The sequence below is a fragment of the Mariniflexile sp. AS56 genome, assembly GCF_030552475.1.
Taxonomy (GTDB): domain Bacteria; phylum Bacteroidota; class Bacteroidia; order Flavobacteriales; family Flavobacteriaceae; genus Mariniflexile.
In genome coordinates this window covers 115344-216151 of record NZ_JAUPED010000010.1, presented here as the reverse complement: position 1 = coordinate 216151, position 100808 = coordinate 115344, and the positions used below count along the sequence as shown (strand labels likewise).

Annotated in this window: 97 protein-coding genes and 2 tRNA genes (1 of these 99 only partly in view); 53 read left to right on the top strand and 46 right to left on the bottom strand. The window is 33.7% G+C overall.

The genetic code is table 11. The features are described from left to right. The 4 genes from Q5N74_RS13750 to Q5N74_RS13735 all read left to right on the top strand — a co-directional run. The coding region (locus Q5N74_RS13750) for a gliding motility-associated C-terminal domain-containing protein (protein WP_304389459.1) at window positions 1–2217 on the top strand (2217 nt) is incomplete at its 5' end. A gap of 10 nt (window positions 2218–2227) precedes the next feature. Continuing rightward, window positions 2228–3154: a type IX secretion system membrane protein PorP/SprF gene (locus Q5N74_RS13745; RefSeq protein ID WP_304389458.1), complete on the top strand. Its 927-nt coding sequence runs from the start codon at window positions 2228–2230 to the stop codon at window positions 3152–3154. 11 nt (window positions 3155–3165) lie between these two features. Beyond that, on the top strand, window positions 3166–5082 hold the full coding sequence (locus tag Q5N74_RS13740; protein WP_304389457.1) for an OmpA family protein: 1917 nt from the start codon (window positions 3166–3168) through the stop codon (window positions 5080–5082). Window positions 5083–5156: 74 nt separating this feature from the next. Further along, the gene (locus Q5N74_RS13735; RefSeq protein ID WP_304389456.1) at window positions 5157–7076 is read left to right on the top strand and encodes an OmpA family protein; all 1920 of its coding nucleotides are present in this window, start codon (window positions 5157–5159) and stop codon (window positions 7074–7076) included. Between the two features lie 451 nt (window positions 7077–7527). Here the strand turns inward: Q5N74_RS13735 and Q5N74_RS13730 are convergent, their stop codons facing one another. Beyond that, window positions 7528–8022 (bottom strand): CAP domain-containing protein, encoded by a 495-nt coding sequence (locus Q5N74_RS13730; RefSeq protein ID WP_304389455.1) that lies wholly within the window; start codon window positions 8020–8022, stop codon window positions 7528–7530. 165 nt (window positions 8023–8187) lie between these two features. Continuing rightward, window positions 8188–8835, bottom strand: coding sequence for a pyridoxamine 5'-phosphate oxidase (gene pdxH, locus Q5N74_RS13725; protein ID WP_304389454.1), 648 nt, complete (start codon window positions 8833–8835; stop codon window positions 8188–8190). An 86-nt stretch (window positions 8836–8921) separates the two neighbouring features. Between pdxH and Q5N74_RS13720 the strand changes: the two genes are divergently transcribed. Beyond that, window positions 8922–9341, top strand: coding sequence for a hypothetical protein (locus Q5N74_RS13720; protein ID WP_304389453.1), 420 nt, complete (start codon window positions 8922–8924; stop codon window positions 9339–9341). Between the two features lie 126 nt (window positions 9342–9467). After that, entirely contained in the window at window positions 9468–9884 is a 417-nt protein-coding gene (locus Q5N74_RS13715) for a hypothetical protein (RefSeq protein ID WP_304389452.1), read from the top strand. Here the strand turns inward: Q5N74_RS13715 and Q5N74_RS13710 are convergent. From Q5N74_RS13710 to Q5N74_RS13690, 5 genes are all read right to left on the bottom strand, one after another. Then, the gene (locus tag Q5N74_RS13710; protein WP_304389451.1) at window positions 9874–10779 is read right to left on the bottom strand and encodes a ribonuclease Z; all 906 of its coding nucleotides are present in this window, start codon (window positions 10777–10779) and stop codon (window positions 9874–9876) included. The two genes, Q5N74_RS13715 and Q5N74_RS13710, sit on opposite strands and share 11 nt — an antisense overlap. 86 nt (window positions 10780–10865) lie before the next feature. Continuing rightward, window positions 10866–11198 carry a ribonuclease Z gene (locus Q5N74_RS13705; RefSeq protein ID WP_304389450.1) on the bottom strand — a complete coding sequence of 111 codons (333 nt, stop codon included), beginning with the start codon at window positions 11196–11198 and terminating at the stop codon, window positions 10866–10868. Between the two features lie 3 nt (window positions 11199–11201). Continuing rightward, on the bottom strand, window positions 11202–12131 hold the full coding sequence (locus Q5N74_RS13700) for an aspartate carbamoyltransferase catalytic subunit (protein ID WP_304389449.1): 930 nt from the start codon (window positions 12129–12131) through the stop codon (window positions 11202–11204). Between the two features lie 103 nt (window positions 12132–12234). After that, entirely contained in the window at window positions 12235–12774 is a 540-nt protein-coding gene (pyrR, locus tag Q5N74_RS13695) for a bifunctional pyr operon transcriptional regulator/uracil phosphoribosyltransferase PyrR (protein ID WP_304389448.1), read from the bottom strand. A 131-nt stretch (window positions 12775–12905) separates the two neighbouring features. Next, window positions 12906–13244 carry a DUF4870 domain-containing protein gene (locus tag Q5N74_RS13690; protein WP_304389447.1) on the bottom strand — a complete coding sequence of 113 codons (339 nt, stop codon included), beginning with the start codon at window positions 13242–13244 and terminating at the stop codon, window positions 12906–12908. 220 nt (window positions 13245–13464) lie between these two features. On the opposite strand from Q5N74_RS13690, the gene Q5N74_RS13685 reads away from it, so the two are divergent. The 4 genes from Q5N74_RS13685 to Q5N74_RS13670 all read left to right on the top strand — a co-directional run bounded on the left by Q5N74_RS13685 (window position 13465) and on the right by Q5N74_RS13670 (window position 16834). After that, window positions 13465–14238: a DUF3108 domain-containing protein gene (locus Q5N74_RS13685; protein WP_304389446.1), complete on the top strand. Its 774-nt coding sequence runs from the start codon at window positions 13465–13467 to the stop codon at window positions 14236–14238. A 9-nt stretch (window positions 14239–14247) separates the two neighbouring features. Beyond that, window positions 14248–14622, top strand: a complete 375-nt coding sequence (locus Q5N74_RS13680) for an FUSC family protein (protein ID WP_304389445.1) — start codon at window positions 14248–14250, stop codon at window positions 14620–14622. A gap of 124 nt (window positions 14623–14746) precedes the next feature. Next, on the top strand, window positions 14747–15799 hold the full coding sequence (locus Q5N74_RS13675; RefSeq protein WP_304389444.1) for a M28 family peptidase: 1053 nt from the start codon (window positions 14747–14749) through the stop codon (window positions 15797–15799). 24 nt (window positions 15800–15823) lie between these two features. After that, the gene (locus Q5N74_RS13670; RefSeq protein WP_304389443.1) at window positions 15824–16834 is read left to right on the top strand and encodes a M28 family metallopeptidase; all 1011 of its coding nucleotides are present in this window, start codon (window positions 15824–15826) and stop codon (window positions 16832–16834) included. A gap of 57 nt (window positions 16835–16891) precedes the next feature. Here Q5N74_RS13670 and Q5N74_RS13665 read toward each other — a convergent pair. The 4 genes from Q5N74_RS13665 to Q5N74_RS13650 all read right to left on the bottom strand — a co-directional run bounded on the left by Q5N74_RS13665 (window position 16892) and on the right by Q5N74_RS13650 (window position 19411). Further along, window positions 16892–16967 (bottom strand) — tRNA-His (locus Q5N74_RS13665). A gap of 113 nt (window positions 16968–17080) precedes the next feature. Next, window positions 17081–17800: a bacillithiol biosynthesis deacetylase BshB1 gene (gene bshB1, locus Q5N74_RS13660; protein WP_304389442.1), complete on the bottom strand. Its 720-nt coding sequence runs from the start codon at window positions 17798–17800 to the stop codon at window positions 17081–17083. Between the two features lie 95 nt (window positions 17801–17895). After that, the gene (rlmF, locus tag Q5N74_RS13655) at window positions 17896–18855 is read right to left on the bottom strand and encodes a 23S rRNA (adenine(1618)-N(6))-methyltransferase RlmF (protein ID WP_304389441.1); all 960 of its coding nucleotides are present in this window, start codon (window positions 18853–18855) and stop codon (window positions 17896–17898) included. Next, window positions 18821–19411 carry a TMEM175 family protein gene (locus Q5N74_RS13650; RefSeq protein WP_369686033.1) on the bottom strand — a complete coding sequence of 197 codons (591 nt, stop codon included), beginning with the start codon at window positions 19409–19411 and terminating at the stop codon, window positions 18821–18823. Before Q5N74_RS13650 ends, rlmF begins: the two co-directional genes overlap by 35 nt. A gap of 84 nt (window positions 19412–19495) precedes the next feature. Between Q5N74_RS13650 and Q5N74_RS13645 the strand changes: the two genes are divergently transcribed. Beyond that, on the top strand, window positions 19496–20155 hold the full coding sequence (locus Q5N74_RS13645; protein ID WP_304389440.1) for an HAD family phosphatase: 660 nt from the start codon (window positions 19496–19498) through the stop codon (window positions 20153–20155). 5 nt (window positions 20156–20160) lie between these two features. Here Q5N74_RS13645 and Q5N74_RS13640 read toward each other — a convergent pair whose 3' ends face one another. The 4 genes from Q5N74_RS13640 to Q5N74_RS13625 form a co-directional block, all read right to left on the bottom strand. Beyond that, window positions 20161–20304 (bottom strand): hypothetical protein, encoded by a 144-nt coding sequence (locus Q5N74_RS13640; RefSeq protein WP_304389439.1) that lies wholly within the window; start codon window positions 20302–20304, stop codon window positions 20161–20163. A 7-nt stretch (window positions 20305–20311) separates the two neighbouring features. Then, a complete protein-coding gene (gene ccsA, locus Q5N74_RS13635) occupies window positions 20312–23500 on the bottom strand; it encodes a cytochrome c biogenesis protein (RefSeq protein WP_304389438.1) in 3189 nt (1062 codons plus the stop codon). A gap of 174 nt (window positions 23501–23674) precedes the next feature. Then, window positions 23675–24064 carry a group III truncated hemoglobin gene (locus tag Q5N74_RS13630; protein ID WP_304389436.1) on the bottom strand — a complete coding sequence of 130 codons (390 nt, stop codon included), beginning with the start codon at window positions 24062–24064 and terminating at the stop codon, window positions 23675–23677. Between the two features lie 7 nt (window positions 24065–24071). Next, window positions 24072–24362: a hypothetical protein gene (locus Q5N74_RS13625; protein ID WP_304389435.1), complete on the bottom strand. Its 291-nt coding sequence runs from the start codon at window positions 24360–24362 to the stop codon at window positions 24072–24074. A gap of 77 nt (window positions 24363–24439) precedes the next feature. On the opposite strand from Q5N74_RS13625, the gene Q5N74_RS13620 reads away from it, so the two are divergent. From Q5N74_RS13620 to Q5N74_RS13560, 13 genes are all read left to right on the top strand, one after another. Then, window positions 24440–25027: a Crp/Fnr family transcriptional regulator gene (locus tag Q5N74_RS13620; RefSeq protein ID WP_304389434.1), complete on the top strand. Its 588-nt coding sequence runs from the start codon at window positions 24440–24442 to the stop codon at window positions 25025–25027. A 19-nt stretch (window positions 25028–25046) separates the two neighbouring features. Further along, entirely contained in the window at window positions 25047–25814 is a 768-nt protein-coding gene (locus Q5N74_RS13615) for a Rossmann-like and DUF2520 domain-containing protein (protein ID WP_304389433.1), read from the top strand. Further along, entirely contained in the window at window positions 25795–26304 is a 510-nt protein-coding gene (locus Q5N74_RS13610; protein WP_304389432.1) for an HAD family hydrolase, read from the top strand. The genes Q5N74_RS13615 and Q5N74_RS13610 overlap by 20 nt, the downstream gene beginning before the upstream one ends. A 34-nt stretch (window positions 26305–26338) precedes the next feature. Then, the gene (locus tag Q5N74_RS13605; RefSeq protein ID WP_304389431.1) at window positions 26339–27253 is read left to right on the top strand and encodes a geranylgeranylglycerol-phosphate geranylgeranyltransferase; all 915 of its coding nucleotides are present in this window, start codon (window positions 26339–26341) and stop codon (window positions 27251–27253) included. Window positions 27254–27303: 50 nt separating this feature from the next. Continuing rightward, window positions 27304–27897 (top strand): Maf-like protein, encoded by a 594-nt coding sequence (locus tag Q5N74_RS13600; protein WP_304389430.1) that lies wholly within the window; start codon window positions 27304–27306, stop codon window positions 27895–27897. A gap of 30 nt (window positions 27898–27927) precedes the next feature. Then, on the top strand, window positions 27928–28872 hold the full coding sequence (locus Q5N74_RS13595) for a septum formation inhibitor Maf (RefSeq protein WP_304389428.1): 945 nt from the start codon (window positions 27928–27930) through the stop codon (window positions 28870–28872). A gap of 52 nt (window positions 28873–28924) precedes the next feature. After that, complete coding sequence (locus tag Q5N74_RS13590) at window positions 28925–29458, top strand: mechanosensitive ion channel family protein (RefSeq protein WP_304389427.1); 534 nt, start codon at window positions 28925–28927, stop codon at window positions 29456–29458. 20 nt (window positions 29459–29478) lie between these two features. Beyond that, on the top strand, window positions 29479–30546 hold the full coding sequence (gene corA / locus Q5N74_RS13585) for a magnesium/cobalt transporter CorA (RefSeq protein WP_304389426.1): 1068 nt from the start codon (window positions 29479–29481) through the stop codon (window positions 30544–30546). 73 nt (window positions 30547–30619) lie between these two features. Then, a complete protein-coding gene (locus tag Q5N74_RS13580; protein ID WP_304389425.1) occupies window positions 30620–31366 on the top strand; it encodes a DUF2971 domain-containing protein in 747 nt (248 codons plus the stop codon). 169 nt (window positions 31367–31535) lie between these two features. Then, window positions 31536–32051, top strand: coding sequence for a GNAT family N-acetyltransferase (locus Q5N74_RS13575; protein ID WP_304389424.1), 516 nt, complete (start codon window positions 31536–31538; stop codon window positions 32049–32051). A gap of 243 nt (window positions 32052–32294) precedes the next feature. Then, window positions 32295–34820 carry a PIG-L family deacetylase gene (locus tag Q5N74_RS13570; RefSeq protein WP_304389423.1) on the top strand — a complete coding sequence of 842 codons (2526 nt, stop codon included), beginning with the start codon at window positions 32295–32297 and terminating at the stop codon, window positions 34818–34820. A gap of 114 nt (window positions 34821–34934) precedes the next feature. Continuing rightward, a complete protein-coding gene (locus tag Q5N74_RS13565) occupies window positions 34935–36647 on the top strand; it encodes a sodium:solute symporter (RefSeq protein ID WP_304389422.1) in 1713 nt (570 codons plus the stop codon). Then, window positions 36625–37611 carry a Gfo/Idh/MocA family protein gene (locus Q5N74_RS13560; protein WP_304389421.1) on the top strand — a complete coding sequence of 329 codons (987 nt, stop codon included), beginning with the start codon at window positions 36625–36627 and terminating at the stop codon, window positions 37609–37611. The genes Q5N74_RS13565 and Q5N74_RS13560 overlap by 23 nt, the downstream gene beginning before the upstream one ends. Before the next feature lie 64 nt (window positions 37612–37675). On the opposite strand, the gene Q5N74_RS13555 is transcribed toward Q5N74_RS13560, so the two are convergent. Beyond that, window positions 37676–38527 (bottom strand): DUF2911 domain-containing protein, encoded by an 852-nt coding sequence (locus tag Q5N74_RS13555; RefSeq protein ID WP_304389420.1) that lies wholly within the window; start codon window positions 38525–38527, stop codon window positions 37676–37678. 228 nt (window positions 38528–38755) lie between these two features. Between Q5N74_RS13555 and Q5N74_RS13550 the strand changes: the two genes are divergently transcribed. The 8 genes from Q5N74_RS13550 (at window position 38756) to Q5N74_RS13515 (ending at window position 44653) form a co-directional block, all read left to right on the top strand. Beyond that, window positions 38756–40174, top strand: coding sequence for an SDR family oxidoreductase (locus Q5N74_RS13550; protein WP_304389419.1), 1419 nt, complete (start codon window positions 38756–38758; stop codon window positions 40172–40174). Between the two features lie 16 nt (window positions 40175–40190). Further along, on the top strand, window positions 40191–40874 hold the full coding sequence (locus Q5N74_RS13545) for an SDR family NAD(P)-dependent oxidoreductase (RefSeq protein WP_304389418.1): 684 nt from the start codon (window positions 40191–40193) through the stop codon (window positions 40872–40874). Between the two features lie 29 nt (window positions 40875–40903). Beyond that, window positions 40904–41419: a glutathione peroxidase gene (locus Q5N74_RS13540; RefSeq protein ID WP_304389417.1), complete on the top strand. Its 516-nt coding sequence runs from the start codon at window positions 40904–40906 to the stop codon at window positions 41417–41419. Then, a complete protein-coding gene (locus Q5N74_RS13535) occupies window positions 41416–41877 on the top strand; it encodes a TspO/MBR family protein (RefSeq protein ID WP_304389415.1) in 462 nt (153 codons plus the stop codon). Before Q5N74_RS13540 ends, Q5N74_RS13535 begins: the two co-directional genes overlap by 4 nt. A gap of 3 nt (window positions 41878–41880) precedes the next feature. Next, window positions 41881–42345, top strand: coding sequence for an SRPBCC family protein (locus tag Q5N74_RS13530; RefSeq protein WP_304389414.1), 465 nt, complete (start codon window positions 41881–41883; stop codon window positions 42343–42345). 47 nt (window positions 42346–42392) lie between these two features. Continuing rightward, window positions 42393–43697 (top strand): deoxyribodipyrimidine photo-lyase, encoded by a 1305-nt coding sequence (locus Q5N74_RS13525; protein ID WP_304389413.1) that lies wholly within the window; start codon window positions 42393–42395, stop codon window positions 43695–43697. A gap of 204 nt (window positions 43698–43901) precedes the next feature. Then, window positions 43902–44117: a hypothetical protein gene (locus tag Q5N74_RS13520; RefSeq protein ID WP_304389412.1), complete on the top strand. Its 216-nt coding sequence runs from the start codon at window positions 43902–43904 to the stop codon at window positions 44115–44117. Window positions 44118–44428: 311 nt separating this feature from the next. After that, on the top strand, window positions 44429–44653 hold the full coding sequence (locus Q5N74_RS13515) for a hypothetical protein (RefSeq protein WP_304389411.1): 225 nt from the start codon (window positions 44429–44431) through the stop codon (window positions 44651–44653). Window positions 44654–44665: 12 nt separating this feature from the next. On the opposite strand, the gene murA is transcribed toward Q5N74_RS13515, so the two are convergent. From murA to Q5N74_RS13500, 3 genes are all read right to left on the bottom strand, one after another. Further along, window positions 44666–45976: a UDP-N-acetylglucosamine 1-carboxyvinyltransferase gene (gene murA / locus Q5N74_RS13510; RefSeq protein WP_304389410.1), complete on the bottom strand. Its 1311-nt coding sequence runs from the start codon at window positions 45974–45976 to the stop codon at window positions 44666–44668. A gap of 5 nt (window positions 45977–45981) precedes the next feature. Further along, complete coding sequence (locus Q5N74_RS13505) at window positions 45982–46647, bottom strand: DUF4290 domain-containing protein (RefSeq protein WP_304389461.1); 666 nt, start codon at window positions 46645–46647, stop codon at window positions 45982–45984. Window positions 46648–46718: 71 nt separating this feature from the next. Beyond that, entirely contained in the window at window positions 46719–47012 is a 294-nt protein-coding gene (locus tag Q5N74_RS13500) for a DUF493 family protein (RefSeq protein WP_304389409.1), read from the bottom strand. Between the two features lie 259 nt (window positions 47013–47271). Here Q5N74_RS13500 and Q5N74_RS13495 point away from each other — a divergent pair, with 259 nt between their 5' ends. The 5 genes from Q5N74_RS13495 (at window position 47272) to Q5N74_RS13475 (ending at window position 51862) form a co-directional block, all read left to right on the top strand. After that, entirely contained in the window at window positions 47272–47811 is a 540-nt protein-coding gene (locus Q5N74_RS13495) for an ATP-binding protein (protein WP_304389408.1), read from the top strand. Beyond that, on the top strand, window positions 47812–49716 hold the full coding sequence (locus Q5N74_RS13490) for an ATP-dependent DNA helicase RecQ (RefSeq protein ID WP_304389407.1): 1905 nt from the start codon (window positions 47812–47814) through the stop codon (window positions 49714–49716). Window positions 49717–49767: 51 nt separating this feature from the next. After that, window positions 49768–50715, top strand: coding sequence for a methionyl-tRNA formyltransferase (fmt, locus tag Q5N74_RS13485; RefSeq protein ID WP_304389406.1), 948 nt, complete (start codon window positions 49768–49770; stop codon window positions 50713–50715). Between the two features lie 191 nt (window positions 50716–50906). Next, on the top strand, window positions 50907–51179 hold the full coding sequence (locus Q5N74_RS13480; RefSeq protein WP_304389405.1) for an HU family DNA-binding protein: 273 nt from the start codon (window positions 50907–50909) through the stop codon (window positions 51177–51179). Window positions 51180–51301: 122 nt separating this feature from the next. Then, entirely contained in the window at window positions 51302–51862 is a 561-nt protein-coding gene (locus tag Q5N74_RS13475) for a YqgE/AlgH family protein (RefSeq protein WP_304389403.1), read from the top strand. Here Q5N74_RS13475 and Q5N74_RS13470 read toward each other — a convergent pair. Both Q5N74_RS13470 and Q5N74_RS13465 read right to left on the bottom strand, forming a co-directional pair. Next, window positions 51859–52701 (bottom strand): aminotransferase class IV, encoded by an 843-nt coding sequence (locus Q5N74_RS13470; protein ID WP_304389402.1) that lies wholly within the window; start codon window positions 52699–52701, stop codon window positions 51859–51861. The two genes, Q5N74_RS13475 and Q5N74_RS13470, sit on opposite strands and share 4 nt — an antisense overlap. 57 nt (window positions 52702–52758) lie before the next feature. Continuing rightward, window positions 52759–53148: an START-like domain-containing protein gene (locus Q5N74_RS13465; protein ID WP_304389401.1), complete on the bottom strand. Its 390-nt coding sequence runs from the start codon at window positions 53146–53148 to the stop codon at window positions 52759–52761. A 131-nt stretch (window positions 53149–53279) separates the two neighbouring features. Here Q5N74_RS13465 and Q5N74_RS13460 point away from each other — a divergent pair. Continuing rightward, window positions 53280–53353 (top strand) — tRNA-Met (locus tag Q5N74_RS13460). 144 nt (window positions 53354–53497) lie between these two features. Here Q5N74_RS13460 and Q5N74_RS13455 read toward each other — a convergent pair. Beyond that, window positions 53498–54478, bottom strand: coding sequence for a D-cysteine desulfhydrase family protein (locus tag Q5N74_RS13455; protein ID WP_304389400.1), 981 nt, complete (start codon window positions 54476–54478; stop codon window positions 53498–53500). Window positions 54479–55115: 637 nt separating this feature from the next. On the opposite strand from Q5N74_RS13455, the gene Q5N74_RS13450 reads away from it, so the two are divergent. The 6 genes from Q5N74_RS13450 to Q5N74_RS13425 all read left to right on the top strand — a co-directional run bounded on the left by Q5N74_RS13450 (window position 55116) and on the right by Q5N74_RS13425 (window position 59508). Continuing rightward, on the top strand, window positions 55116–55478 hold the full coding sequence (locus tag Q5N74_RS13450) for a helix-turn-helix transcriptional regulator (protein WP_304389399.1): 363 nt from the start codon (window positions 55116–55118) through the stop codon (window positions 55476–55478). Between the two features lie 285 nt (window positions 55479–55763). After that, window positions 55764–56561, top strand: coding sequence for an RteC domain-containing protein (locus Q5N74_RS13445; RefSeq protein ID WP_304389398.1), 798 nt, complete (start codon window positions 55764–55766; stop codon window positions 56559–56561). A gap of 241 nt (window positions 56562–56802) precedes the next feature. Continuing rightward, window positions 56803–57093, top strand: a complete 291-nt coding sequence (locus Q5N74_RS13440) for a helix-turn-helix domain-containing protein (RefSeq protein ID WP_304389397.1) — start codon at window positions 56803–56805, stop codon at window positions 57091–57093. After that, window positions 57090–57737: a hypothetical protein gene (locus Q5N74_RS13435; RefSeq protein WP_304389396.1), complete on the top strand. Its 648-nt coding sequence runs from the start codon at window positions 57090–57092 to the stop codon at window positions 57735–57737. The genes Q5N74_RS13440 and Q5N74_RS13435 overlap by 4 nt, the downstream gene beginning before the upstream one ends. Then, the gene (locus Q5N74_RS13430) at window positions 57721–58377 is read left to right on the top strand and encodes an ATPase (RefSeq protein ID WP_304389395.1); all 657 of its coding nucleotides are present in this window, start codon (window positions 57721–57723) and stop codon (window positions 58375–58377) included. The genes Q5N74_RS13435 and Q5N74_RS13430 overlap by 17 nt, the downstream gene beginning before the upstream one ends. Before the next feature lie 12 nt (window positions 58378–58389). Beyond that, window positions 58390–59508: a hypothetical protein gene (locus Q5N74_RS13425; RefSeq protein ID WP_304389394.1), complete on the top strand. Its 1119-nt coding sequence runs from the start codon at window positions 58390–58392 to the stop codon at window positions 59506–59508. Between the two features lie 66 nt (window positions 59509–59574). Here Q5N74_RS13425 and Q5N74_RS13420 read toward each other — a convergent pair whose 3' ends face one another. Beyond that, entirely contained in the window at window positions 59575–60336 is a 762-nt protein-coding gene (locus Q5N74_RS13420; protein ID WP_304389393.1) for an N-acetylmuramoyl-L-alanine amidase, read from the bottom strand. A gap of 84 nt (window positions 60337–60420) precedes the next feature. On the opposite strand from Q5N74_RS13420, the gene Q5N74_RS13415 reads away from it, so the two are divergent. From Q5N74_RS13415 to Q5N74_RS13375, 9 genes are read left to right on the top strand one after another with little or no spacing between them, the layout of a single operon-like run. Continuing rightward, window positions 60421–60708 (top strand): hypothetical protein, encoded by a 288-nt coding sequence (locus Q5N74_RS13415; RefSeq protein ID WP_304389391.1) that lies wholly within the window; start codon window positions 60421–60423, stop codon window positions 60706–60708. Next, window positions 60708–60986: a hypothetical protein gene (locus Q5N74_RS13410; protein ID WP_304389390.1), complete on the top strand. Its 279-nt coding sequence runs from the start codon at window positions 60708–60710 to the stop codon at window positions 60984–60986. The genes Q5N74_RS13415 and Q5N74_RS13410 overlap by 1 nt, the downstream gene beginning before the upstream one ends. Next, entirely contained in the window at window positions 60979–63381 is a 2403-nt protein-coding gene (locus Q5N74_RS13405) for a TraG family conjugative transposon ATPase (protein ID WP_304389389.1), read from the top strand. The genes Q5N74_RS13410 and Q5N74_RS13405 overlap by 8 nt, the downstream gene beginning before the upstream one ends. 4 nt (window positions 63382–63385) lie before the next feature. Continuing rightward, window positions 63386–64000, top strand: a complete 615-nt coding sequence (locus Q5N74_RS13400; protein WP_304389388.1) for a conjugal transfer protein — start codon at window positions 63386–63388, stop codon at window positions 63998–64000. Window positions 64001–64002: 2 nt separating this feature from the next. After that, window positions 64003–64845: a hypothetical protein gene (locus Q5N74_RS13395; RefSeq protein ID WP_304389387.1), complete on the top strand. Its 843-nt coding sequence runs from the start codon at window positions 64003–64005 to the stop codon at window positions 64843–64845. A gap of 11 nt (window positions 64846–64856) precedes the next feature. Next, window positions 64857–65480: a conjugal transfer protein TraK gene (locus Q5N74_RS13390; protein WP_304389386.1), complete on the top strand. Its 624-nt coding sequence runs from the start codon at window positions 64857–64859 to the stop codon at window positions 65478–65480. Then, on the top strand, window positions 65461–66390 hold the full coding sequence (traM, locus tag Q5N74_RS13385; RefSeq protein ID WP_304389460.1) for a conjugative transposon protein TraM: 930 nt from the start codon (window positions 65461–65463) through the stop codon (window positions 66388–66390). Before Q5N74_RS13390 ends, traM begins: the two co-directional genes overlap by 20 nt. Beyond that, on the top strand, window positions 66387–67217 hold the full coding sequence (locus Q5N74_RS13380) for a DUF4138 domain-containing protein (RefSeq protein ID WP_304389385.1): 831 nt from the start codon (window positions 66387–66389) through the stop codon (window positions 67215–67217). Before traM ends, Q5N74_RS13380 begins: the two co-directional genes overlap by 4 nt. Before the next feature lie 7 nt (window positions 67218–67224). Then, entirely contained in the window at window positions 67225–67590 is a 366-nt protein-coding gene (locus Q5N74_RS13375) for a hypothetical protein (protein WP_304389384.1), read from the top strand. Window positions 67591–67594: 4 nt separating this feature from the next. Here the strand turns inward: Q5N74_RS13375 and Q5N74_RS13370 are convergent, their stop codons facing one another. The 23 genes from Q5N74_RS13370 to Q5N74_RS13260 form a co-directional block, all read right to left on the bottom strand. Beyond that, complete coding sequence (locus Q5N74_RS13370) at window positions 67595–68575, bottom strand: nucleotidyl transferase AbiEii/AbiGii toxin family protein (protein ID WP_304389383.1); 981 nt, start codon at window positions 68573–68575, stop codon at window positions 67595–67597. After that, the gene (locus Q5N74_RS13365; protein ID WP_304389382.1) at window positions 68575–69300 is read right to left on the bottom strand and encodes a DUF6088 family protein; all 726 of its coding nucleotides are present in this window, start codon (window positions 69298–69300) and stop codon (window positions 68575–68577) included. The genes Q5N74_RS13370 and Q5N74_RS13365 overlap by 1 nt, the downstream gene beginning before the upstream one ends. 128 nt (window positions 69301–69428) lie before the next feature. Continuing rightward, the gene (locus Q5N74_RS13360) at window positions 69429–71021 is read right to left on the bottom strand and encodes a type IV secretory system conjugative DNA transfer family protein (RefSeq protein ID WP_304389381.1); all 1593 of its coding nucleotides are present in this window, start codon (window positions 71019–71021) and stop codon (window positions 69429–69431) included. A 1-nt stretch (window position 71022) separates the two neighbouring features. Continuing rightward, a complete protein-coding gene (mobB, locus tag Q5N74_RS13355; protein ID WP_304389380.1) occupies window positions 71023–72051 on the bottom strand; it encodes a MobB family relaxase in 1029 nt (342 codons plus the stop codon). Window positions 72052–72055: 4 nt separating this feature from the next. Beyond that, entirely contained in the window at window positions 72056–72418 is a 363-nt protein-coding gene (locus Q5N74_RS13350; RefSeq protein ID WP_304389379.1) for a BfmA/BtgA family mobilization protein, read from the bottom strand. Between the two features lie 392 nt (window positions 72419–72810). Further along, on the bottom strand, window positions 72811–73008 hold the full coding sequence (locus Q5N74_RS13345) for a hypothetical protein (protein WP_304389378.1): 198 nt from the start codon (window positions 73006–73008) through the stop codon (window positions 72811–72813). Window positions 73009–73019: 11 nt separating this feature from the next. Further along, window positions 73020–73400 carry a DUF6876 family protein gene (locus Q5N74_RS13340; protein WP_304389377.1) on the bottom strand — a complete coding sequence of 127 codons (381 nt, stop codon included), beginning with the start codon at window positions 73398–73400 and terminating at the stop codon, window positions 73020–73022. A gap of 78 nt (window positions 73401–73478) precedes the next feature. Further along, on the bottom strand, window positions 73479–73832 hold the full coding sequence (locus tag Q5N74_RS13335; RefSeq protein WP_304389376.1) for a single-stranded DNA-binding protein: 354 nt from the start codon (window positions 73830–73832) through the stop codon (window positions 73479–73481). Window positions 73833–74508: 676 nt separating this feature from the next. Continuing rightward, the gene (galE, locus tag Q5N74_RS13330; protein WP_304389375.1) at window positions 74509–75528 is read right to left on the bottom strand and encodes a UDP-glucose 4-epimerase GalE; all 1020 of its coding nucleotides are present in this window, start codon (window positions 75526–75528) and stop codon (window positions 74509–74511) included. A gap of 3 nt (window positions 75529–75531) precedes the next feature. Continuing rightward, on the bottom strand, window positions 75532–76551 hold the full coding sequence (locus tag Q5N74_RS13325; protein WP_304389374.1) for a UDP-glucose--hexose-1-phosphate uridylyltransferase: 1020 nt from the start codon (window positions 76549–76551) through the stop codon (window positions 75532–75534). 18 nt (window positions 76552–76569) lie between these two features. Further along, complete coding sequence (gene galK / locus Q5N74_RS13320; protein WP_304389373.1) at window positions 76570–77718, bottom strand: galactokinase; 1149 nt, start codon at window positions 77716–77718, stop codon at window positions 76570–76572. A gap of 184 nt (window positions 77719–77902) precedes the next feature. After that, window positions 77903–79552, bottom strand: a complete 1650-nt coding sequence (locus tag Q5N74_RS13315) for a sodium/sugar symporter (RefSeq protein ID WP_304389372.1) — start codon at window positions 79550–79552, stop codon at window positions 77903–77905. 79 nt (window positions 79553–79631) lie between these two features. Further along, the gene (locus Q5N74_RS13310; RefSeq protein ID WP_304389371.1) at window positions 79632–81194 is read right to left on the bottom strand and encodes an arylsulfatase; all 1563 of its coding nucleotides are present in this window, start codon (window positions 81192–81194) and stop codon (window positions 79632–79634) included. 121 nt (window positions 81195–81315) lie between these two features. Continuing rightward, on the bottom strand, window positions 81316–82977 hold the full coding sequence (locus Q5N74_RS13305; RefSeq protein WP_304389369.1) for a hypothetical protein: 1662 nt from the start codon (window positions 82975–82977) through the stop codon (window positions 81316–81318). 17 nt (window positions 82978–82994) lie between these two features. Further along, window positions 82995–84740: a RagB/SusD family nutrient uptake outer membrane protein gene (locus tag Q5N74_RS13300; RefSeq protein ID WP_304389368.1), complete on the bottom strand. Its 1746-nt coding sequence runs from the start codon at window positions 84738–84740 to the stop codon at window positions 82995–82997. A 17-nt stretch (window positions 84741–84757) separates the two neighbouring features. Continuing rightward, window positions 84758–87868, bottom strand: coding sequence for a TonB-dependent receptor (locus Q5N74_RS13295; RefSeq protein WP_304389367.1), 3111 nt, complete (start codon window positions 87866–87868; stop codon window positions 84758–84760). A gap of 152 nt (window positions 87869–88020) precedes the next feature. Further along, window positions 88021–89496 (bottom strand): RagB/SusD family nutrient uptake outer membrane protein, encoded by a 1476-nt coding sequence (locus tag Q5N74_RS13290; protein ID WP_304389366.1) that lies wholly within the window; start codon window positions 89494–89496, stop codon window positions 88021–88023. An 11-nt stretch (window positions 89497–89507) separates the two neighbouring features. After that, entirely contained in the window at window positions 89508–92582 is a 3075-nt protein-coding gene (locus tag Q5N74_RS13285) for a TonB-dependent receptor (protein ID WP_304389365.1), read from the bottom strand. Window positions 92583–92715: 133 nt separating this feature from the next. Further along, the gene (locus Q5N74_RS13280) at window positions 92716–94614 is read right to left on the bottom strand and encodes a right-handed parallel beta-helix repeat-containing protein (RefSeq protein WP_304389364.1); all 1899 of its coding nucleotides are present in this window, start codon (window positions 94612–94614) and stop codon (window positions 92716–92718) included. Window positions 94615–94808: 194 nt separating this feature from the next. Further along, window positions 94809–97172: a glycoside hydrolase family 2 TIM barrel-domain containing protein gene (locus Q5N74_RS13275; protein ID WP_304389363.1), complete on the bottom strand. Its 2364-nt coding sequence runs from the start codon at window positions 97170–97172 to the stop codon at window positions 94809–94811. 36 nt (window positions 97173–97208) lie between these two features. Further along, entirely contained in the window at window positions 97209–98681 is a 1473-nt protein-coding gene (locus tag Q5N74_RS13270) for a sulfatase (protein ID WP_304389362.1), read from the bottom strand. A 128-nt stretch (window positions 98682–98809) separates the two neighbouring features. Then, window positions 98810–100204, bottom strand: coding sequence for a sulfatase-like hydrolase/transferase (locus Q5N74_RS13265; protein ID WP_304389361.1), 1395 nt, complete (start codon window positions 100202–100204; stop codon window positions 98810–98812). 113 nt (window positions 100205–100317) lie between these two features. Beyond that, a protein-coding gene (locus tag Q5N74_RS13260) for a glycoside hydrolase family 27 protein (protein WP_304389360.1) crosses the window boundary here: on the bottom strand, window positions 100318–100808 show its final stretch. The gene runs 715 nt beyond the window's last position; the window shows 491 of its 1206 coding nt (coding positions 716–1206); its start codon lies beyond the right edge, outside the window — the gene reads right to left on this strand; its stop codon occupies window positions 100318–100320.

Genomic DNA, 100808 nt, shown 5'->3' with positions numbered 1-100808 from the left:
AATGTAACTTGGAGTAACGACTATGGATCGGATGCTTCTGTAAAATGTGACAATGGTGCTATTACAGTAACATTTACAGCTACAGATGTTTGTGGAAATAGAAGTACCACATCAGCCACTTATTTAATTAAAGATAATGTAGCTCCTGTTATTGATAATACTGCTGGTAACTTAGATGCAACTCTTGAATGTAGCGATGCACAAGGGATTAACGATGCATTAGACCTTGCGCCTACTGCTACCGACGATTGTAGTACACCTGCCATTGCTATTGTTAGTGATGAAACAACTGTAGATCCTAACTGTACCAGTGCTTATGTAAGAGTACGTGTTTGGAACTTTGTTGATGCTTGTGGTAATACTAGTAGTAACTTTACGCAAACTATTACAGTTCAAGATACCACTGCTCCAGTACTAACATTACCTGCTAACGTTAGTGCAGAGTGTAGTGACGATTTATCACCAATAGCTTTCGGTACTGCAACTGCTACCGATAATTGCGATGATAGTCCTAGTATCAGTTATGAAGACGTGAAAACGAATGGTAACTGTTCAGGAACTTATACCATAACACGTACTTGGAAAGCAACGGACGCTTGTGGCAATGAAGCTACTGCAAATCAAATAATTTCAACTTCTGATACTACTGCTCCGGAATTTGCAGAAGATGCACTTCCCGGTGATATCACAGTAGAATGTACTGCTGTTCCTGTAGCTGAAACTTTAACAGCTACCGATAATTGCGGAACTGCAACAGTAACGGTTAACGATATTAGAACTGATGGAAATTGTGCAAACAATTATATGATTACACGTACTTGGACTGCTACAGATGAATGTGGACTTACAAAAACACATATTCAAACCATAACTGTTCAAGACACCACCGCTCCTACTTTTGTTGAAACCACACTACCTCCTGTGAATTTAGTAGTAGAATGTGATGCCGTTCCAACTCCTACAACACTAACAGCAATTGATGCTTGTGGTACAGCAACAGTAACTGTAAACGATGTAAGAACAAATGGTAACTGTGCAAATAATTATGCACTTACACGTACTTGGACTGCTACAGATGCTTGTGGTAACACAGCAAAACATACTCAAATAATAATTGTACAAGATACGCAAACACCTAAGTTTGTTGAAACAAGCCTTCCCGCAAATGTAACCGTAGAGTGTGATGCTGTACCAACAGCACAAACTTTAACAGCTACTGATAATTGTGGATCAGCTTCAGTTACTTCTATGGATGTTGTTACAAATGGTGATTGTCCTAATAACTACATCATCGCTCGTACTTGGACTGCTACAGATGAATGTGGATTAAAAACAACCCATACTCAAATGATAACTGTACAGGACACAAAAGCTCCAACACCAGCAACTACTTTTGATGATGTGTTAAGTGTAAGTTGTACTAACATCCCTGATGCTCCTGCTTTGACTTTTACAGATAGTTGTTCTTCTACCGCTAACATTGTAGTAGTATACGAAGAGACAACTACTTTTGAAGACAATGTTTATAACGATTATGAAATTGTTAGAACTTGGACCGTAAGAGATGAATGTGGTAATGAAGCAAATTACAAACAAACACTTAGTGTTTCACTAGATGAAGAAATAACAGACATAGTAGCTCTAGACAGATGTTTTGATGATGGTATTGTAAATCTAAACGATTTAATACCAAGCTCACTTAATACCACTGGTACTTGGGAATTAATTCAAGGTAACCCTGTAGCAACATTAACTGGTAATATATTCAACCCAACAACACTAGAGCTAAGTGCAGACTTTCTTCCAGATGATGGTGGAATGGATTATAAATTCAGATACACCACTACAGATAATGGCTGTATAAGTATTACAGATTTAACAATGAATATCAATGCAGATTGTAAAGTACTTCCTTGTGGTGAAAACGACGTGTTAGTTTCTAAAGCAGTAACACCAAACGGAGATGCATACAATGAATTCTTTAAAATTTCAGGAATTGACTTATGTGGATTTAGATATGATGTTAAAATATTCAACAGATGGGGTGCTTTAATTTACGAGTCTAATGATTATCAAAATGATTGGAATGGTACCGCTAGTAAAAAATCAGTTGGCGCTTCTAATAAAGTACCAAACGGAACTTACTATTATATAATAACTTTAAAAGATAGTGGATTGGCGCCGTTTACAGGACCTGTTTACTTAGGAACCAAATAAAACTTGACCTATGAAATTTATAAAACATAACATACTCGCTATTGCATTGTTAAGTTGCTCGGTTGGATTTGCACAACAATTACCGCAATTCACACAGTACATGTACAATACAATCTCTGTAAATCCTGCCTATGCTGGCAGTAGAGAAGCTTTAAGTGTTGTTGGATTGCACCGTAGCCAATGGGTTGGTTTTAAAGGTGGACCAATTACACAAACATTATCTATACATACCCCATTAAGAAATGATAGAATTGGTTTAGGTTTATCTTTTATTGAAGATGATTTAGGGCCTCAAAACTATTCATATTTATACGGTGATTTTTCATATAGCATTCCAACAGGGAGAACAGGAAAATTAGCTTTTGGTTTAAAAGCAGGTTTTACACAATATAGTTTAGATGCCGAGTTTCGTAATGATGAAACAATTGCGAATGATGACTATTTTAGTGGTTATGAAGATAGATGGGCTCCTAATTTCGGACTTGGTGCCTACTGGAGTACCGATCGAGTTTATTTTGGCTTATCAACCCCAAGAGTTTTAAATACAGATGAAAATAAGACTGATGGTTATGAAGCTTTAGAAAGATTAAGTTATTACTTCACCGGTGGTGTGGTTGTAGATTTAAGTAAAAGCATCAAGTTAAAACCAGCCTTTTTAGTGAAAGCTACTAATGGAGCTCCGATTTCATACGATTTAACAGCTAACTTCCTTTTCAATGAAAAGTTTTGGTTAGGTGGTTCATATAGAATAAATGAAAAAACAGCCGCTATTGGTGGTATCGTAGACTTCCAAATATCTAGACAATTACGAGTTGGTTATGCTTATGAGAAACCAATTTCAGACATCGCAAGTTATACAACAGGATCGCATGAATTATTACTTATTTATGAATTCAAATTCTTAAGTTCTAAATTAAAATCACCAAGATATTTTTAATACGATTTTTAATGAAAATAAAAAATTACATATTAGTTTGTATCGCATTAATGTTAAGTGTTTCTATGTTTTCTCAACAAGGAAGACAAAAACGAGCAGACACTTTATTTAATAAATTCTCTTTTGTTAAAGCTGCCGAAGTTTACAGGGAGCTTATATCAAATAACTACAACAAAGATTACGCAACCAGACAACTAGCAGATTGTTATGCTTTCTTAAGAGACCCAAATAATGCTTCTAGATATTATAAAAATGTTGTAAAACAAGAGAATGTTCCTGTAGAATATTATTATAAATATGCGCAGTCGCTTCGTGGAATGAAAAAATATAAGGAATCTCAAGAATGGTTACAACGTTTTAAAGATTCTGGTGGTGTTGTAAATGCGAATGATTATTCTAAAGATGTCAATTTTATAACCAGCGTTTTTGGTGCCAAACAACAATACTTTTTAGACCGCGTTCGATTCAATTCTAAGTTTAGCGATTTTGGTGCATTCGAACATAATGGGAAAGTATACTTCACATCTGCAAGAGATGAAGGTGTTGCCGTAAAACGATTATATGGTTGGAACGAGCAACCTTTTTTAGATATATATGTAACTGAAGTCGGGAATAAACGAAATGTAGATCATACAGCGAAATTAAAAGGTGATGTGAACTCTATATATCACGATGGCCCTGTTACCATAACAAAAGATGGTAAAACCATGTATTTCTCTAGAAATAATTATAAAGATAATATTGAAGTGAAGGATAAAAAAGGCCTTACCAATATGAAAATTTATAGAGCCACACTAAAAGATAGTATTTGGACTAATTTGGAAGATTTATCTATTAATGGCGATAATTTTTCAACCCAACATGCTGCTTTAAATAGTGATGACACGAAATTATATTTTGCTTCAGATAGACCTGGATCACGAGGTGGTTCAGATATTTGGGTTGTAAACATATACCCTGACGGTACTCTTAGAGACCTTCAAAACATGGGGAAAGTTATAAACACAGAAAGTGCTGAAGGTTTTCCTTTTATTAATAATGAAGGTACCCTATTCTTTTCTTCTGATGGCCATACAGGTTTAGGTTTACTTGATATATTCGGAACCATAAAAGGTGAAGATGATGAAATTGTTGATGTGATAAACTTAGGTGTTCCAGTAAACTCAAATAAAGATGATTTTTCATTTTCAATGAGTCAAAATGGGATTACAGGCTATTTCGCTTCTAATAGGCAAGGTGGTCGTGGTAGTGATGATATTTATGCGTTTCATAGAGTACCAACACTTCAAGTAGAAGGTGTTGTTGTTGATGCCATCAATACAAAACCAATCGCAAATTCAATTATAACTTTGTATGACGATAAAGACAATAAAATAGCCTACATGGAAACCGATGAAAATGGTTTTTACCAAATAAACATCGACAGAAATAAAGATTATAAAATTGTTGCTAGTCAAGACAAATATATTGACGATTACAGAAAGTTTACGTCTAAAAATGTTCAAACAGAACTTATTACAATAAGCGCTAATCTATTACTAAATCCGTTACCGGATGTCGTAAAACTTGCTGAATTAAACACGATTTACTTTGATTATGACAAGCACAAAATTAGAGATGATGCTGCTCTAGAATTAGATAAGATTGTAAATTTAATGACTAATGATTATCCTGAAATGGTTATCCGTATCGAGTCGCATACCGATTCTAGAGGTAAGCTTTCTTATAACGATAAATTATCTATTGACAGAGCCAATTCAACTTACGATTATTTAGTATCTAAAGGCATCGATCCTGCTAGAATCACAGAACATACAGGTTATGGTGAACGTAGATTAACAAATGGTTGTCAAGATGGTGAAAACTGTGAAGAAGCAGATCATCAATTAAATAGACGTACACAGTTTATAGTTGTTAAAATGGAATAGCACACCTCATATCACGTGTGTTTCAATATATAAAAACTCTTTTGCTAGATTTTTTTAATTAAAATAAAGACCCCATGAGATTAAAAAACTACATACTTACTAGTATTGCTTTAGTACTAAGCATCACTACTTTTGCGCAATCTGGTTTACAGAAAAAAGCTGATAATTTATTCAATAAATTTTCATTTGTTGATGCTGCGAGTGTTTACGAAGAGTTAATTTCAAAAAATGACAATGCAAATTATGCGACTAGACAACTTGCAGATAGTTATGCTTACATGAGAAAACCCGATGCTGCCACTGTATATTATAAAAAAACGGTCGAGCAAGCAAGCGTTCCTAATCAATATTACTATAATTACGCACAAGCCTTACGAGGTGTTAAAGATTATAAAGAATCTCGTGTATGGTTAAAACGCTATAAAGAATCAGGTGGAGAGATTAATGAAAGTGCCTTTTTAAATGATGAATATTTTTTAAATAGTGTTTTTATAGCCAAAGCAAATTACTCGTTAAAAGACATTAACTTCAATTCTAAATTTAGCGATTTTGGTGCCTATGAAAAAGATGGTAATATCTATTTCGTTTCTTCTAGAGATGAAGGTGTAAGTGTGAAACATACTTACGGCTGGAACAATGAACCGTTTTTAGATATTTATGTAAAAGCCAAATCAAATACAGATAGTATCGTAAATCACAAATCTAAATTAAAAGGTGATGTGAATACGGTATTTCATGAAGGACCGCTTACCATTTCTAAAGATGGTACAACCATGTATTTTTCTAGAAACGACTTTAATAACCAAACTTTAGGAAGAACAGAAGAAGGCCAAACAAACCTTAAAATTCACAAAGCTACCTTGGTAGATGGAGAATGGACCAACATTGAAGACCTATCTATTAACAGTAGCGCCTACTCTATCTCGCACCCTGCTTTAAATAACGACGAAACAAAATTATACTTTGCTTCCGATATGCCTGGAGGCTTAGGAGGTACAGATATTTACTATGTAGACCTAACTCCTACTGGTTTTGGTACACCACAAAATTTAGGAAGTACTGTAAATACAAACAAAAATGAAAGCTTTCCGTTTATAAATAGTGAGGACAACCTTTTCTTAGCTTCCGATGGTCATGCTGGGTTGGGCTTACTTGATATTTTCGGAACCGTTGCAGACGAAAACAACAAGATAATAAATGTTATCAATTTAGGTGTTCCAGTAAACTCAAGTAAAGACGATTTCTCGTTTTTCATGAACGAAGATGGCTTATCTGGGTACTTTGCTTCTAACAGAGATGGTGGTATAGGCAGCGATGATATTTATGCTTATGACCGCGTTCCACCATTAAAAATTGAAGGAACCGTAACAGACACAGAAACAAACACACCTATAGCAAATGCCGTAATTACGTTGCTAGATGGTTTAAGCAACCCTATTGCAACTTTAGAAACGGATGAAAATGGGCGTTTCGAAATAAATATTGATAGAAATACCGACTACTACATTCAGGTTAAAAACGACTTATATGAGGATGCTACGCTGCCTATAACCTCTAAAGGTATAGACAAAGCCGTGACCAGTATAAATGCTGATACCGGCTTAAATCCGCAAAAGAAGGAAGTGCCGCCTATTACAGAACTGCAACCTATCTATTTCGATTATAACAAATTTGCCATTAGACCAGACAGTACCACAGAATTAGACCGTATTGTAAATTTAATGATGACCACATACCCTGATATGATTATCAAAATAGAATCTCATACAGATTCAAGAGGTTCATCTCGATACAATGGTATACTTTCACAAGAAAGAGCAAAGACCACGTACAATTACTTAATAAGTAAAGGAGTTGATCTGGCAAGAATTAGTGATTATAAAGGTTATGGCGAACAAAAACTAGCGAACCAATGTGCTGATGGCGTAGATTGCACAGAAGAGCAACACCAATTAAACAGACGCACACAGTTTATTATCATTAAAACGGAGTAAAGCACACTCCATTTCAGTATATATTAAAACCATCAAAGGGCTATCCTTTTGATGGTTTTTTGTTTGGATTTAAAATCCTTTGTGCTTGAAAATAATTTCAATTTAGAATTTGACTACTTATTTAAAATCCCTCATTACTCTTGGGAAGTTTAGGTATCGGAAGTATTTAGGTATAAACTATAAGAAAAGAATATAACTGACATTCGATTTTCTAACAATAAACAGGAATTGGGTGCAATATGCAATACTCCCTTTCCCCTTATTCAATTTAATAAATAGAAATAAATAAATCCTCCCAAAACTGAGAGGATTCTAAACCAAAAGCTAAATTTAATAACAACTAAGCTATTAAAATAACCTATCAATCCTTCAATGTGCTATTAAAAACAGCACCTTAATGGCTATTAAAGAGTAATTATTGGTTATGAGATGGTTGTTTGAATAAACAACTTTATTTTTTTATAAAAATGTTGGTGTAATACCATTTACCTTCTGCATTTTGCTCAGCAGCTAAATCGAAATTTGTAAAATCACCTTCAATGTTTAAACGGTGTGAGTCGCTTTTTAGCCAAGCTCTAACTACAGAGTCTGCCGAACTGTAACCATAAGCTACATTTTCAGACACTCTAGAAGCGCCAGCGTTTGTTTTTAGGTAATCACTTCTTTTGTAAAAGTTAGCGTGAGAGACTTCATTATTATCGACCATATAATCGGTGTGTGTAAAAGCTACCGATTTCACAACCGACATATCCCCCAAAGCTGTTAAGCCTACAGATACTCTATGGTTATTAAGTAGTTCAAGTATTTCTACTTCAATTGTTTTTGTTTCGGGATTTGAAAGCGTTAATTCAATTGTATCTGCATTATCATCAAGGCTATCTGTTGTACAGGAAAAGCTCAACATAGCCAACAATGCCAATAAAGGCAGTTTCGTTAATAACTTCATAAGTAGGTAATTTAGGTTTGGTTCTGTAAAAATAGCAGCCTAACTTGAAGTAAATGTTAACGAAATGTTAAAATCGATGAAAAACATGCATTTCATCGATTTATAATGTATTTAATCGTTGAAATACATTATGCAGTATGAATTAAATGTATTTCATCATGTAATTTACGGAGATAGTCGATTAATGGACCATGTGTAATCTTCTTGCAGTTGGTATCGTATTCTGTCGTGTAATCTATTAGGGCGACCTTGCCAGAATTCAATTTCTATAGGTTTAATAATATAACCGCCCCAATGTTTTGGTCGTTCAATTTCTTTCCCTTCAAAAGTCTTCTCTAAATCTAATAATTTTTGTTCCAAATATTCCCTATTCGCAACAACTTCACTTTGGTTTGAAACTAAAGCACCTAATTGACTTCCTCGTGGCCTAGATTCAAAATATCCATCACTTAAATTAGCTGCAATTTTTTCAGCCTTACCTTTAATAATAATTTGACGTTCGGCACCATGCCAAAAAAAAGACAAACATACATTTGGGTTTTCTGTTATGGCTTTACCTTTGTCACTATTATAATTGGTATAAAAAATAAAACCTTCATGTGTAAACCGTTTTAGCAATACAACCCTGTTTTTGGGATACCCATCTAAACCCATTGTAGAAATGGTCATGGCATTGGTTTCATCTTCAACAAAAAACTTATCCACCTCATAAAACCATTTTTGAAATAATTCTATAGGGTTTTCGGGAGCATCCTTTAAACGAAACGCACTCTTCTCGTAAGACTTTCTATAATTACTTAAATCCTTTTCCATTAGGTAAAAATAATAAAAATATAAACTCTATTTTAAATAAAACCTTGGTTAAACTCTTTAAATTTGCAAATCCCAAAACTAATAAAATGAAGTTTGAAAACTCCCCCTATTTTGAACTCAAACACTATAAAATAGAAATGCCTTTTGGTGATTTTTATTTTATAGAAAATTTCTTTATATCTGAAATGCATGAAGGTGTCCATTTCGATTGGGAAATGATTCAAAGTACCATGGTTCATATTTTAGAATTTTATGGACCAGATTCCAGTATAGGTTATATCTCTAATCGTGTAAATTCATATTCTATGAGTCCACAAACATGGAGTAAGGTTCAAAAAAAATATAATAATATGATTGTTGCAGGTGCTATTGTTACCTATACGAACAGAGCTTATTTAAACGCATCATTAGAAAAACAACTTACTAAAACAAAAATAAAGCGTTGCTTTTCCTTAGAAGAGGCTATCAACCGGATTTTAGATTTACGAGAATTTACACACGTATAATTTAAAATTTCAATTCACTCCTACTCTACTTTATATATAAAAACTGCTTAGAATATATTCTAAAAGGGGTTAACACCCTCAAGTTAAATTATGGCTGTTTAAAAAAAAGCTGTATCTTACTTTACAATGGAGTTTGAAGCATCTGAAAATCTAACAAAGTTTGATCATAAAAAAATACAACTTTCGTTTGGGAAGTTTTTTATTTGTGACGATTTTGTAGTGGCTGAATTGAACCAAGAAATTCATGTAGATTATTTAATAATTAAAAAAATTGCTAATATGCTTATTGAGCAATATGGCACTTCAAAAAAAATCGGATTTATATCCAACAAGGTGCACTCCTATTCTGTTGATCCTTTTGTTTGGGTTACCTTTAGTAAAGAATATGATTTAATTGACACTGCAGCCTTAGTTTGGTATAATGATGCTGGTTTTATGAGCTCTACTTTAGAAAAAATGTTTTTACAAAGTAGCGTAAAACTGTGTGAATCTTTAGATGAAGCAATTCAATGGGTTTTAAATTCAGAAGAATCTAAAAACTAAATATTTTCCCGTCTTCGCACAATTCAACAGTATCAAAAACTTCTTGTGCCTCTTCTTTAAATAAATTTAAATTACCGTAACGAGTAGAATAATGCCCCAGTAATAAAGTACCCACGTTTGCTTGTTTCGCTATGCTCGCAGCTTCTTTCGCTGTAGAATGTTTTGTTTTTGGTGCTAAATGTGCATGTTTTTCCAAAAATGTAGATTCATGGTATAACACATCGGCATTTTTAATTATGGGCACAATATCTTCTTTATACATGGTATCACTACAAAACGCATAACTTTTTGGTTTTAAACCAGGTTTGGTTACCGTATTGTTTTTAATAAGAAAACCATCCTCATTTTCAACATCAAAACCTTGTGCCAATTTTCGGTAATAGGCCACATTAATATTGGCTTCTTCAACCAAATTCATATCCAATTTACGGTTGCCTTCCTTTTCTTTAAAAAGGTAGCCATTGGTGTAAATACGGTGATTTAAAGGAATGGTATGTACTTCTACTTCTTCATCCTCAAAAATTAATTCAGATTCTTTTGAAGTTAATTCATGAAAAATAAGGTTATAATTAGTCCAAGAATCGGCCAATTTCATTTGAAGCGTTACTATTTCTTTAATGCCTTTGGGTCCATAAACATGCAATTCGGTTTCGCGCTTAAGCAACCTAAATGTTGAAATTAACCCAACTAAACCAAAAAAATGATCGCCATGTAAATGCGAAATAAAAACACGTTTAATACGATTAAACTTAATTTTATGTTTGCGAAGTTCTACCTGAGTGCCTTCTCCACAATCGATTAAAAACATGTGATTGTTTATTTCTAATACTTGCGATGTGGTATTTGTTAAAGCTCTTGGCGTAGCACTATAACACCCTAATATGGTTAAATTCATTATTTTATGTTGATTTGTTTTTTGTTTAGTCGTTAACCGCGCTTCAAAAAAACACTACAACGATATACAAGTAAACAACAAACTTTTTAGAAGCCTAAATCGCGTTCCATTTCTTCCATTTCAATAATATCGTAGGCCTCTTTATTGGTTGGTACAACGATTATTTCATCTGGAACTATGTCTAAATCAATTTTATCTGAAACAATTACAAACGACTGTTTTGTAGCTCTGTGATTGTTAGATAATTCTAAAAACTCAACGATATCTTGTAAACCTAAAGTATTTAACGATGATAGCGCAACAATAATATTATTGTTTTTGAATTTTGGGTATAAGGCTTGTATTTTTTTAACTAACTCAATAATAGTCGCTTTCTCTTGCGTTATGATTGAAATATTTCCGTCTTGATCTATAATCATAATTTATTGTTTTATTTTTGAAGCTAGTAAATAAATAACTGCCATCCTAATCGCAACACCATTTTGAACCTGGTCCAAAATTATAGATTGCTTCGAATCTGCCACATCACTTGTAATCTCAACACCTCTATTAATAGGTCCTGGATGCATGATTGTTATTTCTTTATCTAAGGAATCAAGCAATTCTTTATTAACTCCAAATTGTTGTGTATATTCTCTTGTTGATGGAAAATAACTAATATCCATACGTTCATTTTGTACACGTAACATATTAGCCACATCACACCAATTTAATGCTTTACGTAAGTCTGTTTCCACTTTAACTCCTAGCGTGTCTATATATTTTGGTAATAAGGTTTTAGGCCCGCATACCATCACTTCTGCACCTTGTAGTTGAAGTGCAAATATATTTGAAAGCGCTACCCTACTGTGTAAAATATCACCCACAATAACCACTTTTTTTCCACCAACACCACCTAATTTTTCTCGAATAGAATAAGAATCTAATAAGGCCTGTGTTGGGTGTTCGTGTGCGCCATCTCCTGCGTTTATAATACTCGCTTTTACGTGTTTAGATAAAAACACACCGGCACCAGGATTGGGATGCCTCATTACTACCATATCTACTTTCATAGACAGGATATTATTAACCGTATCTATTAAAGTTTCACCTTTTTTTACAGATGATTGTGATGATGAAAAATTAAGAACATCTGCAGATAGACGTTTCTCTGCTAATTCAAAAGATAATTTTGTTCTTGTTGAATTTTCAAAAAACAGATTGGCAATAGTAATATCTCTTAGCGAAGGTACTTTTTTAATAGGTCTGTTAATCACTTCTTTAAAATGATCGGCAGTTTCAAAAATAAGTTGAATATCTTGTTTGTTTAGATATTTGATTCCTAATAAGTGATTGACACTTAATTCGCTCATTTTCTTAGTTTAAAAGTTCGAAAGTTAAAAGTTAAAAGTTGCAAGCGCTTTTTTAACTGAAACTTATCATTGTTAATTTTTAATTATCAATTCTTAATTGATTCTATTTTTCTATTAAGTAAACAGAATCTTCATTATCATGTTCTTTCCAGTTTACTTTTACTTTTTCATTATTAATAACATCTACTTGACGCCCTCTGTAGTTGGGTTGTATTGGTAAATGCCTGCTAAAACGTCTGTCAATAAGTGTTAAAAGCTCAATTTCATTAGGTCTACCAAATGATTGTATGGCTGTTAAAGCAGCACGAATACTTCTTCCTGTATGTAAAACATCATCTATAAAAACAATGTTTTTATCTTCAACTAAAAAATTGATTTTTGTGCTGTTGGCTTCTAAAGGCTTTTCGCCTCTTCTAAAATCATCTCTAAAAAAGGTGATATCTAAATGCCCTAATTGAATGTTTTTAACTTTATAATCTTCTCTTAATATTTTAGCAATTCTATCTGCTAAAAACACGCCGCGTGGCTGTAAACCAATTAAAACTGTGTTAGAGAAATCGTTATGTTTTTCAATAAGTTGACAAGCCAATCGGTGAAGAATGATGTTTACCTCTTTCGCGTTAAGTAAAACTTTTTGACTCATATAGTATCCAAACGTATTCGGATTACAAATGTAATGCAAAATATTAGAAATTGAAATATAAATATTTGATACTTATAAAAGGATTTGTAAGTTATTGAAAATTAATACCTCGGCAATCCTTAAAAAATAGGTTATTTAATAAAAGTAAAAGAAAACGGATATGTTGGCACTTCCCCATTACTTGCCTTTATAGCATTTAATATTGGGAAAATAATAGAAGCAAAACCTAACACAATAAAACCTAAGAGCCCCAAACCAAGCAGCAAAATTAATGGAATACATATTATAAAATAAATAATTAAACTTAGCTGGAAGTTTATAATGTTTTTTCCGTGAGCGTCCATTTGGTATACTTTCTCTTTTTGAGTGATCCAAATTATCAAAGGTATCAACAAACTACCAAAACCTGTAACTAAAGTTACTAATTGACTTAAATGCGTAATTACTAAAAGTTGGTTATCTTCTCTCATGATGATTGTTTTTTTTGATTGATACTTATTTGACGACTAAATATAGAAAGTGTTACACAAAAACGATATTCAATAAATAAGAAGCCATTGTATGCATAATCTATTTTAATAGCAACCACTATTTATTTATACAGAAATAAAATTAGCATAATTTAGTAAAGCATTGTATTTTCGGCACAATAAATGCTTACAGACACGTTATAACTTATATTTAATTTACATGATTAGAAATTGCATCCTTATTGTTTTTTTAGCGCTTAGTACAACAGCTATTTATGCTCAAAACAATGCCATAAATGCGGGTGAAAAACTCACTTATACGGCTTCTTATAATATGTCTGGTGTTTTAACGGATATTGCTCAAGTGACCATGGAAACCAGCAAGGTTCAAACCTCAAAAGCCACACTTTTAAGATTAAAATGTACCGCTGCTACTTATAGCAAGTGGGATAGTTTTTTTAAAATCAGAGATTTATATGAAAGTTACGTAAATCCATCCAACTTAACACCGTATCTATATAATAGAGACGTAAATGAAGGTAGTTATTTCAAAAACATGAAATACACATTTAGTCATAGCTCCAATACGGTAAAGTCTGTTATGAAGAAAAAGAATGATTATGTTGAAAATAACAACGTAAAAATCAACTCTGGCACAAAAGACATAGTTTCTACTTTGTACTCTATGAGGATATTAGATTATAAAAAAATGTCTGTTGGCACACAAAAAACGTTCAATATTATATTTGACAATGAAGAAGTTAAGGGTATTATCACTTATTTAGGAAAAGAAACTATTTCTACGGCGATTGGGCGTAAAGAATGTTACAAACTAGCTGTCGGATCGAGTGAAGCCAATGTGTTGCAAGGAAAAAATAGTAACTTCGTGTGGTTAACTGCCGATGAAAATAAAATAATGGTATACGGCAAGTTTAAAATACCTGTAGGTAATGGTGAACTAAAAATTAAATCGGCTTCAGGTTTAAAAAATTAAAATTATACAATGAAAAAACTATTTACAATTCTAGCCGTTATAACCTCTTTTTTAGCCATTATATTTTCGGTTTTACCTATTTCAAATTTAGCTATTTTTCCTGCTATAGCAGCACTTGTTTTTGGTGGTGTCGCATTTTATCTATCTAAAAAAGCTGGAGAAGTAAAAAAAATAATTCAATTTTCATTTTTACTTACTACGTGTGCATTAACCTTAACAACGTACAAAGCGTTCTTTATTAAAACTGAGGTTGAAAACACCGAGGTTTTAGATGAAAAAGAAGTTCAGTTTGAAGAAGAAGCCATTGAAGAGTTAGAAAATTTAGACTTTGAAGATTTTGAAATTGATGAGAGTGAGCTGGAATCAATAAATTTAGATAATTAGCCACTAGCAATATTAAGAGTTTCAGTATATTTACACCCAAAATAAACTAAAACTAACATTCTAAACGTTTTCTTGCCCCGGAGAATGGTTTTTACTGTAAGATAACTAACATCTTAATTTAAACATGAAAACCTTTTGTATCCTCTCGGCTTTTGCTTTGGTTGGTACTTGTGCTACTCCAAAATACACGGCAAAAATACAAAACTTAAGAGACAGCATTAAGATAGAAGACAGCAGCTTAGTACTTAACTATGCAAACACGATTACGTCTAAAGAATTAAGCACGCACTTATATAAATTTGCTTCAAAAGATTTTGAAGGAAGACGTGTTGGAGAAATGGGGCAACTTAAAGCCGCCGAATTTCTTAAAAACTACTACAAAAACGAAAATATAGACTCCCCTAAAGGTGCCTATAATTACTATCAAAATATACCAGAATCCTTTTTTTCTAATGGAATTAAAGCCTCTGAAAATGTACTAGCATACATTGAAGGCTCTGAAAAACCAGAAGAAGTTATTATTATTTCAGCACATTTAGACCATCTTGGTGTTAACCCCAATGGCCAAATTAATTATGGTGCAGACGATGATGGCTCTGGTAATGTTGCCCTTATGGAAATTGCACAAGCTTTTAACAAGGCAAAAAAAGAAGGTCATGGCCCAAAAAGAAGTATTCTTTTTTTGCACCTTACCGCCGAAGAAATTGGTAAAAGAGGTTCTGAATATTATGTGCAAAACCCAGTATTTCCGCTAGAAAAAACAATTACGAATCTTAATATAGATATGATTGGGCGCGTTGATGCCCTTCATAAAAACAATAAAAACTACATCTATCTTATTGGTGCAGACCGATTAAGCAAAGAACTTCATTACATCTCAGAAAAAGTAAACAATGCCTTTTTCAATATTGATTTGGACTATAGATATAACGCTGAAAAAGATAAAAACCAGTATTATACCCGATCAGACCATTACAATTTTGCAACCAAAGATATTCCTGTGATTTTTTATTTTAATGGGGAACATAATGATTACCATCAAACTACGGATACACCCGACAAAATAGAATACGAATTACTAGAAAAACGTACCAAACTTATTTTCGCCACCGCATGGCAAATTGCTAATCAGGCCAAACGGCTTGAAGTGGATGCTCATAACCCGCTTCTAAATTAATTATCTAATTTACAATCTTAATACATGAAAAAATCTAACTTGCTTTTATGTGCTGCTATTTTAATAGTAAGCTGTAGTACCTGTCAAAATAAAAATACTCTAAGTAATGCCAAGGCTATCGATTATGCCAAATCTATTACAGCCGAAAATTTAAAAGAAGCCCTTTACATCTATGCTTCAGATGAGTTTGAAGGTAGAAAAACAGGAGAACCTGGACAGAAAAAAGCAGCAGAGTTTATTAAAAACCATTATGTCGTTTTAGGGATCCCCTCGCCTATCTCTGATGGTGATTATTTTCAAGATATTCCAGCGTCTTTCTTTAAGGGCCGTAATGCTAAGGATTCTGAAAATGTTTTAGCTTATTTAGAAGGTTCTGAAAAACCAGATGAAGTTCTTATAATTTCAGCACATTTAGATCACATAGGAGTTTCCAAAAATGGAGACATTAACAATGGCGCCGATGATGATGGTTCGGGTACCGTTGCTATTTTAGAAATTGCTAAAGCTTTTAAAAAAGCATATAATGACGGATACAAACCTAAAAGAAGCATTTTGTTTTTACATGTTACAGGTGAAGAAATTGGGCTTTATGGGTCACGCTATTACACCGATGTCGATCCTGTTTTTCCTTTAAAAAACACGGTGGCCGATTTAAATATAGATATGATTGGACGTGTAGATCCAAAACATGAAGACCAACGTAACTATTTGTATTTAATTGGGTCTGATAAATTAAGTAAAGACTTGCATGCCCTATCTGAAACTGTAAACAAGAAATACTTCAACATGGAGTTTGATTATACATATAATGAAGATAGCGACCCTAATCGTTTTTATTACCGCTCTGACCATTACAATTTTGCTAAAAACAACATTCCTGTTATTTTTTACTTTAATGGAACTCATGCAGACTACCATAAACCATCAGACACGCCTGATAAAATACAATACGACCTGTTAGAAACGCGAACTCGTTTAATTTTCCATACGGCTTGGGAAATAGCAAATAGAGACGAACGTATTAAGGTAGATTAACACCTTAACTTTTAAGCACAAAAAAAGCCTTTCAATTTCTTGAAAGGCTTTTGTTTTGGGTGGAAGACCGGGTTCGAACCGGCGACCCTTGGTACCACAAACCAATGCTCTAACCAGCTGAGCTACAACCACCATGTAGCATGTATTATTATGCGAGTGCAAATGTAACTGATTTAAGTCTTTTCTACAAAGACTTTTTTGAAAATTTTTAAGGAATTTTTAAAATAATTTTCTGTTTTGAGATAACTATTTCAAATTGAACAAACTATCTACAGCAACAAATCGTTCAACATTGAAGCCTTCGGCATATTCTACCCCAACTAAACGTCCTAAATCCTTTGCTCGGTACAAAACACTATCTGTAAAATTCTTACTAGAGATGGGGGTTTCAGGTTCTTTACTACTAGCATCATAAAATTGTGTCTTGTAAGCTAACACAGATTTCATCTTAGTTTCCATAAATTCTGAGACATCAACCACGAAATCTGGTTCTAAAATTTTCCATTGTATATAATGATAAACTAATTTAGGTCTCCAAGCTTTTTGTTGTTCACCAGATTCTGTTTTAGTCTCAATTTTCACAAGTCCGCTTAAAAAACAAGCATCACTTACCAATTTACTACCTTTTCCATGGTCTATATGCCTATCATCAATAGCATTACAAATAACTATTTCTGGTTGATATTTGCGTATTTTACTAATAAGGGCTAACTGGTGGGTTTTATCATTCACAAAAAATCCGTCGGCAAACTTCATATTAATACGAACGGAAACACCTAAAATATCAGACGCATTATGAGCTTCTTCATATCTGGTTTCGGCCGTACCACGTGTACCCAATTCCCCTTCAGTTAAATCTATAATGCCAACTGTTTTCCCGCTTGCTATTTCTTTTGCTATGGTAGCACCACATCCTAATTCTACATCATCTGGATGCGCCCCAATGGCAAGTATGTCTAATTTCATATTAATATATATAAGATAAAGGTAAAATTAATAAACATATACTAGATACGATCCATTTGATAGGCTTCTTTTGATTTTCTGGTACCACCCTAAAATTAAACCGTCTCTATCCATTTCTTCTGCTCTTCTGGGGTTAAGAAAGTCCAAGCCACAATTCTAGATAACTTATTGCCTTGCCCCATAGGAATGATTTTTACGTTAACAGCACCTAATTTCTTTAAGGAATCTTGCATCCCTTTAACCAAATCTTTCTTAGAAACCAGCGTAGTAAACCAAAAACATTGCTGTTTAAATAAAGAGCTTTCATATAAATAATTATGAAGAAAAGCCTTTTCCCCGCCTTTATACCACAATTCTTTATGAGTCCCAGAGAAATTCCGGACTACCTTGGCTTCTTTACTATTTAGTCCTTGTAACTTTTTGCTAGTGGCATTTAAAGCCTCTTCTTCCGATTTATAAAATGGCGGATTACACATCGTTGCAGAAAATCTAACCGTTGTATTTAAAATATCGTTAAAAATCAACGCTTTGTCTTTTTGATGCATTAAAGAAATAGAATCATTAAGCCCATTTTTAGTTATAATTTGTTGAGCATACTTTAAGGATGATTCGTCAATGTCGACACCCGTAAATTTCCATTTATATTCAGAATTACCTAAAATGGGGTAAATACAACTCGCACCTGTACCAATATCTAGAACAGAAATGGACTCCGTTATTTTAGAACCTTTCAGCAAATCTGATAGATGATGAATATAATCGGCACGCCCAGGAATTGGCGGGCACAAATTAGCTTCGGGAAAGTCCCAGAAACGAATGTTATAGTGTTTAACTAATAAAGCTGAATTAAGCGCTTTAACAGCTTTCGGGTTTGCGAAATCTATCGTTTTTGTTTGAAAATTATTTTCGAATACAAAAGGTGTTAAATATGGATATACTTCACATAAAGCATCGACATCGTAACCAGATTTGTGCTTATTATTCGGATGAAAACTCGGATTGTTTTTGATAGCTTGATTATTAAAGGTTAGAATTTTTCTTAAGTGCTTTTTCAATACGTGTATCTGGTATTAACCACATAATAGCCACGAGAATATAAACAGCACCAGAAATGTATATATTATAAAAAGCAAAAATAACACCAATAATATAAAGTATGGGTGATATTTTACCTTTTAAATCTTTACCCAATGCTTTTGATAATAAAGAGTTTTCTCCATGACTTTTAATAATTAAAAATTGCAGAATAAAATAGGCTATCGCAGCGCCAAGTAAAACGATGCCGTATAAAAACACACTGGCAGATGTAAAATGGTTTTCCCCCATCCACCCAGACACAAACGGGATTAATGACAACCAAAATAACAAATGCATGTTTGCCCATAAAATTTTACCCGAAACGTGTTTTACGGTCTGCATCATATGGTGGTGATTATTCCAATAAATAGCGATGTAAATAAAACTTAGAATATAACTTCCAAATACAGGTAAAAGAGGTGCTAAATCGTTAAAAGTACCGCCATGAGGCACTTTTAATTCCAATACCATGATGGTTATAATAATGGCTAAAACGCCATCAGTAAACGCGTCTAATCTCCCTTTTGTCATCATGCTTTCATATGTTTTTAGTGAATAATTCACTTTTAAAGTTATTAAATTACTAATTAATCTTATAACTTCGCGAAAAAAATTGAAATGCTAAAAGCTGTTATTTTTGACATGGATGGGGTTATTATAGAAAGTGAACCGCTTCACCATTACGCTTATCACAACATGTTTAAGGATGTAAATGTAGAAGTGAATGATGCACTTTACGAATCGTTTACAGGAAAATCGACCATAAATGTGTGCAAAGAAGTTTGTGATATTTTCAATTTAACTGAAACTCCAGAGTATTTAGTTTCATTGAAAAGAAAGCATTTTGAATTTGTTTTTAATAACAGTCCTGAATTCGATTTAATTGAAGGTGTTTTAGATTTGATAAAAGACTTTCACCAAAACGGCGTAACCTTAGTTTTAGGCTCATCTGCCACTATGCCAAGTATTGAGCGCATTTTTAATCGCTTTGACTTAAACCCTTATTTTATTGCAAAATTGAGTGGGGCCGATTTAAAACAATCCAAACCACACCCTGAAATTTTTATCAATGCGGTTAAAGCTTCTGGTTTTAAACCTGAGGAATGTATTGTAATTGAAGATTCTACTAACGGTATTGAAGCGGCTAAAGGCGCTGGTGTTTTCTGTGTTGGTTTTGATAGTTTTCACTCTAAAAACCAAGATTATAGTCAAGCCGATTTAGTGATAAAAAAGTTTGAAGAGATTAACTACGCTAAAATGAATGCCCTTTTAGCATAGTTAAATTACTCTTTCGCTTTTTTAATAATAGCCTTCAACCGGTCTTTGCGTAGTTGCTCTACTTCCTTTTTCTTATTCTTTTTTTGAACCATTAATTTGGAATGCTTCGCCTTGTTTTTTGTGTTTTTATCCCGTCCCGTTTTTGCCATAATCTAATTATTTTTTATAATATTTCACATAGCCACGGTATGCGAAAACAGCTAATATAGCGATTAGAGCAATAGAAATCGCAATCGCATTAAAACTTGCGATTTGCTGTCCCGATTGGTACGAGTGTAAACCTGACAGGTAGAAATTAACCCCAAAATAGGTGAAAATAATACTTGAAAAAGCGACGATAGACATCAAGTTGAAAAACCATCTACTACGAAGCCCTGGAATTAATCGCATGTGTATTACAAAGGCATAAACCATAATACTAATAAGTGCCCAAGTCTCTTTAGGATCCCAACCCCAATAACGTCCCCAACTTTCGTTAGCCCACATACCACCTAGAAAGTTTCCTATGGTAAGCATAACTAAACCTACGGTTAAGGCCATCTCATTAATTATAGTCAGTTCTTTAATGTTTAAATCCATTTTACGTTTGTTCTTTTCCGTAGTGAAAATCATTAATAAAAGAACTACGACACCCAAGATCATCCCTAAAGTAAACGGACCATAACTTGCCACAATTACGGCAACATGTATCATTAACCAATAACTGTTTAAAACAGGTTGTAGATTAGCGATAGCAGGGTCCATCCAATTCCAATGAGCAATCATAAGCAGCATCGCTGTTACAAATGCGGTTGATGCGATGGTTAAATCACTTTTTCTTCCGAAAGCTAAACCAAAAAACATGGTTGCCCAAGCAACATAAATCATAGACTCGTAAGCATCACTCCACGGTGCATGACCAGAAATGTACCATCTCACAATTAAGCCCAAAGTATGCAAAATGAATAAGCCCAAAATAACAAACTTAAACACGTTAACCGCTATATTTAAACCCTTACTTTTTTCTTTGAAAATTTGAACAATTAATAACACAAACAACAAACTACCAGCATACATATACCAACTAAATAGTTTTTTGAAAATATCATATTTGTTATATAGAATTTCGGTCTTTATTTTATCATCACTTAACATCACCTCGGCTCCATATTGGTGCTGTGTTTTTTTGAAAGCATCTAATAATTTTGAAGCTTCAGAAAAATCGCCAGATTGTTTCGCTGCATTTAACGTATATAAATACATTCTGAAACCATTCTTTATAAAGTTTCCGTAAAGTGAATCTTGTACTTGATGCGTGTCATTCTTATAATCGAAGGAAGAAATCCATTTATTATTTTCATCATTCGGAATCGGGAATATTTTTAAAGACATCCCTTCTACCGTATTGTATAATAAATTCACACGTTGGTCGGCTTCCTTAAATTCCTTTTGAAATCCATTAGGTGACGTTGTTTTATAAGCTTCATCTAAGTAAGGAGCCAATTTATAATCGCCTCTTTCAGTGAAAAAATCGGCTAAAGCCACATACTTTTCACTTTCATCTACACCAATAATATGTCTTATAGAATCTGCTTTTTTCTTTGCTAAATAAATAATTGGCACATTATACCAAAGCATCGGACTTTCTTGAATAGACAAGAATACTTGATTCGCATTAAAATCGCCATAGGTATCATTTTTGCTTAACTTACGAACCATTTCTGATGCATAAGTATTCACGGGCATCATACGGCCGCTTAAATCTTGAATTACCAAATGCCCAAAAGCATCAGCATGTTTTTTTGGAGTAATATTTGCTGCTAAAACAGAATCAATTTGTGCGTGTGTTGCCTTTTTATTGTGGTTGTGCCCATCATTTTCAGAATGTATTTGCGCGAAAGAATTCAACCCAAAACAGAGCATAAATACTCCTAGAAGTTTTGCTTTTTTAGCCTTAATCTTATCCAACTGTCTTTCTAAATCTCCAAAACGAGATCCTTTTGTAAACAAGATAGCCATCAAGCCAAAATACAATAAAAAGTATCCTATATAAGTGATTAAAGAGCCCCAGTAATCATGATTTACAGATAGAATAGTCCCTTTCTCATCTGGATCGAAACTCGATTGGAAAAAGCGATAACCACCATGATCTAAAATATTATTCATAAAAATTTTATAGTCATAGCTACCTTCTTTTTCATCTACAACGGTTACTTCACTTGAATAAGCCGAATAGCCATTCTCCGTCCCTGGATAGCGTTCTGCTTCAAAATCGTTTAATTTAACAGCAAAAGGAAGTTCCATAATTTTAGAGCCATATTTAAAAGCGAAGTCCAAGCCTCCAACAGAAACTTGCTTAAAGGCGTTGTTCATTCCTTTTCCTCCCAACAAACCAATACGTTTGGTTTCGCCATTTGAGCTTACTTTTAATACCACACCATCTTCATCATTCTTCAAAATTTTCGATTTTTGAACAATATCGAAAACACCTTTAACAACTGGTTTAGGAAATACCATTTGCATATCTCCAATCACATAACGAGAACGCAACATTAAAGGCTGTAAACTATCTTTTACCAAAACACCTTCAGCCATGGTTGCCATAACCATATATTCGCCTTCAAATGGTGAATTAATAGTCAGTTCATCATTGGTATAAGTAATATTTATAGCGCCATCTGTAGGCTTGTTAAGCGCAAATAGCACATTATGAATACTTTGTACCTCGCCTACTTTTAAAAAGTGATTATGTGCACCGCCACCGCCAGCTTCAACTACTTTTAAATATGCCTCACCTTTTTCATCTGGAATAATATCCTCTTCAGCACCTTTTATAAATTTCTCCAACTCGATTGTTACGGGTTGTTGATCGTATTTTACATTTACTTTAAAATCATTTTCTAAACGTCCAGAAAAATCGACTTCACGTTCTATTGGCAAGCGTTGGGCAACCCCATTAATTTCATAATCACCATCAATATAAGTGGTTATATATGTTTTTTGTGAAAGAAAGGTGTTTTCTGTAGCACCTTCTCGAATGGCCATCATACCTTCAAAACTAATATATCGCGTAATAAAAGCTCCTAAAAAAATAAAGATAAACGCTAAGTGCAATGTTAAAGTAGACCACTTCCCTTTCTTATGAAGTTGATACCTAAAAATATTTCCCAAAAAGTTAATAACAAAAACCAACATAATACCCTCGAACCACCATGCATTATAAATTAAATTTCTTGTGTAAGCGGTTGGCGATGTGTCTTGTCCTGCATCTAAAAACGTACCTGTAGCCATAGCTGCTGCAAATACTATAAATAAAATACCGGTAAGTCGTGTTGAGAAAAGAATTTTGGTGAGTTTATTTTGCATAATACGAACCTGTTTTAAGGTCGCGCAAATTTAAGTATTTAAGTTTGTTTAGAAGTGTTAAAGTTTGTGAAAAAGACGAAAAATCGAGTGCAAAAAGCCAAGTTTTAAGTCATATTTTAAAACTAAAATAGTTTTTTGATAAAAAGTACGATTCTAAACACATCAAAACAGTATTTACTGTTGTCGGGCTTCAAAAATTTTCAAATACAGGAATGTTCCCATTTTGCGGGCGCGCTGTTTCGCATTGTTAGCATAATCACCTTCAAAAAGTTCGTCAACAGTTTCAAACCACAAATTTAACCACAAGCCAAAATGCAGTTCTGTAATACTGTTATTATTTTCTTTATCTACTTTAACATGGGCTTCTAACGGATTTCCTAAATACTTCGTTTTTAAAAATAAACTTGCTTCCCAAAACGAAGTTAATCTATCTAAATGAGCATCCCAATCGGTTATCACATCATTAAAAAAAGGGCCTAAAACAGTGTCTTTCCTAACTTTTTTATAAAATGATGACACCAATACATACACATCTTCTCTGGTTTTAATATCTTTCTTTATCATAAACGGTTTACTGTAAACGCATTAAATTCAATACAATTAAGGCGACATTAGTAACTAGCGATAAAATTAGTAAATTAAACACCCATTTGTATGTTAATTGTGCCATAATTGAAGCGTTATACGCCATAGAAACAATAACACAAAGTGATAATTCTAATAAAAAAGTAGGCGACTTACTATTCATCAAAATATACATGGCAGCGACAGATCCAATACAGCTTTGCAGAATAATAGTTAATGGAACATATAGCATGTAATCTGCTTTAAAATTAATAAAATACTTGTTGTGAAAATTCATGATATTTAAGTTTAATAATTTATACTACAAATTTCTAAAACCTATCTTTGTTATTTTATGATTGAAATCATAACAGCATGATACCAGACCTTATTCTTGAACGCTATCTTCCTAAATTAAGACGTTATAAAAAAAATGAACTTGTTTTTACTGAAGGAGGAAAAGCTTCTTTTTACTATCAGATTAAGGAAGGTGACGTAAAAATGTTCAATATTACTGAAGATGGAAAAGAGTTTGTACAAGGTTATTTTACAAACAACACCTCCTTTGGTGAGCCACCACTTTTTTCAAACTCTAAATACCCAGCGAATGCCTTGTGTTTAAGTGACTGTTCTATTTATATAGTACCAAAAGAAACTTTTTTTCAGCTTTTAAAAGAACATACAGACATTCATTTAAAATTCACAGAACTTATTTGTAAGCGCATGGTTTATAAAGCTAAAATAGCCAAGGAAGTATCCATCTATCCGCCAGAACACCGTATTTTAACGTTGCTAAATCATTTAAAAGAAACGGCCAAAGTTACAACCGATTTTGAAGTGAATTTAACCCGCCAACAAATTTCTGAACTTACCGGATTACGAGTTGAAACCGTTATTCGATCTATTAAAAAACTTGAAAAATTAAAAAAATTATATATCAAAGAACGTAAAGTGTTTTTATAATTATCGTTATTTTCGCCATATGATTTCAGTAATTATCCTAGGAGCCGGCAATGTCGCCACCCATTTATTTAAAGCTTTCAATAGTGCAAATCAAGTAACTGTTAAACAATGGTATAACAGAAGTATTGATACTTTAAACCCATATAAAAACGAAGTTGAAATAATTGACGATTTAGCACAACTTAAAGAGGCCGATTTATACATTTTAGCCGTAAGTGATGATGCTATTAAAACGCTTTCATCCCAACTTCCTTTTGAAAACAGATTGGTTGTACATACCTCTGGTGCTGCAGGTATTTACGATATTGATAAAAAGCACAAGCGTGGGGTTTTCTACCCTTTACAAACGTTTAGTAAAACAGCCGCTATCGATTTTGCCAATGTGCCTATTTGTATTGAGGCCGTAGAAACTCCAGAATATTACTTTTTAAAAGATCTAGCCAAGTCTATTGGAAGTCCCACAAAAAAAGTAAATACAGACCAACGCAAAGTATTGCATTTGGCAGCTGTTTTTGTCAATAATTTCACCAACCAACTTTACAGAGTAGCCCACGAAATAACCGAAAGCGAAGGTGCAGAATTCGACCTATTAAAACCGCTTATTTTAGAAACGGCTAAGAAAGTGCAAAACCTATCCCCTTTCATCGCGCAAACGGGGCCTGCAAAACGTAACGATACAAAAACCTTGAAAAGGCACTTAAAACTTTTACAAGACCCACATCATAAAGATATTTACAACCTAATTACAAGTTCGATACAACACACACATGGAAGAAAAAAGCTATAAAGAATATTTAAACCAAATAACCACCTTTATTTTTGATGTAGATGGTGTGTTAACAGACGGCACTGTTTTAGTAACTACGGATGGTGAATTATTAAGAACCATGGGTATTAAAGATGGTTTTGCTTTGAAATTTGCGGTAAGTGCTGGTTATAATGTGGCCATCATTTCGGCAGGAACTAATGAAGGTGTAAAATTACGTTTAGAAGGCTTAGGTATTAAAGATGTTTTTCTTGGTGCGCATGATAAAATAAAACAATTCGAAACCTACATAAAAGACAATAACATAAACCCAGAACATATTATTTATATGGGTGATGATGTGGCTGATTACCCCGTAATGAAACGTGTTGGTTTACCAACTTGCCCACAAGATGCCATTCCAGAAATAAAAGCCATTTCTAAATACATATCACACAAAAACGGTGGCGAAGGTGCCGCCAGAGACGTTATTGAGCAGGTATTAAAAGTGCAAGGAAAATGGGCTTTGTAAGAGCTTTAGTATTCAACTTTTAAAAATTAAACATTTGAACTTCCTAAACCTAATCCGTTGGAAAAATTTATTAATGATTGCCTTGGTGCAGTTACTTATTAAATATGCCCTTTTAGAGCCTTTTGGTGTTCAAACCAGTTTAGATACTTTGGGAATTACACTTTTAATAGTTGCCACCATTTGTATTGCTGCTGCTGGGAATATTATAAATGATATTTATGATGTTGAAACCGACTTTATTAATAAACCTGATAAACTTATTGTTGGTAAATCTATTTCAGAAAAAACAGCTTATAACTTATTCATTCTTTTTAACGTGCTTGGTGTTGGCGTCGGGTTTTATTTGTCGTATTCGGTAGGTAGAAACGCGTTTTTCTCACTATTTGTTATCATTTCAGCCTTGCTTTATGTGTATGCTACCTATTTAAAACAGACGCTTTTAATTGGGAATATTGTAATTTCGGTTTTAGTGGCACTGTCTTTAATTATTGTTGGTATCTTCGAGTTGCTTCCCGCAATCAACAATACCAACCAACAAACGCAATTAACTTTTTTTAAAATTATTTTCGATTATGCGGTGTTTGCATTCATCATTAATTTACTTCGAGAAATCACTAAAGATCTTGAAGATATAAATGGTGATTACAAAGCAGGTATGAACACCTTACCCATCGCTATTGGTAGCGAGCGTGCTACTAAAGTACTGTTTGCCTTATCTTTTATCCCCTTGTTTCTTGTGGGATCGTATGTTATTAATTCGCTTTATAAAAACGAACTAGCTGTTATATACTTTATCATATTTATAATCGGGCCACTACTCTATAGCACCATTAAACTTTTTAGTGCTATTACAAAAAAAGACTTTCATCACATCAGTATTGTGCTTAAATTGGTGATGTTTTTCGGAATGCTCTCCTTGTTACTTTATTTTTATAGTATGAACAAATAAACAGTTTGCTGTTACAAGCAAAAATTTTTGAAACTTGAAAACTATTGAAAATGTTAAATGACAAAGTAAAAGATTACCAAATAATTTTAGCTTCGGGTTCACCCAGAAGACAGGAATTTTTCAAAACCCTAGGTTTAGATTTTGAAATTCGCTTAAAACCTGTTATTGAAGAATACCCTCCACGGTTAAAACATTTCGAAATAAGCGATTACCTAGCTCAACTAAAGGCCTTACCCTTTAAAAACGAACTAAAAGCGGAAGACATACTTATTACCAGCGATACTATTGTTTGGCATAACAACGTCGCTTTGGGTAAACCTAGAACAGAAGCAGATGCTTTTCAAATGATAAAATCGTTAAGCAACACCACACACGAAGTTATAACATCAGTTTGTTTTACAACAAAAACATATGAAAAAACGCTAAACGCCATTACAAAAGTTACTTTCAAAGAGTTAAGTGATGATGAAATATCATACTACATCAACACCTTCAAACCTTTTGATAAAGCGGGTGCTTACGGCATTCAAGAATGGATTGGACTTATTGGTGTTACTAAAATTGAAGGCTCTTATTTTAATGTGATGGGGCTGCCTACACATATTGTTTATAAAACGTTAAATGCCATTGCTGAGGGTTTGTAGCGTTGTAACTTTATAACTAAATTCTATCTTATGAAGAAGATTATGCAAGTAGACTTACACCTTTGGTTTGTAGTCGGGTTTCTCTGGTTATTAACATCATGTAATCAAGAAAAGCAAGTAGGACCTATTGCAAACAATTCAAACTTACCCGACAATTCAGAAAAAGCTTTTAATAAAAAACTCTTACCGCAAGAATTTAAAGATTATTGGTATGGAGGTGAAGCTGAAATTTCATCATATAAATTAGAACAAGCACGTTATGGAGAAATAAGAGAAGGACATGCCGTTTTAATTTATGTTACTGAAGATTTTCTAGCCGACACTCAAGTAAAAGCAGACAAGCAAAACCCCAACAATATTCCTGTTTTAAAGTTAAATTCTACTAAAAACTTCAATACAGGTGTCTATCCATATTCCACGATGCAAAGTGTTTTTTATCCTGTCTCAAACAATCAACACGCTCTAAAAGTTTCGAGCTCCATACAAGAATGGTGTGGGCATGTTTATGTGCAACTTAATAATCGTGAGCCATTTGAAGTAACTTCTCACTCCTATTTTGAAGGTGAAGCAGATGAGGCTTTCAGTATAAAGAAATCTATTTTAGAGAATGAATTATGGGCGCAACTTCGTATCAATCCAAAATCATTACCTACAGGTAATTTAGAAATTATTCCTTCTTTTGAAAATTTAAGATTCAGCCATATTCCCTTAAAAGCTTATAAGGCTATTACAAGTTTAACATCCAATACCTATTCTATCTCTTATCCAGAATTAAACAGAATACTTTTAATAAATTTCAATCCAAATTTCCCCTATGATATATTAAGTTGGGAAGAAACTTTTAATAGTGGCTATGGTGAAAATGCCAAAATGTTAACAACAAAAGCAACCAAATTAAAAACTATAAAATCTTCGTATTGGAATAAAAAATTTAATAAAGATGAAATTCTTAGAGATACACTCCAATTAAATTAATTTTGTTCTCTAATATATCCTTGTACTTAATTCTAATCTAAATAAATAATACATGTTTTTTGAAACCTACAAAAACGCATTCATAATTACCGGCTTCCTCCTTCTTTTTTTACTTGTTGCTCGGTTTATTATTACCACATTAATTACTAAAATTTCTCGAAAAAACGGTATCAATTTAGCACGTATACACTTAATAAACAGATACGTATCTGTAACACTATTCATATTAGCTATGCTTATCATTCCTTTTATTTTTGGTACGCAATTGCATGATTTAGTGGTTGTGTTTTCATCTGTTTTTGCTGTAATAGGTATTGGTTTATTTGCCATTTGGTCCATTTTAAGCAACATTACTTCGGGTATCATTATGTTCGTTTCCTTTCCTTATAAAGTGGGAGACAAAATTCAAATACACGATAAAGATTTCCCACTTGAAGGCATCATTGAAGATATTCGTGCTTTTCAACTGCATTTACGTTTAGAAAATGGCGATTTAGTAACCTACCCAAACAACTTAATGTTGCAACGCGCGGTGACGCTTATTGAAAAAGATGCTATTGACGATGATAGTATTGATGCTATTTAATAATTTCATATATTTAATGTATGGCGAAAAATAGAGTAAAAAAACAGCATAAAAAGTTAGGTAAATCACCTGGTAGCATGATCTATACCGGTGAAAAATCTACTAAAAAATTATTTATTGAAGTTTTTGATTATAATGCTGAAAAATGCATTGAAAAAGAACTTACATCCATTCAAGACGCTTTCGATTTTAAACTTTCCAATTCGGTTACATGGATCAATATTAATGGATTAAACCATGTGGAAGATATTGAAAAATTAGGAAACCATTACAACTTGCACCCGCTTGTATTAGAAGATATTGTAAGTATTTCGCAGCGTCCTAAAATTGATGAATACGACGACTACTTATTCGTTGTTCTTAAGATGTTATCTGTTGATGAAACCGATTCCATTGTATCAGAACAAGTTAGTTTTGTTTTAGGAAAAGGCTATGTATTATCCTTTCAAGAGTCTGAAGGCGATGTATTTGACGCTGTTAGAGAACGTATTAGACAAGGAAAAGGCAGAGCACGAACCATGCAAGCCGATTATTTACTTTACATCTTAATGGATGCCATTGTAGATCATTATTTTACGATTATTGAAGCTTTAGGAGAAAAAATTGAAGACTATGAAGATAGTATTTTTTCAGGGCTAGCGAGTAAAACCATCAATAAAGACATTCAAGATTTAAAACGTGAAATACTGCGAGTACGTCGCGCTATTTTTCCTCTTCGGGAAGTTATTAGTCGTATTGAAAAACATGAAAGTACCCTTATTCTTAAAAAAACAAAAACCTTTTACCGCGATATTTACGATCATTTAATTCAAGTCTCTGAAAACATCGATATTTACCGTGAAATGATTTGGAGTTTAATGGATATGTACATGACTACCATTAGTAATAAAATGAATGAGGTCATGAAGGTTCTTACTATAATGGCGTCCATTTTCATTCCTTTAACCTTCATTGCTGGTATATATGGTATGAATTTCGATTACATCCCCGAACTACATTACAAATACTCCTACTTCATTTTATGGGGTGTTATGATAGCCATGTTTGTTGGTATGCTTTATTATTTTAAGAAGAAAAAATGGCTGTAATATTAATAGAAAGCTAATAGGCTTATACCTTAGTTGTGCAACATTAAAAAAAAAGTAACTAAATAACAATCAGTTGATTAAGCAAGAACTTCCTTACACGTTTAGATTTCGACCAAATAACCAACATACTCTAAATGAATTGGAAAAATCTTATGTTTATTTTCAAAGTCCACGTCTTTTAAACGACCCTTTTGATTGCTATCCGAACTTATTGAAATTTACAGAGAATACAACGGAACTAAAGTTGTTATTTCAAGTTATTGAGCAAGTAATGAATATTTCTGATAAAACTAAATTTAGAAAGGAAATTCTTAATAATGAATTTTCCAATTTCCGAAATTTTGTTTCTAATTATTTTAATGAATTCATTAACAGATTTGGAATTGCCTGTTTTTCTTTGAGTCCATCAAATTTATTAATGTGGTCACATTATTCAAATTTTCACAAAGGAGTTTGCTTAATGTATGATACTTCAAAGGATAAAAATGCCTTCCACAGAATAAGGCCAATGGATTACAAAGAAGAATTTGAACAAAAAGAATTTAATCCTTTAAGTAAGGGAAATGAATTTGAACACGTTTTATATAGTAAATCGGATGTTTGGAGGAACGAATACGAATTGAGAGTTATTAAAGAAGAACAGGGAGAATTTAGCGTCAATAGAGATTGTTTAAGGACTATAATATTTGGAATGCAAACTTGTGATAAATACAAAGAGAAAATTTTAAGACTGACAAAAGATAAATATCCAGAATTATATTATTATACTTGTCAACCTTTACCAGATAAATTTGGTTTAAGATTTACACAAATCGAATAAAAAACGTTGCACAGCCGTGTAAAAAACATTGCTTATTTTAGTTAAACCGTTTGGTCGTTGCTTTGTTTGCTAGGTTCTGATTTTCCTTAGAAAAATCCTCGCACACAAACCCTCATAATTCTTATACACAAACATTACCTGCAAGTTTAAAAAGACATTCCCAAAATAAATGCAAATTAGAAAAATAAGCATTCAAGATATTGAAAATTTAAAAGAGATTGGAAAACGAACTTTTATCGAGACTTATGCCTCAGTAAACAGTAAAGAAAATATGACTGAATATTTGGAAAACAAATTTTCTATAGAAGTACTCAAAGCTGAACTGAATGATAAAAATTCTGAATTTTATTTTAGTGAATTCAAGGAAAAAATAATCGGATATTTAAAAGTAAATACTGGAGAATCTCAAACCGAATTTAAGAATGAAAACGCACTCGAAATAGAACGAATATACGTGCTAAAAGAATTTCACGGCAAAAAAATCGGACAAATCCTTTATGAAAAAGCGATTGAATTAGGGAAACAGAAAAATGTAGATTATGTTTGGTTAGCTGTTTGGGAGCAAAACCCGAAGGCAATCCGATTTTACGAAAAAAACGGATTTCTACAATTTGACAAGCAAATATTCAAACTTGGAAATGAAGAACAGTCTGATATAATGATGAAATTAGAACTGAATAAATAAAAGTCAATAGCTAATACTCAATAAAAATAAAGTGTGAATTAATGCTTTACCAAAGGTTAGTCCTGGTTCGTTAGTATTTGATTTTCATGAAGCAAAACAAATGCTAACAAAGCCCATTTAGGTTATATAAACCTGAAGCTCTGCACTAAAATATTAGTGCGTTTATAAAGTTAAATAAACATTAAAACCACCACCAAGCCTACATTACTTTGTTATATTTGGTTTTTAGCTAACCATACAAACATGCAAAGAGTTTTACTATCCTTTATCCTATCCTTTTTAACTTTTACATTTTCACAAGCCCAAAAACCCACAACACCTTCATCTTCAGAGATTTTTGAATCCATTCAAAAGCTTAATTTTTTAGGTTCGGTATTATACATTGCGGCACATCCTGATGATGAAAATACCCGTCTTATTTCATACATGTCAAACCATGTCAAAGCAAAAACCACATACTTATCGTTAACGCGAGGTGATGGTGGCCAAAACCTTATTGGTTCAGAAATAAGAGAGCTTTTAGGCGTTATTAGAACCCAAGAATTATTAGCTGCAAGACGTGTGGATGGTGGTGAACAGCTTTTTACACGCGCCAACGATTTTGGTTATTCCAAAGACCCTGAAGAAACCTTAGCTATCTGGAATAAAGATGCGGTATTAAGCGATGTCGTTTTAGCCATTAGAAAACTTAAGCCAGACATTATTATAAACCGTTTCGACCATAGAACCCCTGGAACCACGCACGGTCACCACACCAGTTCTGCCATGTTAAGTTATGAAGCTTTTGATTTAGCCAATAATAAAAACGCTTACCCAGATTTATTAAAAGACGTTGGTGTTTGGCAGCCTAAACGATTGTTTTTCAATACAAATTCGTGGTTTTACAAAAGTCAAGAAGACTTTGATAAAGCCAATAAAAACAATAAATTAAGTTTTGATATTGGTGTTTACTACCCGTTAAAAGGGATATCCAATAACGAATTAGCATCCATAGCCAGTAGTCAGCATTTATGCCAAGGCTTTGGTCGATTATCACAACGAGGTACACAAAAAGAATATTTAGAATTCTTAAAAGGCGATGCTTTAACCAATAACGAGAATATTTTTGAGGGTATTGATACGTCATGGAATCGCGTAAAAGGTGGTAATACCATTGGTGACATTCTTTATACTATTGAGAATAATTTCAACTTTAAAGACCCTTCTAAGCATTTACCACAATTAATGGAAGCTTATAAACTTCTTCAAAAAATTGAGGATTCACATTGGAAAATTCAAAAGACAGAAGAATTAAAAAAGGTGATTGAAATGTGTGCTGGTTTGTATTTAGAAGCATCAGCAGAAAGCCCTACAAGTACTTTAAACCAAACCATTAAAGTTAATATTGAAGCTTTAAACAGAAGTAGTCAAGTTATTGTTTTAGAAAGCATTACACAAAGTGACGGTAAAACAACTTTAAAGAATTCTGAGTTGAAAAATAATGACTCTGAAAACTTTGAAAGTGAATATTACATTTCAATAAAAGAAAAACAAACATCGCCTTATTGGTTAGACAAAAAGGGCACTTTAGGAATGTATGAAGTTGAAAACAAAGCCTTGATTGGCTTACCGGAAACACCTAGAAACATCCTCGTTCACTTCAATTTAAAAATTAATAATACAGCGATCACTTTCACTAAACCTATTGTGTATCGCTATGCAAAACCAGACCAAGGCGAATTGTACCGTCCTTTTGAAATTATCCCAGAAGCCTCTGCTAAAATTTCAGAAAAGGTCATCATTTTTAATAATGACAAGCAGCACGACATTAATGTGATTGTAAAAGCAGGTCGTGATAATTTAGAGGGTTTTGTTGAAGTTTGCCACCCAAAAGATTGGAACGTATTTCCTGAAAAACAAAAAGTGAGCATCAAACATAAAGGTGAAGAGCAGGTTGTTACATTTACAGTCATTCCGCCCAAAAATCAAAGTGAAGGCTACATAAGCCCAATTGTTCACATAAACGGTTCAGATTACACCAAAGAACTTGTAGAAATAAATTACGAGCACATCCCCTTTCAAACGGTGTTATTACCTAGTGAAAGTAAAGTTGTGCGATTAGATATTAAGAAGAAAGGCGAAAACATCGCTTATATAGCTGGCGCTGGCGATGTAGTTCCAGAAAGTTTAGAGCAAATTGGATATCATGTTTTAACCTTAAGTCCAGATGCTATTAATGCTGAAACCTTAAGCAGGTTTGATGCCGTGGTTGTAGGTATTAGAGCTTATAACACTGTTGAAAACTTAGATTTTAAACAACAAATGCTATTTGATTTTGTTGCAAATGGCGGTAACATGATTGTGCAATACAATACGAATAGAGGTTTAAAAACAGACCATATTGCACCCTATGATTTGAAATTATCGAGAGATAGAGTAACCGATGAACATGCAGCGGTTCGGTTTTTAAGTCCAGAGCACCCACTTTTAAATTATCCGAATAAAATAACCCAGAAAGATTTTGAAGGCTGGACACAAGAACGCGGTTTGTATTTCCCTAATTCTTGGTCTAAAGAATTCACCCCTATACTATCTATGAACGATAAAAATGAATCACCTAAAGATGGTAGTTTGTTAGTCGCCAAACATGGTAAGGGTTATTATATTTATACGGGATTAAGCTTTTTTAGAGAATTCCCCGAAGGTGTTTCAGGTGCTTACCGCCTATTTGCAAACATGCTTTCTATTGGAAAAGAAGATTTAAAATTAGAATCAAAATTAAACGATTAATGATGAAAGAAAACAAACCCACCAAACAACCTTGGCTAAAACTGTATTCTTTAGTTTTAATCGCAAATGCGCTTTATTTCATTGCGTTTTATTTAATAACGCAAGCCCTTTAATATGCAGACATTAAGTGTAATAGATTGGATTGTTTTAAGCGTTACTTTACTTGTCATTGTAGCTTATGGTACGTGGCAAACTAGAGGTAGTCAAAATGTACAAGATTATTTAAAAGGCGGTAATACCTCTAAATGGTGGACCATCGGTTTATCAGTTATGGCAACCCAAGCAAGTGCCATTACCTTTCTTTCAACACCAGGACAAGCCTTTAACGACGGTATGGGCTTTGTGCAATTTTATTTCGGTTTACCCATAGCCATGATTGTAATTTGTATGGTTTTTATCCCGTTATACCACCGGTTGAATGTTTATACCGCTTACGAATTTCTAGAAAACCGCTTCGATTTAAAAACCAGAACCTTAACAGCCATTCTCTTTTTAATACAAAGGGGATTAGCCGCAGGTATTACCATTTTTGCTCCCGCGATTATTCTATCGGTTGTATTGGGTTGGGATTTATTAACGCTCAATATAATTATCGGGGTTTTAGTGATTGTATACACCGTTTCAGGCGGGACACGCGCCGTAAATGTGACGCAAAAGCACCAAATGGTGGTTATTTTTATAGGAATGCTTATCGCTTTCTTTTTAATAGTAGACAAGCTTCCTCAAGACATCACTTTTAGTAAAGCCTTAAATATTGCCGGTGCCAGTGGTAAAATGAAGGTTTTAGATTTTTCATTTAATTTAGATAATCGCTATACATTTTGGAGTGGTATTATTGGTGGTACATTTTTAATGCTTTCCTATTTTGGAACAGACCAAAGTCAAGTACAACGGTATCTTTCAGGAAAATCGGTTAAAGAAATGCAATTAGGTTTGATTTTTAACGGACTTTTAAAAGTGCCTATGCAGTTTTTCATTTTATTAGTTGGTGTTATGGTATTTGTGTTTTATCAGTTCAATGAAGCACCTATGAATTTTAATCCAACAGCAACTGAGCTTGTTTTAAATTCTGAATTTTCAGAAGAATACATCAGCCTTCAAAAAGAACAACAATCCGTTTTTAATGACAAACAGGCGCTTATTCAATCGTATGTAAACTCTGAAAATGACGATGTTGCAGAAGACATTGCATTAGCCAATAAAACACACGATTCTTTAAGAACTAGAGCTCGTGTATTAATAGACAAAGCTTCTGAAAACCAAAATATTAAAGTAGAAAGTAATGATAAAGATTATGTTTTTATTCATTTTATATTGAATAACTTACCGCGAGGACTTATAGGCCTACTGCTCGCCGTTATATTAAGCGCGGCTATGTCGAGCACTTCTAGCGAATTAAATGCTTTAGGCTCTACTACAACCATCGATTTATACAAACGAAACACCAGCGAGAAGACAGAAGAACATATGGTAAAAGCCTCTAGGTGGTTTACCTTTGCGTGGGGTATCATGGCTATTGGGGTTGCCTGTATTGCTAATCTTGCCGAAAATTTAATACAACTTGTAAATATTATTGGATCTATTTTTTATGGGAATGTCTTAGGTATTTTTCTACTGGCTTTTTTCTTCAAGTTTGTAAAAGGAAATGCTGTATTTATTGCCGCCTTAATTACTCAAATTATTGTGTTTGGGCTGTATCTTCTAGATTTATACGAACATATTAATCTGCCATTTTTATGGCTAAACTTTGTAGGCTGTGCCATTGTAATTGCAATAGCCTGCTCAATTCAACTAATTTCTAAAAATGACACAACAATCTCAACCTAAAAAAATTAAATGGGGCATTATTGGCTTAGGCTCTATCGCTAATAAATTTGCTACCGATTTAGCAACGATTCCGGATGCCGAATTATATGCTGTAGCCTCCAGAAACCAAGAAAAGGCCGATGCATTTGCCCAAAAATATGGAGCAACAAAAGCTTACGCTAGTTATGAAGCTTTAGCAAACGACAAAAATATTAATGCCGTTTATATTGCAACACCACACGCCTTGCATAAAGAAAACGCCCTGATGTGCTTAGAAAATGGTATCGCTGTGTTAGGTGAAAAACCTTTTGCTATGAATGCTGAGGAAGTGGATGCTATGATCGCAAAAGCCAAAGAAAAAAAGGTACTCCTTATGGAAGCACTTTGGACGTACTTCTTGCCGCATTACCAATTTGTTTTAAATGAATTGAAGAACAAAACATACGGAGACATAATAAAAATTGAAAGTAATTTCGGGTTTCAACGTCCGTACAATACTGAAGCGAGACTTTTTAATAAAACCATGGGTGGCGGTAGCTTATTAGATATTGGCATCTACCCTATTTTCTCAGCGCTTTCTACACTTGGTGCTCCTAACACGATAGATGCGTCGGCTACTTTTTTCGAAAACGAAACGGATTCCACATGCGACATGGTTTTTAACTATGATAACGGAGTTAAAGCACATTTAAAAAGTTCTCTTTTAGAAGTTTTACCTACGGAAGCTATTTTTCATTGTGAAAAAGGTATTATTAAGATTAATACCATGTTTCACATGCCTACTACAGTTTCAATACTTGTTGATGGAAAGGAAGATATTATCGATTTTGGATATAATACTATTGGGTATAACTACGAAGCCATTCATTTTAACCAACTTATTCGCGATGGTAAAACGGAAAGTGATATTATGACTTTCGAGTTTAGCAAGCAACTTATAAAAACGCTTGATAGTGTTAGCAACCAAATTGGACTAACCTATTAAACAACAAAAGCGCAACTTTATAGGTTGCGCTTTTGTTTTATGTATTAGTATCTAATTCTATATATTACATACTTCCCCACTCTTTAAGCGAGTCTTTATTCATCTTTACATAATCAGCATTTTCAGCTTTTTCAGCAGCAGCTAACGATTTTTTAGCAGCAGCAATAGCTCCTTTTTTATCACCAGCCTTAGCATAGATTAAAGACTGTTGTCTTAATTGCCAAAATGCTACTTTATCACCTGCCATAGTAATAGCCTTATCAATCCAGGTTTTTGCTTGTTTAATATCTTTTCCTTCTTGTAAATAGTAAACCGCAGCAGCATAGTAATCGTTACCTTTTGGAGTACCATTCATAACATCATTAATATTAGCCAAAACCATATCATCTGTTGGTACTTCAATTTTAACACCAGCATATACATTTTCCCAAAGCATACCTAAAACAGCCGAACTATTAGATAAATCATCAAAAGTCATCGTGAAAGTTTCAATTTTCATTGGCATTGGGTACACTTCCGCATTCACTGTAGCAACAACTTTAGAATCGTCTAATTCTTTTGGTGTCCCCCAGTTTGATGTATCGTTATAGAATACCACATTCCATGACGTTTCATTTGGTGTTGCATAAACAGCATAACTTCCCGCGTCAATAGTTTTACCTCCAAGAGTTACCTTCGTGCTAAAAGTAATTTTAGTGCTTGCATTAGCACCTAAACGCCAAAGTTTACCATAAGGCACTAGGTTACCAAACACAGAACGATCCCTCATAGAAGGTCTAGAGTACTCTAAAGTCACATCGGTTAAACCTATTTTTTGCTCTATTTTACTTAGAGGGCTCGGTTGTGGTGTTTCAATTTGCGCATTAACAGCAAAAGCAACTGTTGCAGCCATAAATGTTAATAGTAATTTTCTCATTTTCAATCGTTTTAAGTTTTTTTATTGTTTTTATAAAATTAAGCATTACATACTCCTAAAATGTTAACAAAAACCTAAATATTCATCAACATTCTTAGTCCTACTACCTGTGCTATTTTAAAGTAAGAAAATTATTTTGTTTAACTTTTATTGTAAATCGTTAAACATTTCGTACATTTACACCAAGGATGTTCTTATTAACAAATGCATTCAAATTTTAAAGGAGCTATGAAAATTCTAGTTACAGGTGGAACAGGTTATATAGGAAAAAGGTTAATCCCTATGCTTATAAACGATGGACACACCGTAGTTTGCGCTGTTAGGGATTTAGCAAGAGCAGACAAAACGTACATTGAAGACTCACACATTCAACTTATTGAAGCTGATTTTTTAGAACCAGAAACTTTAAAAAACATTCCCAACGACATTGATGTTGCGTTTTACTTAATTCATTCCATGTCTAACATTTCAAATGACTTTGAAATATTAGAAGCGAGATGTGCATTAAATTTTAAAAACTATATTGAAACCACGAATGCCGACCAAGTAATCTATTTAGGTGGAATTACAAATGAAAATGTGCTTTCAAAACATTTGAGATCCAGAAAGCGTGTTGAAAAAATTTTAGCATCAAACATATACGCACTTACTATATTTAAGGCTGGTATTATTGTTGGTTCTGGAAGCTCTTCATTTGAAATTATTAGAGATTTAGTTGAAAAGCTACCGTTCATGATCACTCCTAAATGGTTACACACCAAAACGCAACCTTTAGCGATTCGCGATCTTTTAGCTTTTTTATCAAAAGCACCTGGCAATATTCAAGTTTACAACCAATCATTCGACATTTTTGGCCCAGAAATATTAACCTATAAAGACATGCTTTTGCAATTTGCTCAAGTACGCGGTTTAAAACGATACATTGTTACGGTACCTGTAATGACCCCGAAATTGTCTTCGTATTGGCTTTATTTTGTAACATCAACCTCGTATAAATTGGCCACATCTTTGGTAGATAGTATGGGAATTCAAATAGTTGGAAAACCAAGTAACATCAACAGTCTTTTGAGTGTACAACCCATTCCTTATAAAGAGGCTGTTACTTTGGCTTTCGAGAAAATAGAACAAAATAGTATTGTATCTAGCTGGAAGGATTCTATGGTAAGTGGTAGGTTAAGCAATCAAATTCACAAATATGTTAATGTTCCCAAATATGGTTGTTTTAAAGACTATAAACAACGAACCGTCATTGATGAAGAAAAAACCATTAATAAAATATGGAGTATTGGCGGTAATACAGGTTGGTACTTCGGAAATACTCTTTGGAAACTAAGAGGTTATGTAGACAAGCTAGTTGGAGGTATTGGTTTAAGACGCGGAAGAACAAGTCCTACCGACTTGGATGTTGGAGATGCTTTAGACTTCTGGCGCGTTATTTTTGCCGACAAAAAAGAAAAAAAATTATTGCTTTATGCTGAAATGAAACTTCCAGGTGAAGCTTGGTTAGAATTCAAAATTGAAGACGGCATGCTAAAACAAACTGCCACCTTTCGCCCCCGAGGATTGGCTGGCAGGTTGTATTGGTACAGTGTACTCCCGTTTCACGGGTTAATATTCAAAGGCATGATTAATAAACTAACAAATTAAATAAACGCTAATTAAAATGAAAACCATCGTAGTAATTGGCGGCAGTAAAGGCATTGGTAATGCCATAATAAGCAAACTAATTAATAGCAATAGAATTATTAGTTTAAGCCGAACATCACCCCACGAAACTCATTCTAATTTACAACACATAACTTGTGATGTTTTAAAGGATGACTTACCAATAATTGAAACAATTGATGCATTGATTTATTGCCCTGGTAGCATCAACCTAAAACCATTTTCAAGGTTAAGTTTAGATGAGTTTCGTAAAGATTTTGAAATTAATGTGCTTGGTGCAGTAAAGGTCATTCAGAAGTATTTAAATGCTTTAAAAGTGGCTAACAATCCCTCTATTTTACTGTTTAGTACCGTAGCATCTCAATTAGGCATGCCCTTCCACTCAAGCATTGCCACATCAAAATCTGGGGTTGAAGGTTTGGTTAAATCTTTAGGAGCAGAACTCGCACCAAAAATTAGAGTAAACGGTATAGCTCCTACAGTTACAAACACCACTTTAGCCTCAAAACTATTAAGAAACGATCAAATGATTGAAACCATTACAGAACGCCATCCGTTAAAAAAAATATTAAACCCAGACGAAGTTGCCGACATGGCTTTATTCTTAATTTCTGATAAAGCCGCATCCTTATCTGGACAAATTTTTAAGATGGATTGCGGTATTGTTTCATTTAAAATATAAGTATACATTAAAAACCTTTTTAAAGAATTATGATAGCACAACTCTCTCCAATCATTCAAAAAATAGATACTAAAACATCTATTTACAACATCAAAGTGAACAATCTTAACGGTGACTCCATTCAGTTATCTGCCTATAAAGACAAATACATTTTATTCGTAAATGTGGCTTCTAAGTGCGGTTTTACTAGTCAGTATAAAGATTTACAAAAACTATACACAACCTACCAAGACAAATTAATGGTTATAGGCGTACCATGTAACCAATTTGGAAACCAAGAGTTAGATACTAGCAACCAAATACAAGCATTTTGTGAAATTAACTACGGTGTAACTTTTTTAATGACTGAAAAACTAGAAGTAAAAGGACCAAACCAACACCCTTTATACCAATGGTTAACAAAAAAACATGAAAACGGAGAAATAGAATCTTCGGTACAATGGAATTTCCAAAAATATTTAATACATCCTAATGGCGGCTTAGTAGATTACTATTTATCTTCTACATACCCGTTAAACAACAAAATAACCCAACACCTACAATGAAAAAGTTAAAGTACTTCTTTGTGTTTTTAATCATTAATTTTGCCGCTTTAAGCATAGGTGTTTGGCTTATGGAAAATGGCCCAAAAACCGAATGGTACATGCAACTTAATAAAGCACCTTGGACCCCTACTGGCTGGGTTTTTGGAGCAGCCTGGAGTAGTATTATGGTTTGTTTCTCCATATACATGGCATACTTATATTCCTTAGTGCCAAGCAGCAAAGTAAAAACACTTTTCACCTTACAGTTTATATTTAATGTTGGGTGGAATTTTGTATTTTTTAACCAACACCTTATCAATCTTGGTCTCATTGTTATTTTAACACTCACGGCCATTATTACTATTTTTCTATATGATTTTAGAAAAAATCTAGGCTATAAATCAATTTTCATACTACCTTATTTTATATGGTTATGTATTGCCAATTCACTTAATCTTTACATTTTACTTAACAATTAACCTATGAAGATATATACCTTACATAAAAAACAAAAGCTTCCTATAACCATCGATAAAGCTTGGGAGTTTTTATCGGACCCAAAAAATCTAAAAACAATTACGCCTAGCTACATGGGGTTTAACATCATGTCTGGTGCTGACAGACCAATGTATGCGGGACAGATTATTCAATATATTGTCACACCTGTTTTAGGTATAAAAACTAAATGGGTTACAGAAATCACCCATATTAAGCACAAACAGTACTTTGTAGACGAGCAGCGTTTTGGACCCTATGCGCTTTGGCATCATAAACATTTTATAAAAGAAATTGATTGTGGTGTTGAAATGGAAGATATTATTGATTATAAAATTCCATTAGGGTTTCTTGGGCAATTAGCACATCCCTTTCTAGTTAAACCAAAACTAGAAGAAATCTTTAATTATAGAACAGAAAAGTTAGAAACATTATTTGGTAAATATTCATAATCAGTTGCTTTCGAAACGAATCGAGAGTATTCTTATTTTATAATTAAATGAAACAGACAATCAGTATTTTTTGGTTTCGTCGTGATTTACGGTTAGAAGATAATCATGGTTTATTTGAGGCTTTAAACGGGAAACACCCCGTCCTGCCCATTTTTATTTTTGATACTGAAATTTTAGAAAAACTCCCAATAAATGATGCGCGAGTTACTTTTATACATAAAACACTTCAAAATTTAAGCGAAACACTTCAAACGAAATACAACAGTAGTTTAGGCATGTACTTAGGCAAACCCTTGGATGTTTTTAAAAATTTAAGTCAAGAATACCAAATTGATGGTGTTTTCACAAATCATGATTATGAACCCTATGCCAAGAACCGTGATGAAGAAGTAAAAGCTTTTTTAGCCGAAACACAAATTGAATTTAAAACTTATAAGGACCAAGTCATTTTTGAGAAAAACGATATTTTAAAAGCTGACGGTACACCTTATGTGGTGTATACACCTTATATGAAACAGTGGAAATCACTTTTTAAAACTACTGATTTACATACTTTTGACACCCATTCAGTTTTAAAAAACACAATTAAAAATAAACAACTACCCCATTTAAGTTTGATTGATATCGCTTTTACACCATCTCAGCAATCCATAGCCGATTTCACAGTTACCCCGCATCTCATTCAGAACTATGAAGCAACTCGTAATTTCCCCTCACAAGATAGCACCTCTAGGTTAGGGCCTCACTTGCGTTTTGGTACGGTTAGCATTCGTAATATGGTAAAAAAAGCAATTACTGAACAAAACGAAGTGTTTTGGCAAGAACTTATTTGGCGGGAGTTTTTTATGACGGTATTATGGCATTTTCCGCACACGGTTACCCAAAGTTTTAAACCTAAGTACGAACGTATAGAATGGCGAAATAATGAAATGGAATTTAAATTATGGTGTAAAGGTATTACGGGCTACCCTTTAGTTGATGCTGGAATGCGCCAACTTAACCAAACAGGTTTTATGCATAACCGCGTACGTATGTTGGTAGGTAGTTTTTTATGTAAACATTTACTTATAGATTGGCGTTGGGGCGAGGCTTATTTTGCCGAAAAACTACACGATTATGAACTAGCAAGTAATATTGGTAATTGGCAATGGGTTGCAGGTTGTGGTGTGGATGCTGCACCTTATTTTAGAATTTTTAATCCAACCACGCAAATTGAAAAGTTTGATAAAAATCAAGAGTATCTTAAGCAATGGTGTCCCGATTTTCAAGAACTCACTTACCCAGCTCCCATAGTAGACCATAAATTTGCTAGAGAACGCTGTTTACGAGTTTACAAAGCCGCTTTACAATAATTTAAAAACGCGAAAAAACAATATTTTAGGTCTTAAAAATTAGAATTTAATCACATTATAGCTTAATAGCTACAATTTTACGTACTAATTGTTAATATTTCATTAATAATAGCACTAAAAAACGTATAAATTTACTAGCTTTAGTATCTTGCAAGATTTTGATAATTAACCTATCAAAAGTTTAATAAAAATAAATTAAAATTCATGGAAATTATAGATAATGCTTTAGAGTTCGAGCAAAGAAAACAAACTTTTAAAACTACAAGCGAACGTATAGAAGCATCAAGAGAAGCTAAGGATCTTATATTAAATTTGAATACCATTTACAAGGAGAAAAAAGACCCAGAAATCATGGAGTTGATGAAACGATTAACGCTTATCAAACAAAAAATAGAAAAGCGACTAAAAGGTAGACCTTAAATAGCGTTTGTCCTATTTGGCCATAAATCTTTATACCATTTCATAAACAATTACTAAATACCTGTGCATTTACAGGCTTACACAGCTATTTTAAACAGCACCATGTTCTAACACATGCTATTTGTCTATTAAAATAAGAGAATAGCTGTGTTTTATTTTATGAAAAACAAAACTGCTTTCATTCCTGAAAGTTTAGCTACTTCCTAACAAAACAGCCTCCTCTAAATAAAACATAAAATACGTATATATGCGTATTTTTTTTACTTTCATTAAGTATTATATTTGGTTAATTCCAATTAATACCATTTGAAATGATACGTTTACAATTAATACCATCGATACTTAAGAGCCTCAATTTCAATAAGAAGGATAAAATTTTAGAAATAGAATTTAAGGACGGTATTAATTCTAACAAGTGTATGGACATTCCCATTTCAGTTTTAGAAGATTACATTACCTCTATAACAGAAAGTGGCGTTTTAGATACACATCCAAAACACCACTCCCAATTAAAAATTGTACATTCTAACTTTTAAGACTTTTAAAAATTAATCAATACGTTCTATTTTTGCACCAATAGCACGTAAACGTTCGTCAATACGCTCGTAACCTCTATCAATTTGTTCTATATTCTGAATAGTCGATGTCCCTTTTGCAGATAGTGCCGCAATAAGTAATGATACCCCTGCACGAATATCTGGAGACGTCATATTAGTCGCTTTTAGAGTAGATTTATAATCGTGCCCAATAACGGTAGCACGATGCGGGTCGCAAAGTATAATTTTAGCTCCCATATCAATCAATTTATCAACGAAAAACAAACGGCTTTCAAACATTTTTTGGTGAATAAGCACACTACCACGCGCTTGCGTTGCTACTACCAAAACAATACTTAATAAATCGGGTGTAAACCCTGGCCAAGGTGCATCAGAAATGGTTAAAATAGAACCATCAATAAAACTTTGTATTTCGTAACCATTGGTATGAGCTGGAATAAAAATATCGTCACCACGCTTTTCAACTGTAATACCTAATTTTCTAAAAACCGACGGGATCACTCCTAAATCGTTCCAAGAAACATTGGTTATAGTCAATTCACTTTTAGTCATAGCTGCAAGACCAATCCAGCTACCTATTTCAATCATATCAGGCAACATGGTATGTTCTGTTCCACCTAAAGTATCAACACCATCAATCACTAATAAATTAGAGCCTACGCCACTAATTTTAGCGCCCATGCGGTTTAACATTTTACATAACTGCTGTAAATAAGGTTCACACGCCGCATTGTAAATGGTAGTTTGTCCTTCGGCTAATACCGCAGCCATCACTATATTTGCAGTTCCCGTTACCGAAGCTTCTTCTAAAAGCATATAAGCTCCTTTTAGTCGTTTTGCTTCAACACCGTAAAACTGTTCTTCTTTACTATATCTAAATTTAGCACCTAAATTAATAAGACCTTCAAAGTGCGTATCTAATCTACGACGTCCAATTTTATCGCCACCTGGTTTCGGGATATACCCTCTACCAAAACGTGCTAATAACGGACCAACAATCATGATAGAACCACGTAAGCCACGGCCATCTACTTTAAATTCGTCCGATTCTAAGTATTTTAAATTTACATCATCCGCTTGAAAGGTATATGTACCATGGGCTAATTTTTCAATTTTAACACCTAGCTTTCTTAATAAATTAATAAGCTTATTAACATCCACAATATCTGGAATGTTCTTTATGGTAACCAATTCTGGTGTTAATAAAACCGCACATAATATTTGTAGTGCTTCATTTTTGGCACCTTGTGGCTGTATACTCCCTTTTAATTGGTGACCTCCTTCAATTTTAAATGTTCCCATATAGTTTAGAAGCGTTTTCTTTTATAATTAGTGGCGCCTTTTTTATGATGGCTACCTTTTTTGTTACTATTACTTGTGTTGGTACTAGAAAATTTCGTTTTGGTACGTAATAAACTTGTGGAGTCTGATAAATCTTCATCCGAATTTTTTAAGTTTATTTTCCCTCCAGAAAGTTCAAACAAATGCCCGTAAATCACATCATCTTCCACAGTATCTTTATTCCAATTTAAGAAACACTTTTTCATGTGGTTTGCAATGGTGTACTTTAACGCTTCCTTAAGGTCGCCGTCTTCCCATGTATTCGCCACATCAATCATGGTTTTAATATTGTTTCCGTAAAAACGATATTTCGGGAAATTTTGTGGGTATTCTAAAGGCTCTGGATGTTCTTCTAAAAGTTCTTTGGTTGGCTTATCGTAAGGTGAATCGGCATCCAATTCAAAATTAGCCATTATAAAAAGTTGATCCCAAAGTTTATGTTGAAAATCTGGAACATCTCTTAAATGTGGTTGCATATTCCCCATTACAGAAATAATGGCTTTAGCAACTTTATTACGTTCTTCTTTAGTATCTCGGGTTTTCGCGTAATTAATCATTTTTTGCATGTGACGTCCGTATTCGGGTATAATCAAATGCTCACGCTCTGTGTTGTATTCTAATTCGTCTATTATCAAAATAAATGGTGTAGAGTTATGGGTTTACTGCATGTAGTAGTTATGCTAGTGCAAAATACAAAAAAAAACTAAAGACTTATTACTCCTTCCACTTTTTCTGCCACTTCTTTGTACTTTTCTATCACAGTTTCAGGGTTTTTGATAGAAACATTAATAGAAATGCTTGTATACTTACCGTTTTTAGATTCTGTAGTTTGTATAACAGCACCCATATTATCAAATATAGATTCCACTTTTGCAATCTTAGAAGCATCCGATTTAATAATAAACTTATATAAATATTCCGAAGGCCAACTAGCCGTATCATATAACTGCGCTTTTAGCTTTTCGTAAAATTCATCTGAATTTGGAGGTGTACTCATAGTGTTCTTTATATCCCACAAATATACATTTAGTAAGTAAATTATAAAAAATAAACGTATTTAAAATTTGGGCGTTCCCCTCCTACCGTCGGGTCGGGCTTTCTGCTCCAAGTCCGCGCTCGTACCTCGCTGTGGGCTTTCCACGACAATCCCTAACGCACTACCAAGAGTCACAGTCGCAGTAGCTAAATTCATTTATCCCTTTTAATTGTTAATTATCAATTGTTAATTATTAATTTTACAGCTTAAATTTTCACTTTTGAACACAAGAAAAATTGTAATTACAGGCGGACCTGGTACAGGAAAATCAACTTTAATAAACGAATTAATAAAAAGAGGACACACCTGTCTTGAAGAAATTTCACGACAAGTAACCTTAGATGCTAAAAAAGAAGGCATCGACCAACTCTTTTTAACCAAACCTTTACTGTTTAGTGAGTTGCTTTTAAAAGGCAGACAACAACAATTTGAAGCCGCCAACGCACTACAATCCGACCTTATTTTTTTCGATAGAGGCCTGCCAGATGTTCTAGCCTATATGAATTATATTGGAGACACCTATCCTCAAACCTTTATAAACGCTTGTGAACATCCTATGTACGACACTGTTTTCATTTTAAAACCTTGGGAAACCATTTACACCAGTGATAACGAACGTTACGAAAGTTTTGAGCAAGCCTTAGAAATTCACGAACATTTACTAAGCACCTACCAACAATTTAACTATAAATTAATTGATGTACCGTTTGGTACCATAGAAAACAGAACCGATTACATTTTAAAAGCGCTAAAGCTATAGATGGAACAACCCATTAATATATTAGAACGTTACTGGAATTTTACCGAATTCCGTCCCGAGCAAGAAGCCATTATAAATGCGGTTATTGAGGGGGAAGATACGTTTGTACTACTGCCAACAGGTGGAGGGAAATCCTTATGCTTTCAAATTCCTGCTTTAGCTAAAGAAGGAATTTGCGTGGTAGTTTCACCATTAATAGCCTTGATGAAAGATCAAGTACAACAGCTAAATGATAAAGGCATTAAAGCCATGGCGCTTACCAGTGGCATCACATACAGCCAGCTAGATACGCTTTTAGACAACTGTATTTATGGTAATTACAAATTTTTATACCTCTCGCCAGAGCGTTTACAACAAGAGCTAGTTCAAGAGCGCATCAAGCAAATGAATGTAAATTTAATTGCGGTCGATGAGGCACATTGCATTTCACAATGGGGCAGCGATTTTAGACCAGCCTACAAAAACATTGCGCTTTTACGCCAATTACGCCCAACAGTCAATGTGGTGGCTTTAACAGCATCGGCCACCCCAGAAGTAGTGGAAGACATTATTAAAGAACTCGATTTTATTCAGCCAAAGGTATTTAAACAATCGTTTTCCAGACCCAATTTGGGTTATATGGTTTATCATGAAGAAGATAAATACTATCGTATTGAAACTATTCTAAAAAAATATAAAACGGCCTCTATTATTTATGTGCGTAATAGAAAATCGACTTTAGAGGTTAGTGCTTTTTTAAATTCAAAAAAAATATCGGCAACTTATTACCATGGTGGTTTAACGAATGCGGAAAAAGACACAAACATGGCGCAGTGGTTGCAAAACCAAAAACAAGTTATGGTGGCCACCAACGCTTTCGGGATGGGTATTGACAAGCCCGATGTTAAAACGGTGATCCATTTAAACTTACCAGAAAGTATTGAAAGTTATTTTCAAGAAGCGGGGCGTGTAGGGCGTAATGGAGACAAGGCCTTTGCTGTTATTTTAAAAAATAAAAGTGATGAAGTTTTGGTTAAAAGTCAGTTTTTAAATGTTTTACCTACTGTAGATTTTGTTAAGCAGGTATATAGAAAACTGTGTAGCTATTTCCAAATATCATATGGGGAAGGCGAATATGTTACGTCTGATTTTGATTTTAATTCCTTTTGCAAAACCTATAGTTTCAACGCTGTTTTATCCTATAATGCCTTATTACTATTAGATAGAAATAGTGTAATTACACTTTCAAAGCAATTCAAAAATAAGGTGTCGGCACAATTTATTATCTCCAGTGGGTCGCTATTTAATTATTTAGAAAGTCATTCTAATTTCAATCTGATAGTCAAATCTATTTTAAGAATGTATGGTGGAATTTTCGACCAAAACACAAAAATAGATCTGGTTAAAATTGCAGAAAAAGCATCAACAAATGAAATTACAGTAACAAAAACGCTTCAGCAATTAGAAAAAGACGAAATTATCACCTTAAATTTAGCAAAAACCGATGCACAAGTTACCTTTATAGAGCCACGCGAAGATGATAAAACCATCAACCGGATCGCTTCTATAATAGAGCAACAAAACGAATTAAAACAGTTTCAAGTAAAAGCAATACTCGATTATGTTGAAAACGAATCTGTATGTAAAAGCATGCAACTCCTCGCCTATTTTGGTGAAAAAGATGCCAAACCGTGTGGTATTTGTTCAGTTTGTATAAGTCCTAAAAAGGTAGCGAAACCGGAAACCATTCAAATAACAAGAAAACAAGTTATAGAATTGCTTGAAACAGGCGACCACTCGTCAAGAAATATGGTTGCGGCCTTAAACTGTTCCGAAACCGATTTAAAAGCTATTTTAAAATTGCTTTTAGAGCATCAAATTATTTCGATAACACCAACAAACACATATAAATTAAGTCATTTGTAAAATTAGATAACTAACTACAATTGATTCATTAAAAATAAGAAACATCCACCGATGAAAGATTTAAGAATTGTATTTATGGGTACGCCAGATTTTGCCGTAGCCACATTAAAAACCTTAGTAGAACACGACTATAATATAGTAGGTGTAATAACAGCACCAGATAAACCTGCAGGTCGTGGACAAAAATTGAACGAAAGTGCTGTAAAACAGTATGCGGTTTCTCAAAACTTAACGGTTCTACAACCTACTAATTTAAAAAACGATGCTTTTATAGATGAATTAAAAGCTTTAAATGCTAATTTACAAATAGTGGTAGCATTTAGAATGTTACCAAAAATTGTTTGGCAAATGCCTGAATATGGCACTTTTAACCTACATGCGTCCTTATTGCCAAACTACCGAGGTGCTGCCCCTATTAATTGGGCAATAATTAATGGTGAATCAAAAACGGGTGTTTCAACCTTTTTTATTGATGAAAAAATTGATACAGGCGATATGATTCTTCAAGAAACAATCCATATCAACCCTGATGAGAACGCAGGAAGCCTGCATGATACTTTAATGGCTATTGGAAGCGACTTGGTACTAAAAACGGTAGTTCTTATAGGAGAAGGTTCCGTTAAAACAATTCCGCAAACAGAATCTTCCGATATTAAAACCGCTTATAAATTAGATAGAGACAATTGTAAAATTGATTGGAATGATACTTTAGAAAACATTCATAACTTAATTCGTGGTTTAAGCCCATACCCTGCTGCTTGGTGTTCATTAGTAAATGGAAATGATACATTAGACATAAAAATTTATGGAGCCGATAAAGAAACGATGCCCCATAACCATAGTAATGGGACTATTATTTCAACAAAAAAAGAATTAAAGGTAGCTGTATCAAAAGGTTATATAATTATTAAGGATATTAAGCTTCCTGGAAAGCGAACCATGGATGTAAAATCGCTTTTAAATGGGTATGATTTTGATGCTGATGCAAAAATGCGCTAAAGCCTTGTTATCATTGACTTTAGTTAATTTCATCGATAAAACTCTGTGTCTTTATTAACAAAATCGTTAATTTATTAACAATAGTATGCATTTACCTTACTATTACTTGCATGGTTGCATAATCCGTATAAATTTGTAGTAGGATTTAACAAAATGTTTAACCAATTTATTAATAATTTAAATATTACATTATGAACAAAACAGATTTAATCGATGCAATGGCAGAACATGCTGGAATTACTAAAGCTGCTGCAAAAAAAGCATTAGAATGTGCACTTATTGAAATTGAAGGTGCTTTACAAAAAGGTAACCGTGTTTCTTTAGTAGGATTTGGATCTTGGTCAGTATCTCAAAGAGCTGCAAGAGAAGGTAGAAACCCACAAACGGGAGCTACTATTAAAATTAAAGCTAAAAAAGTTGTAAAGTTTAAAGCTGGAGCTGACTTATCAAACGCTGTAAATTAATCATTTACATTATTTATATTAAAAAAGCCTTCAAATTTTTGAAGGCTTTTTTTTATATTTACACAAAACAGTTGCATTTTTAAGAAATAAATCTTAGATTTAGTTACTAATTCTTCGATGATATGGTTACACTAACACCAAAAAAAGGTAATTTGTTAATCGCTGAACCTACCATTATAGGCGACACTTCCTTTAATAGGTCCATAATTTTATTAGCGGACCATTCTGATGAAGGTTCCATAGGTTTTATTTTGAACAAACCGTTAGATTATACTATTAACGATTTGGTTCCTGAAGTAGAAGCTTCCTTTAAAGTTTACAATGGTGGACCAGTGGAACAAGATAATTTGTATTTTATTCATAAAATACCACACCTAATTCCTAATAGTATTGAAATTTCTTTAGGTATTTATTGGGGTGGTGATTTTAGTAATGTTGCCGAACTTATTGCAAAACAAGTTATAAACGAAAACGACATTAAATTCTTTCTAGGGTATTCCGGTTGGGACACTAATCAATTAGAAAATGAATTAAAATCTAATTCATGGGTAGTAACCGAGAATGTTTATAAAAATCAAATTATTGAAAAGAATTACGAAACATTTTGGAAAGAAAAAATGCTCGAATTTGGTGATGAGTACAGCATATGGAGCAATGCACCAGAAAACCCAAATTACAATTAACTTAAACGTAATTTCACATTTAATTTTTGCAGAATAGTTTTTGATAATTCTGTATTAAATAACTTCTTACGATATTTTGTTACTGGTTGAATACCAACAATAACATTGGTTATAAAAATTTCGTCGGCTTTTTGAAGTTCAAACGGAGAAACAGATTCTTCAATTAATTCAAATTCAGTCCCTGTTTTTAAAATCTCTATAATTTGCTTACGCATAACACCTTTTAAACAACCATCACTTATAGGTGGCGTTTTAATAGTATTTCCTTTAACTACAAAAACATTTCCATTCAAAGCTTCAACAACATGCTTGTTTGTATTTAAAACAAGACAATTAGCCAAATTATTCTCTTTAGCGTAAATGCTTCCAACAACATTAAGTGCTTTATTATTGGTTTTTAAGGTCGATAATAGACTAGGTGATACATAATAATCTTTAAATAAATCGACTTCGTAAAACCCTTCTTGAAGCGTGTAAAAATCATTTTCAATATGCTTTACAGAAATCGCAAAACTGACATCATTGGTGTTTGGTAAATACAACCCACCTTCATTTCTATGAACTAAGAGTTTAACTCTAGCTGAAGTGTCTTCTAAATTCGATGCTTTTAGAGTATTTAGAATTTGATCCTCTAGATATTCCATGGTGAAATTCATAGGAATCTCCATACGCATAATACGCATGGAAGCCATAAGTCTAAAATAATGATCTTCCCAAAAAAACAATTTTCCGTGAGACGCTTTAATTGTTTCAAAAAGAGCATCCCCGTAGGCATACCCCCTATTATGGATTGATACTAGTTGTTCTTGCTCTAAGATAGTCCCGTTAAAATTTGTCATAAAAAAAGTCCCGAAGTAAATTCGGGACAAATATAATTTAAAAATATTGTTTTAGAATTAAGCGGAGCCTAATACTTGCTTTAAACTAGAAATTTGGTTTTCCCAAAGCATTTTAGATTCTTCTACTTCGTCTTCTTCAGCAAAATCTGTAATAATTAAAGATACATCTTTAGTGATTTCGTCTACCTGAATTTTAATTTCAAAATAAGAAGTTTGGTCATCATCGTCATTAATCCATCTGAATTTTATACGTTCGCCTGATTTTTTACTTAGCAATTTTGCTTTTTCTTCACTATCATCCCAAATAAAAGTAAATAACTCGCCTCTAGAATTCACATTATCTGAAAACCATTCCGATAAACCAGAAGGCGTAGAGATGTATTGGTAAATTAATTGAGGTGAAGCTTGTATTGTAAATTCAATTTCAAATTTAATTTTCTCGTCCATAAGTACTGTAAAATATTAAGTTCCCAATATATACATTAATTAATAAGTACAGTAATAAAAATTAATAATAATTTAGTCAAGTATTATTTGCAAACAACAATAATGTTTCTATATTTGCACGCACAAAAAAAGGCGAGGTAGCTCAGTTGGTTAGAGCGTCGGATTCATAACCCGGAGGTCGGGGGATCGTGCCCCCCTCTCGCTACAAGGTAAACAAAGGAAAGTCAAGAAAAAAATTTCTTGACTTTTTTATTTGCTAAAACATAGCTAAAACATTTTGTGCTTTTTGTCACTCATATACCAAACAAACACAAATGGCAACAAATTCAATTAAACCCATATTATTTTCTTACCTTAATTCTTTAGAATAATAAAAATTAGCTGGTAAACCTCCTGTATGCCAAAAGAGAACATTGGATTTTTTTTTAATTTTATTACTTTTAAGATGGTCTAACATACCATAAAATGCCCTTCCAGAATAAACTGGGTCAAGCAAAACACCTTCGCTATGAGCCAATTCTTTTATAGCATACTTTTCGTTTGAAGTTATCACACCATATCCTTGTGAATCATAGCCTCTGATTAGTGTTGCATCTTCAATTGTATATTTTTTATCAATACCCAATGTCTTCTGACCTTCTAGCAATAGTGCCAATACTGCTTCATCCAATGTTAAATCTCCATAACCCAATTTGTCGATACTTATGGGCATTAGCTTGGTTTTAAATCCATAAAAATCTACTCCAAGTTTGAGTCCAGCCTGTGTTCCTCCCGAACTAGAGGCAAAGAAAATATAATCCATTTTCAATTTCATATCAGATAGCTGCTCTTTTAACTCTTTTACAGCATCTACAAACCCATATGCTCCAAGTAAATTTGAACCTCCATACGGTACTACATAGACTTTTTTATTTTGTTCCTCTAATTTTTGCTTTAAAGAAAATAAATCTTCACCCTTTCTATTGTCTCCAGTAAAATGGATATTGGCACCCAGTAAATGAGAAAGCAATAAATTACCTGTGTAATTTTCCGTTTGATTACCCCCTAACAATAGATGGCATTCTAATCCAGCTTTAGCGCAGGCCGCTGCCGTCTGTCGGCAATGATTGGATTGTTGTGCCCCAGCGGTAATGATAGTCTCGCATCCTTTATCCAAAGCTTCGTAAATAAAAAATTGAAGTTTCCTTACCTTGTTACCTCCAGACGCTAATCCAGAATTGTCATCGCGCTTGATATATAAATTATAATCAGTATATTTTTTTGATAAGTTTTCCATCTTCTCCAATGGTGTTGGGAAAAAACCTAGAGGATATTTTTTTGAAAGCATCATGGTGTTTTTATTTAATACTAAGATAAAACTTCTTTAATTGCAAATAAAATATTATATTAATATTTTGTAATTCAACACTTTAATGATTATTGTACAAAAAAAATATCATTATACCCCAGAGTATGAATATTCCTCTTCGATGCATTGGATTGTACTATTCATTTGCATTGCAATTAGTATTATCATTGTTTTTCAATTATTTAAAATAGTTTTCAGTAAACAAAAACCAAACAAAGCATCCTACAGATATTTGGTTTTAGCAATCCTATTCCTTTTATATAACCTTTTGAACGGGTTATTACCAGATAAATCTTTACCAGGACCCATATTCTATCAATATATATTAACGTATAGCATCTCAATAATTATGTGTGTTTATCTTGTTTGGTATTTATATATTGAATTCAACATCATTGCACCTAACTGGTTTTTTAAGATTAAAAACTTGACAATTATATTATCACTTAGCTTTTTGATCTTTTTCATAATACCCTATTTATATACTAAATCCTTAAACTTCGCAAGGAGCCTTTTCCTAATATTCCCTATACTTTTGTCCATCACATTCCTTATCTATTTCTTTATAACTATAAAAAAAGAAGTAAAAAGGCAACGTTATTTTAAAATCCAAACTTATATGGGACTAACTTCTATATTATCTATAATACTTTTGCCATTGCTCACTTATTTTGGCGATTTTCAACCAATTACCCAACCTTTGGTTAGTATGGCATTCTTTTTAGTTACCACCATGGAAATTAACAGCTATTTATATAGGTTAAAAAATACTTATATATTAAAACGAAACATTGGAAAAGACTATAATTTTACAAATAGAGAAAATGAAATTGCTATCCAGATTATAAAGGGCAACAGCTATAAAAAAATATCAGAAAACATGTTTATTGCTTACAGTACGGTAAGAAAACATGCCTCTAATGTTTTTATAAAATCAAATGTTTCTAATAAAGAAGATTTTATAAAAAAGTTTGGGAACTAGCCTAAATTCCACCAGTTCTTCTCTTCTTGTGTATAAAATTCACATTAAAATACGCATGAATTACGCAGTTATTTATAAGGTTCATTAATATTATATTATACCTTATGAGTAGTAAATATTAAAACAAAATTAAGAGAAACACAAAATGAACGATTAATTATATTTGCTTCTCTCTTATCTTCATACTTATTGTCCTTTTAATTTGAAATCTCTATCAGAAAGCACTAATTATATTAGTAAATCAAAATGGACTTCAAACTTCAAAATAAGAACCTTCTTAAAAAATTGGATGACATAAAATTTGACACCCAAGGAAACATTGAACGTGCTAACCAAAGCATAATAATCTGTAGAAACCTTCTTAATACTTTTAAAAAAGAAATCATTAAACAAGGCTTCAAGTCAATAAATGAAGAAATTCATTTTTTTAAAAACATAAAACAAATTCCTCTCCACCAACTTATTTACCATTCTGAAATTCGGTCTTTTGAAATCCAATTTCCAAGAGCAGACATAATCAAACAACGTAAATATGTAAAAAAGAAACTAGGCAAACTAAATCGTTTTTTTCTTTACAATATGGATTTTGAACAATATATAGAATCAAAACAAACACATCTTGACGAGCAATACTTCACAAGGGATTATTTTGATAATCTTCCTATTACATCTTCAAAATTCTATTTCCAAGACCCCGATTTCAGTACACCATATGATATGTTATTAGGTAAACTCACAGCATATAATAATTTTATTTCTTACCTCCAAAACAGATTGATTAACTCTAAAAATCCAAAAATAAATAACGAATTAAAAGTTACAAATGAGGTTGAACTGCAATGGACTTCAACAAAAACAGATCTAACCGAATTAATTTATGCCCTACATCATAATAGAGTTATAAACAATGGTAAATCCGATATTAAGGAAATAGCTTCAGTTCTAGAAAGGGTTTTACATTTTGACATTGGGGATTGCTACAAAACCTTTGCCGAAATAAAAACAAGAAAAATGAGCCGTACAAAATTTTTAGATGACTTATCAGATGGACTAACAACCTACATCAATAATTCTGAGGAATAATACTTCAAAATCACCGTAGTCGGGTGCACCTCCTGTAATCACCATTTTATTTACTTTTTTTCTATTTATTCCACTCAAATAGTCCTTTGAAAAACTCAAATCACTACAAATTCCAACTTTTTTACAACTAAAAAATTTAACCCGACTACGGTTCAACTACTGCTTAAACACCATCAAAACTTATCAAATTTGCTAAACGAAAGTCAAATACCTATATAAACAATAATGTAATAATCCTATCATGGCAACAAGTATCATAACTACCGACGACCTAAGAGAATTCAAAATTGAATTACTAAATGATATTAAAAAGCTGCTATTAAAACAATCCGGTACAGGATTAAAGAAGTATCTGAAATCATCCGAAGTCATGGATTTACTGAGCATAAGTGCCGGAACTTTACAAAACTTTAGAATGAATGGCACAATCCCACACACTAAAATGGGAGGTATTAATTTTTATGAAGCTGATGAAATCCAGAAAGTTATGATAGAAAACCGTGTTCAAATTAAATTGAGTGAAGATTTATGAACTATATAAAACATTTAAACGCTGTGTTTCAACAATTCTCAAAAGACTCCCGATTAAATCCCACGCATATCAGTTTGTATATGTCCTTGTTTCAGTTTTGGAATATGAATCGTTTCCCTCAGGAATTTTATATTAATAGGGAAGAAGTTATGGGAATAGCCAAAATTGGCGGAATTGCTACCTATCACAAATGCATAAAAAACCTTAACGACTGGAAGTATCTGCGCTATTTACCTTCATATAACATTTTCAAAGGGAGCAAGGTAAGGATGTTCATTTTTAAAACAAGCTCTGAACAGGCTCTGAACAAGCCCGAAACAGGCTTTGAACAGGCATTGATACATAATACAAACATTAATAAACAAAAAGAAAACATTAATAAACTTAAGCTACCAAAAAATAAAAATGAAGCTGTCGCTTTTTTTAAAATGAACAATTGGCCTGAAATTGAAGCCTTAAAATTTTATAACCATTATAAGTCCATTAATTGGAAACTTGGTGGTAAAATTAAAATTACAGATTGGCACGCAACTGCTTCAAATTGGATGATAAAAGCTAATGAAATAAAAAAAAATGAGGCAGTGTCTCAAAACAAGGACAATCTTAAAACCTCAAAAATCAAAGATTATGACCAACCCCTCTAAAATAACCGAAGGCGGTGTTGAATTTACAATTGGTACTTTCGATGGAAAGGCTGTTATCTATGATTTTCAGAAAATACTAATCTATCTCGATGCAAAAGGAAAAATGCTCTTTGGTAAGCATTTTAGAATCTATGAAGAAGACCATGGCATCATCATGAAACTGTGCCATTATTTTATTAGAGACATTGAAAATTGCAAACGACATGATATTGATCCAAACAAAGGCCTCTTACTATCTGGGCCTGTTGGCTGTGGTAAAACTAGTTTAATGAGGCTTTTAAAATTCATTGTTCCACATCAGCGACCATACATTTTAGTGCCTTCTCGCAACATTGTTTTCGGGTTTAACCACATAGGTTACAAAACCATTGAAGATTACGGCAGCAGTCAGTTTTTTTGTTTTGATGATTTGGGTGTCGAACCCATTGGAAGACACTATGCAAAAGATTGCAATGTGATGGGAGAAATACTATTATCACGCTACGAAATATTCATAAAGCATAATATAAAAACCCATGCTACAACAAATTTAAATGCCAAAGAATTGGAAGATTTATATGGCAATCGAGTTCGAAGCAGAATGCGTCAATTGTTCAATCTCATTGCCTTTGACAAGCACACCAACGATAAACGAAAATAAAACCACAGCATTATGAAAATAGCAACCTTTAACATCCAGAATTTATTCCATCGTGATAAAAGCTTATTGGAAAAACCCTTCGGGAAAAATTTAACTGATTGGATAAACGAACTTGATGATTTAATGCGAAAACCATCCGTGTCTTTGGTAGATCAAACCCGAATTAGGGAACTTTCTTTTTTAACTGGTTTTGAAAAATCGAGTCCACGACCTTATGCTGTTTTACGCAGAAAAGCAGGTTTTTTATATATGAAAGGCTTAAACTATTCCACAGAATCCAAAGCTAGTGACCTCACAAAATGGAATGGTTGGATTGAATTACAAACCACGCCTATTAAACCTGAAGCTACCGATAACAAAGCACGCGTTATTGCAGCAGTTAATCCAGATATTTTATTGCTTCAGGAAATTGAAGATAGAGCCTCTCTAGAAGAATTCAACCAACTAATTTTACCAAAATTTGATTCCAAGCCTTACACACAATCTTTTGTTGTACAAAGTGACACCCTAAAAGGCTTGGAATTAGGTATTTTACTTCGTAAAGATTATAAATTAGTCTCAATTAAAACACATCCCATAAATTGCTTAGTTGAATATGAAGTTTTAACACCTAATAATATAACCATTCACATTTTATCAACCCAATTACAAAAGCAAACTAAAGATAAGGATTTCACGGATGCCTTAAGAAAAAACCAGGCAAACTACATTGCAACTATCTATCAGGAACAGATAGCTGAAGATAAAACCAACATCATAATTGCAGGCACACTTAATGCGCCGTCCTATTGCGATTCTTTATCGCCTTTACTCCAACAAACCAATTTAAAAGACATTACTAAACACTTGTCTTTTGAGGTAGATTGTGATGCTGGAAATGATGCCACTTACCACCGATTAGGAGCCTATAGAAAAGGCGTTAACATCAAGCAAAAAGATTATATGCTAGTATCTCCTGCCCTATTTGAAATCATGAAAGATAGCGGCTTAAACCGTAAGGCGATGTGGCCAGAAAAGCGACCTCAATGGTCTATTTATAAATCTGTAACTAATAAAAATGTTGCTGCTAGTGAGCATCCTTTGGTTTGGGGGAATTTAGAAATTCGAAAGACTATCTCTCTTTTTTCTTAAGTACTTGATGATATATTGATATCAAAATATCTTTGACACATTTTATTAACTCGATAAAAAATTCGTTCATAATCCTGAAAATTTATTAATTGATTGAAGTATAACTATGGCGATGAAATGTTTTGAAGCTTCTTTATTAAAGTAAATTGCTTCTTCTTTTTGAGATAAAAACCCTACTTCTACAAGAACTGTGGGACAATTATGATGGGTTTCCCTCAAAACCTGAAAATCCCCAAACTTCACTCCTCTACTTTTAAGTCCAAGCTTCGTTTTCATTTGTTTTTCTAATTTATAAGCTAACAGAACAGACTCCCTTAAAAAACTACCACCATTTGCACTAACATAAACCTCCACACCCCTAGCCTTTTGGTTTTCAGACTGATTACAATGCAAGGAAATAAACAAATCTGCTTTTAGCATATTTGCTAATCGTGTTCTATCCGATAATGAAATTAAAGTGTCTTTATAGCGTGTTAAATAGATTTCAAAATTACTTTTGGTATTTTTATTTAATCGATCCATCTTCTTTGCTATACTTAACACAATATCCTTCTCCATTATTCCATTTATTCCAATTGCTCCAGAATCCTCTCCACCATGCCCAGGATCAATAACCACAACTTTTTTGGCTGTAATATTTTGGGAATTGAGTGATAAAACCATAAGACATAAACTCATGGTAAATAGTATTTTATAAAATGGTTTCGAAGTGTACATCTGGATTCTTGTTTGAACAAAATTCAATAAATCCATCACAACATTAAGAATCTTCCAAAGTTTAACAGGAAGTTGCGTTAAAATTTGACTTTTCTTCTCTGCTAGCTTCATTTCATAATAGATTTCGCAAAAGTCTTAGCAGACGGCGAAGTATGACGCACTGCACGGCTACTAAAAATTTAAAATCTATTCCTTATGAAAAAATCAATTCTACTGTCAACTTTTCTTCTATTACTATCTGCACCAAGCTTCGCTCAAATTGGAGGTATTGAAGATTCCGTAAATGATGTTTCAGACACCATTAGAACCATTTTCCCAATCATTTTAGGTGTCATCTTTCTTGTTGGATTCCTCTTTAACGCTGGTCATTTCTTTGGCGAAAACGCAGACCTAAAAAAAGGTATTACACGAGTTCTGGTCTTTGTACTCATTGCAGGTGCTGTGGTAGGCATCTTCACTTACTTAATTACAATAGTGGTGTAATGAAGAAATATGAAGTCTATAAAAACATTAGAAAACGAGCAGTCATTTTTGGATTGCCCATTTCCCTATTTGCCTTAATGTTGGTTTCTATTCTTGCATCCTTATTGGTCATCATTTTCTCTTTCAGCTTTGGGGTGATCATTGGTATACTGATTTTCAATGCCACTTTATATGTTGCCTTGACGCGGATAACCAATAATCCACAGCTTTTTCAAATGGCAAAAGCCTTCCCAAGAATTATAAGTAACAAAAGAAATTCCGGCTTTAATTATGAATAAGATTAACATTTCAGCATATCTACCCATTGTAGATATTCAAGACCATATCGTATTTGCCAATAATGGCAATGTGGTGTTGTGTTATGAAGGGAATCTGCCAGAAATCTATTCACTATCCGAAAAAGATTTTGAGGATATGCATGGTGCCTGGTTTCAAGCTTTGAAATCATTACCAATTGGAACTGTGGTTCACAAACAGGATATTTATCTTAAAAAATCTTATACTTCAGAAAAACTTGCGAACACTACCTTTTTAGAAAAAGCCACACATCAATATTTTAAAGGTCGTGAACATATTGAACACAGATGCTACTTATTCTTTATTCTTACCAAAAACAAAGCACTCAACAATCCGAAATATGTCAATCCTTTCCGAAAAGTTTCAAAAGGAATCGTTCAAGATCTAGATGACAACATTAAAAGCTTCGTCAACTCGGTAAGCGACTCTGTTTCCTTTATAAATAATAGTCGAAAAATGGCGTTTTTCCCGCTTAAATCGGAAGAAATTCAGCAACTCACAAATGGCTATTTCAATGGTTTCAACGAAGGCTTTGATACTGATATTTTACTGGATAAGAAAAGCGTTAATATTGGCGAAAACCATTTTGATGCACTAGCTATTAACAGCGAACTGTGCTTTGGTGAAAATGTACAAAGTAGTAAAACCAATGAGAAATTCACTTCGGACGATTTTGTGTTTCATCAAGGTTTTATTGATGGTTTAGGACTTACGCTTAATGAAAACCATATTGTCAATCAGATTCTTTATTTGGATGATAAACAAAAGTGGCGTAAGCTGCTTGATAAGAAAATTGAGGAGCTCAATAAAAGTTCCAATTTTGGTTCACAGAATAAAGTGGTACTTGGTAAAATTCAGCACATTCTCGACCAAATCAATGCAGATGATAATTCGCGTATTATCCGGGGTCATCTCAATATTGTTTACTGGTCGAAAGATGTTAAAGAGCTTGATAAAATCACCTCAAAAATCAAAACGGAATTCAAGGAACTGGATATCATCCCTTACTATCCACGAGGCGAAGAACGCAAAAATTATATACTAAACAGTTACTGCTGTTTTTCTTCCAATTTCTCGAATAATGATTTGTATGTAACCGATTTAAAACATGCGCTTTGTATGTTTATCAATAACACCAATTACAAATCGGATACTACAGGCATCATCTTTAATGATAGAGAGCATAATATTCCGGTATTAAAAGATGTTTGGGATGAAAAAAAGAAACGAATTAAAGCACGTAACTTTGCCATTTTTGCACCTACAGGAGAAGGCAAATCGTTTTTAGCGAATAACATATTGCGTCAATATTTTGAAAGTGGCGTTCGTTTGGTCATCATTGATTTGGGTGGTTCTTATACCAAATTTGCCAAACTCTATCCTGAAAAATATACCGTGTTGCGTTACGAAAGTGGAAAGAATTTGGGCATCAATCCTTTTTACATTAGCTATGTCAATGATTTGACACCAGAACGTCTTGAAGATTTGTCTGTTTTCTTGTTTGAATTGTTTGCTTCTGACATGAAAGTAACCAAAGCTCAATCGGTTTCCATCAAAAAAATATTGCGCCATTATTACGATAGCGCTTCAGATAATCATTCATTAGAAGGATTCTACAGCTTTATAGAAAGTAATCAGAAAGACCTTTTGAAAATCCTAAAAATCCATCCTGACTACTTTAATGTTACAAGTTTTTTGCACGTAATGTCTGAGTATGTTGGCGATGGTCTATATAGTTTTCTGTTCGAAGTCAGCGAAGACCAAACCTATAAAATCGAAGACAAACGCTTGATTGTTTTTGAACTGGATGAAGTTAAAGACAATAAGGAAATCTTATCCGTAATGTTGAAGCTGATAAAGTCAGCTATTCAAAGAACCATCTGGAAAAACAGAGCTGAAAAAGGTATCATCCTTTTCGATGAATTTGCCAAACAACTAAAATTTGAAAACGTATTGGAAAGTGTGGAATTCTATTACCAAGCCATTAGAAAACAAAATGGTGCTATTGGTATTATTCTGCAATCCATTAATCAGCTTCCAAATAATTCGACATCAGCAAGCATCTTAGAAAACACCCAAGTTATCTATAGTCTGAATAATGAAAAAGGGTATGACGAACTGGTTAAAAGACTCAACCTATCTAGCCATGACTTAAACCAATTAAAATCCATTAAAAACAACTTATCTGGATCACGGAAGTACACCGAAATGTTTATCAAAATAGGCAGGGAAAGTAACATTTTCCGTCTTGAAGTCCCGAAAGAAGTTTATGCAGCCTATCTAACGGATGGACAGGAAAACGAAGACATCATGAACCTCTACTACGAGCATCATGATATGGAAAAAGCAATAATTCAATTCACATCTAAAACATAATATTATGAAATCGAAGATTCACGAATACCAAAACAAATTTTTTGCGATGGGTAAAACAAAAATTTTAGTACTCGCTATGGCAATTCTCTTTAGCTTGAATATGAGAGCACAGGGAATGCCAGTTTATGACAATACCAATTTTATTAGTTTAATAAAGCAACTATTAGAGTCTGGGAAGCAAACCGCAAACATTATCAAGACTGTCAAATTTTTAAAAACAGCAAAAGAAAACATTGAAAAAGTCAACGATGTGGTTAGGCAATTGAATGCAGTTCGTGAGATTGGTCGGAACAACCAAAGACTCATCGATGTGATGCAGGATGATTTAAGGGATATTCTTGATAGTCCTTACATCAAGCCCGATGAAGTTACAAGGGTTTCGGAATCATTCACTGCCATCGTAGAAAACTCCTTGGACACCATGGATTTTATAGACGAAATTCTATCCAGCGATTTCTTAAAAATGACCGATGCGGAACGCACCGAAATACTCAAGGAAAAAGAGTTGGAATCAAAAGAAATGGTCTCTAACATCAAAGCCAAAACCAAACGCTACAAGGATATTATTTCCTTCAGAAAAATGCAGGATAAAGTCAATAATCGAGAAATGAACTATTAGAAATGACCGCAGTTATCCTTTTAGGTATTGGGCTAGAATATATCGATACGATATTTCAAACCATACAGAATAGCAGCTTTTCACAATATACCATTGCAGGAATGAAAACGCTTGCTGTGTTGTTTTTCCTGATAAACATCCTAAAAAAGTACAATGAAGGTATTGCGGATAAGGACGGTTATTCTTGGGGATTGAGTCCTGGCGAATTGGCAAAGAATTTTGCTGTGGTACTCTTGGTAATATTTTCAACGCAGGTGTTAGGATTTTTTGACGGTATTTTAGTTGCCATTGAAGGACAATATCGAGGGACTGCACCTGCGTTATTACCATTACAATTACAGGATGTACCGCTTGAAGAAGAGGTCGGATTATTGGATGCAGCAAGTATGGCAATGACATTGCTTTATGAAGCTTTAGTCACACCTCTTTATGGATTCAAGATAATAGCTTTTATGCTCAGTACCATCTTGTGGATTCTTGACCTGTTTATCTACCCTCTTTTTTTAGCAGAACGCTTCTTTCTTTTAGGGATTATGCAAGCATTTTTTCCATTGGTTATAAGTCTGGCTGTATTTGAAAAGTTTCGTTCACTTGCCTACACATTTTTTAAACTGTATGCCGCTGTCTATATGCTTGTGCCTGCATTTTTTCTGGTCAATGTGTTTATCAACGCCATATATACTGAAATAAATACCAATTTCTGGACCAATTTATTTGGTACCGATTTTGGCCAAGGATTCTTCGCACCTGTCGTACAACTTGGTTCGGTAGGCTTTATCGTTTTCCTGAAATTCAAATTATACAAACGCGCCACATCTTTTACACTCAGATTATTTACCAGTTAATTCAACTCACAATGAAAACACCTTACAAAAATTTTTACAACGTACTAAAATTGAATCGATTCATCGTTTTGGCAGTAGTCATTTGCGCATTGTTATCCAGTACTTTTTCAGTTTGGATGGTATTTACAACCAATAAAAATGCGATGAATAGTGCTTTTGCTATTAATACAGATGGTAGTATCATTCCGCTGAAGCTTGTTAGTCAAAAAGAAAATTTTAAAGTTGAAGCTTTGGCTCATTTAGAATTGTTTCACAATTACTTCTATAATATCGATGCGAGTAATTATGAAAAGCATTTAGAAAAGGCACTTTGGCTGGGTAATAGTTCCGTGGATAATCTATATCGACAGAAAAAAGCTGATGGTGTCTATAACCGGTTATTGCAATATTCCTTAGTTCAAAAAGTACTGAGCATCGATTCAAAAATAACAGAAAATAATGGTTCTTATGGATTTACTACAACAACCATTTTTGAAATTAATAGAGGCTCTATAATAGATACTTATGAATTGGTTTCCACAGGGAATCTCATTATGGTTGACCGAAACTTTCCAAACAATCCGCATGGACTTTTAATTACAAATTATTTCGAAAACACTTTAAAAAAACTAAATGATGAAAGTAGAAAAGAATAAAATAGTATTTATAGCAGTATTGGCTATAGTTTTCATATTCCTGATTTCCTATTCCATGATGGTAATGGGCGATGATGACAATGAGAATAAAAACCTTGAACAGACCTTGATACCAGATTTGGAAGAAAACCAAAAAGAGTATGATTCTAAATTGGATGCTATCAATGATTTGAAAGAAGTTCGTGAAAACAATGCACCTAGCATTTATGATGAAAAATTAATTGATTCTTTGGGTTACTACAATCCGGATTTACCAGAACTTGAAAAGCAACGTATTGTAGATAGTATTTACGATACTAACAAAATTCAATATTCCGAAAAGAAATATCAAAACTTTGGTCAAAAGAAAATTGAGAAGAAGCAAACTGTAGAAATTGATTCTACAGAAATTATCAGAGAACTTAAAATTGAAGCCAAAGAATTAGGCTTGGAACATCAACTATTTTTTGCAGCTGCACCCAAACCCAATGAGTTTTCAATTATCGGTAATACAGATGCTACCATTTATGTTGTTGTTGATGGCGACCAAATTGTAAAAGCAAATACCAGATTGAGAATGCGACTTACTAAAGCTGCAATTATAAATGGTAAACTTATGAAAAAAAACACGCCTGTTTTTGGCTTTATCAGTTTTCAACCCAATCGTGCTTTAATTGCCATAGAAAACATTAAGCATCACCCCACAAAACTTAAAGCTTTCGATTTACAGGATGGTAGTGAAGGTATTTATGTTGAAAATAATTTTCGAGCGGAAGCTACTAATGAAGTTCTAGACGATATTATAGGTGATATCAATATTCCAACTGTGCCGCAAGTAGGTGGCATTACAAAAGTACTAAGACGTAGTAATCGGAATGTAAAGGTTACTGTTCTGAACAATTATAAACTTGTTTTAAAACCTAAATTATGAGACCGATACTATTTATATTAACCGTGTTGATTTCCACTTTAGTGGAAGCACAAACAACAGAAATACTTGATACTATTTATGCCAACGACAGCAAAAATGTCGCACTCTTTTTTCCAGAACCTATACGACAAGGCATTACAGGTTCAGAAAATTTTGTATTCACATACAATCGCGAAAAAGAGCAATACTTTGGTTTACTGCAAGCGCAACCAGGAAAAGAAAGTAATCTACTGGTAATCAATAGAAATGGTTCAATATTTTCGTATATTGTAAGATATAAAGCGCAGCTTTCAAAACTAAATTACTTTGTCCCGTTATCTAAAAGTATTGGGAATGAAAAACCAAAAGATAAAGACTCAATTCAGTCTAAAACTTCTGAAAAAAGTATTGATAACAACACGTATTATTATCAAAAATTCTGCTCTTATCTTCTTGACAGAAGACAATACCTTGGAAGGTATATAAGACGAAATGATGGTGTTATCATGAGGCTTGAAAATATTGTTTTTGATAAAGAAGAGCTCTACTTCGTTATTCAAATTAGGAACAATTCTACTTTGGATTATGATTTGAATTTCTTGAACCTTTCCATCGAAACGCGACAAAAAGGAAAAAAGAAATCTTTACAACGTTTGTATCAAGAGCCCATTTTTAAACATAATCTACCTTCTAAAATTGCAGTAAATGAAACGGTAAGATTCATATATGTCATGCCGAAATTTTCATTATCTAATGACAGAAGGGTGATTTTAGAACTGAACGAGAAAGATGGCGAAAGAAATATTGAACTGAAAATATCACATAAATATATCAACAACCCAAATTAATAATATCATGAAAAGAATAGTCATTTGCTCACTCGTACTTTTATTCATTTCCTGTGCAGGCACACAAGATTCATCACCTGCTTCCGTTGCAGAGATCGTTGCTCAAAGCTTTTATCAGAGTGACGAAGCCATGCTTAAAAAACATACAACGCCAGAAGGCTTTGCTACATTTTCCAACCTTCAAAAAATGTTTGCCAAACCTAAAGGCTCAAAATCTAATTTTAAACTTATCGATGAAGTTATTGATGGCGAGGTCGCGTGGGTAAAATACTCGACCTCTTATGATAAAACACCAGGAATTTTTAAATTGGTAAAACAGGATGGTGTATGGAAAGTTACGGTTAGGGATTCTAAGGAAAAAGCGCCTTTTTGAGTTATTAAATAATGTTCCATTTAATTGATTGTATCCTTTCACCAATCATCAGCAAAGATGTTAGCACCTTTTTTTCATCAGGCAATTCCCCTGTTAATAGCTCTTTAAAAGAGCCTGAATAAGTTTTACTTACTGTTTCCCAAACTTTCTCTGTCTCACTAAAAAACAACGACTCTGATGGGTGTTTGGACAGCCATTCTTTGTCATTTGGAATGGCCTTGTCATCATCCTTTCCAACTTGAATAAGCATTGTTTCAAAATCATTTGATTTTAAAAAAGCAGAAATTCTCTTCTCCTGTAATAATTGATGTAAATCGTAAGTGTGACGGACTTTGTTCGCCAAATCCTCTAATGGATTTCCGGTATAAGAAAATCTAACAAGGCTTATTATTTTTTCGCAAAAAGTACGTTCAATACTGATTACGGTTACCTTAAAGGGTTCCAATTGATATTCTTTGATAAGATCTGGATTATTGGTTGTAGCAATAAATTGTGTAATCATTGAATGTATTTCGACTTTTTCTGAAGGATGCGAATTTCCAAGACTTGAAACTTCTAAAACAATTTGATCCCTAACTTGCCCAAACGTTCCTTTAACACCTACCTTGTCATAACCATAGACTATTTTTCTAATTTTGCCTCGTTTATTCTCCAACGGATGATCTGGAATTTCAGTCATAACAGCTTCTAAAACACTGGTTACTTTTTTTAATTTTCGTTTTAAGGAATTGTCCGTTTCGGCTTCTTCCTTGATGACTACCATATCTATATCTTCTGAAAAACGGTCAATAATACCGAAGCACTTTGAAAGTGACGTTCCGCCTTTAAAAACCGCGATGTCCTTAGAATTCGCATCTGTAAAAATCTGCTTAAGAGCGAACGTTACCCAATAGTCTTTTTCGATATAGACTTCCGAAATCCCAAAATGTTGTGCAGTTGCGACAATGGCGCCTTCAAAGGCACCTTTATATTGATGTAATTTCATTAGGTGATGTTCCAGTTTGAGATGGTAGGCAATGTTTTTTCAGAAATTCCAAATTTATAACTGCTCAAATAATTAATGGTTTCTTTAAGAGATTCACTCAAATCATCAAGTGAAAGAACTTCAAGAATGGCTCCCAATAAAGCCCTAACTTTTGGTGGGTAGGCTTTTGCAAAATTGGTCAACTTTTCTTTATCGTCATCCGAAAGGCTTTCTATTTTATCTTTTAGAAAAGCAATGCCTATCTTTTTATCCATATCCGGAATGTTCTTAAAATCTTTCATGACGTCCAAGAGTTGCAATAAGGGCACATTCTTTTTTGTAACTGGAATATAACTCTTAGCAGGTTTTATAACCAAACTTCCAATTTTTGTCTTTATTTCCTTATCCTTGCTTGCCAATCTCACAACATTAGATACTTGCGTGGTCAGTCCAAGTTGATTATATAATCTAACACCCGTTACGTAAGCAATCTGCTTATCATTTTCAAAAAGATAATTTTTAAGCAAAACCTCTTCTCTTGGCTGTAGTTCTCCAAAAACAGTTTGCTTGGGCTTATAGTACATGCCATTTTTAAATCTCTTGATAACTCCATTAGCAACCATTCGACTTAAAGCTTTTGCTGCAGCAGAAAATTCACTTTGGGCAATAGACAAAGTATCGTATGTAAATACTTCTCCAGTATCTATACGAGCAACTTTTGTTTTTATGGATGTTGTTATATTCATAGTCCTGATAGTACAAAGATAATCATTTTTAACAATATTTGTCAAGTTTTTTCTATTATTTACTTGACTAAAATACACGATAATTGTTCCAGTATTAGTTTTAGTTTGTTTTAGATTAAATTCATCAACTATTTAAAAATAGATCGAACTTCATTATAAATCCTCTCAAAATTCTCTTCCAAATCGGTTTCAGTATAATTTTGGGTTTTGACAGGCAACCGTCTATCAATTTTAGATAGTTTGAATTGCACTTTTTTATCCTCACCATCAGCAAATGTTATAAACTCCCCTTCTTTTAATCTAAAAAACACATCAGCTCTTATTTTAGCGACCTCACGTTCTCCTGTAGTAATACGCGTGTCAAAATTGAGGTTATGACCGCGATTGACGCTAGTGGTTTCTTTCTTCACAATTTCAAAAAAACGTTCATAATATTTTGCTGTATCTGGATCGTTAACCTTTCCAAAAAATTGATAAGACAGATTGCTTAAAATCGCTTTACTCGCCTTATCGCCATACATCATATCATTTTGAATTTTGTCTTGCATTACATAAACTGTAGAGATATTATAACTACGCAATGTGGCTGGAATTCGGTGCATATTCAATAACCTAATCGTGGGTGCTTCTTCCATCAGTAGAAATGAGTGATTTGAATTTCGAACACTCATTTGTTTTGTTACGGTATGTATGATTGTTGCAATGATTGGCGAATATGCAGTTTCATATTTGGGATTGTTTACTACTGAGATAACTAAAGGTTTTTCCTGGTTATTAATGTCCAGTGGAACATCATCTGCCGACAAAACCATAAAAATACGTTGTGTACTTATTTTTTTTAGCGCATTTGCCAAGGTGCTTTTTACACCAGCAGTTTGTCTATCGGAATCCTTGCCACTAATAAAAGCATCTGCCATTGCCCGTGATGTCGTGTTGGAACTCAAAAAAGAAATTAAACTAGTTGTGTCTAAAGTTTGATAAAGAGCTATTAAATGTGGTAAGGTGCATAAATGTGGATAAGATGTTCGAAGTTTCCAAATTAAACCGCCAATAAGACCTTCTGCTGCATCATTAAAGAATTTTGTTGTTCCTATACTTCCGGATTCTCTTTGCTCTAATAAATTCTCTATAAGTACTCTTGCAACCTCGTTTACACTTTCTTCATTGGTCATATATCTTGGTGCTATGGGGTTTACTCGGTCATAAATAGTATCGAACGAAATGACTTTAAAATCAATCTCATTTTTTTCGAATAATGGATTTGCCATTTCAGTAATTTCGAAATTTTTATAATCGTGAATAACTCCAGAAAATTTATGCTTACAGAAATGCTGAAGAAAATTATAAACCACACTTTCGGTTTTTCCGCTTCCTGCTGAACCAATTATTGAAGCACCTCGTTTAATGTTATCTATTTTAAAACTTCCATGTTTTACTTTAAAATGAACTTGGTGCTTATTGTTAGAATCGAAAGTATCATTCACTTTATGAAGGAATACATATAGAACTGTATTAATAAGTAAAAGAGGACAACCTATATAAAGTAACTGTATAATCCCTTGCATTAAATAATCGCTCCATTTGAATAGTAATCCTAAACAAATCACGGTCAAAATTAGATTTATTAAAAAGGCATAGCGCGTTATTTTGAAAAGGACTGAAAACACCAAGCTCATTCCAAATAATAATCCAATTGTAAATGTAATACCTTGTATTTCCATCTTATATACCTATTGAACCAGATTTAATTGCTACTTCTACACCACGTTTTAGATACCTTATCGTTTTAAGCGCCAATTGCACTTGATTAGTTGGAATACTGGCAATAGGCACTCCAGATTTTGCGAGCATTTTAAAAGCTATCGCTTTTTCACTAGCTGGTAATCCCAACAATGTTGTAAAGTACAATTTTGGATTTTTAATAAAATCTTTCTTCGACTTATAGGATTCTGCATAATTTCGTTTGTAACCAAAAGTTTTGTCAAAGGTATTTTCTGCTTTTGTAAAAAATGAATCCCTGTCAAATCCTCGTTTTACTAATTTTCCATGCATTTCAACCTCTGAAGCTTTGTGTTTGGATCCTGGTGACAAGCTCACAGAATTAGAAGCATCTTTTCTACTTACTATGATATGAATATGACTTTGGTTGCCTTCTTTTTTCATGCCTTGAACAATACGCTTTCCGTTTTGTTGGTGTGGTGCCTCGGCTTCAAGTTTGGATATTTGAAATTTTGATTTCTTAATATCCCCTTCCAATTGTCCATTCTCAATTTTTCGGATATCCTGTTTAAGCTGAAGTATTTTAGTGGCAAATGGTTGGTTCTCTCTTACTTGTTTATCTGTACCCTTAAATGTTCTTTGGTGCTCAATTTTAGCAAAGTATTTTATATCATCAACAGTTATCGGTTTGCCATTAATTTCTCTATTAAATGATGTTGCATAATCGTTCATGATTGCTCTAGTATATTTTTTAAAATCTTCAGAATTGTTTTGTAATTTCCGTAGCTCAGATTGACTTGGGTTTACGGTAATTGAATAAAATTTTGGTTCTTTATTTTTTAGTTTTGCAGTATTATCATCGATTTCTTTAACAACGTCTTTGGCTTCAATTTTATCACCATATTGGTTAAAAAAATGCTCCTGACTCTCTTGCTCTAAACTTTGATTTTCTTTCTCTAGATACTCCACAAAATCGGCTGAACTTTGTGAATAATCTCCCCCTAATTTTTGAGCTGTAATTGTAATGTACATAATTTCACAATTGATCATTCGTATCTAATTTTTCCACAAACTGAACTTTCTTTTCTTTGGGTTCAAACTCCATAAACAAGGATTGCAACATTGCAGTCGTGGGTTTATCATGGTTCTTTTCGATGTCTTTTATGATAGCGATTACAGCTTCGGTTCGTTTACGGTTCTTTAACAGTTCAATTAAAATACTGGGCTCTCTTTTATCAAATGGTGAGAACCCATGCCATTCAAAAAAATCTATCATGGCATCTAAAGTTTCCGATTGTGGTTTTGCAAACTTTCGTGATAATCGTCGAAAACGCTTTACCACTTGGCTTTTTAAATTGATTGCCATATAATCGTATTCATATTTGTCCTTAACTTTCATTTTTCAATAAACTTTTTCTCTGTTTATGATGCTTTTCGGATTGTTTTCAATAAACTTTTTGATATTCACCTCTTCAAAATAGTATTAACAAATCTATTATATGATTGAATATCAGTATTTTAATTAGTAAGTTAATATATGTAACATCGCGAATGCGTGTTACCCTCTTGCTATACATTTTCGTCCCGATTTATCGGGACAAAAAAATACCATTACATCCAAAAATGTAATGGCTTTTTCTGTAATACGAATTGAAATTCGATTTTTTAAGAGTCTTTAATTTAAATTTTAAAAGTATCCATAGCAAACCGCTCTTTTTATTACAAAATTCAAAATAACAGAACAAAAAAAGACCTTTAAAAACTTAAAGGTCCCAGGTTAATAATTAGCTCTTAAATATTAAAAACATACTCGTAAGAATAGAGGTTTCTTATGGCTTCTTCTTCCAAAAGCGTATCATATTCTAAATGATGTTTTTTGGCGTATCGTTTCAAATCATTTCCAAATTTCTGTTCAACATCTTTTTTGGAAACCAAAACCAAACGTTCTTGGGTCTCGTCATCGAGGTTCGTGAAATTGAGATATACCATAACCACAAAAATCAGTATTCACTTGGAAGCATCAACGTATTATCTACAAAAAATAATCGCAATTCATCCAAAGGAAAATCGGTTATATTATATCTATGTGTTTCAAAAATGTTGTCATTTCCATCGCTATAATTAATGATGGCATCACATTGCTTTTCTTCACGTTCCTTTTCAGAAAGTCGTTTAAAATCGACTGTTACAAAATAGCTTTTAGTCATTAAACTTTTCGCTATTACTGAAGCATCAGTAACTAACCAAAAACACTCAGCATTATCAGCCAAATATTTTATCCCATCTGTAAATCTAGTTCCTATTAAAGGAATTTTATAAAAGGTTTCTGAACCTACAAATTGTTGCAGTTCCGCTTTTATTTTGTTAACTTGTGTGTTCATTGTGATTTTCTTTTTAGAAGTTAATAATGAAAAAGAGGGTGTGTCTTTCTACAGTAACACCCTCTTTATTTTTAATTTTTAAGAAGCGTTATCATCGCCTTTAATTCCCAAAAGCAGGATTTCATTGGCTACCACTTCGGTAACATATCTTTTTTCTCCCTCTTTGGTTTCATAAGAGCGTGAGGTCAATTTGCCCTCTAAGGCAACTTCTTTTCCTTTGCCTACGTATTTTTCAATGATTTCGGCAATCTTTCCCCAAGCCACGACATTGTGCCATTGGGTGTTCTGTTCTTTCTCTCCATTTGAGTTTTTATAAAACTCATTCGTTGCGATTGAAAATTTTGCAACTTTCTTTCCGCTTTCAAGATTTGTGATTTCTGGCTCGTTTCCTACGTTGCCAATTAACTGTACTTTGTTTTTTAGAGTACTCATAATTAAAAAATTTAAAGATTAATATTGACCCATCTGAACCCTTCAGAAAGGCTTTAAAATTGATTTACTTATTATATCCAGAGCGTTTTCCTTTTTTTGTTTTTTTAACTTTTGTTCCGCTTCCTTTTTATTGATTTTGTAAGATTTCATAAGATCCATTTTAGATTTACTTCCCACAGGGCCGTCACTGTTACCTTCTTTTTGTTGCTTGGTGCCATTCAATATTCAGTTTTGTGAAGACATATAAAAAGTGCGAGGGACGAGCCTGGTTATGCTGTCGTTCAAAGCTGAATGTTGTTATTTTGCTGTCAAAAAAAGGTATAGCGGTGTTGGCTCGGGAAGTGGGTTTAAATTCTTTGTGAAATACAAAAGCATAGGAAGTGGAACAAAATGTCACTAAATATTCCTATTAAGCGGACGCTATTTCAAAGTTTTATATTGGGAATGGAGTGTTCCTGCCTTTTCGGCAGGAAAAAGCGAAGTGGAAATCTAAAACTTTGGGATTGTGTCCAAGATTTTTTTAAGGAAGCTCTTTTCCCGAAATGAAGTTTTTTACGGAATGCAGGGGAATGTGCTGAATGGCTTTAGAAAGAATAATGTAAAAAAGCCACTGATCACCTTTTTAAAAATGAATTAATGGCTCATAAATAATGGCTGCTTTATTAACTAAAAAAGACTAATTAAGGTTTTGCTCCCATTTCCATGCAGAAGATAAAGCGTCCTTTAAATTTAGTTTAGCTTTCCAACCTAATACCTTATTAGCTTTGGAAGTATCAGCATAAGCTGCAATGACATCACCCGCCCTTCTTTCAACTATTTTGTAATTCAGTTTTTGACCGGATACTTCTTCAAATTGAGAAATGACTTCCAATACAGAAGAACCCTGACCAGTGCCTATATTAAATACTTCATAATTACCAGTATTATCACCTTTTATCAAACGATTTAAAGCTGCTACATGCGCTTTTGCCAAGTCAACTACATGAATATAATCTCTTATGCAAGTACCATCCTTGGTAGGATAATCAGCTCCAAAAACAGACAACTGTTCTCTTTTACCTATACCTGTTTGGGTAATAAATGGCACCAGGTTTTGAGGTGTCCCAATAGGTAATTCTCCTATTTTTGCTGATTCATGTGCTCCAATTGGATTAAAATATCTAAGTGCTATTGCTTTTAAATTCTCTGAAACTTTACAAGTATCCCTAATAATTTCTTCACCAATTTGCTTCGTATTTCCATAAGGGGATTCCGCCTCTTTTATTGGTGCAGACTCTGTTATTGGTAACGTATCTGCTTGTCCATAAACCGTACAAGAAGAGCTGAAAATAAAATTAGAAGTTTCTTTTTTCTGTAACTCTTGTAAAATATAGATTAATGTGTTCAAGTTATTTTCATAATATAACAAAGGAAGGTTTACACTCTCTCCAACCGCTTTTGACGCTGCGAAATGAATAACTCCCATAACATCATGGTGTCGCTTAAAAAAATCGATTACGGATGGTTTATCTCTTAAATCTAATTTTTCGAATAATGGTTGTATTCCTGTTATGCTTGTAATTCCTTTTAATACTTCTATAGATGAATTTGATAGGTCATCAATAATTACGACTTCAAATCCCTCATTTTGAAGTTCTACAACAACATGTGAACCAATAAAACCCAACCCGCCAGTAACTACAATTTTATGCTTCATAACTTAAATTAATTCTTTTATCATTTTGGCAGCAATTTCTGCTGTAATATCACGTTGTGGCGATCCAAACATTTCGTAACCAACCATAAATTTCTTTACAGTAGCACTTCTTAATAATGGGGGATAAAAACTCATATGCCAATGCCAGTAGCTATAATCCTTACCATCAGTTGGTGACTGATGTATACCACTAGAGTAAGGGAACGATGTATTAAATAATTTATCATAAGCTTTTGTTATAACCGAAATAGCTTCGGCAAAAAGCAAAGATTCATTATCTCTTAATTCAAGTATATTCGATTGAGGCCTTTTAGGTACAATCATAGTTTCAAAAGGCCATACTGCCCAAAACGGAATAAGCACCACAAAAGCATCGTTTTCAAATATAATGCGTTCGTTTTTTGATAATTCCTGATTAAGATAATCACCTAATAAACTGCTTTTGGTTTTTGTGTAATATTCTAATTGGTGTAAGTCTTTTTTATAAACTTCGTTGGGAAGACTTGTTTGACTCCATATTTGTCCATGTGGATGCGGGTTACTACAACCCATTACAGCGCCTTTGTTTTCGAATATTTGAACATAATTGATCAATTCGTTTTCGGCAAGTTCTTTATATTCATTTTGCCATGCAAACACTACTTTTTCAATGTCTTTGGCATTCATATCTGCCAAACTTTTTGAATGGTCTGGACTAAAACAAATCACTTTACAAATGCCTTGTTCACTTTGTGCATTTAGCAAGCCATCTTCTACTTTAAAAACTTTGGAGCCTGTTTGTAATGCAGCAAAATCATTTGTAAACACAAATACATCTTCGTAATTAGGATTGATTTCACCATTTATGCGGGTGTTTCCAGCACATAAATAACAACTTGGGTCGTGTGCAGGTCGAACCTCATTAGATACAGCTTCATTTTGTCCTTGCCAAGGTCGTTTGGCACGATGTGGTGATACTAAAACCCATTCTCCTGTGAGAATATTTAATCGTTTATGTGAATAATCTTGTAAATCTGAATTCATTAATTGAAAAAATTATAATTATTTAATTATGTGCGTGCCGTTAGAAAGTTTTACATCATAAATAGAACACGCTTTATTGAATTTAGCTTTGTATGCTTTAGCAGCTTGAATCTTAAAATTTTCCGATTCGTTTTTGGCAACCAGATTTATGGTGCAACCTCCAAAACCACCACCCATCATTCTAGCTCCTAAAACACGGCCGTTTAATTTGGCTTGTGCTACTAAAAAATCCAATTCATCACAACTTACTTTATATTGATTTTGCAAACCTTCATGCGAACCATAAATAAGTTTTCCTAAGGTTATTAAATCGCCAGCTCCCATAGCTTTTGATGCTTTTACTGCACGGTCATTTTCCTGAATAACATACAAAGCCTTTTGATAATTTTCTGGTGTAACCTGGTCTTTTACAGTTTCTAAATCATATTCTGTTGCATCACGAAGCGCCTTCACTTTTAGTAATTCGGAAATGGATTCGCAAACCGAACGCCTGTCGTTATAAGCACTATCTGATAAACTATGTTTTACATTGGTGTTTATTAAAATTAATTCGTGGTCTTTAAAATCAATTTGAAAAGGTTTAGATTTTACAGTTCTGCAATCTAATAATAAGGCGTTGTTTTCAATGCCAAACATGCTAGCATATTGGTCCATAATTCCGCATTTTACACCTACATAATTATGTTCTGCTTTTTGCGAAATTAAAATCATATCGTGCTTAGACAATCCTAAATTGAAAACTTCATTTAATCCAAAAACCACACTATTTTCTAATGCTGCTGAAGATGACATACCTGCACCTCCAGGAATATCGCCACCAAATACAATATTAAAATTACCTATTTTTTTACTTCTATTTTGAATTTCTGAAACTACGCCAAGAATGTAATTTTGCCAGCTACCCTGAGCCATAGGCTTTAGGTTTTTCAATGAAAATTCGATGATTTCATTTTTGTCAGAAGCACATGCTATGGATACATCTGACTCACTCTTTTGAATGGCCGCTACAATTCCTTTATCTACAGCTGCAGGGAATACGAATCCATCATTATAATCTGTATGTTCCCCTATAATATTAATTCTACCTGGTGAAAAAATCATCATAGGTTCTAAATTAAATTTGGTTTTAAATCTGGCTCTAATGGTTTTTATTAATTCTTTATTCATCTTGGATATATCATGTATTTATTAATTTAAAGTTTTAAAAACTCTATACTAATTTGTTTTTCTTTTTCTAAGGTTTTAATCTCCGTTTCCATACCTATATTAAACTAACTTTAACCACAAACGGTTGTTTCTAAATTGTATGTTTCGTTTTTCATATATTTTATTAATATTTTTCTACAAACATTTACCAAAACAAGCAATACAATGTAGCTGTAATGATACAAATCACAATAGAACCTATATTGAATAATGGAGTAGTTTTGAATAAACCATCAGCTTTTAAATTAATGGCTTTTTCATCATCAGCTCCTTTGTTTTGTAAGTGACTCATAATAATAATTACTAACATTGTTAAAACAGCTGTTAATCCCATTTGATGCATCCAAGGTTTTAAAGCTTCTATAGGGATATATTTTAAAGCTAAAGCTATTGGGATAGACAATAAAGCGCCCCAAATTGCCGCATTGTTTGTGGTTTTTTTCCAGAAAAGGCCTAAAATAAATACGGCTAAAATACCTGGACTTACAACGCCCGTCCATTCTTGTATAAATTGAAATGCTTGATCAATCCCTCCTAAAAGTGGCGCCATTATAACGGCTATTATTAATGCCACAGCTGCTGAAATCCGTCCTACATTTACAGTCGTTTTATCATTTGCGTTTTTATTAATGTACTGCTTGTAAATATCCATGGTAAAAATGGTGGACGTTGAGTTTAGCATCGATGCTAACGATGACACAATAGCCGCCGCTAAAGCAGCAAAAGCCACTCCTTTTAATCCTGTTGGTAAAAATTGTAACAACCAAGGGTATGCTTTATCTGCTTGTCCAGAAGTTGGTATACTCAATTGCCCTGCTTCTCCCAAACCTGCCATAATGGAAGGATCATTGACCATGACATAAGCTGCAATTCCTGGTATTACGACTATAAGTGGTATTACTATTTTTAAGCCAGCTGCCAATAAAATTCCTTTTTGAGATTCTTTTAGAGATTTTGCAGCCAATGTTCTTTGAATAATGTATTGATTAAATCCCCAATAGTAAATATTGGCCACCCACAAGCCTCCTACAAGTACCCATATACCTGGTAGATTTAAATAATTAGCATTAGTACTTCCATCGCTGTTGAATTCTTCCAATATCATATGAAATTTTTCAGGTGCAGCGTCTAATACTTTAGAAAAACCGGCTAGCATGCCTTCGCCTCCAGATACTGTATTTAAAGCCAAATACGTAGTTGCCAAACCGCCTAAAATCAAAAACACCACTTGTATAACATCAGTCCATGCCACAGCCGATAAACCGCCATATAAGGAATATGCAGCAGCAAACAGCGCTAAACCTATAACCGCATACATCATATCTACACCCATTATGGTTTCAATAGCTAAACCTCCCAAGTACAATACAGACGCGAGGTTAACAAATACGTAAAGTGCGATCCAAAATACTGCCAGGATCGTTTTTAAGTTTGTTGAGAATCTTTTTTCAACAAACTCAGGAATGGTGTAAAGGCCTTTTTCTATAAAAATTGGTAAAAAATACTTACCCACAATGATTAAGGTGATAGCCGCCATCCATTCATAGGATGCAATGGCCAAACCTAATGCAAACCCCGAGCCCGACATCCCTATAAACTGTTCTGCCGAAATATTTGCGGCTATTAAGGAAGTACCAATCGCCCACCAAGGCAAGGATTTACTTGCCAAAAAATAATCCTCAGCATTTTTTTCATGCCCTTCTTTATCGCGAGACACCCATAATCCTACACCTAAAATCAATACCGCATAGGCTACAAATACGGCGTAGTCCCAAAATTCAAATCCATTTGTCATAGTTAGTTATTTTGTTTGTTAGTTTTAATATTTCTATTCAGTAATAGAAAATTCAATACTTGCCAAAAAATAGAATTATTTATTTCAATTCTAATTGTTCAGTTTTTTTATAATTCTCACCTCTTAATGAGATAAACTTATTAAACAATTCTTTTAATTTTTCAGGATAAGATTCAGCTAGATTAGTGTCTTGACCAATATCTTCTTTTAAGTTAAACAGCATAAACTCGTCTGAATTTCCTAATTCAATACCTACCTGCTCTTCTATTGCTTTACCTTTATAAGGAGGTATCATTAACCAATCGCCACTTCTTAAGGCGGTTCTACTGGTCGCTTCTAAAACCAAATCGGTTCTTCCCGCTTCACTTTTCCCTAATAGAACATCTAATAATTCTTGGCTATCTGTAGAACGCTCTTCTGTTCCTACCAATTTAGCAATGGACGCCAATAAATCCATCTGACAAACAAGGGCATTAGAGATACCTGGTTGAATTTGCCCCTTCCAATAAGTTATAAATGGCATTCTTGTTCCTGCTTCAAACAGACTATATTTTCCACCTCTTAATTTCCCTGCAGGCGTATGTTTTCCTATTTTTTCAACAGCATCATCGAAATATCCATCATTTAATACGGGTCCGTTATCACTTGAAAAAACAATTAATGTATTCTCTAATAACCCTTCATCTTTTAATGTTTTCATAAATTCACCAATACACCAATCGGCCTCTAAAATAACATCGCCTCGTGGTCCTAAACCAGATTTACCTGCAAAACGAGGGTGCGGTGTACGTGGTACATGTGGTTGTTGCATGGCATAATACAAGAAAAATGGTTTGTCTTTATGATTTTTAACATACGTCTGTGCGCGTTGCAAAAAGTTATCAGCCATATCAACATCGCTCCATTTTGCTGCTTCACCACCTTTCATAAAACCAATTCGAGGAATACCGTTTACAATGCTATTATTATGACCGTGATGCCATTTCATAGTTGTTAATTCTGGATTTTCCATACCAGTTGGTTGACCTTCAAAATTATTTTTGTAATCTACTGAAATAGGATCATTTTTATCTAAACCTGCAACATAACCATTTTCAATATAAACCGTTGGCACACGGTCTTGCGTTGCAGCTAAAATATATGACTCTTCAAACCCTACTTCATTTGGCCCAGGTGTTATTCTTTGATTCCAATCTACATTGCCAGTTCCTAAACCAAGATGCCATTTACCAACTATCGCGGTTTGGTAACCTTCCTTTTTAAGTAATTTTGGTATGGTTTGTTGTGTGGTGTCAATTAATAATGGTGCTGTTCCTGGTAATATTTTAGCATCTTTATTACGCCATGGATACATCCCCGTTAGTAAGGCATATCTACTAGGTGTGCAAGTTGCTGATGATGCATAGGCATCCGTAAATCGAAGGCCTCCGCTTGCCAATGCGTCAATGTTGGGTGTTATCAATTCGGTTGCTCCATAGGAACTTAAATCGCCATAACCTAAATCGTCTAAATAAATGATTACGATGTTTGGTTTTTTAGTTGATTCTATAGCCAGAGCTGTTTCATGCTGTTGCTTATCCTTACAGCTAAAGCTAATAAATAAGATGGATGCCAGTAGCATCAAATGTTTTAATGTTTTCATATTTCCCTTAGTATTTATAATCAATTTAATAGTTTTTATCAGAATTTAGTTACTATAGAAAAAATGCTCCCAATTCAAAATGAAAGGGAAGCATTTTACATTTATATCATATATTCTAATATCATCTTGTTTCAATGATTAACAAATCAAAACTATCTAACCAAAGTTTTTGGACTCTGGCATCAGCCTGACCACTATTACTAATATTTAAATCAAGTCTACCTGAATTAATATCTGGCAAGGTTACTACTGGAAGTTTTAACCTAACCCATTGACCTCTAGTTGTGGTCGAAATGTCAAATACAAAAGATGCATCTGTAGTGAAATTATATTGAATTGAAGACATGGTATTACCACTGTCTAAATAAATCCAAACAGCTGGTATGTAAGACCCCGCAGTAACCGGACTTAAGGAACTAAAACTACTGCCTTGTAACCTAGCAAGCGAAGGGATACCCGAGGCATCTGTTTCAAATTTCATAGAGCTGTTTCCTTCCTTTTTAAAGGAAGTGTCTCGCCAATAATATAACGGACCAGCCTCACTGGTACCATTATGCTGAGCAAAATAACCTTCTGTATTTGCCTTTCTAAATTGATTTCCAGATCCACCCCATTCCTGTTCATATCCAGTAAATCCTGCAACATTCATGGCGCCTTCAAAATGCATGCCTACATTCACAGGTCCAAAGCTTTCAAGCACCCTAGTATCTACAGAAACAATGTTACCCGCTGTGTATTGAACAGTAACAATATCTGAGTTAAAAATTGGTTCTCCCAAAGTAAGATCAATTTGGGTTAAATCGGAACTATTGATTTTTGCAGAAACTACCGCAATATTTTTATCAAAACCAGCAGTTGCATTAGTAACATGAACCGCAAAGTTTCCTTCTTGTCCAGACAGTGTTTGAACTTGACCACTCACTTTAAAAGAGATGACTTCGGATGCATTTTCGTTTATTTGACCAACTTGTACAAATGGTTGAGACGATGGTACCACTTGAATATTAAGTGGAATGAGTTTTACCGTTTCTCCTGCTGGTTTTGTGGCAGAATTATTTCTCTTTACCGTTAAGCTTCCTGCTTTAAAGGTTCCTAAAGCAAAGTAACCAACCACAGCTGTTTCGGTATTTGTACTTGCTTTATTACCGCCATTAAAGGTCCATGTTCTTGTATCTGGACGACCAACAGTTGTTAAATCGACAAAGGTAAGTTCTTCTCCTGCTTCAATCGAAACGGTTGGCCAAGAGGCAGAATTTCCGGCAAGTGGCATGTCATTTTCAGTGATACTAAGAATTTCTACACCCCCTTTTAGCACTTTAAATGCTGGGTTTATGTCTGCAAAAACATCAACGGTAAACTTTTTTTCAACTTTCCAAACGCCATCTAAAAACACCCCATCCGTAACTGAATCTTTAAAGGTGCTGTTAAGTACAATTTCTTTAATTCCTGGTGTTGTAAACAGTATATTGGCTTGTTTTTGACTTGAACTAGAGGGTCCGTTTGATGTTATAAATTCTGAATACCCATTAGCACCAGAAGTGAATTTATTATTTAAAAAACTGGTACCTTCTGGTATTTCCCACGAATTACTGAGAGGATTATTAGAAAGATCATAAAACCCGATAAATCCATTAATGGGAATAACGTAATCGGTTTCCTCAGAATTTTCTGTTGTCAACCAATTAAAGCTAGAATAATCGCCATAAGGGGCCTCATAGTCATCTTCGTTACAACTCAGTAAAGAAGCAAGTATTATACCTGTTAATATTAATATTTTTTTCATCTTTTTTCTTTTAAAAATTAATTAGAAACCAGTGGGTTATTAATGACTTCGCTAACCGGTATTGGCAAGTAGCCATCTTTATAATTTTGGGCAGTAATAGAAAATTCAGGAACTATTTGAATGTCTTCACTTGGGTTAGGACTTACACCTGCTCTGACCAAACAATCGGGTCTTGTTGCTTGATTACCTTCCTCATCAGTATAGTCATAATCTGTTGCATAATATTCTGCTTCACTTAAATCTGTATAACGTTGTTTGGCTATTCCCCATCTACGCAAATCTATGTTTCGTGTTGAAAACCCCTCTACCGATAATTCCATTGGGTATTCGTAAAATTGTAAACGTTCTCTTATTTTTTCTTTAGAATCATAATCTGTAGATGATAAATCTTTTAATGCCCATCTGTCGCGAACTTTATTGATATGAAATAATGCGCCTTCAGCATCTCCAGTTTCATTTAAGCATTCTGCCATCATTAAATATACGCCAGATAACCTGTTTACAATCACGTTTTTAGGAGACTGCCAGCTATTTGTCCCTAAATTACCTTCGTTATTTGTAATATCATGATTTGTGTATTTTTTGAAATATCCAAACAATCCTAGATTTCTGAAATTATGTAGTATAGGTGCTGATATGGCTCCGTAGTATGGTGTATCTTCATCGTTTACTACGGCTACCATTGCTGATGCCCTTAAAGAAACTTTTCTTAATCTTTTAACGCCAACGTGATTTGTAACCGTATTCCTTGGATCTGTTTCGTCCAATTCATCTGTAGAATAGGCATGAACCAACCATGTAGCGGGAGTAAAGGCTTCTAAAGTACTAGAACCTCCAGCTGAACCTGGAGCTGAATATCTTGCACTTCTTGTTAAATAATCATATTCGAAAAAATTAGTGTTTTGTGGTATAAGGAGACTGTAATTAATTTCAAAGATAGATTCCGAATTATAATCGCCAGCTCTGGTAAACATGATACTGGCATCTTGTTCTAGTTGATACCCATAATCTTTATTTACATTGTTAATGATATCATTAAAATAAGTTTTTGCTGTTTGGAAATCATTTTCGTAAAGGTAACTCATTCCTAAAATGGTTCCTGCGGTACCTGCATCTACTCGGGTTTTAGGCTCTAATTGACCTGGTAGGTTGGTATACGCATATTCTAAATCTGTCCTGAAGAATTTAATGACATCATCAGATTCTGAAACTGCTTTAGGAAAATCAGAAGCTGCTACTGGATTTTTTTCGCGAATTATAATTCTTCCTTGGTTGTAAGTTGAATGTAGATAAAAGTGTGCTAAGCCTCTGAAAAATCGAGCTTGCCCCATTTGTTCTGTCCATTTTTCTTGGCTTTTTAAATCATCAGTCATTCCGTTTAATCCTTGGATAACCTGATTCGCTCTAAAAATAACATTGTACAAAGCATCCCATCTTTTGCCAACTTCCAATGTGTTTTCATCTATTTGTTGGTTATACCAATTTAAAGCACCTGCGTCTATATTCGGTATCCCTGAGTTACTTATTCGTTGTCCAGCATATCCCTCATCCGATCTCCAAGCCTCTACTCGGGCATTAATTAAAAACTCATTAAGCATACCATTATATACTGAGGTTAAATTGGCATTAGACTCGTCAAGAGTTGACCAATAAATATCTGATGATATTTGGTTGGGGTTTGTTTCCTCCAAATAATCGTCGCATGAAAGCAATGTTCCAAACATTACGAACAATACTGTTGTTAATATTAAATATTTTTTCATATCCATTTTGTTTTATTTTAAAAATCGATTTTAAATCCTAAACTATATAACGCAGCAATAGGGTATCTAGAAGAGTCTATACCTCGTCTTGCAACATTACCTCCTCCTATTTCTGGGTCGTAACCAGAATACTTTGTAAAGGTTAAAGCATTTTGTGCTGATAGAAATAATCTAAAATTAGTCACACCTAAATTACTCATAGTGTCTTTCGGCAATGAATAACCTAGTGTAATTTGTTTAAGACGTAAGTAATCCCCGTTTTCCAACCAAAAATCGGTGGTACCAGAGTAGTTAGGATGATCGTTTCCAGCACCTCTGAATAAAGGAATTTGTGAAGTAGGATTATTGGGTGTCCACATATTAACCAAATCCTGATGTCGTTCAAAATTATAAGTGTCTGCCTTATTCCCGTTCAAAATTTCAGATCCTACAGTGCCGAACCAATTCATGGATAAATCAAAACTACCTATATTCCAATTTAAATTTAGACCATATTCAAAATCGGGTAAACCACTGCCTTTATAACTTCTATCTGCGTCGGTAATTTTTCCATCATCATTTGTATCAACATACATTAAGTCTCCTTTTTGTGCAGTTTCTCTGTTTTCTAGTGCAGTATATGCTGCTAATTGTTCATCTGTTTGCACAACACCATTGGTTTCGTACAACCAAAAAGCGCCAGCTTCATAACCTTGTACAAGCGCCGTAATATAATTGTCCCCATTCACCAATCTACCTTGGTTAGGTATAAAACCTACACCTTCTTGTATTCTGGTAATTTTATTCTCGTTTGTTGTAAACGTAGTACCGATACTAAGTTTGCTTTTACCAATATTAGCACGATAATTAATAGCTAGTTCAGCACCCTTATTCTCCATGTCTCCAACATTTAACGTCAATTGATTATCGTAAATTGCTCCAGCAGAACCGGGTAAGGTTATTGGAAACAGCATGTCTCTTTTTTTAGTTATATAATAATCTGCAGTAACCCTAAATTTGTTTTTCAAGAAAGAAATATCTAAACCTACGTTATTTGAAACTGAAGTTTCCCATTTTACATTGCTGTTAGCATAGGACAATATTGCAGCTCCGAAAGATTCCTCCGCATCATTTTCATCAAAAAGATAATTACTAAACTGATTCGAGATGGTACTGGCAAATTCATAATCACTAAAACTATCGTTGCCCACTGTACCGTGGCTAAGTCTTAATTTAAAGTTGTTTACAGTAGATTTTATTGGCTTCCAAAATGGCTCATCAGAAATATTCCAAGCAGCTGACACAGATGGAAATGTTCCCCAACGATATTCCTTTCCAAACCTTGAAGACCCATCATACCTTACTAGTCCAGAAAGTAAGTACCTACCTTTATAATTATATTGCAATCTAGCTAATGTACCCACCGTTTTTTTATTGTAATTATCGGTATTAGATGGTAGTATTGGGTTAAACCCGCTATTAACTGCTGGGTTTACAGATCCAATATCCAAAACAAAAATGTTATTATTTGTAACGCCTTGGATAGAAGCATCAAAAGCTTCGTAACTGTCCTCTTCTAAGGCTATAATACCTGTAGCCGCTAAATTATGATCTCCAAACTGTTTTTTGAAATTTAAGCTTGCATCCCAACTGAATTTGGTAGTTCTAGATGATATATTAGCTACGCCATTTCTTGTGTTGTCAACTTCGGTTATGTCCTGTTCAATATCATAAAGCACAAAAGCTGGTCTGAATAATTTTCGAAGATCATTGGAAATCGATGTTCCTACCCTTGTTATAAAGTTTAAAGATTCTGATAATTTTCTATCTAACTTTAAACTCGCATTAATTCTATCGCTATTACTATTGTCTTGCCGTCTAAGCGCTTCATTTAAAGCTACCGACGGCGTTCTTATCCCACCATTATCAATGATATCACTCTGATCTTCACTCGGATCAATTAGCGGAAAATAAGGTCTGTACCTACTAGCCAAAACAATAAGTCCTTCACTGGATCTTTTTCTGTTTTCTAGAGTAAAAGCCAAACTACCTTCAATGTTCCAATTATCTGTTGTATAAGTAGTAGAAGCTCGACCATTATATCTTTTAAAATTTGAATTAATTATAGAACCATCTTGGTCAAACAAACCAGCTACAATGCTATATGTAATTTTATCTGCACCACCAGAAACAATTAAATTATATGTTTTTACTTCTGCATTTCTATTTAACACATAATCATCAAATGTGTTATCGTTATTGATCCATTCTGGGTATCTTTCTATAAGGGGCACAAAAGACACATTTGAATGTTCATTTCTGTTAGTTTCGTAAAATAAATTATCTCTAGTATTCATTAAAGGAGTTCCATCCCCTAAAGTTTGAAGTCCAAAAGTATAATTAAAATCAACTTTCATTTGACCTGCTACGCCTTGTTTTGTTGTTATCAAAATAACACCAGCAGCTCCTCGGGCTCCATACACGGCAGTAGATGCCGCATCTTTTAGAACATCAATAGTTTCAATTTCGTTTGAACTCAAACCAGGATCTCCAATTTGTGGGATACCATTAACGACAAAAAGAGGTGTGTTTGAACCGCTTAATGAAGTTATACCTCTAATCTGAATATCAGAAGCCTCTCCAGGTTCTCCTGAACTTGCAGATATACTAACACCTGCAATTTGCCCTTGCATTGAAGAAGCCAAATCCGATGTAACAAACTGCTCAATATCATCGTTTTTTAGCTGAGCTACTGCTCCTGTAATTTCTTTTTTCTTAACAGTACCATATCCAACTACCACAACCTCGTCTAAATCCTGAAGATCCGATTGTAATTTAACATTTAATTTGGCTTGAGTAACAATTACTGTTTGAGGCACCATCCCCAAATAACTAAATTGAAGAACATCTCCTATTTTAGCATTTATGGAATATTCGCCATCAAAATTTGTTACGGCACCCGTTTTAGCGCCAACTTTTAATACAGTAGCACCAGGGATTGGCATGCCATCATCTACACCTGTAACAACTCCTGTAATCTCAGAATTTTGCGCATGAACCGTTACAGTAGTACAAAAGAGCGTAAAAAATAGCATAAGTACATAATGACTTAGCAACCTTTTTTTTGTCTTTAATTTGTTTAGTTTCATTTGTTTAAAATTTTGTTAGTAATTTAGTTTTAAGTCTAATTATTAAGATTTTATCAATAATTATTTTTTTTCAAATCAGTAAATTGTTCAGTTTAGTTAATTTGGTTTTAGCACGAAAAAAAAACGCCATAAACCCTAAACATATTTTTTAGCTAGTAATTTGGGTTTTGAACCAAAACCCCTTCTGATAATGTTACTTGTCCAACAGGTAAAGGCATTAGTTCATGAGTTCCTTTTACGAAACCATAAGGGCTTAACAAAGCTTCTGCTCTTCCTGTTCTTACTAAATCGTGAAATCTAAACCCTTCACCAGCAAGCTCTACGCGTCTTTCATGGTAAATAGCATCTAACAAAGGCTGTCCTGATAATGTATCAGGAAGATTAGGAACTACAGTAGGTAATGCTGTGCCTCTGGCTCTTGTTCTAACCTTATTAACATATTCAATTGCTTTTGTAGGATCTGTGTTATAAATGGCTTCTGCATACATTAAATAAGCATCTGCAAGTCTAATAATACGAATATTATTTGCACTGTTGTTATCACCTCCTATTGTTGGTATTTCATAATTTGTATAAGGGGCCCAAGCATACTTTCTTACATACCAATCTGTACCATAAGGAGCATCTTTAAAAAACAAGGTAGCACCAAATCGAGGATCATTTGTCTCATATTCATTCCTCAAATCAACTCTTGCTTGAACAAATCCCCCGCCTCTGTTGCTGTTCGGGTTTACACGCTTTGGTATTCCTGTTCCTAATATACTTGCATCTGAAGAAAAGTTAATTTCAAAAAGAGAACCTATATTCCACTCACCTTCTGGTTGAAAGATTGTAGCATAGTCTGGTGTTAACTCATGACCTAAAGCAAATAACTGATTTCCATAAGTCTCTACTTGCCCCATTTTATTTTGATATAAAGACACCCGCATCATCATTCCTAAAGCAGCTCCTTTATCAGCACGACCTGTATAACTAGCATCTCTATCCAATCTTGATGGCAAATCTGCAATTGCAATTTTTAAGTCATCTTCAATAAGTTTATAAGAATCTTCTTTGGTAGCTCTTGGAACGTTAAATTCTCCAATTTTTAAAGGCTTACTAATAATTGGTACGCCACCAAAAGAGTTAACCAAATCAAAGTAATAAAAAGCACGTAGAAAATGAGCTTCCGCTAAAATTTCCTTTTTTCTTACTTCATCTTCAAAAGAAATGTTTGGTACATTTTCAATAACCAAATTAGCAAATAATATACCTTTATAGTTTATTTTCCACATTTGTTCTATTATTGGGTTTGATGTTGTGATTGCCCAATTGTCTCTCTCAAATAGTGGCGCATTGTTTTCTGCCGTACGTCCACCTTTAATAAAGTCGTCCGTACCTATTTCACCAAAAATAACATCGTTACCCATAGTGCCCCAAAAGTCACTACCCGCTATTTCGCTCATAGAGGAATACGCTGCTATTAAAGCTTGCTCTGCCTGAGCTGGATTTTTATAAAAATCTTCCAAAACAGGCTCTCCATAAGCTTTAGAATCTAAATCGTCTGTACAGGAAACGAATAGCATGGCAACTATTAAAATTGAAAAACCGTACTTTATGTATCTATTAATATTATTAAATAATTTCATAATCAATGCTTTTAAAAGTTAATATCTAATCCTAAAGAAACCGTTCTTGTTGACGGATATCTACCTCTGTCAATCCCTAAGTCTAAGGATGTTCTACTCCCTTCTTGGGATTGTGTTTCATCTACACCAAGTTCTGGATCCATTCCATTATAATTCGTAATCGTAAATAAATTCTGCCCAGCTAAATAAATCCTAGCTTTTGAAATAAATGTTTTCTCCAAAATTTGATCTTGGAAATTATAACCTATTTGAATATTTTTCAACCGTAGATACGATCCATCTTCAACAAATCTGCTTGATAACCTATTGTTATTGGCAAATCCATCAAATGTGGCTCTCGGTACAGAATTGCTAGTACCCTCGCCTGTCCATCTGTTTAAGAATTCTGTACTCAAATTAGTGTCTAAGGCTCCTTCCAATAAATATCCAGTAGCGTTAAAAATATCATTTCCTTGAACTCCTTGAAAAAACATTGTCAGGTCAAATTGTTTGTAAGTCATATCAACATTAAACCCATAAGTAAAGTCCGGTAGCGGTGAACCAATGAATGTCCTATCACTATCATTAATTTCAGTGTCTCCATTTAAATTTCTATACTTAACATCTCCTGGTTTAGTTCCTGGAAGTGATGCATAATTATCAATTTCATCTTGATTTTGAAAAATTCCGATAGCTTCCAATCCATAAAAAGATGCTATAGAGCGCCCCGCCTCAGTTCTGCTAATACCCTGAAAGCCGTTACCCGCAAAACCTGTAGAAATATTACTGCCTTTTGAAGCTAGACTTAATACTTTATTATCAATGATGGAAATATTACCTCCAACACTAAAGAAAAAGTCATTGATATTTTTCTTATAATTTAAGGAGAATTCTAATCCTTTATTTTCAATCTCTCCGGCATTTACTGTTGGGTTTAAACCATATCCAGATGTTTGTAATATGGGAGATTCCAACAACATATCAGAAGTTGTTTTCACAAAATAATCTGCCGTAAACGTAATAGAATTATTTAACAACGCTAAATCCAAGCCAATGTTTGTGGTAGTTGTAGTTTCCCATTTTAAATCTTGATTACCTGGCCTTAATGGAGCCAAACCAACCACTGTTGTTTCATCGTTGCCCAATAAATAATTTTGGCTAGTGCTCAACGTACTGAAGATAGCAGAGTTTGGTATATTTTGGTTTCCTGTTTCCCCCCATCCGACACGGAACTTTAATTGATTAATCGCATCAATATTGTAAAAACCTTCTTTATGAACATTCCACGCCAAGGCTAACGATGGAAATTGAGCGTATTTGTTGTTTTTGCCAAATCTTGAAGAACCATCTAACCTGTAAGTACCTGTAAATAAATATCTTTCGTCATAATTATAATTTAATCTACCAAAAAAAGACAATAATGATGAACTCGCAATATTCCCATTATTTGTTGACGAATCTACCGCTCCTGCTCCTAAGGTAGGGTTTTCTACACCATCTGGAATTCCACTTCTGGAGGCTAAAACATTGTTAAAATCTGATTTTTGCAACTCATGCCCCAACAAAGCATTGATACTATGTTTTTCCTTAAATGCTATATTATAATTTAAGGTATTAGACCAAACATTCACTCTACTTTCAGACCTTAATAAATTATAGATATTTACAGGTCTATTTTGTTCTGCAGAAATAAAGTACGCGGGTTGAAAATTATCTACCTTTCCATTATTAATCTCTAAACCATAGTTAGATCTAAACGTTAAATTTTCTAAAAGGTCAGCTTCAATAAATACATTCCCTAAAAAACTTTCCTTTTCTAAAGGCGTTTGCTCATATATTGTTAAACCTACAGGGTTTCTTATCTCTGTAGAATATAATGGTCTGGCTGGTGAACCATCTGTATTATATATTGGAGATGTAGGATCTACAACATACCCAATAAATGCCGTTTTAAAATTAGAGTTCCCTCCAAAAGAAGCAACTGAATTCGTTTTTGAGTTTGCATACTGTAAATTGTGCCCCACTTTAATTTTAGGCTTTATTTGATATGTGTTGTTTACTCTAAAATTAGTTCTCTTAAAAGACGTATTGTTTACAATTCCTTTTTGAGAAAGGTTACCAAATGAGACATAATAAGATGCTTTTTCAGTTCCACCAGATATCGATAATTGATGACTTTCAATAGTACCCGTTCTATACACAGCATCCTTCCAATTATAAGATTCTAATGATGATGGATCTGCAAAAGCAGGTTCAGGAGCTGCTCCATCGTTTGTTTTTCCTTCATTATAGGTAGTAGCCCATTGTTCAGCATTCATAACTTCTAAATTGTCAATTCTATTTTCCACACCTATATAGGTTTTATAAGAAATAACTGGCTTCATTTCACTTCCTAATTTTGTAGTAATTAACACCACTCCGTTAGCTCCTCTAGAACCATAAATAGCTGTAGCAGATGCATCTTTTAATACTTCAACCGACTGGGCATCGTCCATATTTATATTGGTAATATCATTAATTGGAACGCCATCAACTATATACAGTGGATCTGCGTCATTAACCGTACCAACACCTCTAATTCGTACGGTAGGCGTAGATCCTGGCTGACCTGAACTTTTTGTAACCGAAACGCCTGCAGCTCTACCTTGAATAGCCTGTGCTATAGAGGTTGATTGTGTTTGGGTCAGTTGTTTGGCACTTATAGAAGACACAGAACCGGTAATATCAGATTTTTTCACTTTTCCATATCCAACTAAAACAACCTCGTCTAATCCTTGAATATCCGATTCTAAAGCTACATTCAAAGGAGATTGAACCACGGTTATTGTTTTGGTTACCATCCCCAAATAACTAAATTGAAGCACATCTCCCCTTTTAGCATCAATGGTATATTCACCATCAAAATTAGTGACAGCTCCTGTTGTAGTACCTACTTTTATTATGGCGGCCCCTGGTATTGGCATACCATCATCAACACTTGTAACAATTCCAGTAATCTCAGAATTTTGAGCTTGAACTGTTATAGTAGTGCAAAAGATGGTAAAAAATAGCATAAACACGTAATGGCTTAGCAACCTTTTTTTAGTCTTTAATTTGTTTAGTTTCATTAGTTTAAATATTTAGTTAATAGTATTAATCCAATTATTAAGTTTGTTAGTTAATAATTAGATTGTCAAATTGTTTAAAGGGTTACTCTAGTAAATTGTCTTCATATTTCATTGTTTTAGTTTTATAGTTTAGTTATTTAAATTTTAGTTTTTCCATACCTTCTTCAGTTTCTAGAATTACTTTTGCTTTTCCTTTATAAATATTATTTTTAAGCACAATATTCTTAGAAGATTTTATTTTTAATGCTGAATTTCCTGGATTTAACATTGGAAATGTTCCGGAATTTGTAATGGTATTTTCTGTAAATTTCACACCATCAGTATTTGATATTTGAAGAATAAGATTATCAAACTGATTGAATGTATTGTTCGAAATCTCTATATTTTTAAATGCAATATTTTTATTATCGTCGTCTGTGACAAAGCGTATGACGCCTCTATCATGGCCACCATATTGGCAATCTTTAAATTCATTGTTTCTAATAATTACATTAGCTGCATTTCCAGATTCGAACCAATAACCACTTTCAACAGGAACAAGAATAGCTTCCATTTCTGTATTAAAAACATTGTTTTCTATAACTGTATTTAAAGGGTTCGAAATCAATAACCCTCGTGCCCTATTACTACCTATATTGCAGTTTTGAACCAGTAAATCGGGATAGCCATCTAAATTTTCAATTAAATCCCCCGTTTTTAAATCTGCAGGTAATTTTTCGTTAAATGTGATGATTTGATACCTATTGTTTAAATATTCTGTTTTTTTAATAGTTCCTTTACTGTATGGAAAGAATGACTTATCTAATCTTACGAACCCAATGTTATCATTTTCACCACCTATAACAAAACCGAGTTGTTGATGATGCATCATGCGTACACCAATACTATAATCGTCTATAACGTCTACGATTTTTTGATAGGTTCCATGTACATTCATGGCGTCGTCCAGTTGATTATTAAATGTGCAATTTTTTAAAACTACTTTGCCTCTGCATCCTACAAAATGAGTAGCATCGGCAGTGGTTGAAACCATCCGGCCATGAGACGGTGTTATATTAAAATTATCTAAGATTAAATCGGATGAGTTTTCAGCAATAATTCCCATCCCACCCGCATGATGAATATTAACATTAGTTCCGTTAAAACCATTAGTATGCGTTACTCTAAACGCAGGAGAAACTCTATTAATCCCTTGCTCGCCTTTCATAGTTAAAATCATACCTACTGGAGGCATTTGTTTTTTATGATTATGAACACGAACTAATCCTGGTTTTAACTGTTCTACAACTAATTTGCTTTCTGTTCCTATATTTTTAAACTCTGGCGCACGATCATCATGCTCATATTTATACTTTATTTTATCAATATTATTTTTCACAGAAGTGCGAGCAATTGTAGAAATGCCTGTGTAAGCTTCCGTATTATAAGCTACAGCTTTTCTTACTGGGTCGAATAAGATAGATTGCCCTAAACTATGCTCATAATATTCTTTTATGAAATAGATTTGACCATTACGGATATCGTATGGATATTCGTCTGAAATTTGCATATCAAACGTTTTGTTCTTTTGGTCTGTTGCTACAATAAGGCCTTCACTATGAAATGACTGCGCCCAATCTATAGTTACATTTTTAACTGTAATGTTACTACTTCCTTCTATTAGAAAAGGAATCATAACACCATGAAAAATGAAGGTAGACCCTTGGCCATCAATGGTTAAATCTTTAAGATTTTCAATAGGAAAAGGTGTTTTTAGCATTAAATCGCCATGATTGGACAAATAGCAAAATTTCTCGAATCCTTTTTCCGGATAAAAATGGTAGGTACCTTTTTCAAATTTTATAACAGAAATAGGTTTTTCATTCGCTAACAATATTCTGGATACCACCGCAAATGTGGCATCTTCTGAGACACCAAGATTGAATACAACAGATTCTGGCTTACCATTTTGAGCCATGCAGCCGTATATGGTTAATAGCATTATCAATCCTGTAATCGGTTTTAATCTCAAAAATTCTATATTGTTTTTCATTTCAACAAATGGGTTATTTCGATTTATGTAAATTTCAAGTATTTACAAGAAAACGGTGTACACACGAGTACAAAAAATGTATGTATTAGTAAATCATTTTATATATTTGGACAGGTCTTAATTTTTGTTAACACCTGATTATCATTATGATAACTTGTTCAAGCAATAGGATATTCGCAACTAAGAGCTGTTTATTATTCTAAGTTTAGCTTTAAGGTTCCTTTTAAATTTTGCGACGAGGCATTGAAAGTAATAGCCCCCGATTTTTTTCCTATTTTAATTAGTGCCGTTGCAATACCGGCTTCAGCAGTAATATTACCGATATTCATTAGTTGGGCATCTCCATTTATTTCAAGTGATACTTCTTCTGAATAATCTGGTATTATGGTTCCGTTTTCATCAATAGCTGCCATGTATAAGAATACAACATCATTAACTCCTGTTTGTGGTGCTACGCCACTTTCATCCAGCCAAACTTTTAAACCCGTTGGTTTTTTGGGTGTTTGCACAAGGTGTTCAGCTACTTCTTTTCCATCAATATACCCCACGGCTTTGAGCGCGCCTGCTTTAAACTCAGGCATATTAAATGTAAATGGTGGGTGTTTTAAGTTGTTGGAAATAGTATTGACATCCGGGTGGCGCCTCTCCACTAATTCGTCATTCAAATACAAAGCTACTTCATCACAATTTGAGAACACACTTAAATTAAGTGGGGACTTTTCATTCCAATAAGAGGCAATATTCAAAACAACTTCATCTGAAGCGTCTCTTTGGCTTTTAAAGAAATAGTATCCAAATTTTGGTATTCTGAATATATCCATAACACCAGAAAACTCTATATCGGGATGGTACCCACGATTGTAATCGTACATTACCCAATAACTATCTGAATATGCCGAGGTATTCATATTATCGTTATGTGATTCTTGCAAATTTTTAGCCTGTTGTAATAACCGCGCTTCGCCATATTCTCGCTTTTGACGACTACTGGATTCGTAACGCTTGGTTTTTGAAAGTTTATCCTGATTTAAACCAGCATTGTTTGAATAATATTCCCAATCGCCATATTCAGAAACCGAATAAGGCTTTGAGCCATCATTATCTTCAGGGTGCATCAATCGGTGTTGGCGTGCCTGAAAATAAATATCGTACACATCGTTCATCCAACCACAAGAATACACTTTTTCACCTGGGTATTGTTCATGAACAATTTTGTTGAGTTCTTCCATAAAGAAAATAGGCATTTTGGTTTCGTTCAACGATACTTCCCATGCCAAAACACAGGGATGATTACGGTCTCTATAAATCAATTCTTTGGCCGATTTATAGGCTTGTTCTCTAAATGCATCACTATCTAAATAATATTGCCAGCCCAAAATGGCATCCACTACCACCAAACCTAACTCGTCACAAGCATCCATAAATGCGGGAGATTGTGGGTAATGCGATAATCTTATATAATCAAAACCACCTTCTTTTATTTTTTTAGCATCCCGATATTGGGCATTATCTGAAAGGGCATAACCAACAAATGGATATTCCTGATGACGGTTAACGCCTCTTAAATACGTTTGTTCGCCATTGATATAAAGTTTGTTGTCTTTAAAAGTGAATGCTCTTATTCCGAATTTATTTGAAGCCATATCCATAATTTCATCATCAACATAAACTCTTGTTTCTACCTGATATAGATTTGGTGTTTTAGGTGACCATAACTTAGCATTTCCTATAGAGATTTTTTCAATAATTTCTTCATCTTTTCCTGCTTCAATGGTTGTTGTATTCGCTATTTGCTCTTTTATCAATTCACCTTTATGAAAAATAGAATGAACTACTTTCACCCCTTTTGATTCTTTTTCCTCATTTATGATATGCGTTTTAATTTGAACCACAGACTCTGATTCTGAAACTTTTGGATAGGTAATAAAAACACCACCGCCAGCAGTTTTGTCTGCCAACACTGGATGGGAAATATGCACATTATTTTTCACTTTTAACCAAGCATTTCTATACAAACCACCATACATATTAAAATCTAAAATCTTTAATGGTTTAGGTCCGGTAATTGGGTTATCGGTATTGTTTAATCGAATGGCAATATTATTGTTTTTACCAGCTTCAACATATTTTGTAATATCAATCACAACTGGCAAATAACCGCCCAGATGTGTAACAACTTCCATCCCATTAATCCAAATTTTAGAATGGTTCATGGCGGCTTCCAATTCTATAATCAGTCTTTTATTTTTATAAGAGGCAGGAATATTTAAGTTTTTTCTGTACCAACAGATACCTTGCCATTGGTTATTAACAACCAAAGGTTCTAAATTTGCTGTATGTGGCAAACTAACAGATTCCCAAGATGTATCGTTTAAATCAGCTAAATGATAACTACTTTCATCAACATCATTTGCTTCTAATAGTTTAAATTTCCAATCATCATTTATTTTTATATTTTGAACACCTATTTCTTGACACGCTTGTAAGCTTAAAAAAGAAAATAACATTAAGAACTGAACAAGAATTCTTTTGGAGGATTTCATAGCTGAAATATGCATGGTATATTGTGTTTTTTAGTTGATTAGATATTGTAATTAATGTTTTAAATCTTTATATTCTTTTGACAAATTTTTAAACCCAATTTCCACCCCATTTTGCATTTGTTTATACAAATCTGGCTTGTGTGTTTTCACCCAATTTAAAACATCAACCGCAGTGGCATGCTCTGGGTGATATACATTACTAACAGCTTTCATGTCTTTTTCAAAAGATTTTGTTTTCTTTCTTAGCTTTTTTAATATGGATGCATATTTAGGGTTGTAAGCTAGATTTATCAGTTCAAATGGATCGCTTTTTAAATTGTACAATTCTTCTTTAGGTTTGGAATTTTCAAAAAAGAATGCTTGATCTTTATTAAGTTTACCTTCAGCTTTTAAAGTTCGCATGATGTGAACGGCGGGACGATAAAATTCTAAATACGCCTGATGTACATCAAAAGGCATTTCCGGTTTATCATTTCTAATGTATTTCCATTCATCGGATGTAATGGCTCTTGATTTTTCTTGAACTTCATCCCACAAATCGCGAGCAGCATAAACATAATCTCTTTTGAATTTTTTTTCGAAAATAGGTTTGCCCGTTATGTATTTTGGAATATCTACACCAGCAAAATCTAAAATAGACGCTGTAATATCGGTAGTACTTACCACGTCTTTTCTAATTTGCCCTCCTTTAAATTCTTTTGGATAATATACTATTAAAGGAATATGTAGTCCTGGGTCATGCAAATAGCCCTTGCCTTTTATATTGCAACGTCCGTTATCGCCAATAAAAATAACAATGGTATTTTCTGCCATCCCTTTATCTTCTAGCTCCTTGAAAATCATTCCAATTTCATTATCTAAATATTCTATTTGATCTAAATATTTAGCCCAGTCTAACCGAATGATTGGGTCATCGGCATAATATGGAGGTAATACGACATCTTTTGGATTTACAGGATGCTTTGATTCTGCTCGAACATCATTCCACCAATCGCCTCGATGAGAAGCTACCAGCTGAATTTGAGCAAAAAATGGTTGATCTTCTTTTTCAAAGTTGTCGTATTTATCAAAAAGCCCAAATTTTGTTTTTCCGTCCCATTCACCTAAGGGTTCATGCTTAAAATTTACATCAATTTTTCTGCCTTTGCCCATAACCCCATGATGCCCCAAAATAGTGGTATAACCGGCATCTTTTAACCAATAGGTAAACGGTTTGAATTGTTCATCCAAAGGCACGTCCCTGTTGCTACGGTGATTCTGGGTGTTGGTTTTATTTTGATGGGTACCAATCATCATGGCAGATCTACTTGGCGAGCAGATTGAATTTGTTACAAAACAATTATCAAATCGAACCCCTTCTTCAGCCATTTTATTTAAAACAGGCGTTTTAACAGCAGGCATACCGTAACATTCTAAATCTAAGCTCATGTCTTCCGCCATTAACCAAATAATATTTGGTTTTTGTTGGGCAAAACCATTTATGAGACTCATTAATACTAGTAGTACGGTTATAAATTTTTTCATTTTTAAAGTATATTGAATTTCAAAATAAGCTTATTAAACGTATAAAATTGTCTTTATGTGTTTAATTAATGTCTTTACGGATAAAAATTTGAGACAATCAGTGTGTGTGGTACTTATGGATTTTCAATTCATTTAAAAATCCCACCAGAAAAAGGATAATGCTCTATAACAACACTTTCTTTTTTCAGAATCTCATTCATCTTGCTAACAATTTCTGGATTTTCAGCTGAAACATCTTTGGTTTCGAAAACATCATTATCTAAATCGTATAATTCAGTTTTGTTTGAATCAGCAATTCTAATGGATTTCCATTTTCCCATTCTGGTTGCTTGTTTAAAGCCTTTCTCCCCTTTACCTTCTTGTATTTCCCAATACAAATGGTCGTGTTTCTTTTGTTCTTGATTTAATAAGGTTGGTAAAAACGAAATACCATCGGTTTGTGATGGCGCTTTAATACCCGCTGCATCAGCTATGGTTGGCATTATATCATAAAACGCCCCTTGATGGTTGGTTGGTTTTCCTGAAGAAATTTTCCCTTTCCAATATGCAATCATAGGTTCACGTACACCTCCTTCATACAAATCGCGTTTATGCCCTTTTAAACCTCCAGAACTTTTAAAAAATAACGGATCGTGATTTTCCTTTTGAGGGCCATTATCACTCGTAAAAATAATTAAGGTGTTTTCTAATTCTCCCTGCGCTTTTAATAAATTGAACAATCTTCTAACTTGTGAATCGAACATGGTTATTCTTGCAGCATGATTTCTTTCTTCTTCTGGCCAGCCTTTTTCACGATACAAATCATTATGGCTAATAAAATACTCATGGGCATGAGGAATTCTGTAGGACATGTACAAGAAGAATGGTTTATTGCTTTCCTTTTTATTTTGGAGATAATCTAATGCAAAATTTGTACGGAATTCATCCAAGCATTTATACTTTGTATAATCGTAAAGAATAGAATCCTCGTTATTGTTAACCCAATGTACACGCTCGTCTATTTCATTTCCATTGGCATCTTCTCCCCATTGTTCTTGTACGGCATAGTCAAATCCGCGTCCTTTCGCCCATGTACTCACATCTTCTGGAACGTCTAAATGCCACTTCCCTATCATAGCAGACTGATAGCCAGCATCTTTTAACATTTCGGGAATGGTAATTTCCGTTTTGCGTAACGGAACACGTTCCCATTTATTGCCAAAATCACCCTTATTCCCTCTTATACTCACATGACCTGTATGCACTCCTGTCATTAACACAGCTCTTGAAGGAGAGCAAACCGAGGTTCCTGCATAAAAATCGGTAAACCTTAAACCTTGAGAAGCCAATGAATCTAAAAAAGGGGTTTTAATTTCTTTTTGACCATACGCCCCTAATTCCCCATAACCCATATCATCGGCTAATAGCAATACAATATTTGGTTTTTTAGGTGCTACTTTAACGGCTCCTTTTTCTGGAATTTGCTTACATGCTCCTAATGAAAAGAACATTATAATACTTAGTATAAAAAGATTAATCCTCATGATTTAACTGTTTTTAGTTTATTTCGTTATTAATTTTCTTCCTTTTGAATTAAACTGATGAGATAAGAGAAGAGTGAATTTACTTTATGAAATGAGGTTTTTGCTTTCGATTTTTAATTAGAAAGTACTAACATTTTACTTTGATGTGTATTTACTTTCATCCCAATTTCATCAGAAAAACTTCCTAAATCTGAATGACTGATAACGTTTCGTGCAAACACTTTTCCGCTGAAACCCAACTCTTTTAGACTTATTTTGATTTCTTGCTGACCAGTTTCATCTAAATTCAAAAATAAAACGGCGCGCTTTCCGTCTTTTAATTTTTTTAACCATACTTGAGTTTCACCCACTCTTTTAATGATTCTTCCTTGCTCAGTTGGGTCTTGGTTGATGGCTATCATTTCTTTATTTAGAACTAAGTTTTTCTCGAATTTTGACATTTTCCCTGGATCGTTTCCTAACATCAAAGGAGAACTCATCATGCACCAAAGTGCAAATTGTGCTTCTTGCTCATTATGAGACATTCCATGCACCCCGGTAACCAACATATCTGGATCGTTCCAATAGCCATTACCCGCAAATTCTGCAGATTTGTTATTTTCTT

What these genes read in the sequence shown, in the direction of transcription:
- galE (WP_304389375.1), bottom strand. Translation starts at nt 75,528, where the DNA reads ATGAAGCATAAAATTGTAGTTACTGGCGGGTTGGGTTTTATTGGTTCA.
- Q5N74_RS13525 (WP_304389413.1), top strand. Translation starts at nt 42,393, where the DNA reads ATGAAACAGACAATCAGTATTTTTTGGTTTCGTCGTGATTTACGGTTA.
- Q5N74_RS13675 (WP_304389444.1), top strand. Translation starts at nt 14,747, where the DNA reads ATGAAAACCTTTTGTATCCTCTCGGCTTTTGCTTTGGTTGGTACTTGT.
- Q5N74_RS13555 (WP_304389420.1), bottom strand. Translation starts at nt 38,527, where the DNA reads ATGAGAAAATTACTATTAACATTTATGGCTGCAACAGTTGCTTTTGCT.
- Q5N74_RS13465 (WP_304389401.1), bottom strand. Translation starts at nt 53,148, where the DNA reads ATGGACGAGAAAATTAAATTTGAAATTGAATTTACAATACAAGCTTCA.
- Q5N74_RS13430 (WP_304389395.1), top strand. Translation starts at nt 57,721, where the DNA reads ATGACCAACCCCTCTAAAATAACCGAAGGCGGTGTTGAATTTACAATT.
- Q5N74_RS13470 (WP_304389402.1), bottom strand. Translation starts at nt 52,701, where the DNA reads ATGACAAATTTTAACGGGACTATCTTAGAGCAAGAACAACTAGTATCA.
- Q5N74_RS13315 (WP_304389372.1), bottom strand. Translation starts at nt 79,552, where the DNA reads ATGACAAATGGATTTGAATTTTGGGACTACGCCGTATTTGTAGCCTAT.
- Q5N74_RS13500 (WP_304389409.1), bottom strand. Translation starts at nt 47,012, where the DNA reads ATGAGTACACCTCCAAATTCAGATGAATTTTACGAAAAGCTAAAAGCG.
- Q5N74_RS13450 (WP_304389399.1), top strand. Translation starts at nt 55,116, where the DNA reads ATGGGACTAACTTCTATATTATCTATAATACTTTTGCCATTGCTCACT.
- Q5N74_RS13310 (WP_304389371.1), bottom strand. Translation starts at nt 81,194, where the DNA reads ATGAAAACATTAAAACATTTGATGCTACTGGCATCCATCTTATTTATT.
- Q5N74_RS13370 (WP_304389383.1), bottom strand. Translation starts at nt 68,575, where the DNA reads ATGAAATTACATCAATATAAAGGTGCCTTTGAAGGCGCCATTGTCGCA.
- Q5N74_RS13435 (WP_304389396.1), top strand. Translation starts at nt 57,090, where the DNA reads ATGAACTATATAAAACATTTAAACGCTGTGTTTCAACAATTCTCAAAA.
- Q5N74_RS13685 (WP_304389446.1), top strand. Translation starts at nt 13,465, where the DNA reads ATGATTAGAAATTGCATCCTTATTGTTTTTTTAGCGCTTAGTACAACA.
- Q5N74_RS13475 (WP_304389403.1), top strand. Translation starts at nt 51,302, where the DNA reads ATGGTTACACTAACACCAAAAAAAGGTAATTTGTTAATCGCTGAACCT.
- Q5N74_RS13650 (WP_369686033.1), bottom strand. Translation starts at nt 19,411, where the DNA reads ATGATGACAAAAGGGAGATTAGACGCGTTTACTGATGGCGTTTTAGCC.
- Q5N74_RS13680 (WP_304389445.1), top strand. Translation starts at nt 14,248, where the DNA reads ATGAAAAAACTATTTACAATTCTAGCCGTTATAACCTCTTTTTTAGCC.
- Q5N74_RS13630 (WP_304389436.1), bottom strand. Translation starts at nt 24,064, where the DNA reads ATGATAAAGAAAGATATTAAAACCAGAGAAGATGTGTATGTATTGGTG.
- Q5N74_RS13735 (WP_304389456.1), top strand. Translation starts at nt 5,157, where the DNA reads ATGAGATTAAAAAACTACATACTTACTAGTATTGCTTTAGTACTAAGC.
- Q5N74_RS13560 (WP_304389421.1), top strand. Translation starts at nt 36,625, where the DNA reads ATGACACAACAATCTCAACCTAAAAAAATTAAATGGGGCATTATTGGC.
- Q5N74_RS13265 (WP_304389361.1), bottom strand. Translation starts at nt 100,204, where the DNA reads ATGAGGATTAATCTTTTTATACTAAGTATTATAATGTTCTTTTCATTA.
- Q5N74_RS13305 (WP_304389369.1), bottom strand. Translation starts at nt 82,977, where the DNA reads ATGAAAAAAATATTAATATTAACAGGTATAATACTTGCTTCTTTACTG.
- Q5N74_RS13640 (WP_304389439.1), bottom strand. Translation starts at nt 20,304, where the DNA reads ATGGCAAAAACGGGACGGGATAAAAACACAAAAAACAAGGCGAAGCAT.
- Q5N74_RS13535 (WP_304389415.1), top strand. Translation starts at nt 41,416, where the DNA reads ATGAAAAAGTTAAAGTACTTCTTTGTGTTTTTAATCATTAATTTTGCC.
- Q5N74_RS13530 (WP_304389414.1), top strand. Translation starts at nt 41,881, where the DNA reads ATGAAGATATATACCTTACATAAAAAACAAAAGCTTCCTATAACCATC.
- Q5N74_RS13425 (WP_304389394.1), top strand. Translation starts at nt 58,390, where the DNA reads ATGAAAATAGCAACCTTTAACATCCAGAATTTATTCCATCGTGATAAA.
- Q5N74_RS13565 (WP_304389422.1), top strand. Translation starts at nt 34,935, where the DNA reads ATGCAGACATTAAGTGTAATAGATTGGATTGTTTTAAGCGTTACTTTA.
- corA (WP_304389426.1), top strand. Translation starts at nt 29,479, where the DNA reads ATGGCGAAAAATAGAGTAAAAAAACAGCATAAAAAGTTAGGTAAATCA.
- Q5N74_RS13575 (WP_304389424.1), top strand. Translation starts at nt 31,536, where the DNA reads ATGCAAATTAGAAAAATAAGCATTCAAGATATTGAAAATTTAAAAGAG.
- traM (WP_304389460.1), top strand. Translation starts at nt 65,461, where the DNA reads ATGAAAGTAGAAAAGAATAAAATAGTATTTATAGCAGTATTGGCTATA.
- mobB (WP_304389380.1), bottom strand. Translation starts at nt 72,051, where the DNA reads ATGTACATTACAATTACAGCTCAAAAATTAGGGGGAGATTATTCACAA.
- Q5N74_RS13280 (WP_304389364.1), bottom strand. Translation starts at nt 94,614, where the DNA reads ATGAAAAACAATATAGAATTTTTGAGATTAAAACCGATTACAGGATTG.
- Q5N74_RS13615 (WP_304389433.1), top strand. Translation starts at nt 25,047, where the DNA reads ATGATTTCAGTAATTATCCTAGGAGCCGGCAATGTCGCCACCCATTTA.
- Q5N74_RS13455 (WP_304389400.1), bottom strand. Translation starts at nt 54,478, where the DNA reads ATGATGCTTTCAAAAAAATATCCTCTAGGTTTTTTCCCAACACCATTG.
- Q5N74_RS13415 (WP_304389391.1), top strand. Translation starts at nt 60,421, where the DNA reads ATGAAAAAATCAATTCTACTGTCAACTTTTCTTCTATTACTATCTGCA.
- Q5N74_RS13540 (WP_304389417.1), top strand. Translation starts at nt 40,904, where the DNA reads ATGATAGCACAACTCTCTCCAATCATTCAAAAAATAGATACTAAAACA.
- Q5N74_RS13490 (WP_304389407.1), top strand. Translation starts at nt 47,812, where the DNA reads ATGGAACAACCCATTAATATATTAGAACGTTACTGGAATTTTACCGAA.
- Q5N74_RS13275 (WP_304389363.1), bottom strand. Translation starts at nt 97,172, where the DNA reads ATGCATATTTCAGCTATGAAATCCTCCAAAAGAATTCTTGTTCAGTTC.
- Q5N74_RS13300 (WP_304389368.1), bottom strand. Translation starts at nt 84,740, where the DNA reads ATGAAAAAATATTTAATATTAACAACAGTATTGTTCGTAATGTTTGGA.
- Q5N74_RS13570 (WP_304389423.1), top strand. Translation starts at nt 32,295, where the DNA reads ATGCAAAGAGTTTTACTATCCTTTATCCTATCCTTTTTAACTTTTACA.
- Q5N74_RS13595 (WP_304389428.1), top strand. Translation starts at nt 27,928, where the DNA reads ATGAAGAAGATTATGCAAGTAGACTTACACCTTTGGTTTGTAGTCGGG.
- ccsA (WP_304389438.1), bottom strand. Translation starts at nt 23,500, where the DNA reads ATGCAAAATAAACTCACCAAAATTCTTTTCTCAACACGACTTACCGGT.
- galK (WP_304389373.1), bottom strand. Translation starts at nt 77,718, where the DNA reads ATGAATAAAGAATTAATAAAAACCATTAGAGCCAGATTTAAAACCAAA.
- Q5N74_RS13395 (WP_304389387.1), top strand. Translation starts at nt 64,003, where the DNA reads ATGACCGCAGTTATCCTTTTAGGTATTGGGCTAGAATATATCGATACG.
- Q5N74_RS13350 (WP_304389379.1), bottom strand. Translation starts at nt 72,418, where the DNA reads ATGAAAGTTAAGGACAAATATGAATACGATTATATGGCAATCAATTTA.
- Q5N74_RS13710 (WP_304389451.1), bottom strand. Translation starts at nt 10,779, where the DNA reads ATGAATTTAACCATATTAGGGTGTTATAGTGCTACGCCAAGAGCTTTA.
- Q5N74_RS13270 (WP_304389362.1), bottom strand. Translation starts at nt 98,681, where the DNA reads ATGAAAAAATTTATAACCGTACTACTAGTATTAATGAGTCTCATAAAT.
- bshB1 (WP_304389442.1), bottom strand. Translation starts at nt 17,800, where the DNA reads ATGAAATTAGACATACTTGCCATTGGGGCGCATCCAGATGATGTAGAA.
- Q5N74_RS13745 (WP_304389458.1), top strand. Translation starts at nt 2,228, where the DNA reads ATGAAATTTATAAAACATAACATACTCGCTATTGCATTGTTAAGTTGC.
- Q5N74_RS13375 (WP_304389384.1), top strand. Translation starts at nt 67,225, where the DNA reads ATGAAAAGAATAGTCATTTGCTCACTCGTACTTTTATTCATTTCCTGT.
- Q5N74_RS13545 (WP_304389418.1), top strand. Translation starts at nt 40,191, where the DNA reads ATGAAAACCATCGTAGTAATTGGCGGCAGTAAAGGCATTGGTAATGCC.
- Q5N74_RS13610 (WP_304389432.1), top strand. Translation starts at nt 25,795, where the DNA reads ATGGAAGAAAAAAGCTATAAAGAATATTTAAACCAAATAACCACCTTT.
- Q5N74_RS13335 (WP_304389376.1), bottom strand. Translation starts at nt 73,832, where the DNA reads ATGAGTACTCTAAAAAACAAAGTACAGTTAATTGGCAACGTAGGAAAC.
- Q5N74_RS13480 (WP_304389405.1), top strand. Translation starts at nt 50,907, where the DNA reads ATGAACAAAACAGATTTAATCGATGCAATGGCAGAACATGCTGGAATT.
- Q5N74_RS13410 (WP_304389390.1), top strand. Translation starts at nt 60,708, where the DNA reads ATGAAGAAATATGAAGTCTATAAAAACATTAGAAAACGAGCAGTCATT.
- Q5N74_RS13700 (WP_304389449.1), bottom strand. Translation starts at nt 12,131, where the DNA reads ATGAGCGAATTAAGTGTCAATCACTTATTAGGAATCAAATATCTAAAC.
- murA (WP_304389410.1), bottom strand. Translation starts at nt 45,976, where the DNA reads ATGGGAACATTTAAAATTGAAGGAGGTCACCAATTAAAAGGGAGTATA.
- Q5N74_RS13705 (WP_304389450.1), bottom strand. Translation starts at nt 11,198, where the DNA reads ATGATTATAGATCAAGACGGAAATATTTCAATCATAACGCAAGAGAAA.
- Q5N74_RS13325 (WP_304389374.1), bottom strand. Translation starts at nt 76,551, where the DNA reads ATGAATTCAGATTTACAAGATTATTCACATAAACGATTAAATATTCTC.
- Q5N74_RS13645 (WP_304389440.1), top strand. Translation starts at nt 19,496, where the DNA reads ATGCTAAAAGCTGTTATTTTTGACATGGATGGGGTTATTATAGAAAGT.
- Q5N74_RS13550 (WP_304389419.1), top strand. Translation starts at nt 38,756, where the DNA reads ATGAAAATTCTAGTTACAGGTGGAACAGGTTATATAGGAAAAAGGTTA.
- Q5N74_RS13345 (WP_304389378.1), bottom strand. Translation starts at nt 73,008, where the DNA reads ATGGTATATCTCAATTTCACGAACCTCGATGACGAGACCCAAGAACGT.
- Q5N74_RS13620 (WP_304389434.1), top strand. Translation starts at nt 24,440, where the DNA reads ATGATACCAGACCTTATTCTTGAACGCTATCTTCCTAAATTAAGACGT.
- Q5N74_RS13590 (WP_304389427.1), top strand. Translation starts at nt 28,925, where the DNA reads ATGTTTTTTGAAACCTACAAAAACGCATTCATAATTACCGGCTTCCTC.
- Q5N74_RS13600 (WP_304389430.1), top strand. Translation starts at nt 27,304, where the DNA reads ATGTTAAATGACAAAGTAAAAGATTACCAAATAATTTTAGCTTCGGGT.
- Q5N74_RS13285 (WP_304389365.1), bottom strand. Translation starts at nt 92,582, where the DNA reads ATGAAACTAAACAAATTAAAGACTAAAAAAAGGTTGCTAAGCCATTAC.
- Q5N74_RS13290 (WP_304389366.1), bottom strand. Translation starts at nt 89,496, where the DNA reads ATGAAATTATTTAATAATATTAATAGATACATAAAGTACGGTTTTTCA.
- Q5N74_RS13400 (WP_304389388.1), top strand. Translation starts at nt 63,386, where the DNA reads ATGAAATCGAAGATTCACGAATACCAAAACAAATTTTTTGCGATGGGT.
- Q5N74_RS13365 (WP_304389382.1), bottom strand. Translation starts at nt 69,300, where the DNA reads ATGAATATAACAACATCCATAAAAACAAAAGTTGCTCGTATAGATACT.
- fmt (WP_304389406.1), top strand. Translation starts at nt 49,768, where the DNA reads ATGAAAGATTTAAGAATTGTATTTATGGGTACGCCAGATTTTGCCGTA.
- pdxH (WP_304389454.1), bottom strand. Translation starts at nt 8,835, where the DNA reads ATGGAAAAGGATTTAAGTAATTATAGAAAGTCTTACGAGAAGAGTGCG.
- Q5N74_RS13720 (WP_304389453.1), top strand. Translation starts at nt 8,922, where the DNA reads ATGAAGTTTGAAAACTCCCCCTATTTTGAACTCAAACACTATAAAATA.
- Q5N74_RS13380 (WP_304389385.1), top strand. Translation starts at nt 66,387, where the DNA reads ATGAGACCGATACTATTTATATTAACCGTGTTGATTTCCACTTTAGTG.
- Q5N74_RS13715 (WP_304389452.1), top strand. Translation starts at nt 9,468, where the DNA reads ATGGAGTTTGAAGCATCTGAAAATCTAACAAAGTTTGATCATAAAAAA.
- pyrR (WP_304389448.1), bottom strand. Translation starts at nt 12,774, where the DNA reads ATGAGTCAAAAAGTTTTACTTAACGCGAAAGAGGTAAACATCATTCTT.
- Q5N74_RS13520 (WP_304389412.1), top strand. Translation starts at nt 43,902, where the DNA reads ATGGAAATTATAGATAATGCTTTAGAGTTCGAGCAAAGAAAACAAACT.
- Q5N74_RS13360 (WP_304389381.1), bottom strand. Translation starts at nt 71,021, where the DNA reads ATGGAAATACAAGGTATTACATTTACAATTGGATTATTATTTGGAATG.
- Q5N74_RS13670 (WP_304389443.1), top strand. Translation starts at nt 15,824, where the DNA reads ATGAAAAAATCTAACTTGCTTTTATGTGCTGCTATTTTAATAGTAAGC.
- Q5N74_RS13690 (WP_304389447.1), bottom strand. Translation starts at nt 13,244, where the DNA reads ATGAGAGAAGATAACCAACTTTTAGTAATTACGCATTTAAGTCAATTA.
- Q5N74_RS13420 (WP_304389393.1), bottom strand. Translation starts at nt 60,336, where the DNA reads ATGAAGCTAGCAGAGAAGAAAAGTCAAATTTTAACGCAACTTCCTGTT.
- Q5N74_RS13440 (WP_304389397.1), top strand. Translation starts at nt 56,803, where the DNA reads ATGGCAACAAGTATCATAACTACCGACGACCTAAGAGAATTCAAAATT.
- Q5N74_RS13515 (WP_304389411.1), top strand. Translation starts at nt 44,429, where the DNA reads ATGATACGTTTACAATTAATACCATCGATACTTAAGAGCCTCAATTTC.
- Q5N74_RS13405 (WP_304389389.1), top strand. Translation starts at nt 60,979, where the DNA reads ATGAATAAGATTAACATTTCAGCATATCTACCCATTGTAGATATTCAA.
- Q5N74_RS13740 (WP_304389457.1), top strand. Translation starts at nt 3,166, where the DNA reads ATGAAAATAAAAAATTACATATTAGTTTGTATCGCATTAATGTTAAGT.
- Q5N74_RS13730 (WP_304389455.1), bottom strand. Translation starts at nt 8,022, where the DNA reads ATGAAGTTATTAACGAAACTGCCTTTATTGGCATTGTTGGCTATGTTG.
- Q5N74_RS13295 (WP_304389367.1), bottom strand. Translation starts at nt 87,868, where the DNA reads ATGAAACTAAACAAATTAAAGACAAAAAAAAGGTTGCTAAGTCATTAT.
- Q5N74_RS13625 (WP_304389435.1), bottom strand. Translation starts at nt 24,362, where the DNA reads ATGAATTTTCACAACAAGTATTTTATTAATTTTAAAGCAGATTACATG.
- Q5N74_RS13340 (WP_304389377.1), bottom strand. Translation starts at nt 73,400, where the DNA reads ATGAACACACAAGTTAACAAAATAAAAGCGGAACTGCAACAATTTGTA.
- Q5N74_RS13390 (WP_304389386.1), top strand. Translation starts at nt 64,857, where the DNA reads ATGAAAACACCTTACAAAAATTTTTACAACGTACTAAAATTGAATCGA.